The sequence below is a fragment of the Mycolicibacterium psychrotolerans genome (assembly GCF_010729305.1).
Lineage (GTDB): Bacteria > Actinomycetota > Actinomycetes > Mycobacteriales > Mycobacteriaceae > Mycobacterium > Mycobacterium psychrotolerans.
On the sequence record NZ_AP022574.1, the window covers coordinates 170,170 to 281,729 of the forward strand.

126 protein-coding genes, 2 pseudogenes and 1 riboswitch (2 of these 129 only partly in view) are annotated in these 111,560 nt (G+C 69.8%); of the genes and pseudogenes, 41 read left to right on the plus strand and 87 right to left on the minus strand.

The genetic code is table 11. The annotated features are described in order from the left end of the window. Positions 1–792, plus strand: the 3' portion of a protein-coding gene (locus G6N45_RS00795) for an SDR family oxidoreductase (RefSeq protein WP_163719883.1). The gene continues 33 nt to the left of window position 1, outside the view; 792 of the gene's 825 nt are visible here — the last part of the coding sequence; the start codon falls outside the window, past its left edge; the stop codon is at positions 790–792. Position 793: 1 nt separating this feature from the next. On the opposite strand, the gene G6N45_RS00800 is transcribed toward G6N45_RS00795, so the two are convergent. The 3 genes from G6N45_RS00800 to G6N45_RS00810 all read right to left on the minus strand — a co-directional run bounded on the left by G6N45_RS00800 (position 794) and on the right by G6N45_RS00810 (position 3,520). After that, the gene (locus G6N45_RS00800; RefSeq protein ID WP_163719885.1) at positions 794–1,420 is read right to left on the minus strand and encodes a class I SAM-dependent methyltransferase; all 627 of its coding nucleotides are present in this window, start codon (positions 1,418–1,420) and stop codon (positions 794–796) included. 129 nt (positions 1,421–1,549) lie between these two features. Then, the gene (locus G6N45_RS00805; protein ID WP_163719886.1) at positions 1,550–2,383 is read right to left on the minus strand and encodes a class I SAM-dependent methyltransferase; all 834 of its coding nucleotides are present in this window, start codon (positions 2,381–2,383) and stop codon (positions 1,550–1,552) included. 9 nt (positions 2,384–2,392) lie between these two features. Then, complete coding sequence (locus tag G6N45_RS00810; RefSeq protein ID WP_163719888.1) at positions 2,393–3,520, minus strand: glycosyltransferase family 4 protein; 1,128 nt, start codon at positions 3,518–3,520, stop codon at positions 2,393–2,395. Between the two features lie 91 nt (positions 3,521–3,611). Between G6N45_RS00810 and G6N45_RS00815 the strand changes: the two genes are divergently transcribed. Next, entirely contained in the window at positions 3,612–4,301 is a 690-nt protein-coding gene (locus tag G6N45_RS00815; protein WP_163719891.1) for a DsbA family protein, read from the plus strand. Here G6N45_RS00815 and G6N45_RS00820 read toward each other — a convergent pair. The 7 genes and pseudogenes from G6N45_RS00820 to G6N45_RS00850 form a co-directional block, all read right to left on the minus strand. Beyond that, positions 4,283–4,810, minus strand: coding sequence for a DUF3592 domain-containing protein (locus G6N45_RS00820; RefSeq protein WP_163719893.1), 528 nt, complete (start codon positions 4,808–4,810; stop codon positions 4,283–4,285). The genes G6N45_RS00815 and G6N45_RS00820 overlap by 19 nt on opposite strands. Continuing rightward, on the minus strand, positions 4,807–6,435 hold the full coding sequence (gene menD, locus G6N45_RS00825; protein WP_163719895.1) for a 2-succinyl-5-enolpyruvyl-6-hydroxy-3-cyclohexene-1-carboxylic-acid synthase: 1,629 nt from the start codon (positions 6,433–6,435) through the stop codon (positions 4,807–4,809). Before menD ends, G6N45_RS00820 begins: the two co-directional genes overlap by 4 nt. Positions 6,436–6,437: 2 nt before the next feature. Beyond that, a complete protein-coding gene (locus G6N45_RS00830; RefSeq protein WP_057150536.1) occupies positions 6,438–7,220 on the minus strand; it encodes an alpha/beta fold hydrolase in 783 nt (260 codons plus the stop codon). Positions 7,221–7,288: 68 nt separating this feature from the next. Then, positions 7,289–8,441, minus strand: a pseudogene (locus G6N45_RS28350) (IS30 family transposase). A 306-nt stretch (positions 8,442–8,747) separates the two neighbouring features. After that, positions 8,748–9,470, minus strand: coding sequence for a DJ-1/PfpI family protein (locus G6N45_RS00840; protein WP_163719897.1), 723 nt, complete (start codon positions 9,468–9,470; stop codon positions 8,748–8,750). 13 nt (positions 9,471–9,483) lie between these two features. Next, entirely contained in the window at positions 9,484–10,446 is a 963-nt protein-coding gene (locus G6N45_RS00845; RefSeq protein ID WP_163719900.1) for a GlxA family transcriptional regulator, read from the minus strand. 53 nt (positions 10,447–10,499) lie between these two features. After that, positions 10,500–11,453 carry an o-succinylbenzoate synthase gene (locus G6N45_RS00850; protein WP_163719902.1) on the minus strand — a complete coding sequence of 318 codons (954 nt, stop codon included), beginning with the start codon at positions 11,451–11,453 and terminating at the stop codon, positions 10,500–10,502. Positions 11,454–11,528: 75 nt separating this feature from the next. Between G6N45_RS00850 and G6N45_RS00855 the strand changes: the two genes are divergently transcribed. Next, positions 11,529–12,146, plus strand: coding sequence for an SOUL family heme-binding protein (locus tag G6N45_RS00855; RefSeq protein WP_163719904.1), 618 nt, complete (start codon positions 11,529–11,531; stop codon positions 12,144–12,146). On the opposite strand, the gene G6N45_RS00860 is transcribed toward G6N45_RS00855, so the two are convergent. Next, positions 12,143–13,705, minus strand: coding sequence for a long-chain-fatty-acid--CoA ligase (locus G6N45_RS00860; protein WP_163719906.1), 1,563 nt, complete (start codon positions 13,703–13,705; stop codon positions 12,143–12,145). The two genes, G6N45_RS00855 and G6N45_RS00860, sit on opposite strands and share 4 nt — an antisense overlap. 150 nt (positions 13,706–13,855) lie before the next feature. Here G6N45_RS00860 and G6N45_RS00865 point away from each other — a divergent pair, with 150 nt between their 5' ends. Then, on the plus strand, positions 13,856–14,275 hold the full coding sequence (locus G6N45_RS00865; protein WP_163719908.1) for a YciI family protein: 420 nt from the start codon (positions 13,856–13,858) through the stop codon (positions 14,273–14,275). A 78-nt stretch (positions 14,276–14,353) separates the two neighbouring features. Here G6N45_RS00865 and G6N45_RS00870 read toward each other — a convergent pair whose 3' ends face one another. Next, positions 14,354–15,124: a CAP domain-containing protein gene (locus tag G6N45_RS00870; RefSeq protein WP_163719910.1), complete on the minus strand. Its 771-nt coding sequence runs from the start codon at positions 15,122–15,124 to the stop codon at positions 14,354–14,356. A gap of 173 nt (positions 15,125–15,297) precedes the next feature. Here G6N45_RS00870 and fadD8 point away from each other — a divergent pair, with 173 nt between their 5' ends. Both fadD8 and G6N45_RS00880 read left to right on the plus strand, forming a co-directional pair. Then, a complete protein-coding gene (gene fadD8, locus G6N45_RS00875; protein ID WP_163719912.1) occupies positions 15,298–16,899 on the plus strand; it encodes a fatty-acid--CoA ligase FadD8 in 1,602 nt (533 codons plus the stop codon). A 134-nt stretch (positions 16,900–17,033) separates the two neighbouring features. Continuing rightward, a complete protein-coding gene (locus tag G6N45_RS00880) occupies positions 17,034–18,242 on the plus strand; it encodes an RNA polymerase sigma factor (protein ID WP_163727555.1) in 1,209 nt (402 codons plus the stop codon). Between the two features lie 20 nt (positions 18,243–18,262). Here G6N45_RS00880 and G6N45_RS00885 read toward each other — a convergent pair whose 3' ends face one another. Then, the gene (locus G6N45_RS00885; RefSeq protein ID WP_163719914.1) at positions 18,263–19,030 is read right to left on the minus strand and encodes a PIG-L deacetylase family protein; all 768 of its coding nucleotides are present in this window, start codon (positions 19,028–19,030) and stop codon (positions 18,263–18,265) included. A gap of 110 nt (positions 19,031–19,140) precedes the next feature. On the opposite strand from G6N45_RS00885, the gene G6N45_RS00890 reads away from it, so the two are divergent. The 6 genes from G6N45_RS00890 (at position 19,141) to G6N45_RS00915 (ending at position 24,115) form a co-directional block, all read left to right on the plus strand. Further along, a complete protein-coding gene (locus G6N45_RS00890; protein ID WP_163719915.1) occupies positions 19,141–19,836 on the plus strand; it encodes an HAD family hydrolase in 696 nt (231 codons plus the stop codon). A 20-nt stretch (positions 19,837–19,856) separates the two neighbouring features. Further along, the gene (locus G6N45_RS00895; RefSeq protein ID WP_163719917.1) at positions 19,857–20,297 is read left to right on the plus strand and encodes a nitroreductase family deazaflavin-dependent oxidoreductase; all 441 of its coding nucleotides are present in this window, start codon (positions 19,857–19,859) and stop codon (positions 20,295–20,297) included. A 3-nt stretch (positions 20,298–20,300) separates the two neighbouring features. Continuing rightward, positions 20,301–21,200: a 1,4-dihydroxy-2-naphthoyl-CoA synthase gene (locus G6N45_RS00900; RefSeq protein ID WP_163719919.1), complete on the plus strand. Its 900-nt coding sequence runs from the start codon at positions 20,301–20,303 to the stop codon at positions 21,198–21,200. A 67-nt stretch (positions 21,201–21,267) separates the two neighbouring features. Next, a complete protein-coding gene (locus G6N45_RS00905; protein WP_163719921.1) occupies positions 21,268–22,155 on the plus strand; it encodes an SDR family oxidoreductase in 888 nt (295 codons plus the stop codon). Positions 22,156–22,157: 2 nt separating this feature from the next. Continuing rightward, on the plus strand, positions 22,158–23,702 hold the full coding sequence (locus G6N45_RS00910) for a long-chain-fatty-acid--CoA ligase (RefSeq protein WP_163719923.1): 1,545 nt from the start codon (positions 22,158–22,160) through the stop codon (positions 23,700–23,702). A 26-nt stretch (positions 23,703–23,728) separates the two neighbouring features. Beyond that, positions 23,729–24,115, plus strand: a complete 387-nt coding sequence (locus G6N45_RS00915; RefSeq protein WP_163727556.1) for a VOC family protein — start codon at positions 23,729–23,731, stop codon at positions 24,113–24,115. Here G6N45_RS00915 and G6N45_RS00920 read toward each other — a convergent pair. From G6N45_RS00920 to G6N45_RS00930, 3 genes are read right to left on the minus strand one after another with little or no spacing between them, the layout of a single operon-like run. Beyond that, positions 24,112–24,411 carry a DUF3349 domain-containing protein gene (locus tag G6N45_RS00920; protein ID WP_163719925.1) on the minus strand — a complete coding sequence of 100 codons (300 nt, stop codon included), beginning with the start codon at positions 24,409–24,411 and terminating at the stop codon, positions 24,112–24,114. The genes G6N45_RS00915 and G6N45_RS00920 overlap by 4 nt on opposite strands. Before the next feature lie 12 nt (positions 24,412–24,423). After that, positions 24,424–24,711, minus strand: coding sequence for a hypothetical protein (locus G6N45_RS00925; protein WP_163719927.1), 288 nt, complete (start codon positions 24,709–24,711; stop codon positions 24,424–24,426). 26 nt (positions 24,712–24,737) lie between these two features. Next, positions 24,738–26,000, minus strand: coding sequence for an inorganic phosphate transporter (locus G6N45_RS00930; protein ID WP_163719929.1), 1,263 nt, complete (start codon positions 25,998–26,000; stop codon positions 24,738–24,740). A gap of 227 nt (positions 26,001–26,227) precedes the next feature. Between G6N45_RS00930 and G6N45_RS00935 the strand changes: the two genes are divergently transcribed. Both G6N45_RS00935 and menE read left to right on the plus strand, forming a co-directional pair. Then, complete coding sequence (locus tag G6N45_RS00935; protein ID WP_057150518.1) at positions 26,228–26,554, plus strand: DUF3349 domain-containing protein; 327 nt, start codon at positions 26,228–26,230, stop codon at positions 26,552–26,554. Continuing rightward, on the plus strand, positions 26,551–27,699 hold the full coding sequence (gene menE / locus G6N45_RS00940) for an o-succinylbenzoate--CoA ligase (RefSeq protein WP_407664348.1): 1,149 nt from the start codon (positions 26,551–26,553) through the stop codon (positions 27,697–27,699). The genes G6N45_RS00935 and menE overlap by 4 nt, the downstream gene beginning before the upstream one ends. Here menE and G6N45_RS00945 read toward each other — a convergent pair. After that, the gene (locus G6N45_RS00945; protein WP_163719931.1) at positions 27,696–29,240 is read right to left on the minus strand and encodes a phospholipase D-like domain-containing protein; all 1,545 of its coding nucleotides are present in this window, start codon (positions 29,238–29,240) and stop codon (positions 27,696–27,698) included. The two genes, menE and G6N45_RS00945, sit on opposite strands and share 4 nt — an antisense overlap. Before the next feature lie 187 nt (positions 29,241–29,427). On the opposite strand from G6N45_RS00945, the gene G6N45_RS00950 reads away from it, so the two are divergent. Beyond that, complete coding sequence (locus tag G6N45_RS00950) at positions 29,428–30,783, plus strand: hypothetical protein (RefSeq protein WP_163719933.1); 1,356 nt, start codon at positions 29,428–29,430, stop codon at positions 30,781–30,783. Here G6N45_RS00950 and G6N45_RS00955 read toward each other — a convergent pair. Genes G6N45_RS00955 through G6N45_RS00975 form a run of 5 tightly spaced genes read right to left on the minus strand, consistent with a single transcriptional unit; the run spans position 30,709 to position 34,231 of the window. After that, positions 30,709–31,176 (minus strand): hypothetical protein, encoded by a 468-nt coding sequence (locus tag G6N45_RS00955; RefSeq protein WP_163719935.1) that lies wholly within the window; start codon positions 31,174–31,176, stop codon positions 30,709–30,711. The two genes, G6N45_RS00950 and G6N45_RS00955, sit on opposite strands and share 75 nt — an antisense overlap. Beyond that, positions 31,173–32,279, minus strand: coding sequence for a molybdopterin-dependent oxidoreductase (locus tag G6N45_RS00960; protein ID WP_163719937.1), 1,107 nt, complete (start codon positions 32,277–32,279; stop codon positions 31,173–31,175). The genes G6N45_RS00955 and G6N45_RS00960 overlap by 4 nt, the downstream gene beginning before the upstream one ends. A 4-nt stretch (positions 32,280–32,283) precedes the next feature. After that, positions 32,284–32,913 (minus strand): methyltransferase domain-containing protein, encoded by a 630-nt coding sequence (locus tag G6N45_RS00965; RefSeq protein ID WP_163719939.1) that lies wholly within the window; start codon positions 32,911–32,913, stop codon positions 32,284–32,286. Further along, on the minus strand, positions 32,913–33,578 hold the full coding sequence (locus tag G6N45_RS00970; protein WP_163719940.1) for a TIGR04282 family arsenosugar biosynthesis glycosyltransferase: 666 nt from the start codon (positions 33,576–33,578) through the stop codon (positions 32,913–32,915). The genes G6N45_RS00965 and G6N45_RS00970 overlap by 1 nt, the downstream gene beginning before the upstream one ends. Further along, the gene (locus tag G6N45_RS00975) at positions 33,575–34,231 is read right to left on the minus strand and encodes a glycosyltransferase family 2 protein (protein ID WP_163719943.1); all 657 of its coding nucleotides are present in this window, start codon (positions 34,229–34,231) and stop codon (positions 33,575–33,577) included. The genes G6N45_RS00970 and G6N45_RS00975 overlap by 4 nt, the downstream gene beginning before the upstream one ends. Positions 34,232–34,334: 103 nt before the next feature. Between G6N45_RS00975 and G6N45_RS00980 the strand changes: the two genes are divergently transcribed. Together G6N45_RS00980 and G6N45_RS00985 are read left to right on the plus strand one after the other, a co-directional pair. Then, positions 34,335–35,063, plus strand: coding sequence for a response regulator transcription factor (locus tag G6N45_RS00980; RefSeq protein WP_163719944.1), 729 nt, complete (start codon positions 34,335–34,337; stop codon positions 35,061–35,063). Continuing rightward, entirely contained in the window at positions 35,050–36,075 is a 1,026-nt protein-coding gene (locus G6N45_RS00985) for a sensor histidine kinase (RefSeq protein WP_163719946.1), read from the plus strand. The genes G6N45_RS00980 and G6N45_RS00985 overlap by 14 nt, the downstream gene beginning before the upstream one ends. A gap of 78 nt (positions 36,076–36,153) precedes the next feature. Here the strand turns inward: G6N45_RS00985 and G6N45_RS00990 are convergent, their stop codons facing one another. The 3 genes from G6N45_RS00990 to G6N45_RS01000 are packed head-to-tail and all read right to left on the minus strand — an operon-like array spanning position 36,154 to position 39,113. Beyond that, positions 36,154–37,272, minus strand: a complete 1,119-nt coding sequence (locus G6N45_RS00990; RefSeq protein ID WP_163719948.1) for an NAD(P)H-dependent flavin oxidoreductase — start codon at positions 37,270–37,272, stop codon at positions 36,154–36,156. Between the two features lie 33 nt (positions 37,273–37,305). Beyond that, a complete protein-coding gene (locus G6N45_RS00995) occupies positions 37,306–38,340 on the minus strand; it encodes an NAD-dependent epimerase/dehydratase family protein (protein ID WP_163719950.1) in 1,035 nt (344 codons plus the stop codon). Continuing rightward, on the minus strand, positions 38,337–39,113 hold the full coding sequence (locus tag G6N45_RS01000; protein ID WP_163719952.1) for an S-methyl-5'-thioadenosine phosphorylase: 777 nt from the start codon (positions 39,111–39,113) through the stop codon (positions 38,337–38,339). The genes G6N45_RS00995 and G6N45_RS01000 overlap by 4 nt, the downstream gene beginning before the upstream one ends. A gap of 150 nt (positions 39,114–39,263) precedes the next feature. Between G6N45_RS01000 and G6N45_RS01005 the strand changes: the two are divergent. After that, a pseudogene (locus G6N45_RS01005) lies at positions 39,264–42,152 on the plus strand (arabinosyltransferase domain-containing protein); the annotation flags it as partial. A gap of 16 nt (positions 42,153–42,168) precedes the next feature. Here G6N45_RS01005 and G6N45_RS27940 read toward each other — a convergent pair. Beyond that, the gene (locus G6N45_RS27940; RefSeq protein WP_082597857.1) at positions 42,169–42,387 is read right to left on the minus strand and encodes a hypothetical protein; all 219 of its coding nucleotides are present in this window, start codon (positions 42,385–42,387) and stop codon (positions 42,169–42,171) included. Positions 42,388–42,428: 41 nt separating this feature from the next. On the opposite strand from G6N45_RS27940, the gene G6N45_RS01015 reads away from it, so the two are divergent. The 7 genes from G6N45_RS01015 to G6N45_RS01045 all read left to right on the plus strand — a co-directional run bounded on the left by G6N45_RS01015 (position 42,429) and on the right by G6N45_RS01045 (position 48,268). Next, a complete protein-coding gene (locus tag G6N45_RS01015; RefSeq protein WP_163719955.1) occupies positions 42,429–43,301 on the plus strand; it encodes a 1,4-dihydroxy-2-naphthoate polyprenyltransferase in 873 nt (290 codons plus the stop codon). A gap of 67 nt (positions 43,302–43,368) precedes the next feature. After that, entirely contained in the window at positions 43,369–44,373 is a 1,005-nt protein-coding gene (locus G6N45_RS01020) for an AAA family ATPase (protein ID WP_163719957.1), read from the plus strand. Positions 44,374–44,385: 12 nt separating this feature from the next. Further along, complete coding sequence (locus G6N45_RS01025; protein ID WP_163719960.1) at positions 44,386–45,249, plus strand: DUF58 domain-containing protein; 864 nt, start codon at positions 44,386–44,388, stop codon at positions 45,247–45,249. Then, complete coding sequence (locus tag G6N45_RS01030) at positions 45,239–45,712, plus strand: hypothetical protein (protein WP_163719962.1); 474 nt, start codon at positions 45,239–45,241, stop codon at positions 45,710–45,712. The genes G6N45_RS01025 and G6N45_RS01030 overlap by 11 nt, the downstream gene beginning before the upstream one ends. Further along, a complete protein-coding gene (locus G6N45_RS01035) occupies positions 45,703–46,659 on the plus strand; it encodes a hypothetical protein (protein ID WP_163719964.1) in 957 nt (318 codons plus the stop codon). The genes G6N45_RS01030 and G6N45_RS01035 overlap by 10 nt, the downstream gene beginning before the upstream one ends. Continuing rightward, positions 46,656–47,564, plus strand: coding sequence for a vWA domain-containing protein (locus tag G6N45_RS01040; RefSeq protein WP_163719965.1), 909 nt, complete (start codon positions 46,656–46,658; stop codon positions 47,562–47,564). The genes G6N45_RS01035 and G6N45_RS01040 overlap by 4 nt, the downstream gene beginning before the upstream one ends. Continuing rightward, positions 47,561–48,268, plus strand: a complete 708-nt coding sequence (locus G6N45_RS01045; RefSeq protein ID WP_163719967.1) for a hypothetical protein — start codon at positions 47,561–47,563, stop codon at positions 48,266–48,268. The genes G6N45_RS01040 and G6N45_RS01045 overlap by 4 nt, the downstream gene beginning before the upstream one ends. Here the strand turns inward: G6N45_RS01045 and G6N45_RS01050 are convergent. Then, on the minus strand, positions 48,265–48,660 hold the full coding sequence (locus G6N45_RS01050; protein WP_163719969.1) for an ester cyclase: 396 nt from the start codon (positions 48,658–48,660) through the stop codon (positions 48,265–48,267). The two genes, G6N45_RS01045 and G6N45_RS01050, sit on opposite strands and share 4 nt — an antisense overlap. 66 nt (positions 48,661–48,726) lie before the next feature. After that, entirely contained in the window at positions 48,727–49,068 is a 342-nt protein-coding gene (locus G6N45_RS01055) for a DUF4229 domain-containing protein (protein ID WP_163719971.1), read from the minus strand. Between the two features lie 48 nt (positions 49,069–49,116). Here G6N45_RS01055 and G6N45_RS27620 point away from each other — a divergent pair, with 48 nt between their 5' ends. Further along, positions 49,117–49,281, plus strand: a complete 165-nt coding sequence (locus tag G6N45_RS27620) for a hypothetical protein (RefSeq protein ID WP_170312419.1) — start codon at positions 49,117–49,119, stop codon at positions 49,279–49,281. A 4-nt stretch (positions 49,282–49,285) separates the two neighbouring features. On the opposite strand, the gene G6N45_RS01060 is transcribed toward G6N45_RS27620, so the two are convergent. The 8 genes from G6N45_RS01060 to G6N45_RS01095 form a co-directional block, all read right to left on the minus strand. Further along, positions 49,286–50,356, minus strand: a complete 1,071-nt coding sequence (locus G6N45_RS01060; RefSeq protein ID WP_163719973.1) for a MinD/ParA family ATP-binding protein — start codon at positions 50,354–50,356, stop codon at positions 49,286–49,288. A 64-nt stretch (positions 50,357–50,420) separates the two neighbouring features. Next, positions 50,421–51,398 (minus strand): c-type cytochrome biogenesis protein CcsB, encoded by a 978-nt coding sequence (gene ccsB, locus G6N45_RS01065; RefSeq protein WP_163719976.1) that lies wholly within the window; start codon positions 51,396–51,398, stop codon positions 50,421–50,423. Then, the gene (gene resB, locus G6N45_RS01070; protein WP_163719978.1) at positions 51,395–53,056 is read right to left on the minus strand and encodes a cytochrome c biogenesis protein ResB; all 1,662 of its coding nucleotides are present in this window, start codon (positions 53,054–53,056) and stop codon (positions 51,395–51,397) included. Before resB ends, ccsB begins: the two co-directional genes overlap by 4 nt. Beyond that, positions 53,056–53,778 (minus strand): cytochrome c biogenesis CcdA family protein, encoded by a 723-nt coding sequence (locus tag G6N45_RS01075; RefSeq protein ID WP_057150910.1) that lies wholly within the window; start codon positions 53,776–53,778, stop codon positions 53,056–53,058. The genes resB and G6N45_RS01075 overlap by 1 nt, the downstream gene beginning before the upstream one ends. Before the next feature lie 41 nt (positions 53,779–53,819). Continuing rightward, positions 53,820–54,401: a TlpA disulfide reductase family protein gene (locus G6N45_RS01080; protein WP_170312420.1), complete on the minus strand. Its 582-nt coding sequence runs from the start codon at positions 54,399–54,401 to the stop codon at positions 53,820–53,822. Next, positions 54,398–54,979, minus strand: coding sequence for a histidine phosphatase family protein (locus tag G6N45_RS01085; protein WP_179965327.1), 582 nt, complete (start codon positions 54,977–54,979; stop codon positions 54,398–54,400). The genes G6N45_RS01080 and G6N45_RS01085 overlap by 4 nt, the downstream gene beginning before the upstream one ends. Positions 54,980–54,999: 20 nt before the next feature. Then, positions 55,000–56,304, minus strand: coding sequence for a glutamate-1-semialdehyde 2,1-aminomutase (hemL, locus tag G6N45_RS01090; protein WP_163719982.1), 1,305 nt, complete (start codon positions 56,302–56,304; stop codon positions 55,000–55,002). 50 nt (positions 56,305–56,354) lie between these two features. Continuing rightward, positions 56,355–56,741 (minus strand): nitroreductase/quinone reductase family protein, encoded by a 387-nt coding sequence (locus G6N45_RS01095; protein ID WP_163719984.1) that lies wholly within the window; start codon positions 56,739–56,741, stop codon positions 56,355–56,357. Between the two features lie 22 nt (positions 56,742–56,763). Here G6N45_RS01095 and G6N45_RS01100 point away from each other — a divergent pair, with 22 nt between their 5' ends. Further along, on the plus strand, positions 56,764–57,159 hold the full coding sequence (locus G6N45_RS01100) for a nitroreductase family deazaflavin-dependent oxidoreductase (RefSeq protein WP_163719986.1): 396 nt from the start codon (positions 56,764–56,766) through the stop codon (positions 57,157–57,159). Here the strand turns inward: G6N45_RS01100 and G6N45_RS01105 are convergent. From G6N45_RS01105 to G6N45_RS01180, 16 genes are all read right to left on the minus strand, one after another. Then, the gene (locus tag G6N45_RS01105) at positions 57,131–58,486 is read right to left on the minus strand and encodes a cytochrome P450 (protein ID WP_163727562.1); all 1,356 of its coding nucleotides are present in this window, start codon (positions 58,484–58,486) and stop codon (positions 57,131–57,133) included. The two genes, G6N45_RS01100 and G6N45_RS01105, sit on opposite strands and share 29 nt — an antisense overlap. Beyond that, positions 58,483–58,968 (minus strand): pyridoxamine 5'-phosphate oxidase family protein, encoded by a 486-nt coding sequence (locus G6N45_RS01110; protein WP_163719988.1) that lies wholly within the window; start codon positions 58,966–58,968, stop codon positions 58,483–58,485. The genes G6N45_RS01105 and G6N45_RS01110 overlap by 4 nt, the downstream gene beginning before the upstream one ends. Before the next feature lie 45 nt (positions 58,969–59,013). Continuing rightward, positions 59,014–59,349 (minus strand): hypothetical protein, encoded by a 336-nt coding sequence (locus tag G6N45_RS01115; protein ID WP_057150907.1) that lies wholly within the window; start codon positions 59,347–59,349, stop codon positions 59,014–59,016. A gap of 47 nt (positions 59,350–59,396) precedes the next feature. After that, complete coding sequence (locus G6N45_RS01120; protein ID WP_163719990.1) at positions 59,397–59,987, minus strand: TetR/AcrR family transcriptional regulator; 591 nt, start codon at positions 59,985–59,987, stop codon at positions 59,397–59,399. Beyond that, a complete protein-coding gene (locus tag G6N45_RS01125) occupies positions 59,974–60,834 on the minus strand; it encodes an oxygenase MpaB family protein (RefSeq protein ID WP_163719992.1) in 861 nt (286 codons plus the stop codon). The genes G6N45_RS01120 and G6N45_RS01125 overlap by 14 nt, the downstream gene beginning before the upstream one ends. A 53-nt stretch (positions 60,835–60,887) precedes the next feature. Next, positions 60,888–61,340 (minus strand): hypothetical protein, encoded by a 453-nt coding sequence (locus tag G6N45_RS01130; RefSeq protein ID WP_163719994.1) that lies wholly within the window; start codon positions 61,338–61,340, stop codon positions 60,888–60,890. A 2-nt stretch (positions 61,341–61,342) separates the two neighbouring features. Continuing rightward, positions 61,343–62,203 (minus strand): SDR family oxidoreductase, encoded by an 861-nt coding sequence (locus G6N45_RS01135; protein ID WP_163719996.1) that lies wholly within the window; start codon positions 62,201–62,203, stop codon positions 61,343–61,345. 140 nt (positions 62,204–62,343) lie between these two features. After that, a complete protein-coding gene (locus G6N45_RS01140; RefSeq protein ID WP_163719998.1) occupies positions 62,344–62,589 on the minus strand; it encodes a hypothetical protein in 246 nt (81 codons plus the stop codon). Then, on the minus strand, positions 62,586–63,086 hold the full coding sequence (locus G6N45_RS01145) for a transport-regulating membrane protein Mce1N (protein WP_163720001.1): 501 nt from the start codon (positions 63,084–63,086) through the stop codon (positions 62,586–62,588). Before G6N45_RS01145 ends, G6N45_RS01140 begins: the two co-directional genes overlap by 4 nt. Continuing rightward, positions 63,083–63,526: a hypothetical protein gene (locus tag G6N45_RS01150; protein ID WP_179965252.1), complete on the minus strand. Its 444-nt coding sequence runs from the start codon at positions 63,524–63,526 to the stop codon at positions 63,083–63,085. The genes G6N45_RS01145 and G6N45_RS01150 overlap by 4 nt, the downstream gene beginning before the upstream one ends. A gap of 18 nt (positions 63,527–63,544) precedes the next feature. Next, complete coding sequence (locus G6N45_RS01155; RefSeq protein ID WP_057150476.1) at positions 63,545–63,958, minus strand: hypothetical protein; 414 nt, start codon at positions 63,956–63,958, stop codon at positions 63,545–63,547. Next, positions 63,955–64,935 (minus strand): porphobilinogen synthase, encoded by a 981-nt coding sequence (gene hemB, locus G6N45_RS01160; RefSeq protein ID WP_163720003.1) that lies wholly within the window; start codon positions 64,933–64,935, stop codon positions 63,955–63,957. The genes G6N45_RS01155 and hemB overlap by 4 nt, the downstream gene beginning before the upstream one ends. Before the next feature lie 14 nt (positions 64,936–64,949). Continuing rightward, the gene (locus G6N45_RS01165; RefSeq protein ID WP_057150474.1) at positions 64,950–66,632 is read right to left on the minus strand and encodes a bifunctional uroporphyrinogen-III C-methyltransferase/uroporphyrinogen-III synthase; all 1,683 of its coding nucleotides are present in this window, start codon (positions 66,630–66,632) and stop codon (positions 64,950–64,952) included. Continuing rightward, positions 66,629–67,564, minus strand: coding sequence for a hydroxymethylbilane synthase (gene hemC / locus G6N45_RS01170; protein ID WP_163720004.1), 936 nt, complete (start codon positions 67,562–67,564; stop codon positions 66,629–66,631). The genes G6N45_RS01165 and hemC overlap by 4 nt, the downstream gene beginning before the upstream one ends. Further along, positions 67,561–68,931, minus strand: coding sequence for a glutamyl-tRNA reductase (locus G6N45_RS01175; RefSeq protein ID WP_163720006.1), 1,371 nt, complete (start codon positions 68,929–68,931; stop codon positions 67,561–67,563). The genes hemC and G6N45_RS01175 overlap by 4 nt, the downstream gene beginning before the upstream one ends. Positions 68,932–68,987: 56 nt before the next feature. Next, positions 68,988–69,242: a glutaredoxin family protein gene (locus G6N45_RS01180; protein WP_163720009.1), complete on the minus strand. Its 255-nt coding sequence runs from the start codon at positions 69,240–69,242 to the stop codon at positions 68,988–68,990. A gap of 39 nt (positions 69,243–69,281) precedes the next feature. Here G6N45_RS01180 and G6N45_RS01185 point away from each other — a divergent pair, with 39 nt between their 5' ends. Then, positions 69,282–70,184 carry an HAD family hydrolase gene (locus G6N45_RS01185; RefSeq protein WP_163720011.1) on the plus strand — a complete coding sequence of 301 codons (903 nt, stop codon included), beginning with the start codon at positions 69,282–69,284 and terminating at the stop codon, positions 70,182–70,184. 62 nt (positions 70,185–70,246) lie between these two features. Further along, on the plus strand, positions 70,247–70,786 hold the full coding sequence (locus tag G6N45_RS01190) for an FAS1-like dehydratase domain-containing protein (protein WP_163720024.1): 540 nt from the start codon (positions 70,247–70,249) through the stop codon (positions 70,784–70,786). A 13-nt stretch (positions 70,787–70,799) separates the two neighbouring features. On the opposite strand, the gene G6N45_RS01195 is transcribed toward G6N45_RS01190, so the two are convergent. The 9 genes from G6N45_RS01195 to G6N45_RS01235 all read right to left on the minus strand — a co-directional run bounded on the left by G6N45_RS01195 (position 70,800) and on the right by G6N45_RS01235 (position 78,503). After that, positions 70,800–71,864, minus strand: a complete 1,065-nt coding sequence (locus tag G6N45_RS01195; protein ID WP_163720027.1) for a lysophospholipid acyltransferase family protein — start codon at positions 71,862–71,864, stop codon at positions 70,800–70,802. 54 nt (positions 71,865–71,918) lie between these two features. Next, positions 71,919–73,007: an SDR family oxidoreductase gene (locus G6N45_RS01200; protein ID WP_163720028.1), complete on the minus strand. Its 1,089-nt coding sequence runs from the start codon at positions 73,005–73,007 to the stop codon at positions 71,919–71,921. A 27-nt stretch (positions 73,008–73,034) separates the two neighbouring features. Then, positions 73,035–73,136, minus strand: a complete 102-nt coding sequence (locus G6N45_RS01205) for a 30S ribosomal protein bS22 (RefSeq protein WP_003402602.1) — start codon at positions 73,134–73,136, stop codon at positions 73,035–73,037. Between the two features lie 110 nt (positions 73,137–73,246). Beyond that, the gene (locus G6N45_RS01210; RefSeq protein WP_043404963.1) at positions 73,247–73,510 is read right to left on the minus strand and encodes a helix-turn-helix domain-containing protein; all 264 of its coding nucleotides are present in this window, start codon (positions 73,508–73,510) and stop codon (positions 73,247–73,249) included. Between the two features lie 139 nt (positions 73,511–73,649). Next, positions 73,650–74,522, minus strand: a complete 873-nt coding sequence (gene proC / locus G6N45_RS01215) for a pyrroline-5-carboxylate reductase (RefSeq protein ID WP_179965253.1) — start codon at positions 74,520–74,522, stop codon at positions 73,650–73,652. 34 nt (positions 74,523–74,556) lie between these two features. Beyond that, complete coding sequence (locus G6N45_RS01220) at positions 74,557–75,378, minus strand: thioesterase family protein (protein ID WP_163720032.1); 822 nt, start codon at positions 75,376–75,378, stop codon at positions 74,557–74,559. Positions 75,379–75,394: 16 nt separating this feature from the next. Then, positions 75,395–76,240 (minus strand): sugar phosphate isomerase/epimerase family protein, encoded by an 846-nt coding sequence (locus tag G6N45_RS01225; protein ID WP_163720034.1) that lies wholly within the window; start codon positions 76,238–76,240, stop codon positions 75,395–75,397. Positions 76,241–76,244: 4 nt separating this feature from the next. Beyond that, the gene (locus G6N45_RS01230) at positions 76,245–77,483 is read right to left on the minus strand and encodes an Rv0497 family membrane protein (RefSeq protein WP_163720037.1); all 1,239 of its coding nucleotides are present in this window, start codon (positions 77,481–77,483) and stop codon (positions 76,245–76,247) included. A gap of 27 nt (positions 77,484–77,510) precedes the next feature. After that, entirely contained in the window at positions 77,511–78,503 is a 993-nt protein-coding gene (locus tag G6N45_RS01235) for a Ppx/GppA family phosphatase (RefSeq protein WP_163720039.1), read from the minus strand. A 12-nt stretch (positions 78,504–78,515) separates the two neighbouring features. Here G6N45_RS01235 and G6N45_RS01240 point away from each other — a divergent pair, with 12 nt between their 5' ends. Both G6N45_RS01240 and G6N45_RS01245 read left to right on the plus strand, forming a co-directional pair. Further along, positions 78,516–79,313: a DUF3109 family protein gene (locus G6N45_RS01240; protein WP_179965254.1), complete on the plus strand. Its 798-nt coding sequence runs from the start codon at positions 78,516–78,518 to the stop codon at positions 79,311–79,313. Between the two features lie 56 nt (positions 79,314–79,369). Then, entirely contained in the window at positions 79,370–79,609 is a 240-nt protein-coding gene (locus G6N45_RS01245; protein WP_163727566.1) for a YciI family protein, read from the plus strand. A 24-nt stretch (positions 79,610–79,633) separates the two neighbouring features. Here G6N45_RS01245 and regX read toward each other — a convergent pair whose 3' ends face one another. From regX to G6N45_RS01275, 6 genes are all read right to left on the minus strand, one after another. Beyond that, complete coding sequence (regX, locus tag G6N45_RS01250; RefSeq protein WP_057150460.1) at positions 79,634–80,320, minus strand: two-component sensory transduction protein RegX; 687 nt, start codon at positions 80,318–80,320, stop codon at positions 79,634–79,636. Positions 80,321–80,327: 7 nt separating this feature from the next. Then, positions 80,328–81,512: a sensor histidine kinase gene (locus G6N45_RS01255; protein WP_163720042.1), complete on the minus strand. Its 1,185-nt coding sequence runs from the start codon at positions 81,510–81,512 to the stop codon at positions 80,328–80,330. Between the two features lie 139 nt (positions 81,513–81,651). Continuing rightward, complete coding sequence (locus G6N45_RS01260; protein WP_163720044.1) at positions 81,652–82,404, minus strand: phosphoglyceromutase; 753 nt, start codon at positions 82,402–82,404, stop codon at positions 81,652–81,654. Between the two features lie 18 nt (positions 82,405–82,422). After that, complete coding sequence (locus tag G6N45_RS01265) at positions 82,423–82,944, minus strand: type III secretion system chaperone family protein (protein WP_163720046.1); 522 nt, start codon at positions 82,942–82,944, stop codon at positions 82,423–82,425. After that, entirely contained in the window at positions 82,941–84,251 is a 1,311-nt protein-coding gene (gene mshA, locus G6N45_RS01270) for a D-inositol-3-phosphate glycosyltransferase (protein ID WP_163720048.1), read from the minus strand. The genes G6N45_RS01265 and mshA overlap by 4 nt, the downstream gene beginning before the upstream one ends. A gap of 35 nt (positions 84,252–84,286) precedes the next feature. Continuing rightward, entirely contained in the window at positions 84,287–85,582 is a 1,296-nt protein-coding gene (locus G6N45_RS01275) for an ROK family protein (protein WP_170312421.1), read from the minus strand. A 189-nt stretch (positions 85,583–85,771) separates the two neighbouring features. On the opposite strand from G6N45_RS01275, the gene G6N45_RS01280 reads away from it, so the two are divergent. Continuing rightward, positions 85,772–86,527 (plus strand): SDR family oxidoreductase, encoded by a 756-nt coding sequence (locus G6N45_RS01280; protein ID WP_163720050.1) that lies wholly within the window; start codon positions 85,772–85,774, stop codon positions 86,525–86,527. Between the two features lie 77 nt (positions 86,528–86,604). Here G6N45_RS01280 and G6N45_RS01285 read toward each other — a convergent pair whose 3' ends face one another. Next, positions 86,605–87,906: a L,D-transpeptidase gene (locus G6N45_RS01285; protein WP_163720052.1), complete on the minus strand. Its 1,302-nt coding sequence runs from the start codon at positions 87,904–87,906 to the stop codon at positions 86,605–86,607. Positions 87,907–87,921: 15 nt separating this feature from the next. Further along, positions 87,922–88,971 carry a UDP-N-acetylmuramate dehydrogenase gene (locus G6N45_RS01290; protein WP_163720054.1) on the minus strand — a complete coding sequence of 350 codons (1,050 nt, stop codon included), beginning with the start codon at positions 88,969–88,971 and terminating at the stop codon, positions 87,922–87,924. A gap of 26 nt (positions 88,972–88,997) precedes the next feature. Between G6N45_RS01290 and G6N45_RS01295 the strand changes: the two genes are divergently transcribed. The 5 genes from G6N45_RS01295 to G6N45_RS01315 all read left to right on the plus strand — a co-directional run bounded on the left by G6N45_RS01295 (position 88,998) and on the right by G6N45_RS01315 (position 93,294). Then, positions 88,998–89,504, plus strand: a complete 507-nt coding sequence (locus G6N45_RS01295) for a DUF2505 domain-containing protein (protein ID WP_163720056.1) — start codon at positions 88,998–89,000, stop codon at positions 89,502–89,504. Then, positions 89,483–90,322, plus strand: a complete 840-nt coding sequence (locus tag G6N45_RS01300) for a class I SAM-dependent methyltransferase (RefSeq protein ID WP_407664267.1) — start codon at positions 89,483–89,485, stop codon at positions 90,320–90,322. The genes G6N45_RS01295 and G6N45_RS01300 overlap by 22 nt, the downstream gene beginning before the upstream one ends. 51 nt (positions 90,323–90,373) lie before the next feature. After that, positions 90,374–90,440: riboswitch (guanidine-III (ykkC-III) riboswitch) on the plus strand. A gap of 21 nt (positions 90,441–90,461) precedes the next feature. Continuing rightward, positions 90,462–91,610, plus strand: a complete 1,149-nt coding sequence (locus G6N45_RS01305; protein ID WP_163727573.1) for an agmatinase family protein — start codon at positions 90,462–90,464, stop codon at positions 91,608–91,610. Positions 91,611–91,624: 14 nt separating this feature from the next. Further along, on the plus strand, positions 91,625–92,440 hold the full coding sequence (locus G6N45_RS01310; RefSeq protein WP_163720058.1) for a carbon-nitrogen hydrolase family protein: 816 nt from the start codon (positions 91,625–91,627) through the stop codon (positions 92,438–92,440). Next, positions 92,437–93,294 (plus strand): LmeA family phospholipid-binding protein, encoded by an 858-nt coding sequence (locus tag G6N45_RS01315; protein ID WP_163720060.1) that lies wholly within the window; start codon positions 92,437–92,439, stop codon positions 93,292–93,294. The genes G6N45_RS01310 and G6N45_RS01315 overlap by 4 nt, the downstream gene beginning before the upstream one ends. 11 nt (positions 93,295–93,305) lie before the next feature. Here the strand turns inward: G6N45_RS01315 and deoC are convergent, their stop codons facing one another. The 6 genes from deoC to G6N45_RS01345 form a co-directional block, all read right to left on the minus strand. Beyond that, complete coding sequence (gene deoC / locus G6N45_RS01320; RefSeq protein ID WP_163720063.1) at positions 93,306–93,974, minus strand: deoxyribose-phosphate aldolase; 669 nt, start codon at positions 93,972–93,974, stop codon at positions 93,306–93,308. After that, positions 93,974–94,384 carry a DUF2599 domain-containing protein gene (locus tag G6N45_RS01325; protein WP_163720065.1) on the minus strand — a complete coding sequence of 137 codons (411 nt, stop codon included), beginning with the start codon at positions 94,382–94,384 and terminating at the stop codon, positions 93,974–93,976. Before G6N45_RS01325 ends, deoC begins: the two co-directional genes overlap by 1 nt. Further along, positions 94,384–94,665: a DUF2516 family protein gene (locus tag G6N45_RS01330; RefSeq protein WP_163720067.1), complete on the minus strand. Its 282-nt coding sequence runs from the start codon at positions 94,663–94,665 to the stop codon at positions 94,384–94,386. Before G6N45_RS01330 ends, G6N45_RS01325 begins: the two co-directional genes overlap by 1 nt. Positions 94,666–94,723: 58 nt before the next feature. Further along, a complete protein-coding gene (locus G6N45_RS01335) occupies positions 94,724–95,347 on the minus strand; it encodes a heparin-binding hemagglutinin (protein ID WP_163720069.1) in 624 nt (207 codons plus the stop codon). Positions 95,348–95,362: 15 nt separating this feature from the next. Continuing rightward, positions 95,363–95,869 carry a helix-turn-helix domain-containing protein gene (locus tag G6N45_RS01340; protein ID WP_163720072.1) on the minus strand — a complete coding sequence of 169 codons (507 nt, stop codon included), beginning with the start codon at positions 95,867–95,869 and terminating at the stop codon, positions 95,363–95,365. Positions 95,870–95,960: 91 nt separating this feature from the next. Beyond that, on the minus strand, positions 95,961–97,286 hold the full coding sequence (locus G6N45_RS01345) for a DUF445 domain-containing protein (RefSeq protein WP_163720074.1): 1,326 nt from the start codon (positions 97,284–97,286) through the stop codon (positions 95,961–95,963). 83 nt (positions 97,287–97,369) lie between these two features. Here G6N45_RS01345 and G6N45_RS01350 point away from each other — a divergent pair, with 83 nt between their 5' ends. Continuing rightward, entirely contained in the window at positions 97,370–98,074 is a 705-nt protein-coding gene (locus tag G6N45_RS01350) for a TetR/AcrR family transcriptional regulator (RefSeq protein WP_057150442.1), read from the plus strand. A gap of 4 nt (positions 98,075–98,078) precedes the next feature. Beyond that, a complete protein-coding gene (locus G6N45_RS01355) occupies positions 98,079–98,945 on the plus strand; it encodes a polyphosphate kinase 2 family protein (RefSeq protein ID WP_163720076.1) in 867 nt (288 codons plus the stop codon). 78 nt (positions 98,946–99,023) lie between these two features. On the opposite strand, the gene G6N45_RS01360 is transcribed toward G6N45_RS01355, so the two are convergent. The 4 genes from G6N45_RS01360 to G6N45_RS01375 form a co-directional block, all read right to left on the minus strand. Beyond that, positions 99,024–99,884: a hypothetical protein gene (locus G6N45_RS01360; protein ID WP_163720078.1), complete on the minus strand. Its 861-nt coding sequence runs from the start codon at positions 99,882–99,884 to the stop codon at positions 99,024–99,026. Between the two features lie 101 nt (positions 99,885–99,985). Next, on the minus strand, positions 99,986–100,840 hold the full coding sequence (locus G6N45_RS01365; RefSeq protein ID WP_163720080.1) for a 3-hydroxybutyryl-CoA dehydrogenase: 855 nt from the start codon (positions 100,838–100,840) through the stop codon (positions 99,986–99,988). Between the two features lie 73 nt (positions 100,841–100,913). Continuing rightward, complete coding sequence (gene aceA / locus G6N45_RS01370) at positions 100,914–102,200, minus strand: isocitrate lyase (RefSeq protein ID WP_163720082.1); 1,287 nt, start codon at positions 102,198–102,200, stop codon at positions 100,914–100,916. Between the two features lie 234 nt (positions 102,201–102,434). Then, positions 102,435–103,211, minus strand: a complete 777-nt coding sequence (locus tag G6N45_RS01375; protein ID WP_163727578.1) for an acyl-[acyl-carrier-protein] thioesterase — start codon at positions 103,209–103,211, stop codon at positions 102,435–102,437. Between the two features lie 129 nt (positions 103,212–103,340). Here G6N45_RS01375 and ramB point away from each other — a divergent pair, with 129 nt between their 5' ends. Both ramB and G6N45_RS01385 read left to right on the plus strand, forming a co-directional pair. Next, a complete protein-coding gene (gene ramB, locus G6N45_RS01380) occupies positions 103,341–104,783 on the plus strand; it encodes an acetate metabolism transcriptional regulator RamB (RefSeq protein ID WP_163720084.1) in 1,443 nt (480 codons plus the stop codon). After that, a complete protein-coding gene (locus G6N45_RS01385; RefSeq protein WP_057150437.1) occupies positions 104,780–105,319 on the plus strand; it encodes a carboxymuconolactone decarboxylase family protein in 540 nt (179 codons plus the stop codon). Before ramB ends, G6N45_RS01385 begins: the two co-directional genes overlap by 4 nt. Positions 105,320–105,325: 6 nt before the next feature. Here the strand turns inward: G6N45_RS01385 and G6N45_RS01390 are convergent, their stop codons facing one another. The 8 genes from G6N45_RS01390 to G6N45_RS01425 all read right to left on the minus strand — a co-directional run. Next, entirely contained in the window at positions 105,326–106,411 is a 1,086-nt protein-coding gene (locus tag G6N45_RS01390) for a GGDEF domain-containing protein (RefSeq protein WP_163720086.1), read from the minus strand. Positions 106,412–106,458: 47 nt separating this feature from the next. Continuing rightward, entirely contained in the window at positions 106,459–106,737 is a 279-nt protein-coding gene (locus tag G6N45_RS01395) for a hypothetical protein (RefSeq protein WP_057150436.1), read from the minus strand. Further along, on the minus strand, positions 106,738–108,132 hold the full coding sequence (gene lpdA / locus G6N45_RS01400) for a dihydrolipoyl dehydrogenase (protein ID WP_163720088.1): 1,395 nt from the start codon (positions 108,130–108,132) through the stop codon (positions 106,738–106,740). A 32-nt stretch (positions 108,133–108,164) separates the two neighbouring features. Beyond that, positions 108,165–108,578 carry a hypothetical protein gene (locus G6N45_RS01405; RefSeq protein ID WP_163720090.1) on the minus strand — a complete coding sequence of 138 codons (414 nt, stop codon included), beginning with the start codon at positions 108,576–108,578 and terminating at the stop codon, positions 108,165–108,167. Beyond that, the gene (locus tag G6N45_RS01410; protein ID WP_048418773.1) at positions 108,571–108,849 is read right to left on the minus strand and encodes a putative holin; all 279 of its coding nucleotides are present in this window, start codon (positions 108,847–108,849) and stop codon (positions 108,571–108,573) included. The genes G6N45_RS01405 and G6N45_RS01410 overlap by 8 nt, the downstream gene beginning before the upstream one ends. 451 nt (positions 108,850–109,300) lie before the next feature. Further along, complete coding sequence (locus G6N45_RS01415; protein ID WP_163720092.1) at positions 109,301–109,777, minus strand: DUF779 domain-containing protein; 477 nt, start codon at positions 109,775–109,777, stop codon at positions 109,301–109,303. 1 nt (position 109,778) lies between these two features. After that, positions 109,779–111,068, minus strand: a complete 1,290-nt coding sequence (locus tag G6N45_RS01420; RefSeq protein ID WP_163720094.1) for a helix-turn-helix domain-containing protein — start codon at positions 111,066–111,068, stop codon at positions 109,779–109,781. A gap of 23 nt (positions 111,069–111,091) precedes the next feature. Next, positions 111,092–111,560 carry the 3' portion of an acetoin reductase gene (locus G6N45_RS01425; RefSeq protein WP_163720097.1) on the minus strand. The gene runs 311 nt beyond the window's last position, so 469 of the gene's 780 nt are visible here — the last part of the coding sequence; the start codon falls outside the window, past its right edge; its stop codon occupies positions 111,092–111,094.

Below are 111,560 nucleotides of genomic sequence, written 5' to 3' on the forward strand. Positions count from 1 at the left end.
TCGCGCGGCTTCGGGCGCGAGTGGACGATCGCGGCGCTCGAGCGCGGCGACAAGGTCGCCGCCACCGCGCGTGACCTGTCCACCCTCGACGACCTCGCCGCCAAGTACGGCGACGCGCTGCTGCCGATCCGTCTCGACGTCACCGACCGCGAGGCCGACTTCGCCGCCGTCCAGCAGGCCCATCAGCACTTCGGCCGGCTCGACGTCGTGGTCAACAACGCCGGCTACGGACAGTTCGGCTTCATCGAGGAGCTCTCCGAGCAGGAGGCCCGCGATCAGATCGAGACGAACGTGTTCGGGGCGCTGTGGGTCACCCAGGCGGCGCTTCCCCTCCTGCGCGCCCAGCGCAGCGGGCACATCATCCAGGTGTCCTCGATCGGCGGCATCACCGCGTTCCCCAACGTCGGCATCTACCACGCCTCGAAGTGGGCGGTGGAGGGCTTCTCGCAGGCGCTGGCCCAGGAAGTCGCCGAGTTCGGCGTGCACGTCACGCTGGTTGAGCCGGGCGGTTTCTCGACCGACTGGGCAGGCCCGTCGGCCAAGCACGCCGCCGAGTTGCCCGACTACGCGGAGATCCACGCCAACGCCGCGAAGGCGCGGGCGTCGCGTTCGGCTCAGCCGGGCGATCCGACGGCCTCGGCGCGGGCGATCCTCAAGGTCGTCGACGCCGCCGAGCCGCCGCTGCGGGTGTTCTTCGGAGAGCTGCCGCTGCAGCTGGCCAAGGCGGACTACGAGAAGCGGCTGGCCACCTGGGAACAGTGGCAACCGGTCGCCGTCGAAGCGCAGGGCTGAGTCAGATCGCGGCGAGCTCGGCCATGCCGCGCTCGCCGACGATCTCGACGTCCTTGAGCCGCAACGACACTCGCTGACCGAACTCCTCGACCGCATCGAGTCCGACCGACGCCCACTCGAACCAGGGACCGATCTGGTCGTCGGTCTCGAGACGCAGCATGGTGGTCGTCGCGCCGGTTGTGGCCGGATCGAATTCGACGACGCAGTGGCCGCCGTCGCGCAGCAAGGCGCGGCACCGGTTGAACAGCCGCAGCGGATCCCCGCCGATGCCGACATTGCCGTCGGCCAGCAGCACCGTCTGCCACCAGCCCTCGCGCGGCACCGTGTCGAACACGTCGCCGCGCAGCGCCTTGGCCCCCCGCTGCTCGGCCAGGTGCACCGCGACCGCCGATTGGTCGATGCCGACCGCGGGGACGCCCTGCCGGGTCAGCCACGCCACGAACCGGCCCGGCCCGCATGCCAGGTCGACGGTCGGGCCCTCACAGCGGGCCGCCAGCGCGGCGTCGAACAGATCGTCGTCGCAATCGCCCAGCCACCTGTCGACGGGCAGCACCCGAGTCTGATAGTCGGCGCCGCGGATCCAACATCGCTGACCGGAGAGCGCGGCCTCGTACAGGGCACCGATCATGGGATTCTCGCTCTCCGCTGAGCCGCCGACACATCGCTGTGCCGCCGTACCCACAGCAGCAGAGCCTCGATTTCTGTACCCGCCCGAAAAACCGGCAAACCCTCGGACCGCTCGGCCAATCCGCGGTCGTCAGCCGAATTCGAGCAGGGTGTAGGCGCCGCGGTAGTTCCTCGTCGGCTTCCACGCCCAGAACGCGGGGAAGACCCGGTCGAAGAAGACGCCGCGCCCGCGCGGCATCGGCAAGTCGTGCACGGCGGTGATCCCCGGCACCGTGTCGGCCAACGCGGCCAGCTGCGCGGCCGACACGCTGAACGGCATCGGCGGCACCCGGTAGCGCGCGGACGAGCGCATGCCTTTCGGCGCCAGCTTGTTCACCATCACCGGCGGCAGATCGAAGATCATCTGGCCGCCCGGGAACCGGCGCGCGCAGGCAGTGATCAGGCTCATCGCCTCGTCGGGCTGCAGGTACATCAGCAGGCCCTCGGCGGTGATGACCACGCCCGAAGTGGTGTCGACCGCGTCCATCCAGCTGTGGTCGAGCACCGACTGCGCGAGCATGATGATGCGCGGCGAGGGCGGGAGCAGACGTCTGCGCAACTCGATGACCGGTTCGAGATCGATGGACAGCCAACGAAATCGGTGATCGGGCAGTGTCGCGTCGAGCCGCCAGAAGGTGGTCTGCAGCCCCTCGGCGAGGGCGACGACCGTGGCCGAGGGATGCGTCGAGAGGTAGGCCGCGATCGCGCGGTCGAACGCCAGTGAGCGCAGCGCCATCTCCTGGCCCTTGCGGCGGCCGAACTTGTCGAAGTCGAAGTCGATCGCATCGACCAGGCGGACCGCCATCGGGTCGTCGATGATGGCGTCCGGATGCCGCGCCTGGTGCGCTCGTCCGTTCAGCGTCAGAAGAGCCGTTTCGGAGACACCAGCCAGTGAGCCGGCGTCGATCTTCCGCTCGGGATGCACCCGATCAAATTACGCGGCCCGCGCCCCGCGCCTGCCGGCCACGTCGTCGTAGTGGCCGAGGAGTTCGTCGCAGATGACCGGCCACGTGCGGCCCAGCACACTGCGCCGCGCCGCCACCGCATAGCGGCGCCGCTCGGCGACGAGGTGGTCCACCGACGCCGACAACCGGTCGGCGAACTCGGCGACGGGCAGCAGCAGCCCGGTGCGGTACGGGACGACCAGGTCGCGCGGGCCGCCCGCGTCGGGCGCGATGACCGGTACGCCGGAGGCCATCGCTTCCTGCACCGCCTGGCAGAACGTCTCGTGCTCGCCGGGGTGGACGAACACGTCCATGCTGGCGTAGGCCGCCGCGAGTTCGGGGCCGTAGAGCGCGCCGGTGAAGATCGCCCTCGGCAGCGCTGCCTCCAGCTTCGGCCGGTCGACCCCGTCCCCGACCACGACGACCTGCAGGTCGTCACGCCCGGCCAGCACCGCGAGCCGTTCCACGTGCTTCTCCGGCGCCAGCCGGCCGACGAACCCGACGACCGGCTTACCCTCCGGCGACCACGACCGGTGCAACCGCTCGTCGCGCGCCGACGGGGCGAAGCCGGTCACGTCCACCCCGCGGGACCACTTGTGCACCCGCGGAACGCCATGGCTGACAAGGTCTTCCATCGCCGCGGTGGACGGCGCGAGCGTGCGGTCGGCCTTGCTGTGCAGGCGCCGGGTCCAGGTCCACGCAGCACGGGACATCACGCCGACGCCGTAGCTCTGGGCGAACCCGGCGATGTCGGTCTGGAACACCGCGACGGTCGGCACCCCCAGATGCCGCGCGGCGTGCACCCCGCCCCAGCCCAGCAGCGCCGGAGAGGCCAGATGCACGACATCGGGGTCGAATCCGCGCAACACCCCCAACATCCGCGGCCGGGGAACGCCCAGCGGCAGCGAGGTCACCTTGGGGAACATCATCGACGGCACCCGGTGCACCCGGATCCCGTCGTGCACCCTGTCGGCCGAGGGTTGGCCGCGCGGCGTGTCCGGCGCGATGACGAGCACCTCGTGCCCGGTGCGACGGAGATGCTCCATCACCCGAAGCACCGAGTTGGTGACGCCGTTGACATTCGGGAGGAACGATTCTGCGACGATGGCGACGCGCACACGACGACGGTGACATCGCCACCTGTCCCAGAGGTTGCCGACAGGGATATGTCGCACGAATTGCGCGTTCTGCGGCGTTATTCTTCACCGCATGGGCAGAACGCGGACGGTGCTGGCTGTCGCGACGATCGGACTGATGGTCGGCGTCGTCGGCTGCTCGAAGGACGTCACGGGCACCGCCCGCCCCGATCCCGCCACGGCGCCGCTGGCCCTGTCCGACGATGGATTCGGCATCGTCGCCGGCTACGACGACGCCGACGCGCAGATCGAGATCTTCACCGAGCCGCAGTGCACCCACTGCCACGATCTGCAGCAGGATTTCGGGGACCAGATCGCCTACTACGTCACCGTGGGCGGGCTGCAGGTCACCTACCGCCCGCTGACGTTCCTCGACCAGGACACCGAAAGCGGATATTCGGCGACGGTGGCCAACGCGATGTTCGTCGCCGCCGAACCGGCCGGTGACGCGACCACCACCGGCACCCAGTTCCAGCGCTTCGTCGAACAGCTGTGGGCGCAGCAGGATCCGGGCGGTCCGGCGTTCACCGGCGACGAGCTGCGCGACATCGCCAGGGGCGCAGGTCTGCCAGAAGCCGTGGCCGAGAGCGTGTCTCGCGACCAGGAGGCGGTCGACATCGCCGCGATGGAGGAGGCGAACTTCAGCCTGCTCTACGACACCGACCCGGTCAGCACCGGAACCCCGACGGTGGTCGACCTGAGGTCCGGCGAGAAGATCGACCTCACCGACGACGCCTGGCTCGATCAGCTCGTCGCGTCCTGAGGCACCGCCTCGGAATCGATGCGGCGCTGCACCAACGCGGTGACGCCCAGCGCGGCGCCGGCCACCAGCCATCCAACCACGGCGATCGAACCCGCGGGAATGATGGCCAGCGACGCGTCACGGTCCTGCACGCGCACCAGATCCGGGTTGTTGGTGTCGTATTCGACGTAGATGCGCATGCCGTTCTCCAACTCGGAGGGATACAGCACGCCGAGCTCGGGCCGGTAGGTCACGCGGTCGGGCGTGACGAACTCGATCGTCGACCGCCGCGGGCCCGCGTCGAGGACGTTCGCCGCTGCCACGCCCATGTGCCGCTCGATCTGACGGTCGTTGCGCCACGCGCCGACGATCAGCAACACCGACTGCAGCGTCACCAGACAGGCCGCCACCACGATGCCGATGCGCACGCGCCGCAGGATCCGGCCGCGCCGCGTCTCCCCCGGCTCACCGTAGAGGTGCGGAATGACGAACTGCCACAACGCCTTCAGCCGAGCGAGCAGTGCGCTCACAGCACCGCCTTGATCGACGCGTGCAGCGCCCGCAGTGACGACCGGTCCGCCTTGACCTCGAGCACCCGCATCCCGTCGTGCGGTTCGTCGAGAGCCGCGGGCAGCTCGGCCGCCTCGATCTGTCGACTCTCCACGTGATAGGCGCGGCACAGCGCCCCGACGTCGACGTCGTGGGGGGTGCCGAAGATGCGGGAGGAGACGTCGGAGAACCGGGGATCGCCCTGCTCCAGCAGCTCGAAGATGCCGCCGCCGTTGTCGTTGGACACCACGATGGTCAGGTCCGCCGGCATCGGCTCCGTCGGCCCGACCAGCAGACCCGAGCTGTCGTGCACGAACGTCAGATCACCGATCAGCGCGATCGTGCGGCCCCCGTGCGCCAGCGCCGCCCCGATCGCCGTCGACACGGTGCCGTCGATGCCGGCGACCCCGCGGTTGGAGCGTACCTTGACCTCGGCGGTGTTGAAGCCGACCAGCGCGATGTCGCGCACCGGGTTCGAGGCGCCGAGCACAAGCTGATCACCGGGTCGCACGGCATCGGCCACGGCCGCGGCGACATGCAGCCCGGTGGTCAGCGGGTGGGCGGCCAGCTGGCCGCGCACCGCCTCGCAGGCGTGCCGGTGGGCCTCGGCGCAGCGGTCGAGCCAGTCCGGCGCCGGCGCACCGGAGGTGACCGCCCGCGTGCCCGTCGCCTGCGAATTGCCCGACACGTCCGGCCAGCGCGGGCCCGTCGTCAGCGCGTACACCGGAATCGACGGATCGGCCAGCAACGCAGACACCGGGCGGTGCAGCGTCGGGCGACCGAGCATGATCACCTGTTTGGGACGAATCAGGTTGAGCGCCAACGGATGCAGTGGATTACGCGCGTAGGGCGCGGTCGGCTCGGCGACGGTGGGCAGATGCGCGAGATTCGGGTGCACGCCGGCGCCGTGCCCGGCGATGACCACGGTGTCGGGGGTGACGTCGATGTCGAGCGGCTGATCGAAGGTGACCGGCGGGGTGATCGTCCACGGCCTGCCGTCGGGGCGGCCCTCGGGCGCGTACGCGGCACCGGGATCGTCGACCGGGGGAACGAGCGGCTCGCGCAGCGGAATGTCGAACTGCACGGGCCCGGCGTTGGCCGAGCGGGCCCCCGTCGCGGCGACCAGCACCCGGCACGTCGCCGAACGCCACTGCCCGTTGAGGGAGGCCATCTTCTCCGGGGCGTCCTCCGCGAGACCGAGGCTGATGTTCGCCCGCATCTGCGTGCCGAAGTAGCCGAGCTGCTCGAAGGTCTGATTCGCGCCGGTCCCGAGCAGCTCGTAGGGCCGGTTGGCCGACAGCACGATCAGCGGCACGCGGGCGTAGTTGGCCTCCACCACCGCCGGCCCCAGGTTGGCCACCGCGGTGCCCGACGTCATCGCCACGCACACGGGCGCGCCCTCGGCGACCGCCAGGCCGATGGCGAGGAAGCCGGCAGTGCGTTCGTCGATGCGCACGTGCAGGCGAAGCCGACCGGCGCGGTCGGCGTCGTGCAGTGCGAACGCGAGCGGGGCGTTGCGCGATCCGGGGCACAGCACGACGTCGCGGACGCCGCCGCGCACCAGTTCGTCGACGACCACCCGGGCCTGCGCCGTCGAGGGGTTCACCACTACAGCGTATCGGCGAAGAAATTGAGGATCGCGGTGTTGACCACCTGGGGCTTCTCGATGAAGCCGAGGTGGCCGGTGCCGGGGATCTCCAGGAACGTCGCGTTGGGCATCGCGTTGGCGACCTCGCGGCCGAGGTAGGACGGCAGCACGACGTCGTCGGCGAACCCGATCACCAGCGCCGGGGTCTGCACATTCTGGTAGGCGGCCAGCCGGCTGCTCTGCGGCGCGATCGACAGCTGCGTCCGCATGCCGGGCGTCGGCTTCTGCGGCCACATCGTGAACATGTCGATCCAGTCCCGGATGGCGTTGTCGTCGTTCAGGGTCTTCGGTGAAAAGCTCTCGAGCAGGCGGACTTTCGCCTCGAAATCGACCGGGAGCTCGATCCCGGAGTCGGCCAGCGCCTGCTCACCCTTCCAGAAGAAATCGCGGGTGCGGTCGTGGCGGCCGCGGGTGGCCATCAGCACCGCCGAACGCACCAGTTCGGGGCGGGCCACCATCAGCTCCTGGGCGATGTAGGAGCCCATCGACAGCGCGACGATGCGCACCGGGGCCAGGCCGAGTCGCTCGATGATGTCGACGACGTCGCCGACCATCGTCTCGGTGGTGAAGCCGTCGGCGTTCTCGGTCGCACCGACCCCGCGGTTGTCGAACGTCACACATCGGTAGCCCGCGCGGGCGAAGACGGGCACCTGATGCAGGTGCCAGGTGCGGCCCGCTCCCCCGCGACCGGCGATGAAGAGCACCGGATCGCCGGTGCCGCGGTCGTCGTAGGCCAAATTCACCCCGACGAGGCTACTGGACTGCAGGAGACGTCGAGACTGCGCCCAGGGTGAGGAATCACCCCTTGAATTCAGGCGGTCGCTGCAGCGAATGTGGACGGGTCTGAGAGTAGTCGGTCGAGTTCTTCGGCGGGGGTCCGCCAGCCGAGGCGTTTGCGGGGTCGCGCGTTGAGTTCGGCGGCGACCTGGTCAAGCCATCCGGGCCCGTAAAACGACAGGTCAGTGCCTTTGGGGAAGTACTGGCGCAGCAGTCCGTTGGTGTTCTCATTGGTGCCGCGCTGCCAGGGGCTGTGCGGGTCACAGAAGTAGATCGGTAGTCCGGTGGCTTCGGTGATCTTGGTGTGTAGCGCCATTTCGCTGCCTTGATCCCAGGTCAACGAGCGGCGCAGGATCTCGGGAATGTCGGGAATCTTGACCGCCATCGCCTCGGCCAGGGTGGCCGCGGTGCGGTCATCGGGCAGGTGCAGCAGCACCACGAAGCCGGTGGTGCGCTCGACCAGGGTGCCGATCGCCGAGCCTGAGGCGGTACTGCCCAGGATCAGGTCCCCCTCCCAGTGGCCCGGGATCGCGCGGTCGGCGGCTCAGCGGGCCGCTCGCTGATGTTGATCATGTCGCGGATCTTGCCTCGGCCGTCAGCGGTGTTGCGGCCGTGTGGTTTTCGTCGCACCCGACCGGTGCGCAGCGCGGTCTTGACCAGCCGGGCCAACTCGCCGCGGGTTGGACGTAGAGGGCTTGGTAGATCGTTTCGTGTGACACCCACATCTCCGGATCGTCGGGGAAGTCCTGGCGCAGCCGGCCCGCGATCTGCTCGGGGCTGTGCTTGTGCTCCAAGCCTTGCAGAACCTCTGCCAATAACGCAGGCCGCGACTCCAGCCGCCGTGGTTTGGGTCGTGTGCGTTTCTGCTCGGCGACGTCCTGGCCGACCCGGGCCCGATACCCCGAGCCGGTCGCCCCGCGGACGAGCTCGCGACCGATCGTGTCGCGATGACGCTGCAGCAGCCCGGCCGCCCGTTCGGGGGTGTAACCGGTCTCGAGCAACTCCTCGAGCCGGCAGCGTTCGGTGAACGCCAACGGCGCGCGCGGGCGCTGCGATCGGTCGGGTTCGACCACGGCAAGCACGGGGGTTCTGGGCACGTACCCAGCCTGTTTGACCCAGCGCAGCGCGGCGTTCTCCGACACGCCGGCCAGCAGGGCCGCCTCAGTTGTCGATCCCCCGGAATGCATCGCCGCCCAGAACACCGCGCGCGCCGCCGCCGAATACCGCAGCCCGTGATGCCGGTTATCGGCAGCGATCCCGGCGGCACCGGCCCACTGACAGCCCGTCTGATGGGACACCCCGGCCACCGTCGCCGCCGCCGACTGCGACAACCCCGACCTCAACGCCTCCAGAAACACCTCGCGTGCCGGCCCGGGCACCTCTTTGCTGCCCTGCTTGCGAAACCCCATCGAACAACACCCCTTACGAATCAGGTGCTGCAACGACCGATTGAGTCTGAGCCCCAAAATCACGCCCTGTGCGCAGTCTCGGCGTCAGCGACGAGCACGCCGAAGTCGCACGGAATGCAGCGCGGCGTCCCACATCAGGCCGCCGGCCGCCGCGATCGCGGCGGGTTTGGCCAGGTCGCGGCTCATCAGCGCGGTGGCGGCGGCCTTGGTCGACGCCGACGCCTTCGACATGTGCCCGGAGTCGAACGGCGGCTGCGGGTCGTACTCCATCGACAGCTGGATGGCCTTCGCCCTGGCCTCCCCGCCGATACGGCCGGCCAGCCACAGCCCGAGGTCGATGCCCGCCGACACCCCTGCACAGGTGACGACGCGGTCGTCGGCAGCCACGATCCGCTCGTCACCGACCGGCACCGCCCCGAACGTCCGTAGCACCGGCAGCGCCGCCCAGTGCGACGTCGCCCGCTTGCCGTCGAGCAGACCCGCGGCCGCCAGGATCACCGACCCCGAGCACACCGACGCGGTCCACGTCGACGTCGCGTGCGCGCGCCGCACCCAGTCGAGCACTGTCTTGTCGCGGGCGTGCTCGAGCGTGGTCATCCCGCCGGGGATCAGCACGATGTCCGGCGACGGCGTCTCACCGAAGCTGTGGGTGGCGCCGACGAGCAGCACCTGGGAGTCCGCGGCGACGGGACCCGGCTCGTGCCAGACGAAGCGGACCTCGGTGTCGGGCAGCCAACGCAGGCATTCGTACGGGCCGATGAAGTCAAGCGCGGTGAACCCGGGATAGAGCACGATCGCGACCTGCATGGCCGATCTCCCTTCAGGCGAACGTCTTTCGATACTGGTCGGGCGAAACCCCGAGACGGCGGACGAAGTTGCGGCGCAACGTCTCCGAGGAGCCGAACCCGCAGCGCGCGGCGATGACGGTGACGGGGTCGTCGGTCTCCTCGAGCTGACGGCGGGCCGCCTCGACGCGGACGCGTTCGACGTAGGCGCCGGGCGCCTCGCCGACCTCCTCGGTGAACACCCGGGTGAAGTGCCGCGGACTCATCGCCGCGCGGCGCGCCAACTCGGCGATGCTGTGGGCGCCGCCGGGTGCGGCCTCGATGGTCTCCTGCACGTCGCGGATCGGGGTGCGCCTGGCGCGCGGCATCCACACCGGCGCGGCGAACTGCGTCTGCCCGCCCGGCCTGCGCAGGTACATCACCAGGTAGCGGGCCACCGTCTGCGCGGCCTCGGTGCCGTGGTCGTCCTCGACGAGCGCCAGCGCCAGGTCGATGCCCGCGGTGACGCCCGCGGCCGTCCACACCGTCGACGAGCTGCGGACGAAGATGGGGTCCGGGTCGACGGTGATCGCGGGGAACTCCGACGCCATCTGCGGGGCGAACGCCCAGTGCGTGGTGGCGACGCAGCCGTCGAGCAGGCCGGCCTGCGCGGCGAGCACGGCACCGGTGCACACGCTCACCACGCGGCGCGCGTGCGGGGCCACGGCGGCGATCCAGTCGATCAGCTCGGGATCCTTGCGCGCCGTCTCGGTGCCGAACCCGCCGGGGAGCACCACGGTGTCGACCGGCACCGCGGGATCGGGCAGCGGGTCGGCGACGAGCGTCAGCCCGGTGCCGGTGCTGACCGGCGCACCGTGCGCGGAGACGACACGGACGTCGTAGCCGTCGGCGCCTTGAGCGTGCGCATAGAGCGACGCCCCGGTGAACACCTCGAACGGCCCCACCATGTTGAGCGCCTGCACACCCTCGAAGCCGAGGATCAGGACCTGGCGCGTCATGTGCTCAGTCTCGGCGTCGGCCGCGATGGCGTCCAGGCCATGCACCCCACAGATCAGGACAGGAGTGGGTAGCACTCCCGGATCCGCTCGAGCCACCACTGCCGACGCGCGGCCGGCGCCGCCAACGCGGCGATGCGCGCGGGATCCGGGGTCACCGCGGCCGCGGGCAGGAAGCCGTCGACGGGCGGTGCAGGTGCGGCGACGTCATCGACGAACAGGCCCCCGGTGCCAAGCCCGCAGGCGTGCCGCAGCTCGGGCAGACATCCCGCGGCGACCAGACCGGCGCCGATCCCCACCGCCGAGTCCAGCGCGCTCGACACCACCACCGGAATGTCGATCTGCGCGGCGATCGCCAGCATGGCCCGCACCCCGCCCAGCGGCGCCACCTTCAGCACGGCGACGTCGGCCGCACCCGAGCGCACCACGTGCAGCGGGTCGTCGGCCTTGCGGATGCTCTCGTCGGCGGCGACCGGGACGTCGACGCGGCGGCGCACCGCCGCCAGTTCGGGCACCGTCGCGCACGGCTGCTCGAGGTACTCCAGCGGTCCGTCGGCGGTCAGGGCCGCGGCCGCGGCGACGGCGTCCTCGACGCTCCAGCCGCCGTTGGCGTCCACCCGCACCGTCGGTACGACGGCGCGTACGGCGTTGACGCGCGCGACGTCGTCCGCCAGCGACTGCCCGGGTTCGGCGACCTTCACCTTGGCGGTGCGCGCGCCCGGGAACCGGGCCAGCACCTCCGGGACCTGCGCGGCCGGCACCGCGGGGACCGTCGCGTTGATCGGTATGCGGTCCCGCTGTGTCGGCGGCAACGGCTGGTAGGCGGCCTCGAGGCCGGCGGCGAGCCAGTGCGCGGCCTCGGCGGGCCCGTACTCGACGAATGCCCCGAACTCGCCCCAGCCGGCCGGGCCGTCGATCAGCGCGACCTCCCGTGTGGTGATGCCCCGGAAGCGCACGCGCATCGGCAGGGCGACGACGTGCACACGGTCGAGGATGTCGGCGAGGTCCATCGCTTCGACCTTAGGACCCATCTGCAGGCGGATCGGCGGCGAATAGTCCAGTGAGTTTTCGGGAAGGAGACTGCCGTGAATCCCATTCTGAAGTTCGCCGGGCAGGTCGGGGAGTCAGCGTTGTCGATCGTCGGCGTGCGGACCGTCGAGGAGCCCCACTACATCAGGCGGCCGCTGACCGACACCGTCGAGATCCGGCAGTACGGCTCGCGGATCGCCGCCGAGACCACCGTGACCGGGGACAAGCAGAAAGCCCTCAACACCGGCTTCCGCCGGCTCGCGGGCTACATCTTCGGTGGCAACCACCGCGACACCGAGATCGCGATGACCGCGCCGGTGAGCCAGCAGTCCGCCAAGGAGTCGATCGCGATGACCGCGCCGGTCTCCCAGACGGGCAGCGCCGAGGACGGCTGGACGGTGCGGTTCTTCATGCCGTCGAAGTGGTCGATGGAGACCCTTCCCGAACCGGACGACGAGACCGTTCGGCTGGTTCCGGTGCCGCCGCAGACCGTCGCGGTGCTGACGTTCACCGGTGACCGCAGCGCGGCCGCCGTAGCCGCGCGCAGCGAGGAGTTGCGCACGACGCTGCGCGACAAGGGCATCGAGCCCGTCGGCGAGACGACCGCGTGGTTCTACGATCCGCCGTGGACGTTGCCGTTCCGGCGGCGCAACGAGGTCGTCGTCGGCATCTAGACCGTCGTACGGTCTCGGCCGTCCCAATGCGGTTTGCGCAGTTCCTTTTTCAGGACCTTGCCGGTGGGGTTGCGGGGCAGTTCGTCGGTGATGTCGACGGACTTGGGGCACTTGTAGGCGGCCAGCCGCTCGCGGGCGAACGCGATCAGGTCGGACTCGGAGACCTCGGACTCGACCACGACGACCGCCTTGACGACCTCGCCCCACCTCTCATCGGGCACGCCGATCACCGCGACCTCGACCACCGCCTCGTGCTCGGCGAGCACCCGCTCGACCTCGATCGAGTAGATGTTCTCGCCGCCGGAGATGATCATGTCCTTGAGCCGGTCCTCGACGAAGATGTAGCCGCCGTCGTCCACCCGGCCGATGTCGCCGGTGCGGAACCAGCCGTCCTCGGTGATCGCCTCGGCGGTGGCGTCGGGCTTGTTGTGGTAGCCCTTCATCAGTTGAGGTGTCCGGAACCACAATTCGCCCTGCTCACCAGTGGGCACATCCTCGAGCGTGTCGGGGTCGACGACCCGCACCTCGGCGTTGGGCACCAGCGTGCCCGCGCTCGAGAGCCGCTCCTCGCGGCCGGGATCGCGGTGCGCCTCGGGCAGCAGATGGCTGATCACACCGCACACCTCGGTGAGCCCGTAGGCCTGGATGAAATCGGTGTCCGGCCAGGCCTGCAATGCCTGACGCAGCAGGGGCAGCGGCATCGGCGACGCACCGTAGGCGTAGGTCTTGAGCGCGCTGAACAGCTTGACCGCGTCCTCGCCCGACTCGAGCACCTTGGCGAGCACGGCCGGCACCAGGAAGGTGCGGTTGGCGCCCTTGAGGATCGCCCCCGCCAGCGCCGCGCCGTCGACGTCGCGCGTCATCACGCTGGGGAAGCCGTCGTGAATGCCGAACTGCACGTAGGACGATCCGCCGACGTGGAACAGCGGCATCGACACCATGTTCTTGTCGCCCTCGTCGAATTCGAAGCCTTCGTGGGCGTTGACGGTGTGGGCGATGATGTTGGCCTGGGTGAGCTCGACACCCTTGGGCCGACCGGTGGTGCCCGAGGAGTACATGATGATCGCGACGTCGCCCGGTTCCACGTCCTCGGAGCGCTGCACCGGCGTGGAGTCCGCCAGCATCTTCTCGTACTCGTCGTCACCTTCCGGCGTCACCGCGATGACGTGCTCGACATTGGTCAGCTCGTCGCGGATCCGGTCGATGGACGGCATGAACTCGGCGCCCACGATGAGCACCTTGGCGCCAGAGTCGTTGAGTACGTAGTCGAGTTCGTCGGCGGCCAACCGGAAGTTGATGATCGCGGTGGCCGCGCCCAGCGACGCGGCGGCGATCGTCGTCTCGACGCACGCGGGGTGGTTCTTGTCGAGGAAGGCCACGACGTCGCCGCGCCGGACGCCGCGCTCGGTCAGTGCGCCGGCCAGTCGCCGGATCCGGTCGTCCCACTGCGCCCAGGTCCAGTTGCGGTCGAAATAGTCCATCGCCTCGGCGTCGGGCGTGGTGGCCGCCCAGTGGGCGACGCGTTCGTCGAGAAAGCGGGGTTCGGGCAGATCGGCCATGGTCGACAAGCGTGCCACGCCCGCGCGTGCCCCGCGGCGAAACTTTTCTTCCCGGCGATGTCGATTTGCGCCTGCGCCGATCGACGAGTGGGTGAAGGGCATCCTGAACAAGAGCTGGCAAGCCCTTCCCACCGAGAAGAAGGAGAGACCATGACCCGCTACATGCTGATCCTGCGATCCACCCCCGCGGCCGAGAAGGCCATGGAGATCGTCGACTTCAACGACGTCATCGCAGCGATGGGCCGCTACAACGAGGAACTCCTCAAAGCCGGGGTGCTGCTCGCAGGGGAAGGTCTCGCGGGACCCGAGGAGGGTTTCGTCGTGAACTTCGACGCCGAGACACCGGTGATCACCGACGGCCCGTACACCGAGGCCAAAGAACTGTTCAACGGGTTCTGGGTGCTGGGCGTGTCGTCGATCGAGGAGGCCAAGCAGTGGGCGCTCAAGTGCCCACTCGGCTACGGCGCGCGACTCGAGGTCCGGCGCATCACCGAGACCGAGGAATTCCCGCAGGACAACGAGTGGGTGCAGAAGGAGATGCAGTGGAAGAAGGAGGGCTACCCGGGCTGAGCGGCCCCCCTCTTCGCCGAAACTGCATTCCGGCAGGGGAAGTGCGAGAGAACCCCTGCCGGAATGCAAGTTCGGCAATTACACGTCCTGTTCGACGTGACCGAATTCGACGTTCTTGCCGGTGAAGTCGCCCCTGCAGGACACGCTCACGTGGTACGTCGACAGCGGCGGCGGCGCGAGCACCGGGAAGCTGGTGCTGCCGTTGGGACCGATCGAGAACGTCTTGTTGACCCCCGGCAGCACCGGGTTGGTCGCGACGTAGGTGCACGTGCCGGCCAGCGCGGAGGAGTTGGTGACGTTCACCGTCCAGGTGATCCCGCGGTCGAACGACACCCGGATGGCGTCGGTAGGCGCGACGGGGTCGGGCTTCGGGGCGTCGGGTACGACCACGGGCGCGGAATCGGGGCCTTTGGCGACCGGCGGCGCCTCCACCGGCTTGGCCGGTGAGCCCAACACGATCGTCACCACGTCGACCTCACGGTCCTCGTGCCGGACGAAGCCCACGCCGAAGTCGGTGAAGTCGCAGTTGGTGATCACCCCTCCCGCGCCGCGCGAGTACGCGCTCGTCGTCGCCGCCGCCTGCGGGTCACCGGAGCCGAGGAATGCCAGCGTCCGCCCGTTGTATCCGGCCGGCTGTCCGTCGACCGGGTTCTCCGAACGCGCATACGTCTGGGCGGCGCCTTCGAGAACCCCCCTGTCGTACCGCAGCGCCGGGCACCGCGCCGGACGGTCCTTGTTGACGGTGTTGATGATCGCGTCCAGCGGGTCGGCGTGGGCGACCGGCATCGCTGCGAGCGAGCCGGCGAATGCGGTGGCCAGAGCCAGCGATACGGCAGTTCGGGTGCTCATCAGAAGTTCTCCCCTCGGTGCGGCCGACGCTCTGCCTGCCGTCGAGGGAAGTGTTTCGCCGCTCGTAGGCACGATCGCGCGTAGTCGACTACGCGACTTGTGCCGCCCCAGCCGACGGCGCTGTGGGTACCGGCCTGGTGACTAAAATTGGAACACGTTCTAATCTGTAGGCCATGAGTGATCTGCTGCGGCATCCCCTGCACTCCGGCCACCTGACCGTCGGCGCGCTGAAGCGCCACCGGGACCGGCCCGTGCTGTTCCTCGGCGACACCACGCTCACCGGCGGTGAGCTGGCCGATCGCATCAGCCAGTACATCCAGGCGTTCGAAGCGCTGGGCGCGGGCACCGGCGCCGCGGTCGGGCTGCTGTCGCTCAACCGGCCCGAGGTGCTGATGATCATCGGCGCCGGCCAGACGCAGGGATACCGCCGCACCGCACTACACCCTCTGGGGTCGCTGGACGACCACGCCTACGTGCTCGCCGACGCAGAGGTGACCTCGCTGATCATCGATCCCAATCCGATGTTCGTCGAGCGGGCACTGGGCCTGCTCGAGAAGGTGCCCTCCCTCGAGCAGATCCTGACCATCGGTCCGGTTCCGGCCGAGCTAGCCGAGGTCGCCGCCGTCGATCTCAGCGCCGAAGCCGCGAAGTATTCGCCGCAGCCACTGGTCGCGGCCGATCTGCCGCCCGACCACATCGGCGGGCTGACTTACACCGGCGGCACCACCGGCAAGCCCAAGGGCGTGATGGGCACGACGCAGTCGATCACCACGATGACGACCGTGCAGTTGGCCGAATGGGAGTGGCCGGAGAACCCGCGCTTCCTGATGTGCACGCCGCTGTCGCATGCGGGCGCGGCCTTCTTCACGCCGGTGATCGTCAAGGGCGGCGAGCTGATCGTGCTGACGAAGTTCGATCCGGCCGAGGTGCTGCGCGTCATCGAGGAGCAGAAGATCACCGCCACCATGCTGGTGCCGTCGATGATCTATGCGCTGATGGACCACCCCGACTCGCACACCCGCGACCTGTCGTCGCTGGAGACCGTGTACTACGGGGCCTCGGCGATGAATCCGGTGCGGCTGAAGGAGGCGATCCGGCGGTTCGGACCGATCTTCGCGCAGTACTACGGGCAGTCCGAGGCGCCGATGGTGATCACGTACCTGGCCAAGGAGGACCACGACGAGAAGCGGCTGACCTCGTGCGGACGGCCGACGCTGTTCGCGCGGGTGGCGCTGCTCGGTGACGACGGCCAACCGGTGCCCCAGGGCGAGGTGGGCGAGATCTGCGTGTCCGGGCCGCTGCTGTCGGGCGGGTACTGGAAGCTGCCCGACGCCACCGCCGACACCTTCCGGGACGGGTGGATGCACACCGGAGACCTCGCCCGCGAAGACTCCGACGGCTTCTACTACATCGTCGACCGCACCAAGGACATGATCGTCACCGGCGGCTTCAACGTATTCCCGCGGGAGGTGGAAGACGTTGTGGCCGAACACCCTTCGGTCGCGCAGGTGTGCGTGATCGGCACGCCCGACGAGAAGTGGGGCGAGGCGGTGACGGCCGTGGTGGTGCTGCGGCCAGATGCGGCGACCGACGAGACTGCGGTGGCCACGATGACCACGGAGATCCAGGTGGCCGTCAAGGAGCGCAAGGGCTCGGTGCACACACCCAAACAGGTGATCGTCGTGGATTCCGTGCCGGTGACCGCGCTGGGCAAGCCGGACAAGAAGGCGGTGCGGGCGCAGTTCTGGGAGGGTGCGGGTCGTTCGGTCGGCTGACCGCCTCGTGCCGAGCAGACGCGAACTCGCACGTTCCACGCGTGTCGAGTGCGAGTTTGTGTCTGCTCGCCGGAAATAGGCACGTGGTGGCCAGCGATCCGGACGTCCAGCGCACCGTCGACGCGGTGTGGCGGATGGAGGCCGCGAAGATCGTCGCGACGCTGACCGCCGCTGTCGGCGATGTCAGCTTCGCGGAGGACCTCGCGGCCGAAGCACTGGTCGACGCACTGACGCAGTGGCCCGAGCGCGGTGTGCCGCGCAACCCCGGCGCGTGGCTCACCGCCGTCGCCAAGCGCAAGGCCATCGACCACTGGCGCCGCAGCGACAACCTCGGCGCCAAATACGCGGTGCTGGCCCGCGATCTGGAAACCGTCACCGACGTCGCGTGGGACCCCGACCGCATCGACGACGACGTGCTACGGCTGATCTTCATGGCAGCCCATCCGAGCCTGCCGAGGGAGAGCCAGATCGCCCTGACGCTGCGCCTGGTCGGCGGCCTGACGACCGACGAGATCGCCGCGGCCTTCCTGGTTCCGAAAGCCACTGTCGCGCAGCGCATCGTACGCGCCAAGAAGGCGCTCACCGGGGTACCGTTCGACATTCCGGACCGCTCCGATCACCCCCAGCGGCTGTCGGCGGTGCTCAGCGTGATCTACCTGGTGTTCAACGAGGGATACTCGGCGTCCTCGGGCGAGCGCTGGATCCGTGACGAATTGTGTAGCGAGGCACTGCGTCTGGGGCGGGTGCTGTCAGCCCTGCTCCCCGGCGAGGCCGAGGTGGCCGGGCTCCTCGCACTGATGGAGTTCCAGTCCTCGCGCCTTGGCGCACGTACCCGTGCCGACGGAACGCCGATCCTGCTGGAGGACCAGGACCGCTCCCGCTGGGACCGCGCCGCCATCGGACGTGGCGTCACTGCGCTGCGCCGGGCATCGGAGATTCTGCAGCGCAACGGGACCGGGTGGGGCTGGTACACGCTGCAGGCCGCGCTGGCGGAGTGCCACGCGATCGCGCCGACCGCCGCCGACACCGACTGGGCCCGCATCGTGTCGCTCTACGACGCGCTGCGCCGGCTCGCCCCGTCCCCCGTGGTGGAGCTGAACCGTGCGGTGGCCATCGCCATGGCCGACCCGGCGGGAGGTCCCGCCGAGGCGCTGCGCTTGATCGACGATGTGCGTGGGCTCGAAGGCTCCTACCTGGTGCCCAGCGTGCGCGCAGAACTCCTGTCACGCATGGGCCGGCGCGCCGACGCGGCCGGCGAATTCGATCGCGCCGCGGCGCTGGCCGACAATGAAGCCGAACGAAAAGTATTGCAGGACAAAGCGTACCGCGCACGCAGTGGCTAGGCGCCGGGCACCGCGGTGCTCTACCGAAACGCCACCTCACCGACGGTGAACAGCCGGTGCGCGGCCGCCGGAGGAAGAGCCGGTTCGCCGCCGAGAATCGGTGCGCTGAACTGGCTTTCGAAGCACCGCGCCGCGCGTTGCTTGCACTCCAGCGCTGCTGCGGTCAGACGTGTCATGTGAGCGCGGCTCCACGGCACCGCCGTGTCGCCAGGCCGCGCCCAATGCCACATCGACACCGGATACTCCAGCAACACCGCGCCGGTCTGCTCGACCGCTACCGCGGCAGCCCTGCCCACCGCCTCGTGGTCAGGATGGCCGTCACCCCGCCACGGCGCCGCGCACCAAGTGCCGGCCGGTTTTCCGTCGAGAATCTCGACGAGCAGATCCGCGAGACGCTGCTCGTGCAACGCCACTTCCCCGTCGGGCAGGCCCAGGCTGATCGGCGCGTACAGACCCAGCGCAGCGGCCGCGCGCCTCAGCTCCGCACGTCGCGTCTGCTCGAGCCGATACCGTCGCAAAAGAGACAGTTCCGGGTAGGCCGCACCGCCGTCGGTGGCCGACACGATCTGCGCACGCACCCCGTACCCCGCGAGCAACGCCGACGTCGCGCCGAAACCGAGCGTCTCGTCGTCGGGGTGGGCACCGACGACGACCAGCTCCGGACAGGTCGTGAGATCGAGTTCCGGTAACTGCAGGCCGGCGTCGACCCACGTCTGTGTCGGTGTGCCCCCGTCGGGGCCAGGTTGCGCCGGCAGTCCTGCTCGCTCACCCGCGCGCGCCGCCGTCACTCCGACGCCCCGGCGAGCACGACGCCGATCTGCGACGGAGCCGTCGCGAAGATGCGCATGGCGACTGGTTAGCCGTTCAGGGGAGTTCTCACACCTGGCACGATGGGGACGTGGGCGACATCGATGCTGTGCTGTTCGACTTCTCCGGCACCCTGTTCCGACTGGAGGAGGACGAGAGCTGGTTCGCGGGCATGGAGCTCGACCACCCCGACAACCGGGAGGTGGACGAACACGTGCAAGCCGAATTGGTGCGCCGGCTGACCGCCCCCACCGGCCGGTCGGTTTCGATGACCCCTGAGGCGCTGCAGGCGTGGGTCAACCGCGACCTCGCCCCGCATCTCCATCGCGAGGCGTACCTGCACGTGCTGCGCGAGTCCGGGCTGGCCCGTCACCACGCAGAAGCGTTGTACGCCAAGGTGATCGACCCGGCCTACTGGACGCCGTACCCGGACACCGCTACCGTGCTCGCCGGTCTGCGCGAGCGCGGCATCAAGACCGCCGTGGTGTCCAACATCGCGTTCGACATCCGGCCGGCATTCGAGATGCTCGGCGCGGCCGCAGACGTCGACGCGTTCGTGCTGTCCTTCGAACTCGGTGCCGTCAAACCCGATCCGGCCATCTTCACCGCGGCCCTCGAGCAGCTCGGGGTGGCCGCCGAGCGCGCACTGATGGTCGGCGACAGCGACGAGGCCGACGGCGGCGCCCGCGCGCTGGGCTGCTCCTTCGCGCTCGTCGACCCGCTGCCGACGCGGGAGCGTCGCGACGGGCTGGTCGCCGCGCTGTGGCACCACGGCATTCAGATCTGACTTCGCCTACCGTCGAGACCATGGCAGATCCCCAGCCGCCGTGGTGGCTCAAGCCGTTGAACAAGGTCCTGATGGCCGCCTCGCGCGTCGGGCTGATCAAAGACGGGCCGATGGTGCTCACCGTGACGGGCCGAAAGTCCGGCCAGCCGCGGTCGACCCCCATCACGCCGTTCGAGGTCGACGGGAAGCGTTATGTCGTCGGCGGCTTCCCCGGCGCCGACTGGGTGCGTAACGCACAGGCCGACCCGCACGCGATGCTGACGCGCGGCAAGGTGCGCGAACCGGTGCGGATGGTCGAGTTGCCCGCCGAGGAGGCCCGCCCGCTACTGCGGCAGTTCCCGATCCTGGTGCCGACCGGGCTGAGCTTCATGAAGAACGCGGGACTGGTCACCGGACCGAACCCGGATGAGTTCGAGGCGCTGGCCGGGCGCTGCTCGGTGTTCCGGTTCGATAGCGTCTGACGGGTGAGCAACCCGTTCGACGCCAGTCTGTGGGAGCCGGTCGCCGGCTTCGACGACCTGACCGACATCACCTACCACCGCCACGTCAGCCAGCCGACCGTGCGCGTCGCCTTCGACCGCCCGGAGGTGCGCAACGCGTTCCGTCCGCACACCGTCGACGAGCTCTACCGCGCGCTCGACCACGCCCGGATGAGCTCCGACGTCGGCGTGGTGCTGCTGACCGGCAACGGCCCGTCGCCCAAGGACGGCGGCTGGGCGTTCTGCTCGGGCGGCGACCAGCGCATCCGCGGCCGCTCCGGCTACCAGTACGCGGCAGGTGAGACCGCCGAGACCGTGGATCCGGCGCGCGCCGGCCGGCTGCACATCCTGGAGGTGCAGCGCCTCATCCGGTTCATGCCCAAGCCGGTGATCTGTCTGGTCAACGGCTGGGCCGCAGGCGGCGGTCACTCACTGCACGTCGTCTGCGACCTGACGCTCGCCTCCCGCGAGCACGCCCGGTTCAAGCAGACCGACGCCGACGTGGGCAGCTTCGACGGCGGCTTCGGGTCGGCGTATCTGGCCCGCCAGACCGGACAGAAGTTCGCCCGCGAGATCTTCTTCCTGGGCCGGTCCTACACCGCCGAGCAGATGCACGCGATGGGCGCGGTCAACGAGGTCGCCGACCACGCCGATCTGGAAACCGTTGCGCTGCAATGGGCCTCGGAGATAAACGGCAAGTCGCCGCAGGCCATCCGAATGCTCAAGTACGCGTTCAACCTGCTCGACGACGGGCTGGTGGGCCAGCAACTGTTCGCCGGCGAGGCGACGCGGCTGGCGTACATGACCGACGAAGCCGTCGAGGGCCGCGACGCCTTCCTCGAGAAGCGCGACCCCGACTGGTCGCCGTTCCCCCGCTACTTTTGAGCGATTTCGGCGTGATCGTCTGCGCTGAGCGACGACAACCACGCCGAAATCACGAGAGGACGAGACCGTGAATCGGAAGAACCCGCTGCGGCGGCTGGCCGAGCAGGTGGTGCTGACCAGCATGCGGCCGCCGCTGATCCCGACGCTGCTGCAGTACCGCCCCGACCGGGAGATCATCGACCTGAAGGGCAAGCGGATCCTGCTGACCGGCGCCTCGTCGGGCATCGGGGAGGCCGCGGCCGAGAAGCTCGCCCGCCGCGGCGCCACCGTGGTCGTGGTCGCCCGCCGGCAGGACCTGCTCGACGCGCTGGTCACCCGGATCACCGACGCCGGCGGAGACGCCCGCGCCCACGCCTGCGACCTGTCCGACCTCGACGCGGTCGATGCGCTGGTCGCGACGGTCGAAGGTGAGCTGGGCGGCATCGACATCCTGGTCAACAACGCCGGCCGTTCGATCCGGCGGCCGCTGACCGAATCGCTGGAGCGCTGGCACGACGTCGAGCGCACCATGGCGCTGAACTACTACGGGCCGGTGCGGCTGATCCGCGGGCTGTCGCCCGGCATGCTCGAGCGCGGCGACGGCCACATCATCAACGTCTCGACGTGGGGCGTGAAGACCGAGTCGCCGCCGCTGTTCGGCGTCTACAACGCCTCCAAGGCCGCGCTGTCGTCGATCAGCCGGATCATCGAGACCGAGTGGAGCGACCGCGGCGTGCACTCCACGACGCTGTACTACCCGCTGGTGAAGACCCCGATGATCGCGCCGACCCGCGCCTACGACGGGCTGCCCGGCCTGTCGGCGGAGGAGGCCGCGGGCTGGATCATCACCGCAGCCCGGCATCGGCCGGTGAGCATCGCTCCGCGCATCGCGGTCACCGCGCACGCGATCAACAGCATCGCCCCCGCCGCGGTCGACACGATCATGAAACGTCAGCGCATGCAGCCGCGGGACTGACCGTGATCCACAGCGTCGCCGAGATCGTCCGGCTGCACGGTCGCGACCGCCCCGACGCGCCTGCCCTGATCGTCGACGACCGCACCATCAGCTTCGGCGAACTGGACGCGCTGTCCAGCCGGGCCGCGCAGGCGTTCGCCGCGGCCGGCATCGGTGTCGGCGACCGGGTGGCGTTCATCGATCGCAACGGCGCCGAGTTCTTCGTCGCGATGTTCGGCCTGGCCAAGCTCGGCGCGGTCGGCGTGCCCGTGAACTGGCGGCTGGCGCCGCCGGAGATGGCGCACATCATCGGCGACTGCGAGGCCGCCGCGGTGATCGTCGGCGCCGACTTCTTCGGCCACGTCGAGGCCGTCGAATCCACCCTGGACACCCAGGTCGTCGCGATCGGCGCCCACCCCCGCTGGCCGGACCTCCACGACTGGCTGCGGACGCATCCCGCGGTCGACCCCGGCGTCGTCACCGGACCCGACGATCTGGTGTTCCTGATGTACACCTCGGGCACGACCGGTCTGCCCAAGGGCGTCATGCTGAGCAACGCCAACTACGTCTGCAAGACCAGCGGCGTCGAACGGCCGTGGCGGTTCGATCCAAACGCGGTCAGTCTCGCGGTGATGCCGCTGTTCCACATGGCCGGCTCCGGCTGGGCGTTCGCCGGGCTGTGGCACGGGGCGGTGACCGTCGTGCTGCGTGACGTCGACCCGGTGGCGATCCTCGACGCGGTCACGACCCACCGCGTCACCAACATGCTGGTGGTGCCCGCGGTGGTGCAGTTCCTGCTCGACACACCGGGCATCGACGCGGCCGACCTGTCGAGCCTGCGGATCGTCGTCTACGGCGCGTCACCGATCAGCGACGACGTCCTGGTCCGCGGCATGAAACGGTTCGGCGGCGTCTTCGCCCAGGTGTACGGCATGACCGAGACCACCGGCTCGATCACCCAGCTCGGCGGCGACGAACACACCCCGGAGTTGATGCGCTCATGCGGCAAACCGTATCCATGGGTGCAGATCCGAGTCGTCGGACCAGACGGCCCAGACAGCACCGACGTGCCGACCGGCACCGTCGGCGAGGTCTGGACCCGCTCGGCGCAGAACATGCTGGGCTACTGGGCCAACCCCGACGCGACCGCCGTGACCCTCACCGCCGACGGGTGGCTGCGCACCGGCGACGCCGGCTGTCTCGACGCCGACGGCTACCTGTACCTGCACGACCGGATCAAGGACATGATCGTCTCCGGCGGTGAGAACGTGTACCCGGCCGAGGTGGAGAACGTCCTGATGACGCATCCCGAGGTGGCCGACGCCGCCGTCATCGGTGTCCCCGACCAGCGGTGGGGCGAGGCCGTCAAGGCCGTCGTGGTGCAGGCCCCCGGCGCGCACCTGACCGAGTCGGACGTGATCGGGTACGTGCGCGGCCGGCTCGGCGGGTTCAAGCTGCCCAAGACCGTCGACTTCGTCGACGCGCTGCCGCGCACCCCCAGCGGCAAGATCCTCAAACGCGCGCTGCGCGAACCCTATTGGGCCGACGCGGACCGCCGCATCGGCTGAGGCGGCCCATGGTGGACACTGAAGCCATGGAGATCCTGGCCAGCCGGGTGCTGTTCCGTCCCGCCGACTACCACCGATCGCTGGTCTTTTACCGTGACGGGCTGGGGCTCGCCATCGCCCGCGAATACTCCGGGGGCACGGTGTTCTACGCCGGGCAGTCGCTGATCGAACTCGCAGGCCACGGCGCCCCGCCCGCCGGCGGGCCGCCGTTCCCCGGCGCCCTCTGGCTGCAGGTGCGCGACCTGCACGCGACGCAGAACGCGTTGCGGGAGAGCGGAATCGAGATTGCCCGCGAGGCGCGCCGGGAGCCGTGGGGGCTGTTCGAGATGCACGTCACCGACCCCGACGGGGTGAGCTTGATCTTCGTGCAGGTGCCCGAGGACCACCCGCTGCGCCGCGACGTCCGCGACTAACGCGCCGGCGCCGCCAAGGGCCATCCGACCGACGCCAGGCGGGCCGCCACCTGGTTCGTCTCCTCCGGAGTGGGCTCCTTGTCCGTCACCAGGTGGATGGCCGCGTGGATCTCCTCGGGCGTGACGACGTCGGAGTCGGCGCGCTTGAGCACCGTCTGCGCGACCTTGACGACCTCGTCCTCGGACAGCCTCCGGGCCAGCAGGGCCAGCAGCGGGAAGTAGTCGGTCTGCGGAACTCCTTGCGGGTAGCCCTCGTGGAGCCACCCGAGAACGTTGTTGAGGACGTTCTGGGTCATCTGCGCCTCAGCTCACTTCTTGGGGAGGAAGGGGAACAGGTCGATACCGGTGTGATGGATGATCGTCGTACGGGTGATCCACAGGACCGCGGTCACGATCACCCAGCCGACGAACACGAACAGCGCCACGCCGAGGAACTTCAGGGCCGGATTCGGCGCGACGGCGGCGGTGCCGTCGGCTCCGTCACTACCCGCCCCGCGGGAGAACGCCACCAGGCCGGTGGCGAAGACCGCAGGCAGGCCCGCGCCGAGGACGAGACCGATCACGAGCACCTTGCCGATGCTCTCCAGGTAGTTCATCAGAATTTCCTTGCTGTCGGCACCGGTCAGACCGCGGCGGCGGGCTTGGGCTCTTCGGGCGCGGGCGCGGGCGCGGCGTCGCGCACCTCGGCCGGGACCACGGAGTTGGTGGAGGCGTCCCAGTCGGCGTTGACGTTGCGGTGGTCCACCTTCTGGCGCTGGGCACGCCACCACAGGTAGGAGGACAAGCCGACCAGGATCAGGAAGATGAGGCCGTCACCGGCCAGAGCCGCCCCGGTGAGCTTCTCGACCGCGTGGGACAGCCAGAAGGCGAGCGCCCCGACCAGCGCGGCGGCGGGCAGTGTGACCAGCCACGCGACGGCCATCCGGCCCGCGACCGCCCAGCGCACCTCGGCGCCGGGCTTGCCGACGCCGCTGCCCAGGATCGACCCGGTCGCGACGTGGGTGGTGGACAGTGCCATGCCTGCGGCGCTGGAGCTCAGGATGATCGCAGCGGACGACGCCTCGGCGGCCAGGCCCTGCGGCGACTCGATCTCGACCAGACCCTTGCCCAGCGTGCGGATGACCCGCCAGCCGCCGATGTAGGTGCCCAGGCCGATCGCGACCGCGCAGCTGAATATGACCCAGAACGGCAGCCCGTCGGCCTTCACGTCGCCGGTGAGGTGGCCCGTGGTGATCAGCGCCAGCGCGATGACGCCCATGGTCTTCTGCGCGTCGTTGGTGCCGTGCGAGAGCGCCACCAGCGAGGCGGTGGCGATCTGCCCCCAGCGGAAGCCCTGCTCGCGTCGGTTCTTCGCCACCTTGCGGGTGATCCGGTAGATCAGCCAGGTGCCGCACGCGGCGACCAGGCACGCGATCACCGGCGCGGCGACGGCGGGGATCAGCACCTTCTGCGTGACGCCGCTCCAGTTGACGCCGTTGAGGCCGACGGCGGCGAGGCCGGCGCCGATCAGACCGCCGAAGAGGGCATGCGAGGAACTCGACGGGATACCGAACAGCCAGGTCAGCAGGTTCCACAGAATGCCGCCGATCAGGCCGGCGAAGATGATGGTCAGCCCGGTCGAGGCGTCGATCGACGGCAGCAGCGCACCGGTCTTGCTGTCCTGGATCTTGAGCACCGAGGTCGTCACGGTGACCGCGACCTCGACGGACAGGAACGCGCCGACCAGATTCAGGACGCCGGCGAGCAGCACCGCCGTCTTCGGCTTCAGAGCACCCGTCGCGATCGACGTCGCCATCGCGTTGCCGGTGTCGTGGAACCCGTTGGTGAAGTCGAAAGCCAGTGCTGTGACGATCAACAGCACCAGGATGATGAACTCTGCGCTCATAGCGCTCATTCTGCTGGCCCCCGATCGCTTTTGACTAATCGACATGGGCCCGAAAACGAGGTGCCAAAAGGCACTTTTTCCGCTGCAGGCCACGTGTTCATCCGATGTTCATCTTGCCGCCCGGAACCGTTGCCCGGGCGCAGCTCTCATACCGTGTCGGACAGGTCCCGGGGCTACTATCGAGCTGCCGAGGGCGCTTCGCCCGGTGTCTGTCGTGGGAGCTGGCATTGACCAAATTTCTGGCCAAGATCGTGGCGTGGATCGCGGCAGGGTATCCGGAGGGGGTGCCCGGCCCCGACCGCGTGCCGCTGCTTGCCCTGCTGCGCCGGCGGCTGACCGACGACGAGGTCAAGGCGGTCGCCGTCGAGCTCGCCGCCCGCGCCGAGTTCGGCGATGCGCAGGGAAACGGGATCGACCGCGTCGACATCGGGGTGCTGATCACGCAGATCACCGACGAACTGCCCTCCCCCGACGACGTCGAGCGCGTCCGTGAGCGGCTGGCCGCTCAGGGCTGGCCGCTCGACGACCCCCGCGACAGCGAGGACACCCCATAGCCACGCTGCGCCCCCTCGCCGCCGGTTCGGGCGCTACGGCGCCCGCCGCACTGACCGCGATCGGCGAGGCCCTCGACGGCCGGGCCAGCCTGCTGCCGGTGCCCGCCCACGATCCCGAGCAGTCCGCCGCCACGGCGCGCGCTCTGCGGGCCGGCGAGCCGATCGACGACACCGTGGCCGCCGTGCTGTCGACGTCGGGCACGACGGGGCCGCCGAAGGGCGCGATGCTGACCGCGGCAGCCCTACTGGCCAGTGCCGAGGCCACCCATGAACGGCTCGGAGGTCCCGGCCGGTGGCTGCTGGCGCTGCCGGCTTACCATGTCGCCGGCTTCCAGGTGCTGGTGCGCAGCGTGGTGGCGGGCACCACCCCGATGGCGGTCGCCGCGGGAGCGGGCCCGGCCGAGCTGGCGGCCGCGATCGAGACGATGGGAGCCGGCCGTCGGTACGCCTCGCTGGTCGCCGTCCAGCTGGACAAGGCACTCGGGGATGCGAGGGCGACCGCGGCGCTGGCCTCCCTGGACGCGATCCTGATCGGTGGCGGCCCGATGCCGCCGACGGTGGCCGAAAAGGCCGCTGCAGCAGAGCTTTCGGTGATCCGCACGTATGGGATGAGCGAGACGGCCGGCGGCTGCGTGTACGACGGTGTTCCGCTGACCGGGGTGCGGGTGGCGCTCGACGACGCGGGCCGGATCTCGCTGGGCGGGCCGACGGTGGCGTCGGGCTACCGGAATCCTGTGACACCGAACCCATTCGCCGAGCCGGGCTGGTTCCGCACCGATGACATCGGTGCAGTGGATGATTCAGGCGTACTGAGGGTGCTGGGCCGGGTCGACGACGCGATCAGCACCGGAGGTCTGACGGTGTTGCCGGCACTGGTGGAAGAGGCGGTGGCCGGCCACCCCTCGGTGGCCGACTGCGCGGTGTTCGGCGTGGCCGACGAACGACTGGGGCAGCGCGTCGTCGCCGCCGTCGTTCTGACGGACGGGGCGACGATCACGCTGCCCGAGTTGCGATCTCATGTCGCCGCGGCGTTGACGCCGACGGCGGCACCCCGGGAGGTGCACGTCGTCGACGAACTGCCGCGGCGCGGGATCGGTAAGGTCGATCGCCGCGAGCTCATCCGCAGGTTCGGCGGAGGAAGCTAGTCGGTGTTGTCCCCGGCGTCGCGATCCGGAAGCGCCCAGGACGCGATGTGCGACACGACAGTCGGATACACCCGCGACACCGGCCACATCACCAGACCGTTGACCAGGCTGCCGAAACCCTCCAGCAGGGAGGAGGGAACGTGGTCGGGATCCATCAGATCGTTCTCCCCGAAGGGCCCTGCGTCACCGGAGACCATGTGCCGTGTGAACTTTCGCAGCGATCGCCCCGTGCTGCGCAGAGCGTTGACGGTGGCCAGGAACGATCCGCGTCGCTCCATCTCCGCGCGGAACGCGGTCACCGACACCCCCAGGTGTTCGGAGACCAGATCGTCTCGGGCGAACAGGATTTCGTGAGCGATGTCCGGGCGGTCGCCGGCCTCGATCGCGACGTCGCACTCGCTGTCGAAGCCGAGCGAGCGGTTGTTCAGGTTCGACGACCCGATCCGCAGCAGCCGATCGTCGATGACCATCACCTTGGAATGGACGTAGACCGACATGCCGCCGGTGGTGACGGGCCAGTAGACGCCGAATCGGTTGTGTATGTCGGCATTCCACAACTCGCGCAGGAGTCGCTCGCGGGCGCTGTCCATGGACTCCTGCTCGAGCCGGCTCTCCGAACTGCGGGGCAGCACGATCACGACCTCGGGGCCGTCGGGCTCGCGCAGGCGCGCGGCGAGCGCATCGGCCAGCCGCCTCGACGCCAGGTACTGGTTCTCCAGGTAGATGACCGACCGCGCCTGGGCGATCGCGGCGAGGTCGAGCGCCTCGACTTCGCGGACCTCCGGCCGGGTGCGCAGTCGGGGCAGTGTGCGGGCGATCGCGACGTCGACGTCGCGCACCGCGGGGTTCAGTCCGCGCGGCCACACCGGTCCCTCGGCGGTCACCGGGTGCAGCGTCAGACCGGTCGCGTCGTGCCACCGCTGTCGCGCCTGATCGGCCAGCGCCTTCGCGGCGTCGTCGTCGACCACCGCGGCGACCTCGTGCCGGGGGCCGTAAGTGTGCCCTGCCGCCGAGCGGCCGTGATCGTGGCGCGCGTGTTCGCGCCTGTCCCAGCGGCCGAGGGTGAGGTCGATGCCGCCGCAGAACGCCACCGCGTCGTCGATGACGACGATCTTCTGGTGGTGCACCGCGCCGGTCGGGCGGGCGCCGTCGACGGCGAAATGCATGCGCGGCAGGGTGAGCCGATTCACCAGCGACACCGGGGTGACGCCGAACCAGAAGCCGTCGAGCGCGGGCAGCAGCTTCAGATTGGACTTGAGCAGGTAGATCTCGAGCTCGGGGCGCCGCCACACCAGCCAGGTCAGGAACAGCCCGAGATGGTTGGGACCGCTCAGCGACGCCCCGGTGGGCTCGAAGGCGGTGCGGGCGTCGAGGTCCCAGCCGATCAGCATGATCCGTCGGCGCGCGCCGAGCATCGCCTCCTTGACGTAATAGAGGTAGTCGGCGCCGTCGACGATACGGCTGAAGCGCCCGGCGCGTTCGGTGCGCCAGCACGTCACGCCAGGCACCAGCACCTGACCGCTCTGTCCGACCGCCGTCATCGCACGACGGTCCCGGCCTTGGTGGCGATGTGCAGAACGTCATGCATGGTGACGTCCACCTTAGTTGGCGAAGGCACCGGCAAAGCGGTCGCGCACACCGTGCACCTATCCGGTGCCGCTCGGAGGGCAAACCCACGTCACGGACGTGTCAGACCTCGTTCCGCACCCGGTCCCTAGGCTGTCGGTCGTGTCTTCCGGTCGCAGAGAAACTGTCGCCGTGGCGATCGGCGCGGTCCTGGTGGCCGCGGCGTTCGTCGTCCCGCACCTCGACCTGGGCCGTGTCACACCGCTGATCAACGCGACACCGGACCGGTTCCACGACTTCGCCGACACCGCCCCGCTCTTCGGCTGGTGGAATGCCCACGTGGGGCCGGGCACCATCCCGGCCGTCGCGCTGGCGGTGGCCGCGGTGCTGTGGGGGCCTGCGCTCGCCCAGCGACTGCCGTGGCGGTGGCTGCCGTGGACCGCCTGGGCGGTGTCGTGCGCGTGGGCGTTCAGCCTCGCGATGGTCGACGGCTGGCAGCGTGGCTTCGCCGGCCGGCTCACCGCCCGCCACGAGTACCTGCGTCAGGTCCCGACCATCGACGACGTCGGCGAGGCCGTGCGCACCTTCGCCGGCCGGATCCTGGACTATCAGCCCGATTCATGGATCACCCACGTCTCGGGGCACCCGCCGGGGGCGCTGCTGACGTTCGTCTGGCTGGACCGGATCGGGCTCGGCGGAGGGGCGTGGGCCGGGCTGCTCTGCCTGCTGGCCGGGTCCAGCGCGGCGGCCGCGATCGTCGTCGCGGTGCGAGCGCTCGCCGATGAGGACATGGCTCGGCGGGCGGCGCCGTTCGTGGCGATGGCGCCGACCGCGATCTGGATCGCCGTGTCGGCCGACGGCTACTTCGCAGGCGTCGCGGCGTGGGGCATCGCGCTGCTGGCGCTCGCGGTCACCGGGGCGACGCGTCTCGCGGTGCCGGCCGCGGCGGGGGCGGGCCTGCTGCTCGGCTGGGGCATCTTCTGCAACTACGGCCTGGGTCTGATGGCGTTGCCCGCCGTCGCGGTGCTGATCAGCGCACGCAGCCGGCGGGCCGCCCTGACCGCGCTGGTGCCGGCCGTGGTGGCCGCCCTGCTGGTCGTCGGCGCGTTCGCCGCGGCCGGGTTCTGGTGGCTGGACGGCTACCACCTGGTGCAGGAGCGCTACTGGCAGGGCATCGCCAACGACCGCCCGTTCCAGTACTGGGGCTGGGCGAACTTCGCATCGGTGGTGTGTGCGATCGGGCTGGGCAGCGTCGCCGGGCTCAGCCGCGTCTTCGACCTCGCCGCGCTGCGCCGCCGCAGCGGCCTGCATCTGGTACTGCTCGGTGCGCTGCTGGCCATTGTGGCGGCCGACCTGTCCCGCCTCAGCAAGGCCGAGACCGAACGCATCTGGCTACCGTTCATGGTGTGGCTGGTCGCCTCGGCGGCGCTGCTGCCGAGCCGGTCACACCGGTGGTGGCTGGCCCTCAACGTCATCGGCGCGCTGGCCGTCAACCACCTGATCCTGACGAACTGGTAGCCGGCGCGCCACCAAGAGGTACACCGGGACGCACACCCAGACCGCCGCGAGCGCGATCCACAGCCCCGTCACGTAGTCGCGGTCGAGCACAGTGAGGTTGTCGGGTCGCGCGCCCGGCTTGTCGTACACCGGGATCGCCAGCAGAACCAGCACCACACTGCACAGGGCAGCCACCGCCACCGGCGCCCGCCACACGGCCGGCAGCAGCCGGCGCCCCGCGAAACCCAGCGCCGTGCACAGCGGCGCGAAGACGAAGTCGTGCAGGATCACCCCGGCGGCCGCCCACACCGCGATCCGCACCAGCACCACCGGTGGCTGGTCGAGCAGCAGAACCGCGCCGTAGGCACCCAGCGCGACGCCCGCCGCGACCAGGACGACCCGCAGGATCCTCACGGCACCACCTCGATCCGGGTCAGCCATTTGGTTTGCAGCACACCGGGTCTCGTCGGCGCGATGAGTCGGCACGGATAGCCGTGGTCGAGGTTCAGCGTCGCGCCATTGATCTGCAGCGCGATCAACGTCATGTCGTCGCGGGCGTGGCGGGCGGGCAGCACGGTCCGCGAATACGGGCCCGGCCGTTCCAGGGAGATCATCCGCACATCGGAATCCGGCGACGCTCCCACTTCGGCGAGCAGCCGCGACAGCACCACCCCGGTCCACTGCGCCTCCGCGCTCCACCCTTCCACGCACGCGATCGGCAACCGGTGGGTGCTCTGCGGCATCGCGGCCAGCTCCGCGACCGTGAACGATCTGCTGCGCCCACCGTGGGTCACCGTGAGCCGGTACTCAGGCGAGCGAGCCGCGGCGATCACGCCCGCGGCCACCGCCGACCGGTTCACCGGAATCCCTTGCGGCCCCGTGCCCGAGCGCGGAGCGAGCACCGAGACCCGGCGCAGCAGCGGGACCGCCTGACCGGCGGTGACGACGGTGGCCACCGCGACCGACAGCCACGTGCCGATCAGCACGGTGCGGCGCGTCGGCCCGGCCTGCCGGACCTGCGGTCCGTCGTCGAGCGGCTCCCCGAGTGCGCGCCGAATCACCGGCAGCTTCACCCCGATGTGCACGATCACCGCACCGATCGCGACGTAGGAGAACGCGTAATGCGCTGTGGTGAAGAAGAATCCGAAGACATACCACTGCGCGGTGTTGAGCAGCCCGGTGCTCAACTGGAAGATCATGGAGGCGACCAGCACCAGGATCGAGATCCGTTCCAGCGCGCGGACCGGACCGCCGAACAGCGGACGCTCGAACAGTTTCGGCCAGACCGACCACAGCTTGACCACGAGCAGCGGGATCGCGGCGATGCCGCTGACCACGTGCAGGCCCTGCGTGAACCGGTACAGCCAGACCGGCCGGGTAGGCCACCAGAACCACGGCTGCGGATGCTGGATCAGGTGGCTGATCAGCCCGGTGGCGAAACAGATTCCGATCGCGACGCCGAGCGCCACGCCGACGCGGGCGGTGACGGCCGTCCCGCGCAGAGATGTCGTGGGCACGTCGTCACGCCGTGGCAAGGCTGGCGACGACCCGGTCGCCGATGCGGCGCACGCCTGCCACCGACAGCCCCACCTGGGCGGCCAGCGTCGGCATGCAGTCGATGCCCACCGATGCCCAGCGGAACCACGGGCCGATCGTGCTGGCCGACTCCAGCCGCACCCAACCGACGTCGACTCCCGCTGTGCCGGAATCGAATTCGGCGACGCACTGACCGCCGCTGCGGAGCAGCTCGGCGGCTCGGCGCAGCACCTTGACCGGGTCACCACCGAGGCCGACATTGCCGTCGGCCAGCAGCACGGTCTGCCAGCGCCCGGTGCCGGGCAGCGGTTCGAACAGATCGCGGTGCAGTGCCGGCGCACCGCTGCTGCGGGCCAACCGCACCGCCGTCTCCGACAGGTCCACCCCGAGCGCGGGCACCCCCCGCTGCACCAGATGGGCCACCAGCCGGCCCGGGCCGCAACCGAGGTCGATTGTTGGACCCTCACACATGCCCACCACGGTGTGGTCGAAGCGCTCGTCGGCATGCCTGCCGCCCAGCCAGCTGTGCACCGGCAACCGGCTCACCCGTCCGTCGTCACGGCGCACCCAACATCGCTCGCCGTCCAGGGCGCGGTCGTAGAGCTGTCCGAACATCAGGCCTCCACCGTCGCAGTGATCCGGCTGAATCGTGAGCCGGCCGGGCAGGCGCCGCGCACCGCGTCGACGTTGTCGATCGTGTCGACGTCGGCGAGCTGCGCGACCAGTCCCACCGACATACCAGTGCGCTGCAGCGCCGACAGCGTTACAGCGCCGGTGTCGGGCGCCGACATCGGGACATCGCGCAGACACTCCGCCCGCGCCGCGTCGCGCACCCCGAGCACCCACCACCCGCCGTCGTGCGCCATGCCCAGCACGGCGTCGTACTCGGCCAACCCGCGCACGCACTCGGCCAGCAGTCCCGGCGTCACCTGTGGGGTGTCCATCCCGATCTGCACCACCGCGGCTCCCCCGCTCGCCGCCGCGGCGTCGAGGTGCGCGTTGGCGAGCCGGTCGGCGAACCCGTCGCCCCGCTGCGGGAGCACGACGAAGTCGTCGAGGCGAGCCCGGATCTCGGCCGAGCGGGCGGCGGCATCCAGGTCGCCGGTCATCGCCACGACCCGCGCCTCTGCGGGGGTCGCCGCCACGGCGTCGAGGGTGTCGAGCAGCGCGGCGGCGGCGATGTCGGCGGCCACCGCGTCGCCGAGCGTCGCCGCGAGCCGGGTTTTCGCCAGCCCGGGCACCGGCGCCTTGGCCACGACCAGCAGGCAGGTGCCCGTCATGAGATGGCCTTCCAGAAGTCCAGTGCCGCGGTGGCGCTGCCGCGCACCGAGCCGCTCACCTTCGAGGTGCCTCCGGTGCGCGGGCCGTAGGCGACGTCACGCTCGGTCACCGTCCAGCCCGCCTGCGCGGCACGCACCAGCAGTTCGAGCGGATAGCCCGAGCGGCGGTCGGTCACGCCGAGCGCCAGCAGCGCGTCGCGGCGGGCCACCCGCATCGGGGCGATGTCGTGCACCTGCAGCCCGTAGCGGGTGCGCAGCCGCCAGCAGACCGCAGCGGTCCCGAGGCGGGCGTGCCAGGGCCAGGTCAGACCGGGTGTCGCGCGTCGGCGTCCGATCGCCATGTCGGCTCCGCGCTCGACGTCGTCGACCAGGGCAGGCAGCTCCTGCGGGTCCAGCGACCCGTCGCCGTCGAGCACCGCGACGATCGGGGTGGCGGCCGCCACCACACCGGCGTGCACCGCAGCCCCGTAGCCCGGGGTCGTCTCCGCGACCACGTCGGCGCCGCACCGGCGGGCCACCAGCGCGGTGGCGTCGGTGCTGTTGTTGTCCACCACCAGTGCTCTGTACCCCGCAGGCACGGCGGCCAGTACGCCCGGCAAAGACTCGGCCTCGTTGAGACACGGCAGGACCACCGTGACGGGACAGTCGGGCATAGACCGCAACGCTAGGCCAGGCCTGTCGCGGACGCGAGCGGCAAGCCTGACAATTCGATGACATAGCTGCAGGTAGCAGCAGTATGGGGCTAGCCTCTATGTGGTGACCCGCGTGCTGATCGCCGATGACGACGACGTCGTCCGCGACGTCGTCCGGCGCTATCTCGAGCGCGACGGACTCGTTGTGTCCACCGCACACGACGGCACCGAGGCGTTGCGTCTCCTGGGCTCCCAGCGCATCGACGTCGCGGTGCTGGACGTGATGATGCCCGGCCCCGACGGGCTGTCCCTGTGCCGCAGCCTGCGCAAACGCGGTGGGTACGCGGTGCCGGTGATCCTGCTGACCGCCCTGGGCGAAGAGGATGACCGCATCGCCGGGCTGGAAGCCGGGGCCGACGATTACCTCACCAAACCGTTCAGCCCGCGCGAGCTGGCGCTGCGGGTGCGCTCGGTGCTGCGCCGGGCACCATCGGCAACCGGCGTGATGCCGATGGACCTACGATCGGGCGATCTGACGATCTCGACCGCATCGCGCACGGTGACGTTGGCGGGCCGACCGGTCAGCCTCACCAATCGCGAGTTCGACCTTCTGCTGTTCTTCCTCACCCACACCGACACCGTCTTCACCCGGGAAGACCTGCTCAAGCAGGTCTGGCACTGGGACTTCGGCGACCTGTCGACGGTGACGGTGCACGTCAAACGGCTGCGGTCCAAGCTCGGCGACCGCCACCGGGTGCAGACGGTGTGGGGGCGCGGCTACATGTGGACCTCCGACGCCACAGCCGATACGAGGACCGAACCGACTTCCGGACGGCCGGATGCCGACGACTGATTTCTGGGAGATCGTCGGCTGGGCTCTTGCCTGTTCGGTACCCGTGGTTCTTGTCGGCGGGGCGGTGATCCGGCTGGCGCGCACGTGGTCGCTCGCGGTCAGCATGGTGGCGCTGGTGCTGATCCCCGTTCTCGCGACGCTGGCCGGCGTGATCGGCGCCAGCGGGTTCATGATCACCGAGACCTTCGAGCGCACCGCGGTCGTCCTGGTGATCGTCTCGGTGGTGGCGATCCCCGCCGCCGTGATGCTGGGTCGCTACCAGGCCCGCCGCACTGTGTGGGAGGCCGAGATCCGCGACTCCGAGCGTGCCGCCGAGCAGTCACGGCGCCGGCTGGTCGCGTTCGTCAGCCACGACCTGCGCACACCGTTGGCCGGCATCCGCGCGGTGTCGGAGGCGATCGCCGACGGCGTCGTCCCCGACGACGAGGTGCGGGTGCACGCCAAGCACATCGAGCACGAGTCGGTGCGGCTGTCGGAGATGGTGGACGACCTGTTCGAGATGTCGAAGATCAACGCGGGCGCGCTGACGCCGTCGTTCGACAAGGTCGCGCTCGACGAGGTGGTCGACGACGTGCTGTCCGCGCACCGGATCGCCGCGGAGCGCGCCGGCGTGCAGTTGCAGGCGAACCTGCCCGAGGAGCCGGTGCGGGTGGTGGGCAGCGACCGCGCACTGGTGCGGGTGCTGTCGAACCTGGTGGCCAACGCGATCGCGCACACGCCCGAGGGCGGCAGAGTCGAGCTGGCGCTGGGCGCCGACGAGAACAGCGCGTGGGCCCGGGTGGACGACACCGGCGTTGGCATCGACGAGGCAGACCTGCCGAGGGTGTTCGACGTGGCCTATCGCGGGTCGAACAGCCGTGTGCCGCGGGCGGATTCGTCGCTGCCGAGCGGGTCGGGGCTCGGGCTGGCGATCGCGGCCGGGCTGGTGCAGGCGCACCGCGGCACGCTGTCGGCGCACAACCTGCCGACCGGCGCACGCTTCGAGGTGCGCCTCCCGCTGGCCAGCGAGTGACTTTCGTTGCCGCGAACGTGCATTCCTTGTAGCGGTCGAGGCTGCGCAGCTACAAGGAATGCACGTTCGCGGCGAAACTCAGCCGGGCAGTGAGTTGCTCAGGCGTTCGGCGGCGGCCAGGTAGTCCTCGATGAACTCGCGCACCACCTCGCGGGCCGGCTTCACCTTGTTCATCAGCCCGACGCCCTGCCCCACGAAGTAGGTGGCCAGCGCCTGCGCGCCCTCGTGGCCCTGAGAGGCCAGCACGTCGATGCGGCGGATCACCGGCTCGCACAGCATCGACTGCAACGGCAGCGGCAGCGGCTGATGCCCGTCGGCACTGGGCTGCCACGCATCGGTCCACTCCGACTTCAGCTGCCGCGACGGCTTGCCGGTGCGGCCCGCCGAGCGCACGGTGTCCCGCGAGGACGCCGCCAGCATCTTGGCGACCGTGTGCGGGGCGGTCTCCGCCTCCTCGGTGGTCAGCCACACCGATCCGGTCCACGCCCCGGCCGCACCCATCGCCACCATGCCCGCCATCTGCCGGCCCGTCACGATGCCGCCGGCCGCCAGCACGGGCACCGCCCCATCGATCGCATCCAACACTTCCGGCACCACCACCAGCGTGCTCACCTCGCCACAGTGCCCGCCGGCTTCGGTGCCCTGCGCGACGATCAGGTCGACGCCCGCCGCGACCTGCTTGACCGCATGCTCCTTGGCGCCGACCAGCGCCGCGACCGGGATGCCGCGCTCCTTGCCGGCCTCGATCATGTAGTCCGGCGGCACCCCGAGAGCATTGGCTATCAGCTTGACAGGGTGCGTCAGCGCGACGTCGAGCAGTTCACGGCCGGTGTTGCCCGACAGCGACGAACCGCCGAGCCGCCGTTCGGGCTCGGGCTCGATGTCGTGGGCGCGCAGCAGGTCGTCGACCAGGTCGCGGTAGCTCTGCGGGATCCGGGCGGCCAGGTCGGAGCCCGACAGCTTCTCGCCCTTGCCCTCGAACTTCGCCGGCACGATGAGGTCCACGCCGTACGGCTTGCCGACCACCGCCTCGTCGATCCAGGCCAGCTCCCGGTCCAGCTGCTCCGGGCTGTACGCGGTGGCCCCGAGCACGCCGAAGCCACCGGCATTGGTCACCGCCGCCACCACGTCCCGGCAGTGGCTGAACGCGAAGAGCGGAAAGTCGATCCCGAACCGGTCGCACAACGCTGAGCTCATGGGCCCAGTATCGCTTGACGGGTGTCAAGAACGCTAGACGCCCCGCAACGGCGCCGTCGCGAACTCCGTCAGCCCGTCGGCCGGATCGATCACGGCGCGGAAGCCGAGCACCCGCTCCGCCTTCGCCGGGTCGGCGACGATGTGCCGCACGTCCCCGCTGCGGTACTGGCCGGTGACCACCGGCGCGACGTCTCCGCGGGCGTCGCACAGTTCGGTGGCGACGTCGAGGATCGACACCGGCCGGCCCGAGCACACATTGAACGCGTCGAACCCGTCGGGGCCCGCCTCCACGGCCGCGACGTTCGCCGCGGCGATGTCGTCGACGTGCACGAAGTCACGCATCTGCCCGCCATCCTCGAAAACCCTTGGCACATCGCCTGCTTCGAGTGCGGACCGGAAGATCGCGGCCACCCCCGAGTACGGGGTGTCGCGCGGCATGCCGGGGCCGTACACGTTGTGATAGCGCAGCGCGACCACGGAACCGCCCGTCGATTCGCTCCACGCCAGCGCGAAGTGCTCCTGGGCGACCTTGCTCGCGGCGTAGAGGCTGCGCGGCCGCAGCGCGGCGTCCTCGCCGACCAGCGCCCAGTCGACCCGCTCCCCGCCCACCGGGCAGCGATGGTCGAACACCCCGGCGTCGAGGTCCTCGCGCCGCCGCGGCTGCGGTTCGACGTCCCCGTGCTCGGGACACACGAAGCGGCCCTGCCCGTAGACGACCATCGATGACGCCAGCACCAGCCGCCGGCATCCGGCGGCGAACATCTCCGCGAGCAGCACCGCGGTGCCCAGATCGTTGTGCGAGGCGTACGACGGCGCGTCCGCGGCATTCACCCCGGCGCCGACCACCGCGGCCTGGTGACACACCACGTCGACGCCCTCGAGCACCCCGGCCACGGCGGCGGCGTCCCGTACGTCGACGCGCGTCACGTCGGCGGGCAGTTGGGCGTCCTGACCGTGCGCGGCGGGCAGCATCGCGTCGACGGCGACGACGTCGTGTCCGGCGTCGGCGAGCCGGGCCCGGATCCGGGTACCGATGAAACCGGCCGCGCCGGTCAGCAGCACCCTCACGGCAGGTCGAACGGCAGCTCGACGCCGTTGTGGGGGAGGCAGTGGGTACAGGTCCGCTCGGAGTCGACGTTGTCGATCGCCTCGTGCACGAGCTGCTTGAACGGCACCAGGTTGCGCTCGAACTCGGCGAACACGTCCACGGCCTTCACGCCCTGCCCGGACTCGATACCGGCGTCCAGATCGGTCACCAAAGCGATTGCGGCGTAGCACATCTCGAGTTCACGCGCGAGGACGGCCTCCGGGTAGCCGGTCATGTTGACCAGGCGGAAACCCTGATCGGCGAACCACCTGCTCTCGGCGCGTGTCGAGAACCGCGGCCCCTGGATCACCACCATCGCGCCACCGTCGACGACGCCGGGCAGCCCGGTCACCGCGTCGCGCAGCGTCGGGCAGTAGGGGTCGGCGAAGCCGACGTGGATGCCGCCCGAGTCGAAGTACGTGTCGGCACGCGCCGAGGTCCGGTCGACGAGTTGATCGGGCACCACCATCGCGCCCGGCCCCAGCGCGGGGTCGAGACTGCCGACCGCGCACGGGCCGAAGATGCGGCGCACCCCCAGCGCGCGCAGCGCCCACATGTTCGCGCGGTACGGCACGGTGTGCGGCGAGAACTCGTGGTTGACGCCATGCCGCGGCAGGAACGCGACCTCATGCCGGCCGACCGTCCCGACGGTGATCGCCGCGCTCGGGGCGCCGTAGGGAGTGTCCAGGCTGACGCTCCTGGCGTCGGGGCCGAAGAAGGAATAGAACCCGCTGCCGCCGATCACTCCCAGCACTCACCCGCTCCTCACGTCCACCGACACTGCGCCCCATTGTGGAGCATCGGTCCGACCCACCGTCCATGACGTTGCTGTGACGCCCGGCGTGGGCCGGTGGGACGGGGGTCCGAAACCGTGCAGGCTGACCGGGACGCTATGCGGCCCCATATGTCGAGACCCCGGACCTGGATCGCGCTGCTCGTCGGCCTCGCGGGGGTGGCGAGCGCCCTCGCCCTCCCCTTCGCGCCCGTCGTCGCGGGGACGACGACCCTCACGTGGCCCGCCCCCGGTCGACCCCCGGTGTCGAGCACCGTCTTGACAGTGCCCTACCGGCCGCAGGAGCTTACGGTGTCGCTGCCGTGTCCAGTCCTGCGCGCAGCGGCCTCTCAGCCGACCGTGGTGACCGTGCTGAGCACAGGCGACGGCGGCCTGACGGTGACCGGCGGCCCCGCCGGCGTGCTGCTGGGCACCGGCGACCGGACGGAGGCGCTGCCGATCCCGTCAGCGCCGGCGGATTGCCGGATCAGCATCGAGGCGGGGCCCTCGGGTATCTCGGTGCTGCAGGCCGACGGCCGCGCCACCTACCTCGCCGACCAGCCGGTGCCCGAGGTCTTCGGGCTGCGCACCGACCTCGACCCGGTCCGCGCGCAGGGACTGTCAGTGACCGCTCTGATCGGTGGCCCGTTCGGCACGTCGCCGACGACGGTCAAGGCCGTGCTCGTCGCGGTGCAGCTGCTCTGTGCCGCCGCGGCACTCGTCCTGCTACTGCGCGGCCGTGTCCCGCGGCCCCGACCCCGTTGGAACCGGCTCTGGTGGATCGACGCCGCGGTGATCACCGTCCTGTGCGGGTGGGCCGTCATCGGGCCGCTCGCCGTCGACGACGGCTGGGCCACGACGATCGCCCGCACCGTCGCCGCGACCGGCGACCCCGGCAACTACTACCGCTGGTGGAACGCCGCGGAGGTCCCGTTCGCATTCAGCCAGGAGCTGCTGGCCCCGCTCACCCGGATCAGCCTCGCCCCGCTGTGGCTGCGCGTCCCCAGCACCCTGCTGGCAGTGGCGACGTGGTTCGTGCTCAGCCGCGGAGTCCTCGGCGCGGCCCTGCCGCGTCACGCCGCGACGGCCCGGGTGCGGCTGCTGGCCGCGCTCTGTCTGCTGGTGACCTGGCTGCCGTTCAACCTGGGCACGCGCCCGGAGTCCTTCGTGGCGCTCGGCGTCACCGCGTCGCTCGCGCTGGCGTGGCGGACGCGGGGACCGGCCGGGCTGGGCCTGCTTGCGCTCGTCGTCGCGCTGACCGTCCCGATCAGCCCCACCGGCCTGCTGGTCGCCGCCCCGATCCTGGTGTTCGCCGACCGGCTGCGCGCCGCCGTTCGCGTGTCCAGCCGGCTGCAGTTGGCGACCGTCCTCGCGTTGGTGTGCGGCGTCGGCTCCGTCGCGCTCACCGTGATCTTCGCCGACCAGACCTGGGATGCGCTGGTCACCGCCACGCGATGGCACAACACGTTCGGGCCGTCGCTGCCGTGGTACGAGGAGCCGACGCGCTACCGCTACCTGTTGCAGGGCGACCAGCAGGGCAGCATGGCCAAGCGGCTGCCGATCCTGGGCACGGTCGCGCTGCTGCCGGTCGCCGGTGTGGCGGCGCTGCTGCGCCGGGACCGTGCGGGTGCGGCCGCGCTGCGCCTCGTGGCGGTCGTGGTGGTGATGCTGGCGTTGTTCGCGACCGGCCCGTCGAAGTGGTCGTACCACTTCGGGGCAGGCGCAGGCGTGTTCGCCGCGTTCCTGACGGTGGCCACGGCGCTGCTGGCCCGGCGGGCGCGCGGCGCCGACCGTCTGCCGGCCGCGGCCGCAGTGGTCGGCTCGGCACTGCTGGCCGCGGCGGCGGCGCTGGCGTTCTCCGGCCCGGACGCGTGGTGGCTGCCCGTGCTCTACGACGTGCCGTGGGCGTCGTCGCCGGTGCGGCCCGCCGGTGTGCCGCTGGACAATCCGCTGCTGTGGGTCGCCGTCCTCGCGGCGGGCACGGTCGCGCTGTTCGTCGTCGCGCGAACCCGGCCCGCCCATCTTCTGGCCGCCGGGCCTGCTGTGTTGACGGTGGTCACGTTCGGCACCGTGGTGGTGTTGCTGCTCGGATCCTTCGCCGCGGCTCCGCTGCGGCGATCGGCGGGATCGCTGGCGATGGTCAACCTGCACCGGCTCGCGTCCACGCGCGTGTGCGGACTGGCCGACGACATCGAGCTGATGCCGGACGGCGAGGTGCTGATGACGACCGAATCCGCCCCCAGCTCAGACGGTTTCGCCGCCGGGGCGGGGTACCTTCCCGGCGCGCCGCCACCGGATCGGCCGGGTACCGGCACGTCGACCTACCTGTGGGGCAGCCGGACGCCCGACCACGGATCCGTCGGCACGATCACCACCGGATGGTTCACACTGCCGCCACTGGCCCCGAATTCCGGCATGGCCGTGTCGGTTTCGGGACGCACCTCGGACGGCAACGCACTGACCGTGGAATTCGGCAGGTCCGATGGGGGGACTGTCGCAGTCCTGGACAGCAGCACACCGGTCGACCGGCCCGCCGCCGACGAAGTGCCGACACAACCGCTGTGGCGCTCTATCGGTGTCGATGCCGACGAGGTCCCCGCGGGTGCGGACCGGGTCCGGGTGCGCGCGGTGGACGGCCGGACCGACGAACAGGGCTGGCTGGCGTTCACCGGACCGCGGCTGCGCTCGACAGTCCCGCTCACCGCCTTCCTGGCGGCGAACGGTCCCGTGCTGGTCAGCTGGCCGCAGTCGTTTCTGTTCCCGTGCGTGCACAACATCGCCGCGGTCGCCGGCGGCCTCGCCCAGACGCCGCGCACGGTGATCGAGTCGCCGCGTCCCTGGTTCACCGAAGACCGCGACCCCGCCCTCGGCGGGACGTTCGCCGGGCTCACCGGGTCAACGGTGCTGAACGAGATCCCCAGCCGGGTGGTCGGACACCCCGAACTCGACTGGGGCACGGTGCGCGTCGTCGACACCCGCTACGAACGGGACTCCTACGCGCACAGTACGACTCGCGCGACGGTATGGGGAATCGGCGCTACTGCTCGTCGTCCTCGTCGACGTGGTGCGCCGCGGCGCGCCGAGCCCCGTCCCGGATCTCGAACACGTCGGTGGCGAATCCGCCGATGGCGTTGGCGACGTCACGCACCGCCGTGGTGATGATCGAGGTGACCTCGCCGACCGCCGATGCACCCGCGCCGACGATCTCCTGCACCACGTCCTTGCGGATCTCGCCCCTGCTGAGTCGGTCATCCATGCGCTCAGTCTGCCACGGTCGGCACCTGCAAGACTGACCTCGTGGCGACTTTTGCGCAGTGGGTGGAGGGAGCACGTCCCCGGACGCTGCCCAACGCCGTCGCACCGGTGATCGCCGGTACCGGCGCCGCCGCGTGGCTGGACGCCGCATCGTGGTGGAAAGCGTTGCTGGCGTTGCTCGTCGCGGTCGGGATGATCGTCGGGGTCAACTACGCCAACGATTACTCCGACGGCATCCGCGGCACCGACGACGTGCGGGCCGGCCCGCTGCGGCTGGTCGGATCCAAGCTCGCGGCACCGCGTGCGGTGCTGACCGCCGCGGTGTTGAGCCTGGCCGTCGGCGCGATCGCCGGCCTGGCGCTGGCGTGGTTCTCCGCACCGTGGCTGATCGCGGTCGGCGCGGTGTGCATCGCGGGCGCGTGGCTGTACACCGGCGGCTCGAAGCCGTACGGGTATCTCGGGTTCGGCGAGGTCGCGGTGTTCGTGTTCTTCGGGCTGGTCGCGGTGCTCGGCACCCAGTTCACCCAGGCGCTGCGCATCGACAGGGTGGGCGCTGTGCTGGCCGTCGCGATGGGCTGCCTGTCGTCGGCGGTGCTGGTCGCCAACAATCTGCGCGACATCCCGACCGACGCGCAGACCGGCAAGATCACCCTGGCGGTGCGGCTCGGCGACGCCCGCACCCGCGTGCTGTACCAGGCGCTGCTGGTCGTCGCGCTGCTGCTGACGCTGGTGTTGGCGCTCGCCGTGACCCCGGCGTGCGCGGGCGGGTTCATCGCCACGCCGCTGGCCGTCCGGGCGGCCCGGCCGGTGCGCGCCGGGCTGGGCGGCCGCGACCTGATCCCCGTGCTGCGCGACACCGGGCTCACGATGCTGGTGTGGGCGGTCGCAGTGGCCACCGGGCTCGCCCTCGGCTGACGCTCCGCGAGCGGCCCCCGACAGCACGTCGGTTTGCCCACCCGATCCCGGTGGTACATAGCGCGGGATGACTGCTGCCCCCGCCCCCCGGCCGTTCGACGACGAGGCACGCGCCGCCCAGCGGGTCGTGGCGGCGCTGTCCGAGGCGTTCTCGGCGAAGGTGGTCGGCCAGGAACACCTGCGGGAATCCCTGCTCATCGGCCTGCTGACCAGCGGGCACGTGCTGATCGAGAGCGTGCCGGGCCTGGCCAAGACCACCGCGGCCCGCGTCATCGCCGAATCCATCGACGGCCGGTTCCGCCGCATCCAGTGCACCCCCGACCTGTTGCCCAGCGACATCATCGGCACCCAGGTGTACGACGCGGCGACCACATCGTTCGTCACCCAGCTCGGACCGGTGCACGCCAACGTCGTCCTGCTCGACGAGATCAACCGCTCCAGCGCCAAGACGCAGAGCGCGATGCTCGAGGCGATGGAGGAACGCCAGACCACGATCGCCGGCACGGTCTATCCGATCCCCGAGCCGTTCCTGGTGGTCGCGACGCAGAACCCCGTCGACCAGGAGGGCACCTACGCGCTGTCCGAGGCCCAGACCGACCGCTTCCTGATCAAGGAGATCGTCACCTACCCCTCCCCGGAGGAGGAGGTGGAAGTCCTGATCCGCCGCGACACCGGGCTGTACGACCGCGACCACCACACCCGCCCCGTCGCCAGCCTGGACGACATCCGCCGCGTGCAGCGGGTGGTGCGCGACGTCTACCTCAGCCGCGACCTGATGCTCTACGCCAGCCGCCTGGTGGGGGTCACCCGCGACGCCGAGAAGTACCTGCCCGGCCACGTCGCGCGCCTCGTCGAGTACGGCGCGAGCCCGCGCGCCACGATCGCCCTGTGCACTGCGGCACGCGCCCTGGCGGTGCTGTCGGGACGGCACCACGTGCTGCCCGGTGACATCGCCGACCTCGCGCACCGGGTGCTCCAGCACCGCCTGATCCTCGGCTTCGAAGCCGCCAGCGCCGGGGTGACCCCCGGCAGGGTGATCGACGCCGCCCTGAACGCGGTGCGGGTGCCCTAGCGGGGTGCGACGGTGGGCAAGTACCTCAACAGGGTCAAGTCGCTTTTCGGCAGTGACACCCGCGGCCTGCTCGAAGGCGGCCGCCACGCGCTGCTGCACACGCGCACCCTCGAATTCGACGAGCTGCGCCCGTACGTACCGGGCGACGACGTCCGCGACATCGACTGGAAGGCGTCGGCCCGCTCGGGCAGCGTACTGATCAAGCGCTTCGTCTCCGAGAAACACCACAAGGTGCTGCTGGTGGCCGACGCCGGGCTGGACATGACCGCCCGCACCCCGAACGGTGAACGCAAATGTGATGTGGCAGGCCAGATCCTGGGCGCGATCGGGCTGATCACCCTGGGCCGTTCCGACGAGATCGGCATGGTGTACGGCGACGCTCGCGGCAGCGTCAACATCCGGCTGCGGCGCGGTGAGACGCACATCGAGAGCATGCTGCACCGCTACCACGACAGCGACGCACACCGCGGCCCCAGCGACGTCGTCAGCCAACTGGAGTACGTGGCGACGCACTACCGGCACGCGATGCTGCTCGTCGTGGTCTCCGACGAACCCGACGTCGACGACCGGCTCGCCGCCGTGCTGGCTCGGCTGGCGGCCCGCCACGACATGATGTGGGCGATGGTCACCGACCGCCCCGCGATCGAGGTGGGCAGCGAGGGCGGCTACGACGTCGCGACCGGTCGGCCGGTGCTGGGCAGCGCCGCCACCGACGCGCGGGTGGTCGCCGCGTACCACCGTGCCGAGCAGCGGCGCCGCCGGCGCCTCACCGAACTGCTCACCGAGCACGCCGTCGCACACGTGACGGTCGCAGGGAGCCGCGAGTTGCGGCGACGCATCGTCGAGATGACGGGGGTGTTCTCCCGTGCCGGATGACCTCCTGCGGTTCGTCGGCGGCCCACCCGCCTACTCGGCGTGGTGGCTCTGGCTCGGCGTGGCACTCATCGTCGGCGTAATGCTCTGGTACACGGCCGTTTTCGTGGCGACGATGCCCTCGGGGCGGCTGCGGACGCTGCCCGTCGTCCGCACCCTGCACGCCCGGCTGATGCGGTACCGCTTCGCCACGACCGTCCGCACGATCGCCCGCAGGCACCGCGAGGGTGAGCTGACCGCCGTGCAGACCGGCGCGGCGCTGAGTCGCACACTGCGCAGTTTCCTGCACCAGGCGACCGGCCGGCGCGCCCAGTACATGCAGTTGAAAACCATCGCCGCAAGCGATCTCGCGCCCGCCGCACCGGTGCTCGAAGCACTCGGCGAGGTGCAGTTCGATGCCACGTCCGCCGCCGATGTCGACCGGCTCGCCGCCGACACCGAGGAGGTGATCCGCTCATGGGCCTGATGTGGTGGGCGGTGCCGGTGGTCGGACTGTGCGCCGCGGCGGTGGCGATCGCCGCGGCGGTGCTGGTGCCTGCCCGGCGGAACGCCCAGCGACGAGAACCGTTGGCGCACACGGTGCGGTTGACCCGGCTTCCCGAGTACCGCACGGTGGTGCGCCGGCAGACCCGCGCCACGGCGATGGTGGTGCTGCTGCTGGCGCTGCTCTTCGCGACCACGCTTCTGGCCAGCGCCCGGCCCACGGAGCCGGTGACCAACGCGGCAGGTCCGCGGGACGACGTCATGCTGTGCGTCGGCCAGCCCGTCACCGACCCGGCGACCGGCCAGTTCCTCGGCTACTTCGCCAGGCAGGCCATGACGTACGGCACCGAGCGCATCGGGCTCACCTCGACCGACCGCCGGCTGGTCCCGCTGACCCGGGACTACCAGTTCGCCGCGGGACGATTCGGTGAGTACGCCCAGGCTGGCCGGGTCCCCAACCCTCCGCGGCTCGAATCCTTCACCAGCGCAGTGGAATACGCTGACTACGCACCGACTGTCGCCGACGTGCTGGCGCTGTGCCTCACCGGCTTCCCCGGTTTCGAGAGCCCGGGAGAGGAGCGCCGGTCGGTGATCTACCTCGGACCAGGTGCGTTGCGGGCGTCCGACGACAGCCGGCCGTCGCTGTTCACCGACGCACAGGTGATCGAGATGGCCCGGCGCGGCGCGGTACAGATCAACGCGGTCGCCACGGCAGGGCACCAGACCGACACGCTGGCCACCATGGCACGCTCGACCGGCGGCACGTTCGTCCGGTTCGATGCCGCGACCCTCGACGCTCGACTCGACGCCATCCGCGCCGACCCCCCGGGCGAGGACGATCAGCGGCGCGACTCCCCCGTCGTCGTCCTCATCATCGCTCTGGCACTGACGGGTCTGCTCGCCGTCTCCCTGATGGCGGTGCGGCGATGACCTTCGACCCCGTGCTACCGCCCGCGGTCCTCGCCGCCGTCGCCGCGGTCCTCGTCGCGCTGCGGGCGTTGTCACTGCGGCCGGCCGCCGCGGCCGGCCGCCGCGCCCTGCTGCGCTGGACCGGCATGACAGTGGCGCTGGTGCTGCTGCTGGTCGCGGCGGCGCGGCCGGGCGTACCGATTGCGCAGGCCGACGCACCGACGTCGTCGCGCGGTGGCGCGAACATCTTCTTCGTGGTGGACCGTTCCGAGGATTCGGCCGTCGACGACTTCGGCGGGCGCCCCCGGATGGCCGGAATCCGCGACGACATCGACGCGCTGATCGACGCCCACCCCGGCGCCCGGTTCGCGGTGATCTCGTTCGCCTCGCGACCGGCGGTCGACTGGCCGTTGTCCAGCGACGCATGGAGTCTGCGGCCCGTCGTCGAGGCACTCAACCCGTATCCGGGCGCGGCCGCCGATCAGGTCAACGCCGCGGCCGCCGCCACAGTGCTGCGCTACCAGATGATCTCGGCCGGTCAGCAGTATCCCGGCGCGGACAACCTCGTCTACTACTTCGGCTCCGGGGCTCCGCAATCCACCGTCCCCCAAGGCGAATTCGACGTCGACGCGGTCGACGGCGGCGACGTGTTCGGCTACGCCGCCGACGGCGCAGGTGATCAGCGGCTGCGCGAGATCGCCGACCAGCTCGGTGTTCCCTTCGTCGACCGCCGCCCCGGCGAAGCCGTGCCCACCGGCACGCAGGCGGCAGCGTCCGCACCCGTCGCGAACCCCGCCGGCGAGCGCCGCGACGAGTTCTACTGGCTGCTGACCGTGGTCGCCTCGGCGCTGCTGCTCGTCGAGATCGCGCTGTCGGTGCGCGACCTGCGGCGCGCACGCTCGACAGCGCGGGAGGTGCGGACGTGACCCCGTCCCGGTTGCGGCTGCGACGCAGGCTGATCCTCCTGTCGGCGCCCCTGGCCCTGGTCGCGCTCGTGGTCGCGGTCAAGCTGATCTCGGTGGTCGTCGCCGGCCAGTCGGCACAGCAGCACTACGACGACAGGGCGATCGGCGAGCTGCGCGACGACGTGTCGATGCTCCGCACGCTCGACGTGATCCAGCCGGCCACCACCCATTTCGCCGCCGGCACGCTCGCAGTGCTCGAGGATCGACTCGACACGGCGGACGCAGAATTCGCGCAATCGCTGGCCGGCACCCCGACGGACCGGTCGTGCCCGGTGCGGGTCAACCTCGAACTCGTGCGCGAACGGCAGGCCGACATCGCGGCGTGGGAAGCCCGGCTGGACGACGCCCGCGAACGGTACGGCAGCGCACTGACCGTCATCGACGATGCGCCGCCGGCATGCTTTTCCGGCAACGACGATCCCGATCCGGATCGGCGTGCGGTCCGGGCCGACGCCGCCGCGCGCATCGCGGCCAAGCTTCGCGCCCTGGGCACGGTAGCGCCGGTCGCTGCGCCGCCTCCCCCGCCTCCGGCGGACGCCCCGCCGGCTGCGCCCGTCGTCGCGGCGCCGGAATCGGAGCCGCCGCAGACGCGTCGCCTCGAACCGGCTCAGGGCGATCCCCTCGAAGCACTGCGGCGGCTCCTCAAGGACGCGGCGACCGGTTAACCCGGCGACGTGCCCGTCCAGTACTCGACGATCCGGCCGTCAGCCACGCGCAGGATGTCGTTTCCGGTGAAGCGGGCAGGACCCCGCTTGTTCGACCCCGTACTGATCCAGCGGGCCGCCACCAGATCCCCGTCGACGAACGGCCCGACGTCGATGACGAACATCAGTTCGCGCAATTGACTGCGGGTGTCGTCGACGATGGCCTGCAGTTCGTCGGGGCCGTGGATGTCGCGAGTGGGCCAATGACCGACGAAATCATCGGACACCAGTTCCCGGGCGATGGTTTCGCCTGCCCATAATTCGTTGATCCACCGCTGGTAGAGCGCCTGGGGTCCCTCCGGGTCCCGAGTGTCCGTGGGTGCCTGCCGCGTGACGAGATCCTGCTGGCGCATGTGACGCCGGTTACCCACCGAGCTGTCGGACTACGCACCCCAGGGAGTTTGCTGCTGAACGACGGGTCAGGCGTCTTCCTGATCATGGCCGGAACCGGCGGTGGCATCGGGTGTGCTGTCGCCGCGCAGCCGCGCCTGAAGATTCGCGCGTTCGGCGCGACGTCGTTCGTCGAACACTGCGATGCTCTCGGTCGCCCGCCTCCGCAGCGGAGCAAACACCCAGATGCCGAGCGGGAACGCGATCACGATCGCGAACAGCAGCGCCACCGCGATCGGGAACTCGCGCAACCCGATCAGATGGCCGACTCCGAGGATGACGGCGGCGACCACGGCGACGAGCACCAGACGCGCCACGACATAGGCCGCGACGTCGAAGAACAGGCGAGATCCGGTGCGTTCGTCAGACACGATCCGAGCCTACCGAGGGCGCGTATATTGACAGGAAGGAGGTTTCGAGTGGCGTATTTGCTCCTGATTCTCGTCTTGGCCGCGCTGGTCTACGTCGGCTGGCGGGTGACCCGGATGACCGCGAATCGCACGCGCACCCGGGTGATCGGGCCGGACGACGATCCGGATTTCCTGCGGCGCATCACCCCGCGCGACGACACACCGCGGTCCTGACCCGCTATCCGGCGACGCCGTCGCCGGCTGGGCGCGCGCCCGGAAAGCCTTGTGCCACGGTTGCGGCCAGCTCCAGCAGCGCCTCGGTGGTTTCCTGCCGCAACCGGTCCAAGCTGATTTCGGCGCCTTCCTCCAGGTGCGGGTCGAACGGCACCTGGCAGACCGCTCGACAGCGACGCGCGAAGTGGTCGACGACCTTGTTCAGGTCGACCTTGGTGACGCCGCGGCGTGCCCCCGAGCGGACCCCATTGATGACGGCGATCGAGTTGCGCACCAGATCTTCTCGGCCGTGTGCGTCGAGCCAGTCCAGCGTCGCCGACGCACTGCGTGCCCCGTCCACCGAACCGGAGCTGATCACCACGAGCGCATCGGCCTTGTCGAGCACCGCCGACATCGCCGAGTGCAGCATGCCGGTGCCGCAGTCGGTGAGCACGAGGCTGTAGAACCGCTCGAGCACATCAAGAGTGCGCGCATAGTCCTCGGCACTGAACGCCACCGACACCGCGGGGTCACTCTCCGAGGCGAGCACCTCCAAGCGGCTGGCGCCCTGCGACGTGTATTGGCGTACATCGCTGTAGGCGGCGATGCCCTCGGCGTCGCGCAGCAGATGCCGGACGGTGGCTGCAGTCTCCAACGGCACCTTCTGGCTCAGCGTGCCGCGGTCGGGGTTGGCGTCCACCGCGACCACGCGGTCGCCGCGGGTACTCGCGAACGTCGCGCCCAGCGTCGCGGTGATCGTGGTCTTGCCCACCCCGCCCTTCTGCGAGAGCATCGCGATCCGGTAGCAGCCGCGCAGCGGGCGCTGCACCTGGGCGACGAGTCGGTCGTGCCGCACGGCCCGCGGATTCTCCCCGACGTCGACCAGCCGGCCCGTCCCCCAGTAGAGCCATTTGCGCCAACCGGTCGATGGACCCCGGCGCGCCCTGCCGAGCAGCGCCACCGTCGACAGATCCAGATAGGGCGGCGGATCGGGTGCGCCCGGATCCGGCGGCGCCGATGCCGCGGGCGCCGGCACGACCGGCGCGGCAGGCTGTGGCGGGGTCGGCGCCGTCCATTCGGCGGGAAGCTCTGCCATCGGATCACGGAAGCGCTGCTGCCCCCGGAACCCGCCCGGTACGTCCGACAAAACCCCGGTCCCCCTAGCCGACGCCGGCGTAGGAGTGCAAGCCGACGGTCACCAGGTTGATGAAGAACAGGTTGAACACCATCGCCACGAACCCGACCACGTTGATCCACGCGGCCTTGCGGTCACGCCAGCCGGCCGTCGAGCGGGCATGCAGGTACGCCGCATACACGACCCACGCGATGAACGACACCGTCTCCTTGGGGTCCCAGCCCCAGTACCGGCCCCACGCCTCCTCGGCCCAGATGGCCCCGAAGATCACCCCGAACCCGAAGATCGGGAACGCGAAGATCGTTGTCCGGTAAGCGATCCGGTCGAGGGTCTGGGCGTCGGGCAGCCGCGCCACGATGCGTCCGATCGCGTCGTCGCGGTCGGGATCGCCCAGCTTCGACATCTTCAACAGGAACAGGATGCTGGCGACGCCGGCAACCAGGAACACCCCCGAACCCAGGCTGACGACGGACACGTGGATCGGCAGCCAGTAGGACTGCAGCGCCGGCATCACGGGCGCGGCATGCGTATAAAGCCACTTGCCGGACACCGTCAGCAGGATGAGCACCGGGACGAGCACGAACACCCACAGCGAGCGGTACTGCGGTTTGCGCAGCACCACCGCCCCGGCCATCAGACCGCAGAAGCACGTCAGGTTGATGAACTCGTACATGTTGCCCCACGGCACCCGGGCCGTGGACAGCCCGCGCAGCACGATGCACGCCAACAGCAGGCCGATACCGACGTAGACGAGCGCCAGACCCGCCGAGCCGATCCGTTCGTCGAACGGCCGCCGCGGGGTGTCGTGGACCCGGCCGGGCGTGGCGCTGTTGCTCGCCACCGATCCCGCGTGAACCAGCTCGCGGCTGTCCACCCGACGGCCGCGGCTGTAGGCCAGCTCGACGGCGAGCAGCAGCAGCGCCACCACGAGCACCACCATCGACGAGGTGTACGCCCAGTCGGAGTAGCGGGCCAGCCCGACATCGATGTGCGTGGTGTTCATGCGCGATCCGCTTCCTTCTCTGTCCCGTCCCGCCGGCGCACCGGCTCCGCCTCCTCGATCGCCGAGAGCAGCTTCGTGGTCAGGCGCTCGAACTCGTCGCCCCACCCCGAGTTGTCGGTGCGGGCCAGGCCGCCCAGCTCGACGTTCACGGTACCCGCAGGCCCCGGCGTCAGCCGCACCCACACACGCCGGCGCCTCACGATCAGCGACACCAGCAGTCCCGCCATCATGGTCATCGCGAACACCAGCACCCAGATCTGGGCCGGGTCGTGGGAGACCTGCAGGTTCACGAACGGCACCGCGCCGTCGAAGCGGACGATCGTGCCGTCGGGCAGCCGGGTGTCCTGCCCGGCCCGCAGGTTGACGCGTGCCGCCTTGGTCAGCCGGCCCTGGTCGATCATCCGCGGGTCGAGGGAGAACAGCGACTGCGGCCGGCCGGTGTCCAGCCCGGTGTCGCCCTTGTAGATGTCGACGGCGACCGCGGGATCGTTCATCGCCGGGAACTTCGACGACAGCAGCGTGCCGTCGAGCTGCTCGGTGGGCGCGAACAGGCCCTGGATCGCGATCTGGTTCTTGCGGCGCTCACGTTCGTCGGCGTAGGTGCCGCCTGGCGGGTCGAACCGCATGGCGCCCGACGACAGGAAGGTGATCTGGTCCTCGGGGCGCCACTGCAACGTCTGGGTGCGGGTCTTGCCGTCGGGGAACGTGACGCTGAAGGTCGGCGCGTAGCCGTGGCCCTGCAGGTACACCCGGTCTCCGCCGACGCGCAGCGGCTCGTTCACCTTGAGCAGGTACGGCCGCCAGGTGCCGGAGTCGAGGTCGCCGCCGGCCTGGTAGTCGATGTCGGCCTGGAACGACGTGGCCTGCCCGTTGGGCAGATACGTCGCCTGGAAGTCGTTGACGCGCAGACAGATCGGGTACAGCGAGGTCCCGTCCACGGTGTTGCCGGCCCGGAACGAGTCGAATGCGGCCGGCGACGCGGAGCAGAAGCCCGGACCACCGTCGGCGACCACGATGACGTTGCCCTCGTAGCTGAACAGCTTGCCCGCGGCGATCGCGACGAGCAGCCCGAGCAGCGAGAAGTGGAAGACGATGTTGCCGAACTCCCGCAGATAGCCCTTCTCCGCGGAGATCTCCGTACTCTCGCCCTGCTGCCGGCTGAAGCGCCGCCACCCCGACAGCCCTTCGTCGACGGCGGCGGCCATCGCGGCGACGTCGCTTCCGGGTACCTCGGCGCTGTGGTGTTTGGGCAGCCGGCCCAGGTTGCGCGGCGCCGCGACGGGTGCGGCGCGCAGGCTGCGCACGTGCTCGGCCAGCCGCGGGGTCAGGCAACCCACCAGCGACACGAACAGCAGCACGTAGATCGCGGTGAACCAGAAGCTGGAGAACACGTCGAAGGCCTGCACCCGGTCGAGCCACGGCCCGATCGTCGGATGCTCGGCGAGGTACTCGGCCACCTTGGTCTCGTTGAGGCTGCGCTGCGGCAGCAGGGCGCCGGGGATGGCGCCGAGCGCGAGCAGGAACAGCAGCACCAGCGCCGTGCCCATCGAGGTCAGCGTGCGCCAGGTGTTGCGGACCAGCGCGAGCAGACGCAAACTCATGCGTTTCGGACCCGATTTGCGCGAGTTTGCGTCTGCTCGCGGGGAAGAAGTGACCATCAGATCGGCAGCCTCACGTCGCTGACGAACGCGTCGCGCACCCAGGACACGAACTCGTTCCACAGCCCGGTCACCAGCGCGGCGCCCACCAGGATCAGCAGCACGCCGCCGAAGATCTGGATGGCCCGGGTGTGGCGGCGCAGCCAGCCCAGCCCGCTGACCGCCCGGGCCGAGCCGAAGGCCAACAGCACGAACGGGATCCCCAGGCCCAGGCAGTAGGCGATCACGAGCACCACCCCGCGGGCCACGTTGCTGCCCTCGGTCGCCGATGCCACCGCGATGACTCCGGTCAGCGTCGGCCCCAGGCACGGCGTCCAGCCCAGCGCGAACACCGCACCGAGCAGCGGGGCGCCGCCGAGGGTGGAGATCTGGCGCGGGGTGAACCGGGTGTCGCGCTGCAACATCGGCACCAGCCCGATGAACACCAGGCCCATCACGATCGTGATCACGCCGCCGATGCGTTGCAGCAGAACCTGATTGGTGATCAACGCCGTCGTCATCCCGAGCACTGCAACGGTGCCGAGCAGGAACACCACGGTGAATCCGGCCACGAACAGCGCCGCCGCACCGGCGACCCGAAGCCGCGCCCCGCGCACCTTCACCGAGGACGGCGAGTCCTCGACGCCGACAACGGCGGCCAGGTACGACAGGTAGCCGGGCACCAGCGGCACCACACACGGCGACGCGAACGAGACGATGCCGGCCAGCAGGCTCACCGCCATGGCGAGCAGCAGCGGACCACCTGCGGTCACGTCGGCGAAGTTCACGGCTCGGCCGCCAACCGCTCGACGACCGGCTGCAGATCCGACGCCAGTAGTTCGCGCAGGAACACCGCGGCGACCCGGTGTTGCCGGTCGAGCACCACCGTGGACGGGATCACTGTTGTCGGATACCGCCCGCCGAAGGCGATCAGTGTGCGCATCGCCGGGTCGTAGATGGACGGGAACGTCACACCGCGGTCGATGATGAAATCCCGGGCGGCGTCGATGTTGTTGTCGCGCACGTCGATTCCGAGGAACGCGACGCCCCGGGCCCGGGTAGCCTGGTATACCTGCTGCAGCTGGGTGATCTCGGTACGGCACGGACCGCACCACTGCCCCCACACGTTGAGGACGAGGACCTTGCCGTCGAAGTCCTTCAGCGACAACGTCTTCGTGGTGTCCATCAGGTCCGGCCCGGACACCGGGCCCGGTGTGCCGCGGTCAGCCGGCGGATCGTAGAAGATGTCGGTCTTGCCGCCGGGCGCGACGAACTCGAAGCTGCCGCCCTGCGCGACGGCGTCGCGGCCGGTCGAGCATCCCGCGAGCACGACCACCGCCATCAGCAGGGCAACAAGCCGATTCACTGCCCGGCCAGCTCCGCGTACCCCCAGCCCACGCAGGCGTCGCCGTGGAAGTAGAACGACGTGACCGACGCCAGGTTGCACATGCGCCGGGTCGGAAAGTGGTGCAGCGGCTTTTCGGTCATCGAGCGGCGCAGTGTCTCGACGGGAAGCTGATGGCTGACGCAGACGGCTTCGTGACCGGAGGCGCTGACCGCCGCACGCCGCACGGCCCGCGTCATGCGCGCGGCGATCTCGCTGTACGGCTCGCCCCACGATGGGGTGCGTGGGTTGCGCAGATGCCACCAGTTACGGGGATCGCGCAGCGCGCCGTCGCCCGGGGAGACCCTCTGGCCCTGGAAGATGTTGGCCGACTCGATCAGCTCGTCGTCGGTGCCGACGGCCAGACCGTGCCGGGCCGCGATCGGCGCCGCGGTCTCCTGCGCGCGCTCCAGCGGCGAGGCCACCACGTGCGTGATGTCTCGGGCGGCCAGCCAGTCGGCGACCGCCTTGGCCTGGGCCTGCCCGCGCTCGGAAAGGTGGTAGTCGGGCAACCGGCCGTAGAGGATCTTGTCGGGGTTGTGCACCTCGCCGTGGCGCATCACGTGCACGATCGTCCTGCTCACGCGGGCCTCGCCTCGACCGCGGCGCGAGCAGCGCCGGGCAGCGCCTCGGCGATACGCCCGAAGGCGTCGTCGTCGAGAGCCGTTGAGACGAACCAGCATTCGTAGGCGCTCGGCGGCGGGTAGATGCCCGCGTCGAGCAGGCCGTGGAAGAACGCCGGGAATCGCCAGGTCTCGGTGGCCTTGGCGGAGGCGAAGTCGGTGACCGGATCGGCGTCGCCGAAGAACACGCTGAACATGTTGCCAGCGCGCGGGATCTGGTGCGCCACACCGGCTTCGGTCAGCGCATCACCGATCAGGCCGACGAGCCGGTCGGCGTTCGCGTCCAGCGCGGCGTAGGCGGCGTCGTCGGCGGCGCGCAGCGTGGCCAGCCCGGCGGCCATCGCGACCGGGTTACCCGAGAGCGTGCCCGCCTGATACACCGGCCCCAGCGGGGCCAGCCGGCCCATCACCTCGGCGCGGCCGCCGAACGCCGCGGCGGGTAGGCCACCGCTCATCACCTTGCCGAAGGTGAACAGGTCGGCGTCCACCGGATCCAGGCCGTACCAGCCCGAGCGGCTGACCCGGAAGCCCGTCATCACCTCGTCGGAGATCAGCAGCGCGCCGTGCGCGGCCGTGATGCGGCGCAGTTCGGCGTTGAAGCCGGGCAGCGGCGGGACGGTGCCCATGTTGCCCGGGCTGGCCTCGGTGATCACACACGCGATCTCGTCACCGAACCGGGCGAAGATGTCCTCGAGCGCGGCGACGTTGTTGTAGGGCAGCACCACGGTGTCCGCGGCGGCGGCGCCGGTGACCCCCGGCGAGGAGGGCAGACCCAACGTCGCGACGCCCGAGCCGGCGTCGGCGAGCAAGGCGTCACTGTGGCCGTGATAGCAGCCGGAGAACTTGACGATCTTCGCGCGGCCGGTGAAGCCGCGGGCCAGCCGGATCGCACTCATGGTGGCCTCGGTGCCGGAGTTGACCAGCCGCAACCGTTCCACGGGGGCGACGCGGTCGATGATCTCGCGGGCCAACTCGGACTCCGACGGCGTCGGCGCCCCGAACGACAGCCCGTCGGCGGCGGCACGCTGCACCGCCTCGACGACCGCGGGGTGCGCATGCCCGAGGATCATCGGTCCCCAGGAGCACACCAGGTCGACGTAGCGGTTGCCGTCGGCGTCGGTCAGCCAGCAGCCCTGGGCGGAGGTGATGAACCGGGGGGTGCCACCGACGGAGTTGAACGCACGCACCGGCGAGTTCACTCCGCCGGGGATCACCGAGGCGGCGTCGGCGAAGAGCTTCGCGGAGACGTCGGTACTGCTCATGGCACCAGTGTCCCAGCCGGGTCAAAACGGTCAACTACAGGGTGTAGTGGTCAGTCGACGGGTGTGAGCGCGAACACTGGATGGTTGGCGTCCTCGGGCAGCGCGCGCCAGTAGCTCTCCACCACCTTGCCGGCCAGTGGCCGGTAGGCGGCGATGACAGGGGCGCGGTCCGCGATCGGGACTTCAGAGGCCACATACGTGGCGCCGCCCACGGTGACCGTCGGATGAGCCCGCACGTTCCTCACCCAGTCGGACTCCCCGCGCGTCGACACCAGGTACCTGACGCCGTCCACCTCGGGCACCACCACCGGAATCTGCTGAGGAGTTCCGGTCCCGCGTCTGATCACGGTCAACGTCGTGCTGCCGCCGACGCCGAACGTCATCGCGATGCGGTTGAAGATCCGCCTCGTGAACCATGGGGGCTTGAGATAAGCCACGACTCCAGAGTGTGATGTCCGTATGCAGTTGCCGCAATGGCTGGCACGGTTCAACCGCCACGTCACCAACCCGATCCAGCGGCTGTGGGCCGGATGGGCGCCGACGATGGGCATTCTCACCCACGTCGGCCGCCGGTCCGGACGGCAGTACCGCACGCCCCTGACGGTGTTCCCGACCCGCGACGGGATCGCCGTGCTGCTGACCTACGGACCCGACCGGGACTGGCTGAAGAACCTCACGGCCGCCGGCGGCGGCACGATGCGCCGCTACGGCCGGTCGTTCCCGGTCACCGATCCGCAGGTGGTGAGCAAGGCCGAGGCGGCGCCGTCGGTGATCGGGTGGATGCGGCCGCTGTTCGGGGTGCTGCCGTTCGAGCAGGCGGTGCTGCTCAAGACCGTGGAGTCACCCGCGCCCTGATCGGCCCCTTGGCGACCGTCGTGAACGGCACCTCGCACTCGAAATCGCCGTCGAGCGATTCGACCGTCATCGCCCGGATCACCGTCGCGAGCGCCAGCGTCGTCTCCAGCCGGGCGAAGTGTTCGCCGATGCAGGGCCGCCCGCCCCCGAGGAACGGCAGGAACTGCCAGCGGTCGCGCGCCTTGACGTTCTCCGGGCTGAAGCGGTCAGGGTCGAACGCCATCGGATCGGGCCACAGTTCCGGGTCGTGGTGCAGGGCGTACAGGCCGAGTGCCACCAGGCTGCCGGCCTCCACTCGATAGCCCGTCACCTCGATGTCGCGGGTCACCACACGGGCCACCCCCGCGGCGGGCGGGCACAACCGCACGGCCTCGTGCAGCACCTGGACGGTGTAGCCGAGCCGCGACACGTCCTCGGGCGTCAACTCGCGGTCGCCGATCGCCGCGGCCTCGGCGGCGACCCGTTCCTGGACATCGGGGTGGTGCCCGAGGATCCACAGCGCGTAGGTCAGCGCCGTCGCGGTGGTGTCGTGCCCGGCCAGCATGAAGATCAGCAGGTCGTTGGAGATCTCGGCGTCGGTCAGCGGCCGGCCGGTCTGCGGATCACTCGCCGCGATCAGCGCCTGCACCAGCGGCGCGTCGCGGTCGGGATCGGCGCGGCAGGCCGCGACCATCTCGTCGGTGATCGTGCGCATCGCGTCGACCGCGGCACGCGCCCTGCGCCGCGATCGGGTCGGCAACCAGCGCGGCGCCCGCACCGGCCGCAGCGCCCGGTCGGCCGTGTAGGACGACGCCACGTGCATGCACCGCGCGATCGTGTCGCCGCGCTCGTTCAGGTCGATGCCGAGCACCGACCGGCCCAGCGACTGCATCGCGACCCGGCGGCACTCCATGTCGAGGTCCACCTCGCCGCCCGAGGGCCAGCGGTCGACGAAAGCCTGTGCCGCCTTTGCCATGTGGCCCCCGAAATTGCGCACGCTGGCCTTTGTGAACACCGGTTGCAGCGCCCGCTTGCGGGGCCGCCACTGCTCATTCGGCAGCACGAAGAGGCTGTCCCCCGCCATCCCGCGGACCTCTTCGTGGATCATGCAGCGGTCGGTTGATGCATCGTTGCGGCCCAGGACATCTCGCATGCCGTCCGGTGACATCACCGCGACGATCGGCGGGACGACCTTGGCAGGCCCCAGCTGGATCCGGGTGACCGGGCCGCCGGCGGCGCGGATGACGTCCTGCCCCGTGTCGAGGCGGCGGACCAGTTTCACCAGCTCTCGCAGTGGCAGGGGGTTTCGCGGGGCCAGGGGCAGCGACCGCACGTCGGCGGTCGTCATGTCCTGTGCCACTGCGCAACCTCGCCGGTGCCTGCCGTCATCACGGTGCCGGGCATCACGCGCAGCCGGTAAGGCGCAAGACGCAGCACCGCGAACTGCTCGGAGGTCGGGCCGTCCTTCCACATCGGGATGATCGCGGGGTCGTAACCGACCGGCGGGGGCGCCGTCGCGAACCGCTGCCACACCGCGTGGCGGGTCTCGCCGTCGGTGTACCACTCGACCAGGCAGTCGGCGCTGCAGGTGTCGTGCGTGGTGGTCCAATAACTGACCGACACCTCGGGGTGCACGGCCAGGTGGGCTCGTTTGACGGGGCTGGGCACGGTGGCGATCCAGCCGAAGAGGTCAGTGCCGTCCCACTCCCAGATGGGGTGCAGGATGCGTGAGCGCGGTTTGCTGTCGGCGTCGACGGTGGCCACCGAAGCCCAGACGATGGAGTGCGCCATCGTCACGAACGCGGGCGCGATCCGGTCCAGGGGTGTCACAGGAGCCCAGCCTAGGCACGCGGGCGGTGACCCGCGAGCCTAGGCTCACCCCTCGAGCTTCTTCTTGAACTCCTCGGTGTTGCGATACTCCACATTGCCGATGTCGGCGCTGGTTTCGATCTTGCCCTTGTCCTCGTCGTCGACCCAGTTGGTGACCGAGGTGCCCGAGACGGTGCCACTGCTGCCCGGCAGCGTCGTGGTCTGCAGATTCTCGGTCTTGTAGGCCTCGGCCATCTCCTTGGCCTTTTCCTTGTGCTCCTCGGTGACCTCGGGCTTCTCGGTGAGTTGCTGGTCCGGGTCGGGGGGCTCGGTCACATGGTCGAGCTGGACGTCGGGGGTGTCCCCCTGCTGACGCTCTTCGGTCTTCTCTTCGGCGCTCATGGCCATACGACTGCCCGAAAGTGTGAGCAACGAAACAGTGAAGCCGCTCAGGCGGGCACACCACGCAGTGCCGCGGGCAGGCTCGGCAGGAAGTGCCGGCGCGCGAATGCTCGAAGGTCGTCGGGAGTGTCCAGTGGCTGGGTGCTGGGCAGCAGCAGCACCATCGCGGCGTAGCGCAGGATGCAGTCGGCGAGGTCGTCCACCGCGTCGGCGCCGATGCGGTCGGCGAACCCCGGCGGGAAGATGACCCGCAACGCCTCGGCCATCCGCTCGACGGCCGCCCGGTGATAGCGTCCGGCGAGTTCGAGGACCAGCCCCGGCTCGTCGATGATCATCTGGTGCAGCACCCGGTGGCCGCGGAACTTGAGGATGGACAGCGTGAACGCCTCGACGTAGTAATTCGCCTGTGGCCCAGACTCTTTGAGCTCGACCGCGATGTCGGCGAACAGCCGGGTGTTCTCCCGCTCGATGACGGCGCCGACCAGTTCGTCCTTGTTGGCGAACCGGCGGTAGATCGTGGTCCGGCTGACCCCGGCCCGGCGGGCGACGTCCTCGAGGGCGACGCGGCGGAAGCCGTGCCGCTCGAACTCGACGACTGCGGCGTCGAGGATCTGCGCGGTGGCGTCAGCCGCGGGCATAACCCTTGACCGCGTAACCGCTGTACCGCACCCGCATCGGCAGGCGGTCCCACATCCAGTTCACCGGCCGCGACCGCCACAGTGCCGCGAAACGCTGGTAGCGCCGCTCCTGCTTGGCGCTCCACGGCAGATTCAGCAATTCGCGGGCGCGCGGCGGCAGCCCGCCGGTGGTCAGGAACGCCGCGAGAGGATTGAAGACCGGAGAAACGACGCGCCACACCAGCGGATGCACCGCCTTGGGCTTGGGAAAGCCCTTCGTGACGTAGCCGACGCCGTATTTCGCGGAAGGGTGCGCGACGAGCACCCGCGCCATCATGGCCTCCCAGTACTGCTCGAACTCGACGTAGGTGGCCGGCATCGGGCGGTCGCTGACGCCGTAGCGGCGGTACCAGGTCTTCGATTCCAGCCAGATCTGTTCGCGCTCGGCCCGGGTCAGCCGCTTCACGAAGGTGTCGGCGAAGTAGTAGATCTGCTCGACGAACGTCGCGTGCGCCCAGAAGTAGGTGTCGGGGTCCAGTGCGTGGTAGCGCCGGTCCGATCCCGGCATCTGGCCCTTGACGTGGTGGTGGAAGTCGCGGACCTGTGTGCCTGCGTTGTCCTCGTCGGAGCCGTAGAAGGTGTTGAAGATGGGCGGGATGGTGCGCCGTAGCCGTTCGGCGGTGTCGGCGAAGAACGTCGAGTGGTCGTAGACGCCCTGGCCGAGCTCGGCGAGCATGTTCTGCAGCACAGCCGGGCGGGGACCGATCAGATACATCCGGTTGTCGCCGAAGTATTTCCACACCAGGGAGCCGGGACCCAGCGGCAACGCGTCGTCGAGCGGTTCGGTCTGCTGAGCCAACTCGGTCATGAGCAACAGTGTTACAGATTTTGCACTCTGTACCAACATGTCTGTGATCAGGCTCACGACACCCAGCGCGCGATCACCGAATGCGCCACCAGGAAGCCCAGCACTCCGCTGTAAACCGCCTTGAACAGCATCAGCGAGAGCAGCGAGAGAGTGGTGACGCCGATGGAGTGCAGCAGCCACATCGCCGCGACGGTCACCGTTGCGGCCCCCGTGCCCAGCGCCAGCCCCGCCAGCCACCCCCGCTGCGGCGCCTCCGGCACGCTGAGCCGGCCCGCCCGCGCCTCGCGGCGTAGGCCCCAGGCCGCGAACGCGCCGACCAACGTCGAGAGGACCAGCGAGGTGATGACGAAGTTGACGACCAGGCCATCGAGACCCCAGACGGGTTGCGGTGGTTTGTGTCGGCTCGTCAACCAGTCGATGGCCGGATTGACCACGAGGTTGACCAGCCCGGCACTCGTCGCCTGGTTACGGATGTAGCCGCTCATCGCAGGGCTGCGGGCGACCACGTTCAGGGCTCGATACGGGCGTGGGTGGAGCGGAACACCGCAGCCATATCGCCTTTCGCGAAAGCGACGCGCCGCTGTCGGGCCACCTCCTCGAGATAGCCCTCGACCCTCTCCGGTGTCGAGGCGTAACGCCGCCAGAGTTCGCGCGGCTGCTCTGGGAACGCGATGATGCCGTCGCCGTTTGCTACGCCCGCCAGGATGATGCGCGCCGCCTCCTCGGCCGGGAGCGCGTCCTCGGGTGATTCGGCGTCGACGGTCTTGCCGAGGATCGGCGTGCCGAAGATGCGGCTGACGACGTTGCCTGGGCACACTACCGAGACCCGGATGCCGTCGGCGGCGAGCTCGTAGCGCAGGGATTCGCTCATCCCGACGACACCGTACTTTGTTGTGCAGTACAACGATTGATAAGGGAAGGGCACCAGCCCGGCCATCGATCCGGTGTTCACGATGTGGCCGCTGCCCTGACGACGCATGATCGGCAGTGCCGCGTGCACGCCGTAGATCACTCCCCAGAGGTTCAGGTCGACGATGCGCCGCCAGTGCTCCAGCGTCGCCTCTGCGGTTGGCAGCGTCCCGCCCACACCGGCGTTGTTGAAGAGAAAGTCGAGTGAGCCGTGGGCTGCAGCGGCATCGCCGACCAGACTCTGCACCTGGTGCTGATCGGTGACGTCCACCGTGGCCGGATGCGCCCGTCCGCTGTGCGCGTTGAGCCTCTTGACAACCGTCCTAAGTCGCGCGGCGTCGAAGTCTGCCAGCACGACGATCGCGCCGTGGTCCAGAAGGGCCTCGCTGACCGCCAGCCCGATGCCCGACGCAGCACCGGTGACGACACAGACCCTGCCTCGAAAGTGATTGGTCACCACCCCGACTCCTCGTCGAAGTGCGCAGGCACCAGATAGCTGGTGTCCTCGGAGAACTGGAGCATCTGCCCAGTCAAAGTGAACTCATTCCGCCGATCTAGAGACCATGGTCCCGAATCGGTTCGGATGCGGCCAGATCGCCCTTACGCAGTAGAAGGCGCACGCCGCAGGCGGGTGATGCCGAGAACCGCCAGCACCCCGGCGACGGTGGCGAGCAGCAGTGACAGCGTCAACATCGGGGCGTCGTAGACCACTGACATCGTCGACGGCTGCCCGTCGAGCAGGGGTGCGACGACCACCTGCCTACTCGCCGACAGCCAGCTGAGCACGCAGCCCCCCGCGGCGAGCACCGCGAGCGCCAGCTCGATGACCGCGCGGCGGCGTCTCACGGCGTGCGCTCCGGCGGGATGCGTTCCTCGACGAGGTTGGTCAGCGCGGCCCGCATCTGCTTGTGCTTACGCGCCCAGGCTTGCGCGGTGCGGTCGTTGGTCAGCTTCAGCCCGATCCCGGTGCGCCCCCGCGGCACGCCCGTCAACTCGCCCAGTGCCCGCGCGTACTGCCACTTCGGGGTCTCCGCGCCCTCGGCCTCCGGATAGACCCGGACGATCTCGCTGGTGCGGATGGTCTCGGTGCCCTGACGCAGCGAGTCCACGGTCAGCTCGACGGAGGTGTGGATGCGGGCGGCCTTCACCTGGATCGCGAGGAAGCCGGACACCAGCACGAAGAAGGCGCCCGGCACCACCCACTGGATGCCGTAGCCCGCCGACAACTGGATCAGCGCCATCGAGATCCCGGCCGCGGGTCCGGCGAGCACCCACAGCCAGCTGGCGCCCTGTTCGGCGAACAGCGCCTCCGCGGCCGGCCCGGCGTCGACGGGTTCGGTCATGCCACACCCCCTCCGACCTGGTCGTACCACGCCCGGGCCGCGGGCCGGGTCATCAACGCGGCCCCGACCAGCACGGGCAGCAGACCCAGCAGGATGAGCGGCTGCGCCACCCCGACGCCGATCGCCATCAGCAGCACCACGGCGACGAGGGCGAACGCCATGCCCAGCAGCGCGAACCGGAACCGCCCGTCCCCCCGGCGGGCCCGCCCCGCGAGGAAGGCCAACGCCCCTGCGGCCAGCACCGCTCCGATGCCGGTCAGCCGGTAGACGGTCAGGTAGCTGCGCACCCGGTCGTCGCTCATCTCGGACGGGATGGCCGCGCGCGCCGCGTCGAACGTGGCCGTCGCCGCCAGCAGCCCACCGACGATCATGATCGCCGCCCCGCCGACGAAACACCAGAACGCAGCGTCGACGAGGCGCGGGCGGGAGTCGGTCGGCATCGGGGTCAGCGTAGCCAATCAGCGGGTGAAGAACTCGTGGGCGTCCTTACGGTGCAGCAGGTAGGTTCCGCCGCCGATCAGCACCGAACCGATGATCACGGCCGCGGCGTAGCCCAGCGCGGCGGCCTCGTGCCGGTCGACCGTGAACAGATCGCTCACCGAGTAGACGACCGTGGCGATCGCGCCGCCGGTCAGAAGGGTCCTCGCCCAGCGGTAGCCCTGCCGCATCAGGAGCAGGAACGTGACGACGACAGCCGCCAGCAGGACGACGAACACGACGCTGATCGCCAGCACCAGCCCGCTCGCGCGTTGCTCGCCGGTGAGCAGGTCCACCAGATACCCGGCGAGCATCAACGGCAGTGCGACGACCCACAGCCAGAAGCCGGTGTCGACGTCGGGCGGCCGTACCGGTGGTGCCGACGGATTGGTCACGTGAGTCGTCGGGCCACGTCGACGGCCCAGTAGGTGAGCACGATGTCGGCGCCGGCGCGGACGATGCCGGTGAGCGTCTCGAGCACGACGGTGTCCAGGTCGATCCAGCCGTGGTCGGCCGCCGCGCAGATCATCGAGTACTCCCCCGACACCTGATAGGCGGCAACGGGCACCGGTGACCGGTCGGCGGCGGCCCGGACGATGTCGAGGTAGGCCATCGCGGGCTTGACCATGATGATGTCGGCACCCTCGTCGATGTCGAGGTCGACCTCGTGCAGCGCCTCGCGGGCGTTGCCGGGTTCCTGCTGATAGGTCCGCCGGTCGCCCTGCAGGCTCGAGGACACCGCGTCGCGGAACGGGCCGTAGAAGCCGGAGGCGAACTTCGCGGCGTAGGCCAGGATCGCGGTGTCGATGTGGCCGGCGGCGTCGAGCCCGGCCCGGATCGCCGCGACCTGCCCGTCCATCATCCCGCTCGGGCCCACCATGTCGGCACCCGAATCAGCCTGTGCCACAGCGAGTTCGACGTAACGCCGGTTGGTCGCGTCATTATCGACCCGCCCGGCGTCATCGACCACACCGCAGTGCCCGTGGTCGGTGAACTCGTCGAGGCAGGTGTCGGCCATCAGCACGGTGGCGTCACCGAGGTCGCCTGCCAGGTCGCGCAGTGCGACGTTGAGCACACCTTCGGAATCTGTGCCGGCCGACCCGCGCGCATCCTTGTCCTCGTCGCGCGGCACGCCGAACAGCATCAGCCCGCCGACTCCGGCCTCGACCGCCTCGGCGGCGGCACGGCGCAGCGAATCGCGGGTGTGCTGCACGACGCCGGGCATGGAGGGAATCGCCCGCGGCTCGTCGATGCCGTCGGCGACGAACATCGGCAGCACGAGTTGCCGTGGCGCCAGCGTGGTTTGCGAGACCAGCCGGCGCATCGCCGGCGTGGACCGCAGCCGCCGCGGACGATGACTCGGGAAAGGCATGACCGTCCTGTCGATCAGCGGCGGCGGCTCTTCTTCCGCGGCGGGGGCAACGCACCCTCGGCACGCAGCCGGGCGGCGTGCTCGGCGAGCGCCTCGACGAGCGGCCCCACCGCGGCCACCTCGGGCTGGACATCGACGCGCAACCCGAATTCAGCTGCGGTCTCAGCGGTTTTCGGTCCGATGCACGCGACGATCGTGCGCGCGTGCGGCTTGCCTGCGATGCCGACGAGGTTGCGCACCGTGGAGCTCGACGTGAAGCACACCGCGTCGAAGCCGCCCGTCTTGATCATCTCGCGGGTCTGCGCCGGCGGCGGCGCCGCGCGCACGGTCCGGTAGGCGGTGACATCCTCGATCTCCCACCCACGCTCGCGCAGCCCTTCGGCGAGCGTCTCGGTGGCGATGTCGGCGCGCGGCAGCAGCACCCGGTTGACCGGGTCGAAAACGTCGTCGTAGGGCGGGAATTCGTCGAGCAGGCCGAGAGAGGACTGCTCACCGGTGGGCACCAGCTCCGGGTTGATCCCGAAGGCGCGCACCCGGTCGGCGGTGGCCTGCCCCACGCAGGCGATCTTGACGCCGGAGAACGCGCGGGCGTCGAGCCCGAACTCGTTGAACTTCTCCCACACCGCACGCACCGCGTTGGTGGAGGTGAACACCACCCACTGGAACCGGCCGTCGACCAGACCCTTGACAGCCCTTTCCATCTGGGCCGGGCTGCGGGGCGGCTCGACCGCGATGGTCGGCACCTCGATGGGCAGCGCGCCGTGGCCGACGAGCCGCTCGCTCATCTCGCCCGCCTGGTCCTTGGTGCGCGGCACCAGCACGGTCCAGCCGTACAGTGCGCGGCTCTCCCACCAGTTCAGCTTGGCCCGATTGGCCACGGTCCGGCCGATGGTCACGACCAGCGTGCCGGTCAGCGGGCCGGACGGCTCGACACCGGCGGGCTTGTCCAGCACCGCCTTGTCCAGCAGACCCGCCAGCGTGGTCTCCACCGAACGCTGCTGGCACGTGGTGCCGTTGGCGGTGACGACGGCGGGGGTGTTCTCGGCGAGCCCGTACTCGATCAGCGTGCGCGCGGCCTCGGGCAGATGCGACGCGGTCGCGTGCAGGATCAGCGGTCCGGGCGCGGCGGCCAGCGCGGCCCAGTCCACGTTCGGGTCGCGGACGTCGGCGACGGTGTGCGACGACCCCAGCGGCAGTCCCGCATAGGTCGGCACGGCCGACGTGTCGGGCAGACCGGGAACGATCTCGAAGGCCAGCTGGGTCCGTGCCAGCGCGTTGATCTCGGTGATCACCGCGTCGATCGACAGCGGGTCACCGGCCACCAGGCGAACCACGTCGACTCCGGTGCGGGCCTCGGTGGCCAGCGTCTTGGCGACCTCGGCCGGGTCACCGAGCGCGGGCCGGATGTCCGGGCCGCCGGGGATGACGGGTTCGGCCGCCTCCGCGGGCGCGGCGTCGGTGGCCGCAGCCTCCGCGGCGCCGGCCGCCGGAACCGGTCCCGACGGCGGCGGCAGCTCGGAACCCGCCAGGGCGAGCACCGCTTCCGGCACGTCAGGGTCGGTGAAGACGAGGGCGGCGTTGGCCAATACAGCTCGGGCGCGCGTCGTCAGCAGGCCCGGATCCCCGGGCCCGGAGCCGACGAACGTGATGCGGCCGGGCTTGCCCTTGCGTCCTCGCAAGGTCATCTGGCGAGTCATGTACCTCTCCCGCGTTCGTCCAACAAGTCCCGTGCTCCCAGCTCGAACAGCTCCGCGGCCACCGAGAGCCCCAGCTCCCGTGCCCGCTCGGGTGTCCCGATACCGGACGCGCGGATCACGTCGGATCCATCCAGCGTCGCCACGCAGCCGCGCAGCGACAGCTCTTCGAAGACGCGGCCGTCCTCATCGATCGACTCGACCACCTCTGCGATCGCGCCTACCGGTGCGGAACACCCCGCCTCCAGTTCGGCGAGCAAGGCACGCTCTGCGATGACCGCGGCCCGCGTGTCGGCGTCGTCGAGTTCCGCCAACACTTCGGCCAGGCCGGAGTCACCGGCACGGCACTCGACTGCCAACGCACCTTGAGCCGGCGCCGGCAACATCTGTACCGGTTCCAGCGTCTCGGTGACAGCGTCGAGGCGACCGATGCGGGCCAATCCCGCCCGGGCGACGACGACGGCGTCGAGATCACCGCTGCTTACCCTGTTCAACCTGGTATCTAGGTTGCCTCGTAGGGGGCGGATTTCCAAACCGAGACCCAGTGCTCTAAGCTGCGCGGTCCGTCGCGGGGACGAGGTGCCGATCACCGAACCGGTGGGCAACTCTCCGAGCACCATCCCGTCGCGGGCCACCAGCGCGTCGCGGGCGTCCTCGCGCACCGGGATCGCGGCGATCACGAACCGTGGATCGGGTGCGGTCGGCAAATCTTTGTAGGAGTGCACCGCCATGTCGACGGTGCCGTCTGCGATGGCTTCGCGCAGCGCGGCGGTGAACACCCCGACGCCGATGTCGGCGATGGGCGCCTGCGACCGATCGCCGTCGGTGGAGACGATGACGAGTTCGGCGTCGTGCCCGGCCGCGATGAGCGCGTCGCGGACGGCACCGGCCTGGGTGGTGGCCAACAGACTGCCCCGCGTGCCGATGCGGATCACTCGGTGCTATCGAGATCTGTTGTCAGCATGGGGATCTCACCCACCGCGACGGCACCCAGCTCGCTTCCGGCGACGGCGTCGACGGCGTGCTGGTCGAGTTCGAAGAGCTCACGCAGCGCCTCGGCGTAGCTGTCCCCGCCGGGCGCGCTCGCCAGCTGCTTGACGCGCACGGTCGGCGCGTGCAGGAGTTTGTCGACGACGCGGCGCACGGTCTTGGCGACCTCGTCCCGATGCGCGGAGTCCAGTTCGGGCAACCGGTTGTCCAACCGCAGCAGTTCGGCCTCGACGACGTCGGCGGCGCGCTGACGCAGCGCGGTGACGGTCGGGGTGACCTCCGCCATCCGCTGTCCGGTCAGGTAGTCGGCCACCTCGGCGGCAACGATCGTGCGGGCCGCCTCGGCGTCGGAGGTGGCGGCGCGTGCGGTCGGTTCCCGCAGGATCCGTTCCATGTCGATCACGTACACGCCGGGCAGCCCGGCCACCGCCGGGTCGATGTCGCGCGGCATGCCGAGATCGCACATGACCAGCGGCTTGCTGTTGCCGAGCCGCTGGGCAAGGCCCCGGTGCACGTCGGCCAGGGACACCACCGGACGCACCGCGCCGGTGCAGCTGACGACGACGTCGGCGTCGGTGAGCAGTGGCGGCAGGTGGTCGAACGGGTAGGCCTCGGCCGTGACCCCGTGGCCGCGGATGTTCTCGGCGAGCCGCTTGGCCCGCGGCAGCGAGCGGTTGACCACATGGATGCGTTCGATCCCGGCGCGCATCAGCTGCCGGGCGGCCAGGGCACCCATCGACCCGGCGCCCACGACCACCGCGGACCGGCCGGCCAGCGAGCCGATCCGGGCCTCGGCCATGTCCAGCGCGACGGAGACGACGGACGCGCCGGCGGCGTCGATGCCGGTCTCGGAGTGCACCCGCTTACCGACCGACAGCGCCCGCTGGGACAGTTCGTGCAGGGTGCGCCCGACCGTGTGGTTGGCCTCGGCGGTCGCATAGGCCCGCCGCACCTGGCCGAGGACCTGCGCCTCGCCGACCACGGCCGAATCCAGCCCGCTGGCGACCGAGAACAGGTGCTCGACGGCGGCTTCGGCGTAGCGGACGTAGGCGTATCTGGTCAGATCCTGCAGCGACATGCCCGAGTGGTCACCGAGCACCTGGCCGATGACCGAAAGACCGCCGTGGAAAGCCTCGACGACCGCGTACACCTCGACGCGATTGCAGGTCGACAACACCATGGCTTCGGTCACCAGGGAGGACTGCAGAACCTGCTCGATGATCTTGGCCTGATCGGCCTCGTCGGTGCTCAGCTGTTCGAGCACGGACACCGGCGCGCTCCGGTGCGAAACCCCGAAAAGCAGTACGCTCACGGCTTCCTCACCACCCCACCAAGGTAGTCGTTCACCAGCTGGCCTTCCAAATTTGCTCAGCCGGCCAGATCGGCCCGCAGCCTGGCCTCGTCGACCTCCCAGTAGCTGTGCTCGGCGCCGTCGAGGAGCACGACGGGCAGCCGGTCGCCGTATTCGGCGCGCAGCGCGGCGTCACCGGCCGCGGCCTCCTCGTCGACGTCGGTCACGGTCAGCCGGAATCCGAGCTCGTCGCCCAGCTCCGCCAGCCGCGTCGCGGCGGCCTGGCACATCGGACATCCCTGGCGGGTGAGCAGCTGCACAGCGCGATCCACCCCGCCAGTATCGCCACCAGGTGACTTAATGTTGTAGCCGTGTCCGATATCGGGGGCTTGGGCGTCGGGATCGACGGCCGGGCGCAGCAAGTCGCGGGCGAGGTCAGCGCCGCGGTCGCCGCCGAGGGCCTCGTCGAGCCCGCCGACGAGCTGCCGGGGCCTCCCCCGCCCCCGCCCGACCTGACCGCGGCGGCGTTCTTCGACGTGGACAACACCCTGGTGCACGGCTCGTCGCTGGTGCACTTCGCGCGCGGCCTGGCCGCCCGCGAGTACTTCACCTACAAAGACCTCGCTCGCTTCGCGCTGGCCCAGGCGAAGTTCCAGTTGACGGGCCGCGAGAACAGCGAGGACGTCGCGGCGGGGCGGCGCAAGGCGCTGGCGTTCATCGAGGGCCGCTCGACCGCCGAGCTGGTCGCGTTGGGCGAGGAGATCTACGACGAGATCATCGCCGACAAGATCTGGCCGGGCACCCGGACGCTGGCCCAGATGCATCTCGACGCCGGCCAGCAGGTCTGGCTGGTGACCGCGACGCCGTATGAGCTGGCCGACACCATCGCGCGCAAGCTGGGGCTGACCGGCGCGCTGGGCACCGTCGCCGAGTCGGTGGACGGGGTGTTCACCGGCAGGCTCGTCGGCGACATCCTGCACGGCACCGGCAAGGCGCACGCCGTGCGGTCCCTGGCCATCCGGGAGGGGTTGAACCTGCGCCGCTGCACGGCCTACTCCGACAGCTTCAACGACGTGCCGATGCTCTCGCTGGTCGGCACCGCGGTGGCCATCAACCCCGACGCGGACCTGCGCGACCTGGCCCGCGAGCGGGGTTGGGAGATCCGCGACTTCCGCACCGCGCGCAAGGCGGCGCGGATCGGGGTGCCGTCGGCGCTGGCGCTGGGTGCGGTCGGCGGCGCGCTGGCCGCGGCGGTGTCGCGTCGGGAGAAGTAGTAGCCCGGGCCGGCGCTGATAGGCTCGCGCCGCCACCGCCGAGCAACGGAGAGTATCGCCGCATGGGCATCGCTGCGAACATCATCGGAACCCACTATCGGTATCCGGACTACTTCGAGGTCGACCGCGAGAAGATCCGCGAGTTCGCCCGCGCGGTCAAAGACGACCATCCCGCGCACCACAGCGAGGAGGCCGCCCGGGAGTACGGCCACGATGCGCTGATCGCGTCCCTGACGTTCCTCGCGGTGGCCGGCAGGCGCGTGCAGCTGGAGATCTTCAACCAGTTCGACGTGCCGATCAACATGGAGCGCGTGCTGCACCGCGACCAGAAGATCACGTTCCACCGGCCCATCGTGGCCGGGGACAAGCTGTTCTTCGACTCCTACCTGGACTCGGTGACCGAATCGCACGGCGCGGTGCTGACCGAGGTCCGCGGCGAGGTCACCGATGAGCGGGGCGAACCCGTGCTGACGAGTGTCGTCACGGTCATGGGTGAGGCGCAGTCCGACACCGAGGCCGACGAGGTGAGCGACCGGATCGCCGCTGCGCGCGACGAGGCGCTGCGCAAGATGGTTGCCAAGCAAACAGCCCAGGCGGACTGACCGGCGCGGCGGCTCAGCCGAAGAACGTGTTCCGGCGGTTCGCGAGCATCTGGTACAGCGTCTGCTGGATGGTCTCGCGCACCTGGTCGGTCAGCTCGAAGGTGACCATCGGGTCCTCGGCGGCCGACTCGTCGTAGCCGGCGGTGTCGATCGGCTCCCCGAACTGGATGTACCACTTCGACGGCAGCGGGACGACGCCGAGCGGGCCTGCCAGCGGGAACAACGGTGTGACCGGGAAATACGGCAGGCCGAGAAGCCGCGCGAGCAACTTGACGTCGGCGACCATCGGATAGATCTCCTCCGAGCCGACGATCGAGCACGGCACGATCGGCGCCTTGGTGCGCAGCGCCGCCGACACGAACCCGCCGCGGCCGAATCGCTGCAGCTTGTAGCGGTCCTTGAAGCGCTTGCCGAGGCCTTTGTAGCCCTCCGGGAAAACCGCGGTGAGCTCCCCCGCGGCGAGCAGTCGATGGGCGTCGTCGGTGCAGGCCATGGTGTGGCCGGCCTTGCGGGCGGCCTGCCCGACGCCCGGCATGTCGAACACCATGTCGGCGGCCAGCAGGCGCAGGTCGCGGTGCGCCGGGTGATGATCGCGAACCGCGACCGAGGTCATCAGTCCGTCGAAGGGCAGCACGCCGGCGTGGTTGGCCACCACGAGCGCCGCGCCTGTCTCGGGGAGGTTCTCGATGCCGCTGACCTCGACCCGGAACCACGAGTTGAAGAACACGCGCAGCAAAGGCAGAAAGATTGCGTTGTTGAGGTGCGGGTCGAAGCCGAACTCGTCGACGGTGTAGTCGCCGGTCATCCGTTTGCGGATGAAGTCGGCGACGGCGGCGATGCGGGTGGCGAGTTCGGTGGGCGCCTCCTCGGCGGTGGTCGCGCCACCGGCGCGGTGCGCATCGATGTCGCGGACGACGGCCGCGAGTTCCTCGGCGGTGGCGCGGTTGTCGCCGTCGCCGATCAGCGAGGGATGTCGGCGCGATCGGTCCACCCGCTGGGCAGCCGCCCGCCGCGATGCCGCACTACGCCCCGAATTCGAGTGCAGCGGAATGACTTTCGCTTTCGACTCGCCCGCCACAGTTTCCGTTTCCCTCTTTCCCCGGTGTCCCCGCCCCCACGCGCAGCCCTGAGTCTAGCGTCCGAACCGCTGAGCCGCCGCTACAGCGCGGTGCTCCACAGCAGAAACCCAGCGAGGATCCATGATCGGCGTCAATCCCCGCCCCCGCACATAGTCGTCGAAGGCCTCCGCCGTCGTCCACTTCGGCGTGTACCCGAGTTCGGTGCGCATCCGCGTGGTGTCCATGACGCGGCCGTAGCTGAGGTAGTCGAGCTGCTCTCGATCCAGTTCGCTGTTACGGGTGGCCCGCCACAGCGAATCCACCGCCACCAGGGCCGATCGCGGCAGGGGCAGCGGCAGGCGCCCCGACCGGCGGATCGCCTGGCTCATCATGATGATCCCGGACGCCCCGATGTTGAAGGTGCCCGCCTTGCCGGCCATCGTGGCCCGCTCCAGCGCCCCGAGCGCGTCCTGCTCGTGCAGGAGCTGCATGCGCGCGTCGTGGCCGATGACCGTCGGCACCACCGGCCCGGCCAGATACCGCGACAGGGCGGTGTCCATCGCGGGCCCGATCATGTTGGCCAGCCGCAGGATGGTGACCGCGATGTCGGGCCTGCGCCGGCCCAGCCCGCGCGCGTAGCCCTCGATGTCGATGCTGTCGCGGGCGAATCCCTCGCCCGGCGGCCTGCGCCGGTCGCGGCTCTCGGTGAACAGCACCGGATCCCGCGACGTCGAGCCGTAGACCTCCGACGTCGACTTGAGGATGACCCGGCGCACCGAGGGTGCCTTCTGGCAGGCGGCGAACAGCTGGATCGCGCCCATCACGTTCAGTTCCTTGAGCGTCGCGCGACCACCGGAGCGCGGCGCATACGACGCGGCCGCGGCGTGCACCACGGTGTCGACGTCGCCGTTGCGGATCACCTTGGCGATGAACGGGTTGCGGATGTCGGCCCGGACGAACTCAGCACGCCCCATCCGGCGCAGCAGGTCCTTGCTCGGCGCGATCGCGTCGACGGCGATCACGTGGTTGATCAGCGGGTTCTGCGCCAGTCGAGCAGTGAGGTACCCGCCGAGAAATCGGCAGGCTCCGGTCACGAGCACGACCTTGGGGTAGTTCAGCCCGTCGCGCGCGTCGGATCCGCCCGAGGTCCCCCCAGCATCCATCTCCGACAGCCTACGGGCGCGTCGCGACTACTTGCCGAGTTTTCTGCGCTGCACTCGCGTGCGGCGAAGCAGCTTGCGGTGCTTCTTCTTCGACATGCGCTTGCGACGCTTCTTGATGACAGAACCCATGAACTCCGCTACCTAAGTGTTGTCGTGACGAGCGTGAAGGAATCTCGTCAGCCTCGACCGGCCACCTTACCGAAGGGCGGATTCACGACGAAATCCAGCGTCAGGCGCGCTCAGCCCGCATCGAAGTACGAGCTCTCCAGCATGTCGTGCACCGCCTTGGCGTGGACGCGGAACGACCGGCCCACCCGGACCGCGGGCAACTCGCCGTTGTGCACCAGCCGGTACACGGTCATCTTGCTGACCCGCATGAGGCTGGCTACCTCGGCAACGGTGAGAAATTGAGCTCGAGGCGGCTGGCCTTCGGACTGGCCGGCGTCCCGCGCCGCCTTCCCACTGGCCGAATCCCGCGCCGACGGCCCGTTCATAGACGTCATCGCAACCCAATCCATCAGGCGCGGGCAGTTCCAGCGGCTTCCCCACCGCTGGCACCGACCCGTGCTTACCACTGGGAGAATAGCGTGGCAGGTGGGGTTACTGCGACGGGTGTGGGCTAATCGGTCCGAAATAATCGAACTACTCTGGTGTAATTCCTAGCTGCTCAGAGCGCCTTTTCGCGGCCTCGACGGCGTTGGCCACCGCGGCCCGCAAACCACCGCGTTCCAGTTCCCGCAGCCCAGCGGCCGTGGTGCCGCCCGGGGAGGTAACGGTGGCCCGCAGCTGAGCGGGTGAGGTGTCCACCGTCCCGGCCATCGGTGCGTCCTCGCCGCCGGCACCGTCGTCCAACCGGTCCAGCAACATCGCCGCCGAGCCGGCCATGGTCTGCACCACCAGATCGGTGGCCATGGGGCGCGTCAGCCCCGCGTCCACGGCGGCGTCGACGAGCGCCTCGACCATCAGGAAGAAGTAGGCCGGCCCTGAGCCCGAGACCGCCGTCACGGCGTCGATCTGCGACTCGGACACCGTCAGCACCCCGCCGACGGCGTCGAAGATCGACGAAACGCCCTTGAGGTGCTCGGCGGTCGCGAACCGGCCCGGCGCGACGGCACTGACGCCGCCGCCGACGAGCATCGGCGCGTTCGGCATGACCCGCACGACGGGCGATCCGGCGGGAAGCTTGTTCTCGTAGTAGGCGGCGCTCACGCCGGCCGCGACCGTCACGAAGATCTGCTCGGCGGCGTCGCTCTCCGCGCGAGCGGCGGTGTCGACGATGTCACCGATGACGTTGCCCACGTCCGACGGCTTCACCGCGACGATGACGTAGGTGGCGGCGTCGACCGCCTCGGGCACCGAGGTGACGCGCACCGAGTACTTCTGAGCGAGGTAAGTCGACCGGGCGGGATCCTTCTCCGCGACGACGAGGTCCTTGACCTGCCGCCCGGCCCGCAGCAACCCCGCCAGCAACGCTTCGCCGATACTCCCGCCGCCGATGATCGCGATTCTGGCCATGCCGCACAGCATGTCACGGCCGGTTCGGGCCGGCTTATCGGCTCTCCGCTGCCGGTACCAGCGCCAGCTGGCGGGTCTGCACGATGATGCGGCCCTCGCAGTCGACCACCACATGGTCCTCGTCGAACCAGTCCTGGCCGATCTGGGTTGTCGTGCACATCACCCGCAGCCAGCCGTCCGCAGGCACGGCCCGCAGATAGGCGGTCAGCTGCACCGTGGGGGCCCATCCGAACCTGTTGACGCCGAACGTGACCGGCGCCGACACGTCGCCGCACAGCAGCGCGAACAGCACGTCGGGCGCGACCCCCTTCGGGCGCACCCAGTACTCGATCAGCGGCGGTCCGCCGTCGCCACGCGGGCTGAACGACGTCAGCGACGGACGGATGTCGCAGCCGCGCGCGAGGTGGACGATGTCGGCCATCGGATGGCCCGGGCCGATCGGCTCCAACCCGGGCGGCGGGTCGGGCGTCATCAGCGGCAGCACCGGGTTGACCGACAACAGCGGCGGCACATGGTGTTCCGGCGTGCCCATGGTGATCGCCGCACGCAGTGCCGTACGGGTCCCCTGGTTGAGTTCGACATCGATCAGGCTGACCCGGCGGCCGCGCTTGCGCACGGCGGTGACGATCTCCATCGGGCCGGGGTCGGGCGCCCACAGGAAACTGCCCGACACCGCGATCGGCTCGACGCCGGCGTCGGCGAACTGCGTGCGCGCCGCGTTCGCGCACAACGCGAGCATCGCGCCGCCGTGCACTTTGGGACCGATCGTCCAGTGCTCGTTGAGCAGGCCGTGATAGACACCGTCGCCGGCCGGCGTCAGCGCCATGGCGTCGGTGAACAGGGTCGAACTCGTCATGTACCGTCCTCGGCTCTCAGCGCAGCAGATGCGCGCGGGCGAACTGCAGCGACTCGGTCAGCAATGCCTCCCGCTCGGCGGCCGAGCGCGCACCGGAGGTCGTCACCTCGAGGATGACATGGCCCGCGAATTCGTCGGCGGCCAGCGCCTCGCAGATCTCGACGGTCGGCTGCGTCCCGCGGCCGGGCACCAGATGCTCGTCGGCCGAGGCGCCGCTGCCGTCGCACAGGTGCAGGTGCACCAGGCCCGCCCCCATGCGGCGGGCCATGTCGACGGCGTCGGTGCCCGCGGTCGCGGTGTGCGACAGATCCAGCGTGTAGTGCGCATGGCCACCGTCGAGCGGGTCGTAGGACGGAGCGAAAGCGGAAATGCCCGGTCCGGGACTGCCACCTCGCTTGCGCATCCGCTCGATCGACGTCTGTCCCGCCCCGAAGAAGCGGTCCGCCCGGAACGGGAACATGTTCTCCACCGCGACCAACACGTGGCTGCCCGCCTCGAGTTCGGCCACCTGATCGGAGAAACCCTCGGCGTAACGACGCTGCCAGCGAAACGGCGGATGGACGACGACGGTCTGCGCGCCGAGCTGCTCGGCGGCGCGGACGCTGCGCTCCAGCTTGGGAATCGGGTTGGCGCCCCACACCCGCTGCGAGATGAGCAGGCAGGGTGCGTGCACCGACAGCACCGGCACGTCGTAGCGCTTGGACAACGCCGCCACAGCGTCCACGTCCTGGCTCACCGACTCCGCCCAGACCATCAGCTCGACACCGTCGTAGCCCAGTTTCGCGGCGTACTCGAACGCGGCCTCGGTCTTCAGCGGATAAACCGAGGCCGTCGACAGACCGACCTTGATGGCAGGGCGCACCCGGTCAGCCTGATTGCAGCAGCGCCAGCGGGCCGAGGGTGACCAGTGCGCCGACCGCCACAGCGATCAGCGTGCTACCGATGTCCTCGGTCTTGCGCACCACCCGCACACCGACCACCAGGCCCAGGATCACCAGGACCGAGAGCACCAGCGCGACGATGTTGTTCCACTTCCACAGCTGGTCGAACGCCACGAACAGACCCGCACCGAACACCACCGCGATGACACTCTGCCCGACGATCCACGCGCCGTGCACCAGCGGCGACATCTCACGCGGCTCGTCGGCCTCGACTTCCTCGTCGTCCAGGTCGAGGTCCTCGGGCGCGGGCCGAGTGCCACGGCGCGCGACATCGTCGGCGACGGTCTCCCCGCCGAACAGCGGGTCCGCGGTGGAGCGCAGGTAGGACGGCAGTTCGTCGTCCACTTCGGTGTCGGTGTCGACGTCGGTGTCGACGTCGGTGTCGACGTCGGTGTCGAGTGCAGCCGCGTCGACCTCGGTGTCCTGTTCGGCAACGGGCGCTTCGTCGAGTTCTTCGGCACGCTCCTCGGCCTCGACGTCGGCCTCGGCCTCGGCGTCGATGGGGTCGGGACTCATCAACTCTGCGTCGACCGGAGCGGTGTTCTTACGCCCGAACCGGCCGAAGGGTGAGCGACGCGGCGGTGCGACGAATTCGACCGGGTCGGACTCGGCGTCGCGGTGTTCGACGTGGGCGGCGTACTCGGCCACCGCGTCGGCGTAGTCGTCCTCGTTCTCGGCCTCGCCGTCCGCCTCGGGTGCGGCCGCGACGCCGGTGTCGGCCTCGTCGTCGACCCGGTCGGCTTCGTCGAACTCGACCAGTTCGTCGTCGGCCTCGGTGACCTCGGCGGCGTCGGCGAGCTCATCGGCTTCGGTCTCGGGCTCGGTCGTGGTCTCGACGTCGGCCGTGGCCTCGACGTCGGCGTCGGGTTCGGTCTCCGCTTCGGTCTCGGTGCCCGGCTCGGCGAGGGCGACCTCGCCGTTCTCCGTGTCCTGATCGTCCTGCGCTACCTGTGCGACCTGCTCGTCATCTCGTGTCGGGGCCGGCTCGTCGGGGCGAACGATCGGGATCTCACCGGTGAGTTCGGCGACGGTGACGGCGTCGGCGTTGCCGCGGCGGCGCCGGCGCCTCCCGCCGACCGGAGGTGCACCGATCGTGCCGTTCTTGGCCAGCAACTCGGCGACCGAGATCGGCCGGGTGTTGCTGTAATCATCTGATCCAGTCATCGCCTGCTTGCCTTTGAGCCTCGCTGCTTACCGTCCAGCATTACGCACTGACATCCGCCTGGAGGCCGTTTCACCGCCCACGAGGGCCGTGCCGTCGGCTTCGCTGTCGAGTTTGCGCAGAATCAATCCCTCCCGCAACGCCCAGGGACAGATGTCCACACTTTCGATACCGAGTGCCTTCATGCTCGCCTCGGCGACCAGTGCGCCTGCGACGATCTGCGGTGCACGGTCGGCGCTCACCCCTTCCAGTTCGGCACGGTCGGACGCGGTCATCCTAGAGATGAAGGCTATGAGCTGACGAAGGCCCGCGGCGGTCAGGGTGCGCTTGACCCGCGGTCCGGCGCCCGAGGGCGCGGCGCCGGTGAGCCGGGCCAGCGACCGGAACGTCTTTGAGGTGGCCACCGCCAGATCGGGGGTGCCCGCTTCGGTGATGGCGGCGCCGGCTTCGGAGAGCTCGTTGGCCAGCCAGTCACGCAGCATCGCCACGCGCCGGCGGCCCGGCGGATCGTCGGGCAGCCACTCGCGGGTCAGCCGGCCCGCACCGAGCGGCAGCGACATCGCGACGTCGGGTTCCTCGTCCACCCCGCTGGACAACTCCAGCGAGCCCCCGCCGATGTCGATGTTGATGATCCGTCCGGCGCTCCAGCCGTACCAGCGCCGTACTGCCAGGAACGTCAGCCGCGACTCGTCGACACCGGTGAGCACCCGCAGATCCACGCCCGTGTCGGACTTCACCCGCGACAGCACGTCTTCGGAGTTCTTCGCGTCGCGCACCGCCGACGTCGCGAACGCCATCAACTCCGAGCACCCCGAGCTGGCCGCGATCTTGGCGAACTCGTCGATGGTGCCGATCAGCTTGTCCGCGCCTCGCCGGGTGAGTTTGCCAGAGTTGTCGATCGACTCGGCGAGCCGCAGCGAGGCCTTGGTCGAACTCATCGGCGTCGGGTGCCCGCCGCGGCGGGCATCCACCACCAACAGGTGGACGGTATTGCTGCCCACGTCGAGCACGCCTAATCGCACCCGTCCAACCTAATGGGTCTACCGTGGAAAACCGTGACTGGTCCTTACCCGGGTGAGGTGGAACTCGATTTCGCCCGCGAATGGGTGGAGTTCTACGACCCCGAAGACCCCAAGCACCTGATCGCGGCTGACCTGACGTGGCTGCTGTCACGCTGGACGTGCGTGTTCGGCACGCCGGCGTGCAAGGGCACGGTCGACGGCCGGCCCGACGACGGATGTTGTTCGCACGGAGCGTTTCTCTCCGACGACGACGACCGCGCCAAACTCGACGACGCGGTCAAGCTGCTCACCGACGCCGACTGGCAGTTCCGGAGCAAGGGCCTGGGCCCGAAGGGCTACCTGGAGTGGGACGAATACGACGACGAACCCACGCTTCGGACCCGAAAGCACAAGGGCGCGTGCATCTTTCTGAACCGTCCCGGTTGGCCGGCCGGCATCGGGTGCGCGCTGCACACCAAGGCGCTGCAGATCGGCGTGGAACCGCTGACCCTCAAGCCCGAGGTCTGCTGGCAGCTTCCGATCCGGCGCACGCAGGAGTGGGTGACGCGGCCCGACGGCTCGGAGATCCTGAAATCGACGATCACCGAGTACGACCGGCGCGGCTGGGGTGAGGGCGGGCTCGATCTGACCTGGTACTGCACCGGCGATCCCAACGCCCACGTCGGTGAGAAGGCGGTGTGGCAGTCGTACGCCCCAGAGCTCACCGAACTGCTGGGAGAGAAGGCCTACGCGGAATTGGCGGCAATGTGCAAGCGGCGCAGCGGTTTGGGGCTGATCGCCGTGCACCCTGCCACGCGGGCCGCCCAGTGAGCGCATCGCTCTTCCTGTTCCGGCTCATCCCGCCGCGCGCGGACTTCGCGCAGACGATGACCGACGCCGAGCGCCACGCGATGGACGGGCACACCGAATACTGGCGGGCACTGCTCGACGCGGGGCGGGTGGTCGTCTACGGCCCCGTCGCCGACCCCGAGGGGGTGTGGGGGCTGGGCGTGCTGCGCGGCGCCGACCGCGCCGAGGTGCTCGCGATCGGTGAGGCCGATCCGTCGGTGCTCGCCGGGGTGAACACGTTCGAGGTGCTCGAGATCCTCGGCGGCACTACGGGGTAGCCGCCACCGGCTGCAGGTGAGAAGTCAGCCCTCCAGCTTGTAACCGAGCCCGCGGACGGTGACCAGATGCACCGGGTTGGCGGGGTCGGCTTCGATCTTGCTGCGCAGTCGCTTCACGTGGACGTCGAGCGTCTTGGTGTCCCCGACGTAGTCGGCGCCCCACACCCGGTCGATCAGCTGCCCGCGGGTCAGCACCCGCCCACTGTTGCGCATCAGGTACTCCAGCAGGTCGAACTCCTTGAGCGGCAGCGTGATCGGGCTGCCGTTCACGCTGACGACGTGACGCTCCACGTCCATGCGGACCGGGCCCGCCTCGAGCACACCGTCGGCGATGCCCGTGTCGTCGGCGTCGGCCCCGCGGCGCAGCACCGCCCGGATGCGCGCGATCAGCTCACGTGCCGAATACGGCTTGGTGACATAGTCGTCCGCGCCGAGTTCGAGGCCGACCACCTTGTCGATCTCGCTGTCGCGCGCGGTCACCATGATCACCGGCACGCTCGAGCGGGCCCGCAGCTGCTTGCAGACATCGGTGCCGCTCATCCCGGGCAGCATCAGGTCCAGCAGCACGATGTCGGCGCCCGCCCGCTCGAATTCGGCCAGGGCCGAGGGGCCGTCGGCCACCACGGTGGCCTCGAAGCCCTCCTTGCGCAGGAGGAAGGCCAGGGGATCGGCCAAGGACTCCTCGTCCTCCACGATCAGCACACTGGTCATCGCTGTCTCAGTCCTCTCGGTCGTCGTGCTCGTTCGGGTCGTCGTCACGCGGATACGCGGGGATCGACAGGGTGAAGGTGGAGCCCGTGCCCGGCTGACTCCACAGCCGGATCGAGCCGTTGTGGTTGGCGGCTACGTGCTTGACGATCGCCAGCCCCAGTCCGGTGCCGCCGGTGGCCCGGGACCGCGCCTTGTCGACTCGGAAGAAGCGCTCGAAGACCCGCTCCTGATCGACGGGGGCGATGCCGATACCGCGATCGGTGACCGCGATCTCGATGCTGTCGCCACACCGGCGACGACTGATCGACACCGAAGATCCGTTGGGCGAGTAGGCGATTGCGTTGGACACCAGGTTCGCCAATGCGGTCACCAGCAGCGTCTCGTCACCGAGCACCCGGTAGCCCGTCGGCGCGTCGGTGGTGATCTTGATGTCGGCGTTGTCGGCGGCCACCTTGTGGCGCGAGAGCGCCTCGGCCACCACGGTGTCCACGTCGACCGCGCCCAGGTCGGGCAGCCGCTCGGCGCCCTGCAGCCGGGACAGCTCGATCAGCTCGCCCACCATGTCGGCCAGCCGGTGCGACTCGGTGACCATCTTCTCGGCGAAGTGGCGCACCGTCTCGGGATCGTCGGCCGAGGCGAGCACCGCCTCGGCCAGCACGCCCATCGCGCCCACCGGCGTCTTGAGTTCGTGGCTGACGTTGGCCACGAAGTCCCGCCGGGTCGCCTCCATGCGGGCGTGTTCGGACTGGTCGGCGACGTAGACCACCGCGAACCGCCTGTCGTCCTCTGTCAGCAGCCGCACGTGGCCGCGCACCGACAGTCCGGAGCGCCCTGGGTGATCGCGCTTGCGCGGTGCGAGATCGAACTCGACGTCCTGGCCGCCCGCCAGGGTCCGCTGCGCGGCCTGCCAGGCGCGATCGTCGAGCAACCGGTCGCGGACCAATCCGAGTTCGGTGGCGCGGGTGTTCGTGTAGACCACGTCACGGTGGGTGTCGACGACTGCGATTCCGACCGGGGACTGTGCGACGGCGTGGCGGAGCATCTGCGAGACGGTGATGCCGTTCTGTTCGACCGAACGGCGCTGACGGCGCTCGCGTAGGCGCGGAGCTGCCCTCACGCCGAACACCACACCGATCGACAACGCGAGCAGTGCCACGATCGCCGCGAGCAGCAGCGCCGATACGACACTCACGCGAAAATCGTACGCACTCGGTGAACGTCATCCCAGCAGCGTGCGGCCAAAACGGGACACATCACAGACGCAAAGACGGAAGTTCGGTTCCGCGTTCTGCGCCGTTCACCCATTGTTCGCCGGGCGGGGATGCCGACCCCTACTTGGCGCCCTGGGCGGCCACCGCGGCCGCGCCCGCCGCCGCGGCCTCGGGATCCAGATAGGTGCCGCCGGCGACCGTCGGCTTCAGGTCGCCGTCGAGGTCGTAGCGCAGCGGGATACCCGTCGGGATGTTGAGCCCGACGACGTCCTCGTCAGACATCCCGTCGAGGTATTTGACCAGGGCTCTCAGCGAATTGCCGTGCGCGGCGAGCATCACGGTCTTGCCGGCGCGCAGGTCGGGCACGATCACGTCGGTGAAGTACGGCACGAACCGTTCGACGACGTCTTTGAGGCATTCGGTCAGCGGCGCGCCGCCGGGGATGTCGGCGTAGCGGGGGTCGGTGTCCTGACTGAACTCGCTGCCCCGCTCGATCGGCGGCGGCGGGGTGTCGTAGCTGCGCCGCCACGCCATGAACTGCTCGTCGCCGTATTTGGCCTTGGTCTCGGCCTTGTCCAGGCCCTGCAGGGCGCCGTAGTGGCGCTCGTTGAGACGCCAGTCGCGGTGCACCGGGATCCAGTGCCGGTCGGCCTTGTCCAGCGCGATGTTGGCGGTGGTGATGGCGCGCCGCAGCAGCGAGGTGTACAGCACGTCGGGGAGTCGGTCGAGTTCTTTGATCATCTCGCCGGCGCGCGCGGCCTCAGCGCGGCCCTTCTCGGTCAGATCGACGTCGACCCACCCGGTGAACAGGTTCAGCGCGTTCCATTCGCTCTCGCCGTGGCGGACGAGGATCAGCGTCGCGGTATCTGCCATGGGCAGATCCTCTCACGGTCAGTTCTTGTCGTGGTCGTCGATCAGATGCTCGAAAGCCTTCAGGTTCTTCAGCGACTCACCACGCGAGACACGCCATTCCCACTCCTTCTGGATGGAGGTGCGGAACCCCAACTCCAGCAGGGTGTTGAAGTCGTTGTCGACGGCCTCGAGCACCTGGCCCAGCACCCGGTCGATCTCGTCGGGGGTCACCGACGACAGCGACATCCGGCCGACGAGGTAGATGTCCCCGACGTTGTCGAGCGTGTAGGCGACGCCGTAGAGCCTGCGGTTGCGTTTGAGCAGGAACTTGTAGACGCCCTCGAAGTTCTCGTCGGGTTTGCGGCAGACGAACGCCTCGATGCGGACCGAGTGCTCGCCGACGGTGAGGATGGTGTTGGTGGTGAGCCGCCGCTCGCCGGGCAGCGCGACCACCAGCCCGGGCAGGCCGCCCGCCGCGCCCTTGTGACGGGTGAACGGCAGATCGTGTTCGGCGAGCGTGCTCTCGATGACGGCCTGTGCGTTCTGCGTGCGATCGCTCATGCCCGCACTCCCCTGCGCATCGAGAATCGGCGCCCGCCGCGGCGGGCAGTGGGCTGGCGCTGATGGCTACCGCGGTGATCGGCGATCGCCCGGCCGTAGCTGTCCAGCAGCATGTCGACGGTGTGCCGCCAGGAGAACGACGCGGCGTGCTCGGTCGCGGCACGACTCATCGTGGCCGGCCCGGCGGCCAGCACACCGGCCAGGGTGCGCGCCCAGTCGGCGGGGTCGTGGCCGTCGACCAGCGCACCGCTGACCCCGTCGCGCACGGCGACGGGCAGCCCGCCCACCGCGGCCGCGACGACCGGCGTCCCACAGGCCTGCGCCTCGACCGCGACGAGCCCGAAGGACTCCGAATAGCTGGGCACCGCGACGATGTCCGCGGCGCGGTACACCGCGACCAGGCCGTCACGCGACTGCGGCGGCAGGAACGTCACGCGGTCGGTGATCCCCAACTCGGCGGCCAGGAGGACGAGACCGTCCGGGGTGGCCAGACCCGACCCCGACGGCCCGCCGGCGATCAGCACCTGCACCTCGGGCAGCCGGGCGACCGCGCGCAGCAGCACGTCGGGCGCCTTCAGCGGCTGGATGCGGCCGACGAACGCGACGATCGGCGCCCGCGGATCGAGTCCGAGCGCTGCGCGGGCGGCGATTTTGTCACCGGGGGTGAACGTGGCCAGGTCGACGCCGGGGTACACCACGTCGATGCGCGCGGGATCCGCCTGGTGCAGCGAAACCAGTTCGGCCGCTTCATGTTCGGTGTTCACGATGAGCCGGTGGGCTTCGTCGACGACCTGCTGCTCACCGATGGCTCGCATCGGCGGCTCCGGGGAGTCGCCGTCGGCCAGCGCGGCGTTCTTGACCGCGGCCAGCGTGTGCGCGGTGTGCACCAGCGGCACCGCCCACCGGTCGGCGGCCAGCCAGCCGACCTGCCCGGAGAGCCAGTAGTGCGAGTGCACGATGTCGTAGTAGCCGGGTTCGTGGGTGGCCTCGGCGCGCAGCACCCCGGCGGTGAACGCGCACAGCTGGGTGGGCAGATCGTTCTTGTCCAGGCCCTCGAACGGACCGGCGACCACATTGCGCACCAGCACGCCGGGCGCGACCCGCACCACCGCCGGGTCCGACGACGACGTCGCCCTGGTGAAGATCTCCACGTCCACGCCGCGCTGCGCCAGCTCCAGGGCCGTCTGCAGCACGTACACGTTCATCCCGCCGGCGTCGCCGGTCCCCGGCTGAGCCAGTGGGGAGGTGTGCACGGACAGCACCGCCGCCCTGCGCGGCACGGGCAGAGGGTCGGTCGCTGGACGCACACCGTCATGTCTACACCGCGCCCGTGGCGACCTGCTCAGGCACTCACCTCGGGCCTGCGGGACTGCGCCCGGCGCATCGCGCCGATCGGATCGGCGTAGAGGCCTCCCAGAGACACGATGCCCGCGCCTGCCTCCTGCACCCGGTTGCCGAACGCCGTCACCCGGATGTCGCGGTGCGGCAGCACCGAACGCGCGGCGAACGCCGACTCGACGGTGCTCATGCCCTCCGGATACTCGGTGAAGGCCTGACCGCCGACCACCAGGTCGTCGGGATTGAGCATGTCGCGCAGCAGTGCGACGGCCTCGCCGAGCACGCGGGCGCGTTCGGCGACCAGCGCCGCGGCCTGCTCGTTGCCCTGCCGCGCCGCGCGCAGCACGGCGGTGACGGTCGACGCCGGACCGTCGGCCGGGATGATGCGCGCCTTGCGCGCGGCGACCAGCACCGCCTCGTCGCTGACCGTGGACTCCAGCTCACCGCTGCCACCCAGCAACTCCGACTGGGCCGGCAGCGCCGCGATGGTGCCGGGGCCGCTGGTCGGGGAGTGCACCTGCCCGCCGATGGCCAGGGCGTAGCCGACGGTCTCGCGGGCGTAGACGTACAGGCTGGTCGAGGTGCGGCCCGGGGGGCGACGAACCCCGAGCAGCAGTTCCGCGCCCGCCATCGCGTCGACGTGCGAGGCGATCGACACGGGCAGGCCGAGCGACTCGGCGAGCACTGGCCCGACGGGCGCGTCCGACCAGCCCAGGCGCGGATGGTCCAGGTAACCGGTGGTGCTGTCCACGACGCCGCCCGCGGCGACCCCGGCCCACAGCGGGCGCCGGCGGTGCCAGCGGCTCAGGTAGCGGCGGGCGCTGCCTGCGATGGCGTCCAGCGCACCGGCCTGGACGCCGCGCGGCGTCGGTGTCTCGACGACGTCCAGCGTCCGGCCCAGCAGGTCGGTGGCGACGATGCTGGTGGTGCGGGCGCCGATGTGCACGCCAAGGGTGAGGAACGGCTCGTGGTTGACCTCGACCGGCACGCGTGGGCGGCCGATGGCGCCCGACACCGCGAGGTCGGCGCGCTCCCGCAAGAGTCTTGCGTCGAGCAGTGCGGTGACCTGGCGGTTCACGGTGGCGATCGACAGGCCGGTGACCTGGGCGATCACGTCACGCGCGATGGGGCCGCGCTGCCGGGCCGCGGCGAACACCGACGCCGCGGCGGCCTCGGGGACGCGCAGCGCCGGAGCGACGATGTGGTGCAGCAGTGCCTGCGGGTAGCGGCCGGTGCCTGCGGTGGGTGCGGTGCGCTTGGCCTGGGTCGCGTGCGAGCGGGCGGCGAGGGAGTGGGTCATGGGATCGTCCTCGAGTCGGTCGGTGGGGGGCGGTGCCACACCCTGGCGACTCAGCGGACGGGATCTCGTCCGGGCGCAGTCAGGCGCGGCGGGGTGCGCGACAACAACACGCACGCCGCGCGGCAGCGTGAACTGCCTGACCGGTTCGGATCACGGGGTCAATTTAACACGGGCGCTAGGGTTGCGTGCATGACGACGCCATCTGATGCCCGCAGAGTCGCCGTGGTCACCGGTGCCAGCGCCGGGATCGGCGAAGCCACCGCGAGAACCCTTGCCGCCCAAGGCTTTCACGTGATCTGTGTGGCCCGCCGCGAAGAGCCCATCAAGGCGCTGGCCGCCGAGATCGACGGCACCGCGATCGTGGCGGACGTCACCGACCCGGAGGCCGTGGCGGCGATGGCCGGGCGGCTGGACCGGGTGGACGTGCTGGTCAACAACGCAGGCGGGGCGCGGGGTCTTGCGTCGGTGGCCGACGCCGACATCGACCACTGGCGCTGGATGTGGGAGTCCAATGTGATGGGCACGCTGCACGTCACCCGCGCGCTGCTGGGCAAGCTCATCGCGTCCGGAGACGGGCTCATCGTCACCGTCACCTCGATCGCGGCCGTCGAGATCTACGACAACGGCGCCGGCTACACCACGGCCAAGCATGCCCAGGGCGTCCTGCACCGCACGCTGCGCAGCGAACTGCTCGGAAAACCGGTGCGGCTCACCGAGGTGGCGCCCGGCATGGTCAAAACGGACTTCTCCCTGAACCGCTTCGAGGGGGACGCCGACCGTGCCGAGAAGGTCTACCAGGGTGTGACGCCGCTGGTGGCCGAGGACATCGCCGAAGTGATCGGCTTCGTCGCGAGCCGGCCGTCACACGTGGATCTGGACCTCATCGTGGTGCGCCCGCGGGATCAGGTCAGCGGCGCCAGCGGATCGCGCTTCAACCGCACCTGATCACATGCGCCCAAACCAACGTTTCGGCGCGAAAAGAGGCCGATTTCGCACCCGAATGTCGGTTTGGGCGTATGAAACTAGCCGCCGGGACGGCCGCTGACCGGCTGCGGCGCGTCCGACGGCGTCACCGGCGCCGTACTCGGGATCTGCTGCGAAGGCTTCTGCGACGACAGCGCCGACATGGACGTCCACTCGTCCCACGGCACCGCCCAGTCCCAGATGTCGCCGTCGGCGTAGGACAGATCGATGCGGGTGCCCGTCACCTCGACCGGGTCGCCGTACATCGCCGAGTTGAAGTACTCCTGGGAGTTCTCCAGGTTCAGGTTGATGCACCCGTTGGTCACGTTGGTGTTGCCCTGGGCCCCGATGCTGTTGGGGTTGCAGTGGATGAACTCGCCGTTGTTGGAGATTCGCACCGCGAACCGCTCGTGCACATTGGCGTATCCGGCGGCCGGGTTGGACATGTAGAAGTCCTCGTACTTCTCGGTGACCACGTGGATGCCGCTGCGGGTGACGTTGCGGTCGAGGTCGCCTTCGCCGTAGCTGCAGGCGAAGTCCATGATCACCGCGCCGCCCTCGTCGAGGACCTGGATGCGGTGGCTCGACGCCTCGGCCTTGACGACCTGGCGACGACCGATGGTGAAGTCCAGCGTGGAGTCCGACGCGCCGTAGGCGCCCTCACCGAACGGCACGCCGTAGAGCTTCGCGTCGACGTGCACCGTCGTGCCCGGCGGGTAGTACTCCTTGGTCCGCCAGTGCATACGCGAGCCGCCGGCTTCGTCGGGCAGCCAGGCCCAGCTGCCCTCGACCTCCGGGGTGGTGGTGACCTTGACGGCCTTCTCCACCTCGGCCCGGTCCTCGTCGGCGATGGCGGCGTCGAACTGCAGGATGATCGGCGCGGCGACGCCGACGGTCTGCCCGTCGGAAAGTTGGAACTGCCCGTTGACCTGGATGTCGGGGTCGACGGTGGTGAACGACGCCTTGACCGGCACCGCCTTGCCGTCCTGCCCGACCACGGTGCCCGCCCAGCGGTACTCGACGCCGTATCCCAGCGGTTCGGAGGCGGTGAACTCGGTGCGGTCACGGTTGAGCGCGCCTGCGACGGGCTTACCGTCGGCGTTGGTGAGGCTGATCTTCTGGAACCAGCCGTTCTCGACCGTGACGGCGACCCGCGAGGTGGGGGCGACGTCGTCGGCGGCATCCTTGGGTTCGTAGTGCAGCTGCGGCGCGGCGGGCGCGTCCCCGGCCGACTGACCGGACGAGGAGTTCTTGTCGCTGGACATACACGCCGCGAGCGCTCCCGGTGCGACGACGCCGACCGCGAGGGCGGCGAGTGCTCGCCGTCGGTTCAGCGACGGCACCGGGTTGGCAGGGCTCACGTGTCGACAGCGTACCTAGAGAACGCACCCGATCAGAATCGGTTCGGGTGTGAGATCGATCCCGAACGTCGCCGCGACACCGTCGCGAATGGCCCTGGCCAGCGCGATCACATCCGTTGCCGTCGCGTTCCCGCGATTGGTCACAGCCAGCGCGTGCTTGGTCGACAGCCGCGCCGGCGCGTCTTCGCCGGGGTAGCCCTTGCCGAATCCGGCCCGCTCGACGAGCCACGCCGCCGCGAGCTTGACCCCGGCATCGGCTGGATAGTGCGGGACGGCGCCGTCCACCCCGGCCGCCAGGCGCTCGAACTGCGCCTGCGGCACGACGGGGTTGGTGAAGAAGGATCCGACGCTCCAGGTGTCGTGGTCGGCGTCGTCGAGCACCATGCCCTTGCCGGCCCGCAGCCTCAGCACGGTCTCGCGCACCCGGGCGGGGTCGGCGCGCTCCCCCGGTTCGACGTTCAGCGCCGAGGCCAACTCGCCGTAGCGCAGCGGGGCGCTACGGCCGTCCGGGTCGAGCCGAAACTCGACCTCGAGCACCACCGCGTTCGCCGAACCCTTCAGAATGCTTGTGCGATAACCGAATTCAAGGTAGTCGGGAAGCACCCAGCGATCTTCACCGGTCCGCCGGTCCAGCAGCCGGACGCGGCTGATGGTGTCGGCGACCTCCGCCCCGTAGGCGCCGACGTTCTGCACCGGCGTCGCACCCGTCGATCCGGGGATGCCCGACAGGCACTCCAGCCCGCCCAGCCCGTGAGCCAGCGACGCCGCGACGACGTCGTCCCAGACCGCCCCCGCCTCGGCGCGCAGCAGCGGCCCGTCGACGGTCACCGCCCGGGTGGCGAGTCGTACCACTGTGGCCGCCCCGAGACCGTCGCCGAGCACCACGTTGGATCCACCGGCCAGAATCAGCGCCTCCGGGCCCACGGCGCGCATCACCGCGACCACCTGCTCGGTCGTCACGCATGTGATCAGCCGGTGCGCCACGGGGCCGACGCGCAGGGTGGTCAGCGGCGCCAACGGCACATCCTCGGCGACCGCCACGCCCGCGATAGACGAAGTGACCACGGGCGGTAACGGTAGCGTGGTTTGCCATGCCGCGTTCATTCGACATGGCCGCCGAGTACGGCGGCACGGTCGAACAGGTCCACCGGGCGTTCCGCGACGAGGAGTACTGGCTCGTGCGCCTGCAGGATTCCGGCGCCGACTACGCCACGCTGGACGACATGACGATCGACGCCGACGGCGGAATCCGGGTCAGGACCACGCAGACGCTGCGCGCCGGCCGGCTTCCCGGGGTGGTCACCCAATTCCACCGCGGTGACCTCAGTTTCGTGCGGGAGGAGCTGTGGTCGCCGATCCGGGAGGGACGGGCGAGCGCGACGGTCACCGGCGCGATCCCTGGGGCGCCGGCGGGGCTGACCGGCACCGCGGTGCTCGGCCCGGCCCAGCCCGGCTCGCGGATGGCCCTCACCGCCACCGTCGAGGTACGGGTGCCGCTGGTGGGCGGCAAGATCGAGAACTTCATCGGCAGCCAACTCGTCGACCTGCTGATCGCCGAACAACGGTTCACCACGGTGTGGATCACCGAGAACAGCTGAGCGCACAGGTGACCGGCGCCGGCTCCCGCCCACTCGGAGCGGTCACCCGCGGCACCACCGGCCACAACCGGCTCCGGCGCAGCGACCGGTGGCTGGTGCACTCGCCGCGGGTGCGCACCGCGGTGCAGAGCGCTGCCGACCCGCTGGTCGTCGACCTCGGCTACGGCGCGCTGCCGGTGACGACGCTCGAGCTGGCGGTGCGGATGCGCCGGGTGCGTTCCGACGTGCGCGTCGTCGGGCTCGAGATCGATCCCGAGCGGGTGCGCGCGGGCGTGGCCGCTGTGTCCGACGGGGCGGCGCCGGGGGTCGACTTCGCCCTCGGCGGTTTCGAGTTGGCCGGCCACCGCCCGGTGCTGGTGCGGGCGTTCAACGTGCTGCGCCAGTACCCGCCCGAGGCGGTGCCCGGCGCATGGACGGCGATGCGCCGCGGCCTGGCGCCGGGCGGGCTGATCGTCGACGGCACCTGCGACGAGCTGGGCCGCCGCTGCGCCTGGATGCTCCTCGATGCGACGTCGGCGGTGAGCCTCACACTCGCCTGCGACCCGTTCGCCATCGAGCGGCCGTCCGATCTGGCCGAACGTCTGCCCAAAGTGCTGATCCACCACAACGTGCCCGGCCAGCCCATCCACACGCTGCTCACCGCCGCCGACCGCGCCTGGGCGAGCAGCGCGGGCCACGGCGTGTTCGGCCCGCGGGTGCGTTGGCGGGCGATGCTGGACATCCTTGTCGCCGAGGGGTTTCCGGTGGTTCCGCCGCGGCGCACGCTGCGCGACGGCATCCTCACGGTGCCGTGGCCGGTCGTCGCCCCGCTCGAGTGAGGTATCGCTCTCCGGTGGACAGGCCATCGCGGGCGTGCTGACAATGACTGCCAGGAGCCGGTGACCCCGCTCCCCGGACGAGGTGCGTCGTACCCGGTCAGCGACAAGACGACGCGGATGAGGAGAACTCATGTCCGACCTGCCCGACATGCCCGATCCGAGTCTGCCCAACGCCGAAGGCGCCTGGGCCCAGCAGGTCGAGGCCCGGCTCGGCGACCGCCGGCTGCGCGAGGAGATCGAGCGGGGGCTGAGCTACGGGCTGGAGGCCGCGCCCACCATCAACGACCGCACGATCTCGACGTTCGTGCGCGGCGAGAAGCCGCACTTCGCCGGCGAGCGCGGCACGTTCTTGAAGTGCCCGTTCATCGAGGACGTCAACGAGGTCGACGACGCCGAGGTCGCCGTGTTCGGCGTCCCGCTCGACGCCGGCGCGACCTACCGGCCCGGCACCCGGTTCGGGCCGCAGGGCATCCGGCGCTCGACCAATCTGTTCGGCACCTACAACTACGAGTCCGGTGTCGACCTGCGCGAGCAGCTCAACATCGTCGACATCGGCGACGTCTTCACGATCCCCGGCAATCTGGAGAAGTCGTTCGATCAGATCAGCCAGGCGATGGCGCACGTCGCGAGCAAGGGCGTGATGCCGATCGTGCTCGGCGGGGACCACTCCATCGGCTTCCCCACCATCCGCGGCCTGGCGCCGTACATGGACGGCAACATCGGGATCATCCACTTCGACCGCCACGTCGACACCCAGGAGACCGATCTCGACGAGCGGATGCACACCACCCCGTGGTTCCACGCCACCAACATCAAGAACGCGCCGGCGACGAACCTGGTGCAGGTCGGGATCGGCGGGTGGCAGTCGCCGCGCGAGGGCGTCAAGGTCGGGCGGGAACGCAAGTCGACGGTCATCACGGTCGGCGACGTGGAGCGCGTCGGCATCGACAAGATCGCCGAGATCGCGCTCGAGGTGGCCTGGAAGGGCGCCAAGGCGGTGTATCTGTCGTTCGACATCGACGTGATCGACGCCGGCTTCGTGCCGGGCACGGGCTGGCCGGAGCCCGGCGGTCTGCTGCCGCGGGAGGCGCTCAACCTGGTCAAGAAGATCTCCGAGCCGGGGCTGGCCGGTATCGAGGTCGTCGAGTGCTCCCCGCCGTACGACTGGGCCGAGCAGACCGCGCTGATGAGTTCGCGGGTGATCCTCGACAGCCTGGCCGCGCAGGTCCGCTCCGGAAAGCTCGGCAACAAGGCCGCCAAGGCCAATCGTCCCGCCTGGGGTCCGTAACTAGTCTGGATGTCATGCGTGTAGCCCTGGCACAGATCCGCAGCAGCGCCGACCCGGCGGCCAACCTCGGCCTGGTCGAGGCGCAGACCCGGCTGGCCGCCGAGGCCGGCGCCTCGCTCGTGCTGTTCCCCGAGGCGACGATGTGCCGCTTCGGGGTTCCGCTGGGAACCGTCGCGCAACCGTTCGACGGTCCGTGGGCCGACGCGGTCCGCCAGATCGCGGACCGCGCCGGCATCGTCGTCGTCGCGGGCATGTTTGTGCCGTCCGAGGACGGCCGGGTCACCAACACGCTGATCGCGACGGGTCCCGGGGTCGACGCCCGCTACGACAAGATCCACCTGTACGACGCGTTCGGGTTCACCGAGTCCGACACGGTCGCGCCGGGCCGGGAGCCGGTCACCATCGTCGTGGACGGGGTGACGGTCGGGCTGACGCTCTGCTACGACATCCGCTTCCCCGAGCTGTACATCGAGCTCGCCGAGCGCGGCGCCGAGCTCATCACCGCGCACGCGTCGTGGGGCACCGGGCCCGGCAAGCTCGAGCAGTGGACGTTGCTGGCCCGCGCCAGGGCGATCGACACGTCGAGCGTGGTGGCCGCGGTCGGACAGGCCTATCCCGGCGACGAGCTCGCGGCCCTCGGGCCGACCGGCGTCGGCGGCAGTCTGGTGGCCTCCGCGCTGGGCGAGGTGCTCGCCGGCGCGGGCGCGGATCCGGAACTGGTGGTCTGCGACGTCGACCTCGACGCCGCGCGCAAGGCCCGCACGACCGTCGCGGTCATGCACAACCGCTCAGGCTTTGCTCATGCCGGTAGGGCAGAATCGCTGCGGTGACCGATCCCTGGGCCCGCCCGCCCCAGCAATCCGGCCCGGCGTTCCCACCGCCACCGCCGCAGTACCCGCAGCATCCGTCCGCGCCCCCGCAGGAAGGCTCCTCGTTGCCGGCGAAGATCAAGAATTTCTTCAGCGACCCGCTGTCTGTCGTCCTGGCAGTGGTGATCGTGGTGGCACTGGTGTTCGCCGGCCTGCTCGGCGGGGAGCTCTACGCGCGGCACCGGGCCGACACCGTGGTGGCCGGGGTCATCGAGTGCGTCGTGCAGGATGACGCGACCGCGTCGTTCGGGGTGCTGCCGCCGTTCCTGATGCAGCACATGTCCGGCCACTACACGAACATCCGCATCGAGACCGCGGGCAACCAGGTCCGTGACGCCAAGGGGATGAAGCTCAACCTCGACATCGACGACGTGCGACTGCAGGACACCCCGACCTCCAGCGGAACGGTCGGGTCTCTGGTGGCCGACATCGCGTGGTCGGCCGACGGCATCAAACAGACCATCCAGGGCGCCATTCCGTTGATCGGCAGCTTCGTCACCGGAGTGACCACCAACGCCAGCGAGGGCACGATCGAACTCGAGGGCGCGCTGGGCAGCATCACCGCCAAGCCGCAGGTCGTCGACGGCGGCATCGCGCTGTCGGTGCAGAAGGTAACCGGGCTGGGCTTCACGCTGCCGCGCGAGGCCGTGCAGCCCGCCCTGGACGCGTTCACCGCGCAGCTGACGCAGAACTATCCGCTGGACATCAAGGCCGACTCGGTGTCGGTCACCGATACCGGTGTGCAGAGCCGCTTTTCGACACAGAACGCGTCGATGCCGAAGCAGACCGACGATCCCTGCTTCGGCAACCTGTAGCGGTTCGCCGACTACAGACCGTCGAGCACCGCGCGGGTGCCGGACAACCCTAGCCGGGTCGCGCCCGCGTCGAGCATCGCGGTCGCGTCTGCTGCCGAACGGATTCCGCCGCTGGCCTTGACGCCGAGGCGGCCGCCGACGGCGGCGGCCATCACTTCCACGGCACGCACCGATGCGCCGCCGGCGGGGTGGAAGCCGGTCGAGGTCTTGACGAAATCGGCGCCAGCATCCTCGGCGACCCGGCAGACGTCGGTCAGCAGCGGCCAGCCCCCGAATTCGACCAGGGCCGACGACTCGACGATCACCTTCAGCACTGCCTTTGGCGCCGCATCGCGGACCGCCGCGACGTCGGCACGGACGACGTCGAGTTCCCCGCCGATGGCGGCGCCGACGTCGATCACCATGTCGATCTCGCGGGCGCCGGCGTCCACCGCCACGGCGGCTTCGTGCGCCTTGATCACCGAAAGGTGTTTGCCTGACGGAAAACCCACCACGGACGCCACGGCGCGGCCGGAGGCGAGCGACACCGCGGTCGGCACGAACGGCGGCGACACGCACACGGCGTACACGTCGAGCTCCACGGCTTCGGCGAGCAGCGCGACGATATCGGCCTCTGTCGCTTCGGGTTTGAGCAAGGTGTGGTCGACCGCGGCGGCGACCTGAGCGCGGGTGTAGCCCATCAGAACGGTTCTTCGGTGCCGCCCGGGTTGCACCCGGCGGCGATCATCTCATCGGGGCCGACCTCGGGTCGCCATGGCTCGAGATTCCAGCTCACCTTGCCGGGCTCGACGATCTCCGCGAACTGCCAGTGGCAGACGAACTGCTCCTTCATGCCGGCGATCGCGACGTCGGGCGACAGCGCGAGGATCTCGCCCCACGCCTCGTCGGCCTGCGCCGCCGTGCCGGGGCGGCCCGAGGTGTCACGCCCGGCCGCGGTGGGATACACCCGCAGGCTCGACAGGTCACCCCATTTGGCCCACTTCACGTGGTCGATGTAGGGCGGAGGCTGCGGCGCCGGGGTGGCGGCGGCGTGGGGAGCCGCGGTGAGCGCGACCGCGCAGGCGGCCGCCGCGCTAAGTGCGAGCCGCACTAGCGCGACTTCCCTTGGATCTCCAGGATTTTCGGGCGCACGTCGACCAGGTAGACCCCCGCGGCCACGGCCGCGATCGCCACCCCCGTGATGCCGAGCACCAGCGCCAGCAGAACGGCGACCCCAAGGATCACCAGCCACACCGGCTTGGTCAGCTTCTCGGCCGCGGTGTAGGCGTCGGGTCGCTGGATCGCTGCGTGCACGAACGCGTACACCGTCGTCACCAGGACGGCGACCTGCAACGCGAAGAGGACGTAACCCACAAGGCCTTGGAGCTCCACGCTCGACAGCCTAGGCGGGTTACGTCCCCTTTTCGACTTCCCCGAAGGGAGTCGTCGCTTACTTCTGGGTGACCTTCTTGGCCGGCGCCTTCTTGGCGGGCGCTTTCTTGGCGGCGGCCTTGGCCGGGGTGGCCTTCTTGGCCGGGGCCTTCTTGGCGGCCTTCTTCACCGGCTCGGCGGCCGACTCGGTGCGCTTGGGCAGCTCGACGCCGACCAGCTTGGCGGCACGCTCACCGACCGCACGCGTCTGCGTCGCGACGTTGCCCAGCGCCTCCTGGGTCAGCTCCACAGCCTGGTCGGTGTACCCCTCGACCCGGGTGGCGGCTCCTTCGAGGGCCGGCTGGCTGCGCAGGCGCTCGAGGGCGGCCTCGCCACGCTCGATCAGCTTGGTGTAGGTGGACTGCGCGGCATCGGCGTAGCCCTCGGCGAACTTGCGCAGTTCTTCGGAGGTCAGCTTCGTGCGGATGTCACCGACCTGAGAAGGCAGCTCCTCCTGCAGCTTGGTGATGCGGGCACGGCTCTCCTCGACGCGCGCCTCGGCATCGGTGCGGGCCTCGCCGGCGCGCTCGCGCAGCGTGGCCACGATCTCGTTGACGCGCTCGAGGGCCAGGTCGGCGGCGCCGACGGCGGCGAGCAGCGGGGCTTTCAGGTCGTCGATCTCGAGCTGATTCTTCTCAGCCATGGGTGTTTCCTTTCACTAACTGATTGAGGTCTGTTGGGGTGATTGCGTGATCTGCAGAGGGCCGTTGTCGCGTTCCGTCGTCGACTCCTCGTCGTCGTCACGGACACTGTCGTCTGCACTGGACGGTCCCGCCTCGGCCGCAGCCTCGAGCAGTGCCGCCTCGTTCTGCTGGCAGAACGACGTGTAGATGTCGAGCAGCACCTGCTTCTGCCGCTCGTTGATCGCCGTGTCGGTGATGATGGCGTCGCGCACCTGATTGGTCTCACTGGGTTCGAGGATCCCGGCCCGGATGTAGAGCACCTCGGCCGACACCCTCAGCGCCTTGGCGATCTGGTTCAGCACATCTGCTGAGGGCTTGCGCAATCCCCGCTCGATCTGGCTCAGATAGGGATTGCTGACACCGGCCTTCTCGGCGAGTTGCCGCACCGAGACCTGCGCGGCTTCCCGCTGGGACCGGATGAAGCTGCCGATGTCCTGGGCAGCGCTGGAGACGACCGCGGCGAGATTCTCGTCCTGCGCCATGGTGCTGCCCTCCTTCGCTGCCGTGGTGTTTTACCGACAACACCACGGTACGACTGAGTGCTAACTTTTGCAAGCACTCAGTTAGCGCAGGTCAGAACAGCAGCTGGGCGATCGTGTAGATGGCCAGGCCGGCCAGCGACCCCACCACCGTGCCGTTGATCCGGATGAATTGCAGGTCACGGCCCACGTGGAGTTCGATCCGCCGGCTCGCCTCATCGGCGTCCCAGCGCTCGATGGTGTCGGTGATGATCGTCGTGATCTCCGCCCCGTACTCGCCCACCAGATGCTGCGCGCCGCGCACGATCCAGTTGTCCACCTTGTCGCGCAGATCCGCGTCGTCGCGCAGGGACTCCCCGATGCGCACGACGGAGTCGGCGATGCGGGCGCGCAGTGTCGAGGACGGGTCGTCGACCGACTCCAAGATGATGCGCTTGGCGGCGCTCCAGGCCGTCTCGGCGGCCCGCGCGACCTCGTCGCGGGCCATGATCTGGTCCTTGACGTTCTCGGCCTTCTGGATCGTCGACTCGTCGCTCTGCAGATCGCCGGCGAACTCGAACAGGAACTTGGTGGCCGAGCGGCGCAGCTCGTGGTCGGGGTTGCGGCGCACCTTGTCGGTGAAGTCCATCAGCTCACGGTGGATGCGATCACCGACGAGGTGGTCCATCCAGCGCGGCGACCACGTCGGCGAATCGCGCTCGATGACGCGCTCGATGACTTCACCGGCGTTCAGCGACCACTGGAACGCCCGGTCGGCCAGCAACTGCAGCAGTGCCTCCTGCCGACCCTCCTCCAACAGCGATGCCAGCACCCGGCCGATCGGCGGTCCCCACTGTGGCTCGGCGATGCGCTTGACGATCATCCGATCCAGCACCTGCTGGACGTCCTCGTCGCGCAGCATCTCGACGAGCACCCGCAGCACCGTCGACGTCTCGGTGGCCACCCGTTCGGCGTTGACCGGTTCGGCGAGCCACTTGCCGGCCCGGCTGGCGACGTCGGCGTCGCGCAGCTTGGTCTCCACGTTCTCCTGGGACAGGAAGTTCTCCCGCACGAAGTCGCTGAGACCCTCGCCGAGCTGGTCTTTTTTGCGCTTGATGATCGCGGTGTGCGGGATCGGGAGGCCCAGGGGGTGCTTGAACAGCGCGGTCACCGCGAACCAGTCGGCCAGCGCGCCGACCATCCCCGCCTCGGCCGCCGCGCGGACGTAGCCCACCCACGGCGCCGCCCCGTGGGACTGCGCCCAGGTGCACAGCAGGAAGATGACCGACGCCCCGATGAGGAAGCTCAGCGCGACGACCTTCATGCGCCGCAGCGCGCGCCGCCGCTCGGCATCGGCTGCAGAATCGACTCCGGCGAGCTTCTCGGCGAAGCTCGCCCGGGGTCGTTGCCCGGCGTCCGGGACGTTCACTCGATGTGCCACCTATTCATCATCCCCGCGCGGCCAACCGGCACCGCCCGGCCACCGTATTATCGACAAGGACTAACGAACGGATCACCGCGAACGTGGCACAACATTCCCCGCCGGTGGCGGTCAAAACCGATGGGCGCAAAAAGCGCTGGCATCGGCACAAGGTCGAGCGCCGGAACGAACTGGTCGACGGCACCCTGGAGGCCATCCGCCGACTGGGCAGCAACGTCAGCATGGACGAGATCGCCGCCGAGATCGGGGTGTCCAAGACCGTTCTGTACCGCTACTTCGTCGACAAGAACGACCTGACCACCGCGGTGATGATGCGCTTCGCGCAGACCACGCTGATCCCCAACATGGCCGCCGCGCTGACGTCGAACCTGGACGGCTACGCCCTGACCCGCGAGATCATCCGCGTCTACGTCGATACCGTCGCCAACGAGCCCGAGCCCTACCGGTTCGTGATGGCCAACAACTCGGCCAGCAAGAGCAAGGCCGTCGCCGACTCCGAGCAGATCATCGCGCGCATGCTCGCGGTGATGCTGCGCCGACGCATGGTGTCAGCCGGGATGGACCCCGGCGGTGCCGAGCCGTGGGCGTTCCACACCGTCGGCGGCGTGCAGCTGGCCACGCACTCGTGGATGTCGCACCCGCGGATGAGCGCTGACGAGCTGATCGACTACCTGACGATGCTGTCGTGGAGCGCGCTGTGCGGCATCGTCGAGGTGGGTGGATCGCTGTCGCGGTTCCGCGAGCAGAACCATCCTTCCCCGGAACTGCCCACTCAGCTGCTTGACTAGGTGGGTGACCGAGACCCTTGAGCTTCCGTCGCTGTGGTCGCATGAACCGCACTCGCTGCTGAGGTTCAAGCCGGGCGACCTGGTCGCCGACATCGACCCCGACGCCACGCCGGGATTCCGCGGCAAGAAGTCCGACGCCCCGACGCTGCAGGAGGAGCGCAACGTGCGCTTCGCCGAGCTGCAGGAGATGCTGTATGCCCGCAGCCGGGTCGACGACCACCGCTCGGTGCTGCTCGTGCTGCAGGGCATGGACACCGCAGGCAAGGGCGGCATCGTCAAACACGTTGTCGGAGGGTGCAATCCGCAGGGCGTCGACTACCACAACTTCGGCAAGCCCACACCCGAGGAGCTGTCACACCACTTCCTGTGGCGAATCCGCAAGGCTCTGCCGCCGGCGGGCCACATCGGGGTGTTCGACCGTTCGCATTACGAGGACGTGCTCATCGTGCGGGTGCACAACCTGGTGCCCCAGGAGGTGTGGGAGCCGCGCTACGACGAGATCAACGCGTTCGAACGCGAACTGATCGCCAGCGGTACGAGCCTGGTGAAGGTCGCGATGTTCGTCTCCCTCGACGAGCAGAAGAGGCGCCTCGCCGAGCGCCTCGAGCGGCCGGACAAATACTGGAAGTACAACCCTGGCGATATCGACGAGCGGCTGAAGTGGCCCCTCTACCAGGAGGCGTACCAGGCGATGCTGGATCGCACGAGCACCGAGTACGCGCCGTGGCATGTCGTGCCGTGCAATCGGAAATGGTACAGCCGTCTCGCGGTCACCGAGTTGATGATCGAGGCGCTCAAGCAGCTCAACATGTCCTGGCCGCCACCGGATTTCGACGTGGAGGCGGAGAAGAAGCGGCTGAAGAAGGCCTAGGGCTCAGGCGCCGCCGAGCGTACGGTTCCTGACGCTTTTCGCGCGATTTTCATCACAATCCGTACGTTCGGCGCGCATTCAGGTGCCGGGCCATCCCCGTCGCCGGAGCGCCTGCTCGGCACGCCGCCAGATGTCGTCGGGTGTATCGCGAAGATGTCGCGCGCTGACGCGGATGATGATCCAGCCCTGCTCGGCCAGGAAGTCCAGCCGGGCGATGTCCTCGGCGTGCGCGGCCGGATCCGTCCAGTGCTGCTCGCCGTCGTATTCGACGCCCACGCGGTACTCGGGCCAGCCCATATCGATGCGACGCACCACCCGACCGGAAGCGTTTCGGATCGGGACCTGAGTCTGCGGGGCGGGTGCACCCGCTCGGATGAGGACAAGACGGGTCCGGGTCTCCTGTGGTGACTCGGCACCTCCGTCGACGAGTGCCATGGCTCCCCGGAGGCTTCGAATCCCCCGGGCGCCGGGATGACCAGCGGCGACGACGGCGACGTCCGCCACCGCGGCGCGAGTGGCGTTGAGGAGCGCGTCGATACGAATGATCGCCTCATCGCCGGCAATTCGGCGCCCGATGTCGAAGACGGTGCGGGCCACGGTGGTGCAATCGATGCTCTGCACGAGGCACACCTCCTCGTCGAGCAACGCCTCCCGATGGATCCGTATCCCTGGCGCGACAGCCGAGCGCACCCGCGTCAGCTCAGCGGCGCGATCATGCGGCAGCCACCGGGGACCGTGCATCGCCGCCGCCGACAGCCCCGCCAACGTGCCGCTTCGCCCCGACCACAGCCAGGCCGCATACGCGCGGTCCCGAGGCGTCAGCGCCATTCCCACCGGGGCGTAGACGTTGTGATGCAGTTTCACGTACCGCCGCCGCAGATCGTGGCGCGTCAGTGCCCCGGCGGCGAGGGCCTCGGACCCGACGATGATCTCCCCCACACTGACCTAGGCGCACGGAGCGACTCTTCGGTTCCCGAGTGCACGCATTTTGACGGATATCGCGACAGAACTCGTCAGAAAGCGTGCCCTCGGCGGGGGCGTCAGTAGCTGTAGAAGCCCTTGCCGGTCTTCTTCCCCAGCTGCCCCGCCTCGACCATGCGCTGCAGCAGCGGCGGCGGCGCGTAGTGGGCGTCCTTGTACTCGTCGTACATCGAGTCCGCGATCAGCTTCATGGTGTCCAGTCCGATCAGGTCGGACAGCCGCAGCGGGCCCATCGGGTGCGAGAGCCCCGCGACCACGGCGGTGTCGATGTCCTCGACGCTGGCCACGCCCGCCTCGGCCATCCGGATCGCCGAGAGCAGGTAGGGCACCAGCAACGCGTTGACGATGAAGCCCGAGCGGTCGCCGCAGCGGACCACCTTCTTGCCCAGCGTCTCCCCGGCGAACTGCTCGACCCGCGCGATCGCGTCGTCGGAGGTGACGAGCGTGCTGATCAGTTCGACCAGCGGCAGCACCGGCACGGGGTTGAAGAAGTGCAGCCCCAGCACCCGGCTCGGATTCTTCGTCGCCGCAGCGATTTTCATGATCGGGATGCTGGAGGTGTTCGACGCCAGCACCGCGTCGGGATCGGTGACGATCTCGTCGAGCTTCGCGAACACGGAAGCCTTGACGGCCTCGTCCTCGACGATCGCCTCGATCACCAGCTGGCGGTCGGCCAGGTCGGTGAGGTCGCTGGTGAACGTCAGCCGGGCCTGCGTGATCTCGAACTCGTCGGCGGCCAGCTTGCCCTTCGCCTTGGCCCGCTCCAGCGACGCCGTGATGCGCGCCCGGCCCGCCTCGGCCAGTTCCGTCGACGGCTCGTAGACGGTCACCTGTGCCCCGGCCCTGGCGCAGACCTCGGCGATGCCGCCGCCCATCTGCCCGGCGCCGACCACTCCCACGCGTTCAATGCTCACTGGTTCTCCTCTGTGCAGCGATGAGCCCCGCCCGGATCATCGGGCGGGGCTCATGCTGTCATGCCTCAACAGCTCAGTGGAACTGGCCCTCTTCGGTCGAGCCCGCCAGCGCGGTGGTCGACGAGGTCGGGTCAACGGTGGTGGCGATCCGGTCGAAGTAGCCGGCGCCGACCTCGCGCTGGTGCTTCGTCGCGGTGTAGCCCCGCTCCTCGGCGGCGAACTCGCGCTCCTGCAGCTCGACGTAGGCGCTCATCTGGTTGCGGGCGTAGCCGTGGGCCAGATCGAACATCGAGTAGTTCAGCGCGTGGAAGCCGGCCAGCGTGATGAACTGGAACTTGAATCCCATTGCGCCGAGCTCGTTCTGGAACTTCGCGATGGTGGCGTCGTCCAGGTGCTGCTTCCAGTTGAACGAGGGGCTGCAGTTGTAGGCCAGCATCTGGTCCGGGAACTCCGCCTTGACGCCCTCGGCGAACTTCTTCGCGAGCTCGAGGTCCGGGGTGCCGGTCTCCATCCAGATGAGGTCGGAGTACGGCGCGTAGGACTTGGCGCGGGCGATGCAGGGCTCCAGGCCGTTCTTGACCCGATAGAAGCCTTCCTTGGTCCGCTCACCGGTGATGAACGGCTGGTCGCGCTCGTCGACGTCGGAGGTGATCAGCGTGGCGGCCTCGGCATCGGTGCGGGCGATGACGACCGTCGGGACGTCGGCGACGTCGGCAGCGAGGCGGGCCGAGGTCAGAGTGCGGATGTGCTGCTGGGTGGGGATGAGGACCTTGCCACCGAGGTGGCCGCACTTCTTCTCCGACGCCAGCTGGTCCTCCCAGTGCGAGCCCGCGACACCGGCGGCGATCATCGCCTTCTGCAGCTCGTAGACGTTGAGCGCACCGCCGAAGCCGGCCTCACCGTCGGCGACGATCGGGGCGAGCCAGTTCTCCACCGAGCGGTCGCCCTCGACCTTGGCGATCTGGTCGGCGCGCAGCAGCGCGTTGTTGATCCGGCGGATGACCTGCGGCACCGAGTTGGCCGGGTACAGGCTCTGGTCGGGGTAGGTGTGGCCGGAGAGGTTGGCGTCACCGGCGACCTGCCACCCCGAGAGGTAGATGGCCTTGAGGCCGGCGCGGACCTGCTGCACGGCCTGGTTGCCGGTCAGGGCGCCCAGCGAGTTGACGTAGTCCATGTCGTGGAGCTGCTCCCACAGCACCTCGGCGCCGCGGCGGGCGAGCGTGCTCTCCTCGACCACGTGGCCCTGCAAGGCAACGACGTCCTGCGGGGTGTAGGTGCGAGTGATGCCCTTCCACCGCGGATTGTGGTCCCAGTCGTGCTGGATCTGTTCGGGGGACTTCGGCGTGCCCACGGTCGACATAGGACTGCTCCTTCAAACGATTGTTAATGTTCCAGCTTCTTCACTGGCGTGCTGATCCGAGCATGCATCACGCCATAACCGCAGGTCCACCCGTTTCGCTTGTAAACTTTCGCCAATGGACACGGGAAACTTGCGAAGCTTGCGAAGCCTTACGCCTGCTGAACCGGTTCAGAAGTTACCGGCCGGTAAACGATCGTCGCAGGTCAGTACGGCCGTACTGTTTGATGAAGCGATTCAGAGCGCGAAGATCGCGGCGACCGCTTTGACCTCGTCACCGACGGCATATGTGAGCGTTGTAACAGTCCGGTCGGCCAGTGCGGCGCCGAACTTCTCGGTCGATCCGGCCGGATAGGTGTGGCGCAGGATCTCCAACTTGTCGCCGAGCGCGACCGGGAGATCGTGCTCGATGGTCACCCGCAGCGGGGCCTTCAACAACTCGGGCCGGGATTGCAGGAAGTCCTCGACCACCGACCAGTACACCGAGTTGTTCATGTGGTCGAAGATGTCGATGTCGCTGACCCGCACGGGGTAGTCGCGAATGTGCTCGGCGCCTTCACGTTCGCCAGAGCTCAGGTAGGCCTTCCACCGCAGCCGGCTCTCGGTGGTGGTACGACGCAGGCCCTCGATGAAGTCGTCGGCGATGCGGGCGGGGCCCTGCGTCTCCCTGTTGATGTTGATCCAGAACGCTTCGGATTCGACGAGGCCGCCCTTACGGCCGTCGATGCGCACCCGCATCTCGCACCAGCGGTTCGACGTTCCCGAACACCAGCGCCGCAGCCGCAGCATGTCCTTGAACAGGATCGGCTCGATCATGTCGATCATCGTGCGGCGGACGATCCACAGCGGGTGCGTCTCCTCGAACCCCATCTCGCGCAGCTGATCGGTGCCGACGTCCTGGATGTGGCGGGTCGCCGCATCGAATTTCAGCCTGCCCTCGCGGTCCACATCGGCCACCCGCAGCGGCCACTGGACATCGAAGACGTCCGGGTGCGGATCCGGCACCGGCATCATGGTCTTGGCCAGGCCCTGCGTCACGGCAGTCGGCCGACCGGGGGTACTCACGAATCCTGATGATGCCACACGCAGGTACCTTGCCAATCATGCAAATAGGGGCTTAGCAGGGTTGTTACGCTGGCTGACGTGGCCAAAACCTACGTCGGAGCCAGGGTCCGGCAGTTGCGCAACGAGCGCGGGTTCAGCCAGGCCGCCCTGGCCCAGATGCTCGACATCTCCCCCAGCTACCTCAACCAGATCGAGCACGACGTCCGCCCGCTCACGGTGGCGGTGCTGCTGCGCATCACCGAGGTGTTCGGCGTCGACGCGACGTTCTTCGCCTCCCAGGACGACACCCGGCTGATCGCCGAACTGCGCGAGGTGCTGATGGACCGCGACCTCGACGTCGACGTCGGACCCGCCGAGGTCGCCGACATGGTCGGCGCGCATCCCGCGCTGGCCCGCGCCATGGTCAACCTGCACCGCCGCTACCAGCTGACGACGACGCAGTTGGCCGCCGCCACCGAGGACCGCTTCGCCGTCGGCAACGCGACTTCGGGCGCCAGCGGCACCGGTGCGATCTCGATGCCGCACGAAGAGGTGCGCGACTACTTCTACCAGCGCCAGAACTATCTGCACGAGCTGGACACCGCCGCCGAGGAGCTGACAGCCGGTATGCGGATCCAGCGCGGCGATCTGGCCGGCGACCTCTCCGACCGACTGCGATTCGTGCACGGGGTGACGATCATCCGCCGCCTCGACCTCCGCGAAGGGGTCCTGCACCGCTTCGACCCGGTGTCCAAGACGCTGGAGATCACCGCGCACCTGTCCACCGGGCAGCGGGTGTTCCGGATGGCGGCCGAGTTGGCCTACCTCGAGTACGGCGACCTGATCGACAAGCTCGCCGACGAGGGTCACTTCACCAGCGAGGAATCGCGCAAGCTCGCCCGCCTCGGGCTGGCCAACTACTTCGCCGCGGCGACGGTGCTGCCGTACGCCCAGTTCCACGATGTCGCCGAGAAGTTCCGCTATGACGTCGAACGGCTCTCGGCGTACTACTCGGCCAGCTACGAAACCATCTGCCATCGGCTGTCCACGCTGCAGCGGCCGTCGATGCGTGGGGTGCCGTTCTCGTTCGTCCGCGTCGACCGCGCAGGAAACATGTCGAAGCGCCAGTCCGCCACCGGTTTTCACTTCTCCTCCAGCGGTGGCACCTGCCCGCTGTGGAACGTCTACGAGACGTTCGCCAACCCCGGCAAGATCGGCGTGCAGATCGCCGAGATGCCCGACGGGCGCGCCTACATGTGGGTGGCGCGCACCGTGGAGCGGCGAGCGTCGCGCTATGGTCAGCCGGGTAAGACGTTCGCGATCGGCCTGGGCTGCGAACTACGGCACGCGCACCGGCTGGTGTATTCGGAAGGTTTGGATGTCGGTGGCGGCCCCCATACTTCGGCGACTCCCATCGGCGCCGGCTGCCGAGTGTGCGAGCGGGACAACTGCCCGCAGCGGGCGTTCCCCGCGCTGGGTCGCGCGCTCGACATCGACGAACACCGCTCGACGGTGTCCCCCTATCTGGTGAGGCAGTCATGAGCACCGCACGCATTCCCCCGGGTGGCTTCAAGGAACTCGGACCGGTCAACTGGGCCATCTCCAAGGTCGGGGCCCGGGGCATCCGACGACCGCGATTCAGCCTCGTGAACGTGCTGGGCCGGCACCGGTTGCTGTTCCTGGCGTGGCTTCCGCAATCGCTGTACCTGCTCGGCGCAGGCAAGCTGTCCCGGCGCGACGCGGAGTTCGTGATCCTGCGCGTGGGCCATCTGCGCGACTGCGAGTACGAATTGCAGCAGCACCGCAGGCTGGCCCGCACCCGCGGCGTCGACGCGGCCACCCAGGCCGCGATCTTCGCCGGGCCCGACGCCGACGGCCTGACCGAGCGGGAACGCACGCTGCTCACCGCCACCGACGAGTTCGTCGTCACCCGCGGCGTCTCACCGCAGACCTGGCAGGCCCTGTCCCGGCACTACACCACCCAGCAACTGATCGAATTCTGCTTGCTCACAGCGCAATACGACGGCCTGGCCGCCACGATCACCACGCTGGGCGTACCGCTGGACTTCCCGGACTGACGGCGCTCACCAGACGTCGGCGGCGATGACGACGCGGTCGCCGCCGCGGGCCTTCGCCTCGTACATCGCGGTGTCCGCCGCGGTGATCACCTCGTCGAGGTCCGAGCCGTATCTCGTGCTCGTTGCCAGGCCGATGCTGACGGTGACGGCGGGTTGGGCGGGTGCGGAGACCGACGTCCGGATCCGTTCGGCGACGGCACCGGCCTGGCCCGCCGAGATCCGGTCCACCACCAGGAACTCCTCGCCGCCCCAGCGCACCACGACGGCCTCGCTGCGCACGCTCTGCCGGATCCTGCGCGCGGTGCGGATCAGGACCTCGTCACCGACGGCGTGGCCGAGGGTGTCGTTGACCGCCTTGAAACCGTCGACATCGATCAGCAGTGCACACAGATCGGACTGCAGAGGCGCGCTCTCGTCGAGCCGCTTGATCGACACCGCCAGACCGCGACGGTTCGTCAGCTCGGTCAGCGGGTCGGTCAGCGACTGCTTCGAACTGCCCTGCAGCAACCAGAATCCGAACTGCAGGGCCGGCAGGATGCAGACGGTGACCAGCAGCGCGATGACCGCCCGCGACACCGCGACCTGCAGCCCGTATTCCGGGGCGCTCACCGCCAGCCACACCGCGATGCCGACGACCGAGACCGTGCACCACGCGATGTGGGCCAGATGCAGCCGCGGGCCGTGGAAGAACACCACATAGCCGCCGGCGCACAGCAGGATCGGGATCCCCGACATCGCCAGGTTCGCGTCGCCGAACAGCAGCGCCGAGATCGTCATGATCACGTCGACGAACGCCACCAACACCGTCGACTCCCGGACCGACGGCCACGGCAGCAGCGCCCAGCGTGCCGCCCAGCCCAGCGATCCGAGGGCCACGAACGCCCAGCCCGCGCGGATCAGAGGAGCGTCGACACCCGGCGGTGCGTACACGTTGAACAGGGAGAGCACGCCCATCGTCACCCCGATGCCGGCGATCACGTGCCGCAGCACCGACAGCAGCCCACGGCTGCGCAGAAAGTCGATGCGCCACTGGTATTCGTCGCGCTGGCGCCACCAGCGCAGGATCAAATTGTCGGCCACCCCGTCCCCCACCGGCTCATTGTCTGGGATTGGGCCGCGGCGCCGTCAGCGATTGGCGGTTACAGGTACGTCACGCCCAGCACGGTGAGCGAGAACAGCACCGGCGACACCGGCAGCGCCCAGCAGAACACCGCCCACGCCTCGGCCCTGCGCGACTTCTGCTGCCACTGCCGCCAGCCCAGATAACCGCCCGCGATCGCGACGAGGAACGACACCGCGGCGACGACCAACACCCACATCGGGATGTCGGTCGACCCGATGGCCGCGGAGATCCCGGCCAGCCACAGCATGTGGCCGACCACCAATCCGCCGATCCCGGCGACCCAGATCCCCCTCAATTAGAAGTTGATCATGTGGCCGACCAGGCCGTGGAAGCACTCCTGCATCGCTTCCGACATGGTCGGGTGGGTGTGCACGTTGCGGGCGAGTTCGTTGGCGGTCAGGTCCCACTTCTGCGCCAGGGTCAGCTCGGGCAGCAGCTCGGAGACGTCGTGACCGATCAGGTGCCCGCCGAGCAGCTCGCCGTACTTCTTGTCGGCGACCAGCTTGACGAACCCGCTCGGGTCGCCGAGGCCGTGCGCCTTGCCGTTGGCGGTGAACGGGAACTTCGCGACCTGGACGTCGTAGCCCTCGTCGCGCGCCTGCTCCTCGGTGAGCCCGAAGCTGGCGACCTGGGGCTGGCAGAAGGTCGCGCGCGGCAGCATCCGGTAGTCCCCGAACGCCAGCGTCTCCGCTCCGGCGATGGTCTCGGCCGCGACCACGCCCATCGCCTCGGCGACGTGGGCGAGCTGCAGCTTGGCAGTGACGTCGCCGATCGCGTAGATGTGGCCGACGTTGGTGCGCATGTAGTCGTCGATGCCGATGGCCTTGCGCTCGGTCAGCTCGACACCGGCCTTGTCGAGGCCGAAGCCCTCGACGTTGGGCGCGAAACCGATGGCCTGCAGCACCTTGTCCGCCTTGAGCTCGTCTGTTTTGCCGTCCTTGCTGACAGTGACGGTGACCTGTTTGCCATCATCATCAATCTTCTCCACCTTGGTGCCGGTGAGGATCTTCACGCCCAGCTTCTTGTACTGCTTCTCAATCTCCTTGGAGATCTCGGCATCCTCGTTGGGCAGCGCCCGGGGCAGGAACTCGACAATCGTGACGTCGACGCCGTAATTCTTCATCACGTACGCGAACTCCATGCCGATGGCACCGGCGCCGGCGATGATGATCGAGCCGGGCAGCTCCCGGGTCATGATCTGCTTCTCGTAGGTGACGACGTTCTCCGACAATGACGTGCCCGGCACCAAGCGGGTGCTGGAGCCGGTCGCGATGATCGCGTTGTCGAACTCGAGCTTCTCAGTCCCGCCGTCGTTGAGATCGACCTCGATGCTGTTGGGACCGGTGAACTTCCCGTAGCCATGAACCTCGGTGATCTTGTTCTTCTTCATCAGGAAGTGCACCCCGGCAACCCGGCCGTCGGCGACCTTGCGGCTACGGTCGAAGGCGGCGCCGTAGTCGAAGCTGACGTCCCCGCCGATGCCGAATGTCTTGGCCTCCTTGGTGAAGATCTGAGCCAGCTCGGCGTTGCGCAGCAGCGCCTTGGACGGGATACACCCGACGTTGAGGCACACCCCGCCCCAGTACTTGGGTTCGACAACCGCGGTGTTCAGCCCGAGTTGCGCTGCGCGAATGGCCGCGACGTATCCGCCGGGGCCGCCTCCGAGAACGACGACGTCATAGTGGGTCACGCCTTACCACCCTAGTGGTGTTCGTCGTCCGACTACCGGGTGATCCAGCCGAAGACATATCCGCCGTAGAGCAGCGCGGCCCCCGCCGTCGAGGCCAGCGGCGCCGACATGAACGCGAGGGCCAGCGCGCTGACCGACGGCCGGTTCTGCACCATCGCGGTGAGCAGGCTGCCGACGATGCACGCCACCAGGTACACCAGCACCGCGAACACCGGCAGGGCCTTGTCCAGCGAGTGATACCACCAGTAGTACAGGCCGGCCCCGGCCGCGGCGGCGAGGATCCAGACCGCGGCGGTGACGAGCACGAACCGCCACCGGCCCAGGAATTGCGGCACTCCGGGGACGACGACCGGTGCGGCGGTGTGCGGTGCGGGGTCGTCGATCACGCTCTGCGCGGCGAAGCCGCCGGTGAACTCCGGGGTGTAGGGCTGCGTGTGTTCAGACACCGGTGGCCACCTGCAGGGCGGCCAGTGCGCCGAACCAGCCGGGCCCCACGGCGAGGACGAGCGCGCCCAGCGCGGTGACCCAGCGTCGACCGGACATCAGGATGGTCAGGGTGCCGAGAACGCCGGGGATGCCGACGACGAGGGCGATGACGACGTCGGGCCGGACGGGCGCAGTGATCTCGACGGCGGCGAGGAGCGCGCCCATCATGCCGAGAGCGACGCCGACGATCATCACTCCGGCCAACACCGATGCGCGGGGCAGCGGGATCACTTCTCGACGGTAACGCCGGTGCAGCGGCTTTCCGGGGAGGCGCGCTGGGGACGCAGGCGGCCTGGTGTGTAGTCAGATCGCGAATTCGCGCCGCACGGCGATCTGGGCGCACACTACGCGCGAGGCGCACTACCTCAGCGGCATCGGGCAGACGTCGACACCATCGGCCACGACGTGCGTCCCGCTCGGATGTGCTCCACAACGCGGCGGCGTCACGAAGGACGCGACCGCATTTTGGTGCGGTTCACCCCCATAGGCGCACATGACTTTCGCGAGTGGGAAAGCTCCTGGTTGACATTGACGATCTAAAGGTGTCCTCGGCGCGGCAAGCGATTTCGGAACGAACCTCACTGATGACCGCGCGCTGAGCGCGCTGCGTTCGCTGCAGCGCAAGATCGTCACCGGAGAACGCATCAAGCTGCTCATCGCAGCGGCTTTCAGGTGAGGAGCTCTACTTCAGCGGCATCGGGCAGGCGTCGACGCCCTCGGCCACCACGTGCGTTCCGCTCGACACGGGTCGTTCACCGCGCTCGTATGCCGTGCCCGTCACCACCGCTTCGGCGGCCAGGGCCCGGTTCTCCTCGTCGGTGAACGCGCGGCCCCGGGACAGGAACCGCTTGCCCTCGGGGGCCTCGAGGCTGAAGCCGCCGCCACGGCCGGGCACCACGTCGATCACCAACTGCGTGTGCTTCCAGGCGTCGAACTGCGGACCGGAGATCCACACCGGCACCCCGTCGCCGACGTCGAAGACGGCGAGCAGCACGTCGCGATCGCCGACGACGAAGTCCCCGTCGGGGTAACACATCGGCGAGGAGCCGTCGCAGCATCCGCCGGACTGGTGGAACATCAGCGCGCCGTGCCGATCCTGCAGGGTGCGCAGCAGGTCGGCCGCCGCGGCGGTGATCAGGGCTCGGTTCGGTGCGGGCACGTCATCCATCCTCCTCCAACCGGGCGGCCCGGATGGCCGGCGCCGTCGACGGCGGCAGCAGCGCGCGCCGATCCTGGGGATAGCAGACCGTGAGCCCGACCGACGACGCGAACCGGTAGGGCTGCGCGGCGAGCAGGCCGACGAACTGCTTGCGCAGCCGCGACATCTCGGCGCGCACCGTCACCACCCGGGAGCGGTCGCCGTAGAGATCCTCGGCCAGTTGCGGCGCGGAGCGGCCCTGCGGCGAGCGTGCCAGCGCGCACAGGATCTCGGCATGGCGCAGGGACAGGTCGTGGCGCCAGCACCCGAACTCCCCCGTCAGACGCAGCGACGGCTTGTCCGGATCGGCGAAGTCCAGCGTCACCTGCGACACGTGGGGGGCGCCGGCGTCGTCGTCGCCGTCGGCCAGCCGCACCAGCCAGCCACCGGGCAGCGGCTCGACGGCGCACGGTCCCAACGTCGCGAGCCACACCCGGCCCGGACCCATCTGGTCGGGCAGCAGGATCCGGTTGTGCAGAGGCATCGCGTCGACCGCGGCAACCCAGCCCTCGGTGTCCACGGCCAGCGCGGGGGTGCCCATGCGGGCCAGGATCGGCGCGGCCAGCGCGCGCAGCCGGTTCAGCGTGCGGTCGTGCTCGGAGCGCAGGTGCGATTCGGCCAGCCGCGCGACGGCGTCGACGAGCGCGATGGTGGTGGGATGCACGGTCGCGGCCGGGCCGGACACGTCCACGACGCCGATGACCTGCCCGGTCCGCGGGTCGCGGATCGGCGCTCCCGCGCACGTCCAGGAGTGGTGGCTGCGCAAGAAGTGCTCGGCGGAGAACACCTGGACCGCGCGTTGCGCGGCGAGCGCGGTGCCGATCGCATTGGTGCCGACGGCCCCTTCGCCCCAGTGCGCGCCCTCCACGAAGCCGAGCCGGTCGGCGTTGCTCAGCACCGCCGGGGAGCCGCTGCGCCACAGCACCCGGCCCTGCGCGTCGGCGACGACGAGGATGTTCTCCCCGTCGGCGACCAGCGACTCGAGGCCGTGCGAGATCTCGTCGAGCACCTCCATCAGGCCCGACGCCCGCCGCAGCGCCTCTAGGCCACCGGTCTCGACCACCGGGGTGTCGCTGGGTTCGATCCCTCGGGCCAGCAGCCGCTGCCACGAGTCGCCGATCACCTCGCGGGGCCGCGCCGGCGCCCGGTGCCCGGCCATCGTCGCGTCGTAGACAGCCGACATCAGCCGCGCGTAGCTGCGCGGATCCTCGCCGACGGCCACGGCGGGTTCAGGCACGGACGACCCTGGCATCACTGGCGATTGTGCTCTCCATTTCAGCGGTAAACCAGGCCGCCGTCGATGAGGCCGGCCTGGCCGGTCATGTAGTCGGAGTCGGGCCCGGCCAGATACGACACGAAGCCCGCGACGTCGTCGGGCGTCTCGGCGCGACCGAGTGCGATGCCGCCGACGAACTTGTCGTAGGTCTCCCCCTCGGCGGCGCCGGTCAGTTCGGCGAACCGCTTGTCGATCTCCACCCACATGTCGGTGCCGACCACGCCGGGGCAGTAGGCGTTGACGGTGATGCCATCGGCGGCGTGCTCCTTGGCCGCGGCCTGGGTGAGGGCCCGCACCGCGAACTTGGTCGCGCTGTAGGGCCCGAGCATCGCGAAGCCGTCGTGCCCGGCGATGGAGGAGGCGTTGATGATCTTGCCGCGGGTGCCCGTCTTCGTGAATTGCGCGACGGCGGCCTGGATGCCCCACAGCACGCCGTCGACATTGATCGCCCACAACTTCTTCAGCTCC

What these genes read in the sequence shown, in the direction of transcription:
- fadD8 (WP_163719912.1), top strand. Translation starts at nt 15,298, where the DNA reads ATGAGTGATCTGCTGCGGCATCCCCTGCACTCCGGCCACCTGACCGTC.
- G6N45_RS01035 (WP_163719964.1), top strand. Translation starts at nt 45,703, where the DNA reads ATGGGCCTGATGTGGTGGGCGGTGCCGGTGGTCGGACTGTGCGCCGCG.
- ccsB (WP_163719976.1), bottom strand. Translation starts at nt 51,398, where the DNA reads ATGAACACCACGCACATCGATGTCGGGCTGGCCCGCTACTCCGACTGG.
- G6N45_RS00840 (WP_163719897.1), bottom strand. Translation starts at nt 9,470, where the DNA reads ATGCAGGTCGCGATCGTGCTCTATCCCGGGTTCACCGCGCTTGACTTC.
- G6N45_RS01265 (WP_163720046.1), bottom strand. Translation starts at nt 82,944, where the DNA reads ATGAGCGATCGCACGCAGAACGCACAGGCCGTCATCGAGAGCACGCTC.
- deoC (WP_163720063.1), bottom strand. Translation starts at nt 93,974, where the DNA reads ATGGGCTACACCCGCGCTCAGGTCGCCGCCGCGGTCGACCACACCTTG.
- G6N45_RS27940 (WP_082597857.1), bottom strand. Translation starts at nt 42,387, where the DNA reads ATGGATGACCGACTCAGCAGGGGCGAGATCCGCAAGGACGTGGTGCAG.
- G6N45_RS01040 (WP_163719965.1), top strand. Translation starts at nt 46,656, where the DNA reads ATGACCTTCGACCCCGTGCTACCGCCCGCGGTCCTCGCCGCCGTCGCC.
- G6N45_RS01050 (WP_163719969.1), bottom strand. Translation starts at nt 48,660, where the DNA reads ATGCGCCAGCAGGATCTCGTCACGCGGCAGGCACCCACGGACACTCGG.
- G6N45_RS01125 (WP_163719992.1), bottom strand. Translation starts at nt 60,834, where the DNA reads ATGACCGAGTTGGCTCAGCAGACCGAACCGCTCGACGACGCGTTGCCG.
- G6N45_RS00860 (WP_163719906.1), bottom strand. Translation starts at nt 13,705, where the DNA reads ATGGCCGATCTGCCCGAACCCCGCTTTCTCGACGAACGCGTCGCCCAC.
- hemB (WP_163720003.1), bottom strand. Translation starts at nt 64,935, where the DNA reads ATGCCTTTCCCGAGTCATCGTCCGCGGCGGCTGCGGTCCACGCCGGCG.
- G6N45_RS01210 (WP_043404963.1), bottom strand. Translation starts at nt 73,510, where the DNA reads ATGACGTCTATGAACGGGCCGTCGGCGCGGGATTCGGCCAGTGGGAAG.
- G6N45_RS01220 (WP_163720032.1), bottom strand. Translation starts at nt 75,378, where the DNA reads ATGACGAGTTCGACCCTGTTCACCGACGCCATGGCGCTGACGCCGGCC.
- G6N45_RS00965 (WP_163719939.1), bottom strand. Translation starts at nt 32,913, where the DNA reads ATGTTCGGACAGCTCTACGACCGCGCCCTGGACGGCGAGCGATGTTGG.
- G6N45_RS01145 (WP_163720001.1), bottom strand. Translation starts at nt 63,086, where the DNA reads ATGACCGAACCCGTCGACGCCGGGCCGGCCGCGGAGGCGCTGTTCGCC.
- G6N45_RS01150 (WP_179965252.1), bottom strand. Translation starts at nt 63,526, where the DNA reads ATGCCGACCGACTCCCGCCCGCGCCTCGTCGACGCTGCGTTCTGGTGT.
- G6N45_RS01420 (WP_163720094.1), bottom strand. Translation starts at nt 111,068, where the DNA reads ATGCCAGGGTCGTCCGTGCCTGAACCCGCCGTGGCCGTCGGCGAGGAT.
- regX (WP_057150460.1), bottom strand. Translation starts at nt 80,320, where the DNA reads ATGACCAGTGTGCTGATCGTGGAGGACGAGGAGTCCTTGGCCGATCCC.
- G6N45_RS00850 (WP_163719902.1), bottom strand. Translation starts at nt 11,453, where the DNA reads ATGGACCTCGCCGACATCCTCGACCGTGTGCACGTCGTCGCCCTGCCG.
- G6N45_RS00915 (WP_163727556.1), top strand. Translation starts at nt 23,729, where the DNA reads ATGGAGATCCTGGCCAGCCGGGTGCTGTTCCGTCCCGCCGACTACCAC.
- G6N45_RS01310 (WP_163720058.1), top strand. Translation starts at nt 91,625, where the DNA reads ATGCGTGTAGCCCTGGCACAGATCCGCAGCAGCGCCGACCCGGCGGCC.
- G6N45_RS00895 (WP_163719917.1), top strand. Translation starts at nt 19,857, where the DNA reads ATGGCAGATCCCCAGCCGCCGTGGTGGCTCAAGCCGTTGAACAAGGTC.
- G6N45_RS01385 (WP_057150437.1), top strand. Translation starts at nt 104,780, where the DNA reads ATGAGCACCGCACGCATTCCCCCGGGTGGCTTCAAGGAACTCGGACCG.
- G6N45_RS01375 (WP_163727578.1), bottom strand. Translation starts at nt 103,211, where the DNA reads ATGATGCCGGTGCCGGATCCGCACCCGGACGTCTTCGATGTCCAGTGG.
- G6N45_RS00975 (WP_163719943.1), bottom strand. Translation starts at nt 34,231, where the DNA reads ATGCCCGACTGTCCCGTCACGGTGGTCCTGCCGTGTCTCAACGAGGCC.
- G6N45_RS01120 (WP_163719990.1), bottom strand. Translation starts at nt 59,987, where the DNA reads ATGCCCGCGGCTGACGCCACCGCGCAGATCCTCGACGCCGCAGTCGTC.
- G6N45_RS00930 (WP_163719929.1), bottom strand. Translation starts at nt 26,000, where the DNA reads ATGAGCGCAGAGTTCATCATCCTGGTGCTGTTGATCGTCACAGCACTG.
- G6N45_RS00920 (WP_163719925.1), bottom strand. Translation starts at nt 24,411, where the DNA reads ATGACCCAGAACGTCCTCAACAACGTTCTCGGGTGGCTCCACGAGGGC.
- G6N45_RS00870 (WP_163719910.1), bottom strand. Translation starts at nt 15,124, where the DNA reads ATGAGCACCCGAACTGCCGTATCGCTGGCTCTGGCCACCGCATTCGCC.
- G6N45_RS01075 (WP_057150910.1), bottom strand. Translation starts at nt 53,778, where the DNA reads ATGGCGGTGAGCCTGCTGGCCGGCATCGTCTCGTTCGCGTCGCCGTGT.
- G6N45_RS01060 (WP_163719973.1), bottom strand. Translation starts at nt 50,356, where the DNA reads ATGGCAGAGCTTCCCGCCGAATGGACGGCGCCGACCCCGCCACAGCCT.
- G6N45_RS01280 (WP_163720050.1), top strand. Translation starts at nt 85,772, where the DNA reads ATGACGACGCCATCTGATGCCCGCAGAGTCGCCGTGGTCACCGGTGCC.
- G6N45_RS01275 (WP_170312421.1), bottom strand. Translation starts at nt 85,582, where the DNA reads ATGACCCACTCCCTCGCCGCCCGCTCGCACGCGACCCAGGCCAAGCGC.
- G6N45_RS00880 (WP_163727555.1), top strand. Translation starts at nt 17,034, where the DNA reads ATGGAGGCCGCGAAGATCGTCGCGACGCTGACCGCCGCTGTCGGCGAT.
- G6N45_RS01105 (WP_163727562.1), bottom strand. Translation starts at nt 58,486, where the DNA reads ATGACGACCGCCGACGTGCGGTCGCTGCCCCTGGCCCCGCGAAACCCC.
- G6N45_RS00945 (WP_163719931.1), bottom strand. Translation starts at nt 29,240, where the DNA reads ATGACGGCGGTCGGACAGAGCGGTCAGGTGCTGGTGCCTGGCGTGACG.
- G6N45_RS01200 (WP_163720028.1), bottom strand. Translation starts at nt 73,007, where the DNA reads ATGGATGCTGGGGGGACCTCGGGCGGATCCGACGCGCGCGACGGGCTG.
- G6N45_RS00925 (WP_163719927.1), bottom strand. Translation starts at nt 24,711, where the DNA reads ATGAACTACCTGGAGAGCATCGGCAAGGTGCTCGTGATCGGTCTCGTC.
- aceA (WP_163720082.1), bottom strand. Translation starts at nt 102,200, where the DNA reads ATGTCGACCGTGGGCACGCCGAAGTCCCCCGAACAGATCCAGCACGAC.
- G6N45_RS00970 (WP_163719940.1), bottom strand. Translation starts at nt 33,578, where the DNA reads ATGACGGGCACCTGCCTGCTGGTCGTGGCCAAGGCGCCGGTGCCCGGG.
- G6N45_RS01340 (WP_163720072.1), bottom strand. Translation starts at nt 95,869, where the DNA reads ATGGCGCAGGACGAGAATCTCGCCGCGGTCGTCTCCAGCGCTGCCCAG.
- G6N45_RS01205 (WP_003402602.1), bottom strand. Translation starts at nt 73,136, where the DNA reads ATGGGTTCTGTCATCAAGAAGCGTCGCAAGCGCATGTCGAAGAAGAAG.
- G6N45_RS01115 (WP_057150907.1), bottom strand. Translation starts at nt 59,349, where the DNA reads ATGAGCGCCGAAGAGAAGACCGAAGAGCGTCAGCAGGGGGACACCCCC.
- G6N45_RS01335 (WP_163720069.1), bottom strand. Translation starts at nt 95,347, where the DNA reads ATGGCTGAGAAGAATCAGCTCGAGATCGACGACCTGAAAGCCCCGCTG.
- G6N45_RS01240 (WP_179965254.1), top strand. Translation starts at nt 78,516, where the DNA reads ATGGGTCTACCGTGGAAAACCGTGACTGGTCCTTACCCGGGTGAGGTG.
- G6N45_RS01100 (WP_163719986.1), top strand. Translation starts at nt 56,764, where the DNA reads ATGCAGTTGCCGCAATGGCTGGCACGGTTCAACCGCCACGTCACCAAC.
- G6N45_RS01020 (WP_163719957.1), top strand. Translation starts at nt 43,369, where the DNA reads ATGACTGCTGCCCCCGCCCCCCGGCCGTTCGACGACGAGGCACGCGCC.
- G6N45_RS01260 (WP_163720044.1), bottom strand. Translation starts at nt 82,404, where the DNA reads ATGGCAGATACCGCGACGCTGATCCTCGTCCGCCACGGCGAGAGCGAA.
- G6N45_RS00990 (WP_163719948.1), bottom strand. Translation starts at nt 37,272, where the DNA reads ATGAGCTCAGCGTTGTGCGACCGGTTCGGGATCGACTTTCCGCTCTTC.
- G6N45_RS01245 (WP_163727566.1), top strand. Translation starts at nt 79,370, where the DNA reads ATGACCGACGCCGAGCGCCACGCGATGGACGGGCACACCGAATACTGG.
- G6N45_RS01165 (WP_057150474.1), bottom strand. Translation starts at nt 66,632, where the DNA reads ATGACTCGCCAGATGACCTTGCGAGGACGCAAGGGCAAGCCCGGCCGC.
- G6N45_RS01085 (WP_179965327.1), bottom strand. Translation starts at nt 54,979, where the DNA reads ATGCGCCACGGCGAGGTGCACAACCCCGACAAGATCCTCTACGGCCGG.
- G6N45_RS00815 (WP_163719891.1), top strand. Translation starts at nt 3,612, where the DNA reads ATGGGCAGAACGCGGACGGTGCTGGCTGTCGCGACGATCGGACTGATG.
- resB (WP_163719978.1), bottom strand. Translation starts at nt 53,056, where the DNA reads ATGGTCACTTCTTCCCCGCGAGCAGACGCAAACTCGCGCAAATCGGGT.
- proC (WP_179965253.1), bottom strand. Translation starts at nt 74,522, where the DNA reads ATGGCCAGAATCGCGATCATCGGCGGCGGGAGTATCGGCGAAGCGTTG.
- G6N45_RS00985 (WP_163719946.1), top strand. Translation starts at nt 35,050, where the DNA reads ATGCCGACGACTGATTTCTGGGAGATCGTCGGCTGGGCTCTTGCCTGT.
- G6N45_RS01190 (WP_163720024.1), top strand. Translation starts at nt 70,247, where the DNA reads ATGGGCATCGCTGCGAACATCATCGGAACCCACTATCGGTATCCGGAC.
- hemL (WP_163719982.1), bottom strand. Translation starts at nt 56,304, where the DNA reads ATGAGCAGTACCGACGTCTCCGCGAAGCTCTTCGCCGACGCCGCCTCG.
- G6N45_RS01295 (WP_163720056.1), top strand. Translation starts at nt 88,998, where the DNA reads ATGCCGCGTTCATTCGACATGGCCGCCGAGTACGGCGGCACGGTCGAA.
- G6N45_RS00865 (WP_163719908.1), top strand. Translation starts at nt 13,856, where the DNA reads ATGACCCGCTACATGCTGATCCTGCGATCCACCCCCGCGGCCGAGAAG.
- G6N45_RS00800 (WP_163719885.1), bottom strand. Translation starts at nt 1,420, where the DNA reads ATGATCGGTGCCCTGTACGAGGCCGCGCTCTCCGGTCAGCGATGTTGG.
- G6N45_RS01230 (WP_163720037.1), bottom strand. Translation starts at nt 77,483, where the DNA reads ATGACTGGATCAGATGATTACAGCAACACCCGGCCGATCTCGGTCGCC.
- G6N45_RS00845 (WP_163719900.1), bottom strand. Translation starts at nt 10,446, where the DNA reads ATGACGCGCCAGGTCCTGATCCTCGGCTTCGAGGGTGTGCAGGCGCTC.